Annotated in this window: 98 protein-coding genes, 3 tRNA genes and 8 pseudogenes (2 of these 109 cut by a window edge); 57 read left to right on the top strand and 52 right to left on the bottom strand. The window is 71.1% G+C overall.

The features are described 5' to 3' along the window. From ACWDZ4_RS03115 to ACWDZ4_RS03140, 6 genes and pseudogenes are all read right to left on the bottom strand, one after another. Window positions 1-137, bottom strand: a pseudogene (locus tag ACWDZ4_RS03115) (L-rhamnose mutarotase); its annotated part reaches 1 nt to the left of the window's first position; the annotation flags it as partial. 137 nt (window positions 138-274) lie between these two features. Then, complete coding sequence (locus tag ACWDZ4_RS03120) at window positions 275-1,306, bottom strand: aldo/keto reductase (protein ID WP_451506725.1); 1,032 nt, start codon at window positions 1,304-1,306, stop codon at window positions 275-277. Continuing rightward, the gene (locus tag ACWDZ4_RS03125) at window positions 1,303-2,112 is read right to left on the bottom strand and encodes an SDR family NAD(P)-dependent oxidoreductase (protein WP_451506726.1); all 810 of its coding nucleotides are present in this window, start codon (window positions 2,110-2,112) and stop codon (window positions 1,303-1,305) included. The genes ACWDZ4_RS03120 and ACWDZ4_RS03125 overlap by 4 nt, the downstream gene beginning before the upstream one ends. Continuing rightward, on the bottom strand, window positions 2,109-3,464 hold the full coding sequence (locus tag ACWDZ4_RS03130; protein WP_451506889.1) for an enolase C-terminal domain-like protein: 1,356 nt from the start codon (window positions 3,462-3,464) through the stop codon (window positions 2,109-2,111). The genes ACWDZ4_RS03125 and ACWDZ4_RS03130 overlap by 4 nt, the downstream gene beginning before the upstream one ends. Before the next feature lie 161 nt (window positions 3,465-3,625). Continuing rightward, window positions 3,626-3,724 (bottom strand): annotated as a pseudogene (locus tag ACWDZ4_RS03135) (ABC transporter permease); the annotation flags it as partial. A 308-nt stretch (window positions 3,725-4,032) separates the two neighbouring features. Further along, entirely contained in the window at window positions 4,033-4,947 is a 915-nt protein-coding gene (locus ACWDZ4_RS03140) for a YceI family protein (protein ID WP_451506727.1), read from the bottom strand. Between the two features lie 187 nt (window positions 4,948-5,134). Between ACWDZ4_RS03140 and ACWDZ4_RS03145 the strand changes: the two genes are divergently transcribed. The 3 genes from ACWDZ4_RS03145 to ACWDZ4_RS03155 all read left to right on the top strand — a co-directional run bounded on the left by ACWDZ4_RS03145 (window position 5,135) and on the right by ACWDZ4_RS03155 (window position 7,295). After that, entirely contained in the window at window positions 5,135-6,313 is a 1,179-nt protein-coding gene (locus ACWDZ4_RS03145; protein ID WP_451506728.1) for a MalY/PatB family protein, read from the top strand. A 191-nt stretch (window positions 6,314-6,504) separates the two neighbouring features. Next, window positions 6,505-6,678 carry a hypothetical protein gene (locus ACWDZ4_RS03150; RefSeq protein WP_451506729.1) on the top strand — a complete coding sequence of 58 codons (174 nt, stop codon included), beginning with the start codon at window positions 6,505-6,507 and terminating at the stop codon, window positions 6,676-6,678. A 116-nt stretch (window positions 6,679-6,794) separates the two neighbouring features. After that, window positions 6,795-7,295 carry a hypothetical protein gene (locus tag ACWDZ4_RS03155; RefSeq protein ID WP_451506730.1) on the top strand — a complete coding sequence of 167 codons (501 nt, stop codon included), beginning with the start codon at window positions 6,795-6,797 and terminating at the stop codon, window positions 7,293-7,295. A 164-nt stretch (window positions 7,296-7,459) separates the two neighbouring features. On the opposite strand, the gene ACWDZ4_RS03160 is transcribed toward ACWDZ4_RS03155, so the two are convergent. Together ACWDZ4_RS03160 and ACWDZ4_RS03165 are read right to left on the bottom strand one after the other, a co-directional pair. Then, window positions 7,460-7,633: a hypothetical protein gene (locus tag ACWDZ4_RS03160; RefSeq protein WP_451506731.1), complete on the bottom strand. Its 174-nt coding sequence runs from the start codon at window positions 7,631-7,633 to the stop codon at window positions 7,460-7,462. Window positions 7,634-7,729: 96 nt separating this feature from the next. After that, window positions 7,730-11,107, bottom strand: a complete 3,378-nt coding sequence (locus tag ACWDZ4_RS03165) for an RHS repeat-associated core domain-containing protein (protein WP_451506732.1) — start codon at window positions 11,105-11,107, stop codon at window positions 7,730-7,732. A gap of 612 nt (window positions 11,108-11,719) precedes the next feature. Here ACWDZ4_RS03165 and ACWDZ4_RS03170 point away from each other — a divergent pair. Further along, window positions 11,720-12,256 carry a hypothetical protein gene (locus ACWDZ4_RS03170; RefSeq protein WP_451506733.1) on the top strand — a complete coding sequence of 179 codons (537 nt, stop codon included), beginning with the start codon at window positions 11,720-11,722 and terminating at the stop codon, window positions 12,254-12,256. Window positions 12,257-12,561: 305 nt separating this feature from the next. Here ACWDZ4_RS03170 and ACWDZ4_RS03175 read toward each other — a convergent pair whose 3' ends face one another. Continuing rightward, a complete protein-coding gene (locus ACWDZ4_RS03175) occupies window positions 12,562-13,590 on the bottom strand; it encodes a GlxA family transcriptional regulator (protein WP_451506734.1) in 1,029 nt (342 codons plus the stop codon). A gap of 147 nt (window positions 13,591-13,737) precedes the next feature. On the opposite strand from ACWDZ4_RS03175, the gene ACWDZ4_RS03180 reads away from it, so the two are divergent. The 19 genes from ACWDZ4_RS03180 (at window position 13,738) to ACWDZ4_RS03270 (ending at window position 34,964) form a co-directional block, all read left to right on the top strand. After that, complete coding sequence (locus tag ACWDZ4_RS03180) at window positions 13,738-14,328, top strand: cysteine hydrolase family protein (RefSeq protein WP_451506735.1); 591 nt, start codon at window positions 13,738-13,740, stop codon at window positions 14,326-14,328. Continuing rightward, window positions 14,328-15,068, top strand: a complete 741-nt coding sequence (locus ACWDZ4_RS03185) for a cysteine hydrolase family protein (RefSeq protein WP_451506736.1) — start codon at window positions 14,328-14,330, stop codon at window positions 15,066-15,068. The genes ACWDZ4_RS03180 and ACWDZ4_RS03185 overlap by 1 nt, the downstream gene beginning before the upstream one ends. A gap of 123 nt (window positions 15,069-15,191) precedes the next feature. Continuing rightward, entirely contained in the window at window positions 15,192-16,319 is a 1,128-nt protein-coding gene (locus ACWDZ4_RS03190) for a hypothetical protein (RefSeq protein WP_451506737.1), read from the top strand. Between the two features lie 585 nt (window positions 16,320-16,904). Further along, on the top strand, window positions 16,905-17,237 hold the full coding sequence (locus ACWDZ4_RS03195; RefSeq protein WP_387893748.1) for a hypothetical protein: 333 nt from the start codon (window positions 16,905-16,907) through the stop codon (window positions 17,235-17,237). Window positions 17,238-17,253: 16 nt separating this feature from the next. Next, window positions 17,254-17,565 carry a pore-forming ESAT-6 family protein gene (locus ACWDZ4_RS03200; RefSeq protein WP_215136020.1) on the top strand — a complete coding sequence of 104 codons (312 nt, stop codon included), beginning with the start codon at window positions 17,254-17,256 and terminating at the stop codon, window positions 17,563-17,565. 55 nt (window positions 17,566-17,620) lie between these two features. Next, window positions 17,621-18,007, top strand: a complete 387-nt coding sequence (locus ACWDZ4_RS03205; protein ID WP_451506890.1) for a DUF6507 family protein — start codon at window positions 17,621-17,623, stop codon at window positions 18,005-18,007. After that, entirely contained in the window at window positions 18,004-20,034 is a 2,031-nt protein-coding gene (locus tag ACWDZ4_RS03210; protein ID WP_451506738.1) for a hypothetical protein, read from the top strand. Before ACWDZ4_RS03205 ends, ACWDZ4_RS03210 begins: the two co-directional genes overlap by 4 nt. Next, a complete protein-coding gene (locus tag ACWDZ4_RS03215; RefSeq protein ID WP_451506739.1) occupies window positions 20,009-20,668 on the top strand; it encodes a pentapeptide repeat-containing protein in 660 nt (219 codons plus the stop codon). The genes ACWDZ4_RS03210 and ACWDZ4_RS03215 overlap by 26 nt, the downstream gene beginning before the upstream one ends. 99 nt (window positions 20,669-20,767) lie before the next feature. Then, a complete protein-coding gene (locus ACWDZ4_RS03220; protein ID WP_451506740.1) occupies window positions 20,768-21,040 on the top strand; it encodes a hypothetical protein in 273 nt (90 codons plus the stop codon). 13 nt (window positions 21,041-21,053) lie between these two features. Then, entirely contained in the window at window positions 21,054-22,418 is a 1,365-nt protein-coding gene (gene eccD / locus ACWDZ4_RS03225; RefSeq protein WP_451506741.1) for a type VII secretion integral membrane protein EccD, read from the top strand. A 259-nt stretch (window positions 22,419-22,677) separates the two neighbouring features. Then, window positions 22,678-23,601 carry a nucleotide-binding protein gene (locus tag ACWDZ4_RS03230; protein ID WP_451506742.1) on the top strand — a complete coding sequence of 308 codons (924 nt, stop codon included), beginning with the start codon at window positions 22,678-22,680 and terminating at the stop codon, window positions 23,599-23,601. Further along, window positions 23,598-27,596: a type VII secretion protein EccCa gene (gene eccCa, locus ACWDZ4_RS03235; protein ID WP_451506743.1), complete on the top strand. Its 3,999-nt coding sequence runs from the start codon at window positions 23,598-23,600 to the stop codon at window positions 27,594-27,596. Before ACWDZ4_RS03230 ends, eccCa begins: the two co-directional genes overlap by 4 nt. Next, a complete protein-coding gene (locus tag ACWDZ4_RS03240) occupies window positions 27,593-29,008 on the top strand; it encodes a DUF6177 family protein (protein WP_451506744.1) in 1,416 nt (471 codons plus the stop codon). Before eccCa ends, ACWDZ4_RS03240 begins: the two co-directional genes overlap by 4 nt. 240 nt (window positions 29,009-29,248) lie before the next feature. Continuing rightward, window positions 29,249-29,620 carry a type II toxin-antitoxin system HicB family antitoxin gene (locus ACWDZ4_RS03245; protein ID WP_451506745.1) on the top strand — a complete coding sequence of 124 codons (372 nt, stop codon included), beginning with the start codon at window positions 29,249-29,251 and terminating at the stop codon, window positions 29,618-29,620. A 146-nt stretch (window positions 29,621-29,766) separates the two neighbouring features. After that, a complete protein-coding gene (locus tag ACWDZ4_RS03250; RefSeq protein WP_451506746.1) occupies window positions 29,767-30,552 on the top strand; it encodes an urease subunit gamma in 786 nt (261 codons plus the stop codon). Next, the gene (ureC, locus tag ACWDZ4_RS03255) at window positions 30,549-32,558 is read left to right on the top strand and encodes an urease subunit alpha (protein WP_451506747.1); all 2,010 of its coding nucleotides are present in this window, start codon (window positions 30,549-30,551) and stop codon (window positions 32,556-32,558) included. Before ACWDZ4_RS03250 ends, ureC begins: the two co-directional genes overlap by 4 nt. Window positions 32,559-32,659: 101 nt before the next feature. Continuing rightward, window positions 32,660-33,334 carry an urease accessory protein UreF gene (locus tag ACWDZ4_RS03260; RefSeq protein WP_451506748.1) on the top strand — a complete coding sequence of 225 codons (675 nt, stop codon included), beginning with the start codon at window positions 32,660-32,662 and terminating at the stop codon, window positions 33,332-33,334. A 26-nt stretch (window positions 33,335-33,360) separates the two neighbouring features. Beyond that, entirely contained in the window at window positions 33,361-34,056 is a 696-nt protein-coding gene (ureG, locus tag ACWDZ4_RS03265) for an urease accessory protein UreG (RefSeq protein WP_451506749.1), read from the top strand. 119 nt (window positions 34,057-34,175) lie between these two features. Continuing rightward, a complete protein-coding gene (locus ACWDZ4_RS03270) occupies window positions 34,176-34,964 on the top strand; it encodes an urease accessory protein UreD (protein ID WP_451506750.1) in 789 nt (262 codons plus the stop codon). A 552-nt stretch (window positions 34,965-35,516) separates the two neighbouring features. Here the strand turns inward: ACWDZ4_RS03270 and ACWDZ4_RS03275 are convergent. The 3 genes from ACWDZ4_RS03275 to ACWDZ4_RS03285 all read right to left on the bottom strand — a co-directional run bounded on the left by ACWDZ4_RS03275 (window position 35,517) and on the right by ACWDZ4_RS03285 (window position 35,911). Beyond that, window positions 35,517-35,593, bottom strand: a tRNA-Ile gene (locus ACWDZ4_RS03275). A 167-nt stretch (window positions 35,594-35,760) separates the two neighbouring features. After that, window positions 35,761-35,833: transfer RNA gene (locus tag ACWDZ4_RS03280), tRNA-Asn, on the bottom strand. Window positions 35,834-35,838: 5 nt separating this feature from the next. Further along, window positions 35,839-35,911, bottom strand: a tRNA-Asn gene (locus ACWDZ4_RS03285). A gap of 214 nt (window positions 35,912-36,125) precedes the next feature. Between ACWDZ4_RS03285 and ACWDZ4_RS03290 the strand changes: the two genes are divergently transcribed. The 5 genes from ACWDZ4_RS03290 (at window position 36,126) to ACWDZ4_RS03310 (ending at window position 41,952) form a co-directional block, all read left to right on the top strand. After that, the gene (locus tag ACWDZ4_RS03290; protein WP_451506751.1) at window positions 36,126-36,425 is read left to right on the top strand and encodes a YtxH domain-containing protein; all 300 of its coding nucleotides are present in this window, start codon (window positions 36,126-36,128) and stop codon (window positions 36,423-36,425) included. A gap of 54 nt (window positions 36,426-36,479) precedes the next feature. Further along, window positions 36,480-37,916 (top strand): FGGY family carbohydrate kinase, encoded by a 1,437-nt coding sequence (locus tag ACWDZ4_RS03295; RefSeq protein ID WP_451506752.1) that lies wholly within the window; start codon window positions 36,480-36,482, stop codon window positions 37,914-37,916. A gap of 98 nt (window positions 37,917-38,014) precedes the next feature. Continuing rightward, window positions 38,015-39,748, top strand: a complete 1,734-nt coding sequence (locus ACWDZ4_RS03300) for an ABC transporter ATP-binding protein (protein ID WP_451506753.1) — start codon at window positions 38,015-38,017, stop codon at window positions 39,746-39,748. Continuing rightward, on the top strand, window positions 39,745-41,688 hold the full coding sequence (locus ACWDZ4_RS03305) for an ABC transporter ATP-binding protein (RefSeq protein ID WP_451506754.1): 1,944 nt from the start codon (window positions 39,745-39,747) through the stop codon (window positions 41,686-41,688). The genes ACWDZ4_RS03300 and ACWDZ4_RS03305 overlap by 4 nt, the downstream gene beginning before the upstream one ends. A 6-nt stretch (window positions 41,689-41,694) precedes the next feature. Continuing rightward, the gene (locus tag ACWDZ4_RS03310; protein ID WP_451506755.1) at window positions 41,695-41,952 is read left to right on the top strand and encodes a hypothetical protein; all 258 of its coding nucleotides are present in this window, start codon (window positions 41,695-41,697) and stop codon (window positions 41,950-41,952) included. 115 nt (window positions 41,953-42,067) lie between these two features. Here ACWDZ4_RS03310 and ACWDZ4_RS03315 read toward each other — a convergent pair whose 3' ends face one another. The 6 genes and pseudogenes from ACWDZ4_RS03315 to ACWDZ4_RS03340 all read right to left on the bottom strand — a co-directional run bounded on the left by ACWDZ4_RS03315 (window position 42,068) and on the right by ACWDZ4_RS03340 (window position 50,181). Then, a complete protein-coding gene (locus ACWDZ4_RS03315; protein ID WP_451506756.1) occupies window positions 42,068-43,387 on the bottom strand; it encodes an RNA polymerase sigma factor in 1,320 nt (439 codons plus the stop codon). Window positions 43,388-43,483: 96 nt separating this feature from the next. Further along, a complete protein-coding gene (gene dnaG / locus ACWDZ4_RS03320; protein WP_451506757.1) occupies window positions 43,484-45,397 on the bottom strand; it encodes a DNA primase in 1,914 nt (637 codons plus the stop codon). 69 nt (window positions 45,398-45,466) lie between these two features. Further along, window positions 45,467-46,729 (bottom strand): NAD(P)/FAD-dependent oxidoreductase, encoded by a 1,263-nt coding sequence (locus ACWDZ4_RS03325; RefSeq protein ID WP_451506758.1) that lies wholly within the window; start codon window positions 46,727-46,729, stop codon window positions 45,467-45,469. A 124-nt stretch (window positions 46,730-46,853) separates the two neighbouring features. Next, window positions 46,854-48,245 (bottom strand): deoxyguanosinetriphosphate triphosphohydrolase, encoded by a 1,392-nt coding sequence (locus ACWDZ4_RS03330; RefSeq protein WP_451506759.1) that lies wholly within the window; start codon window positions 48,243-48,245, stop codon window positions 46,854-46,856. 36 nt (window positions 48,246-48,281) lie between these two features. Further along, window positions 48,282-49,199 carry a sirohydrochlorin chelatase gene (locus tag ACWDZ4_RS03335; protein WP_451506760.1) on the bottom strand — a complete coding sequence of 306 codons (918 nt, stop codon included), beginning with the start codon at window positions 49,197-49,199 and terminating at the stop codon, window positions 48,282-48,284. Between the two features lie 362 nt (window positions 49,200-49,561). Then, window positions 49,562-50,181: pseudogene (locus tag ACWDZ4_RS03340) on the bottom strand (GNAT family N-acetyltransferase). Between the two features lie 19 nt (window positions 50,182-50,200). On the opposite strand from ACWDZ4_RS03340, the gene ACWDZ4_RS03345 reads away from it, so the two are divergent. Together ACWDZ4_RS03345 and ACWDZ4_RS03350 are read left to right on the top strand one after the other, a co-directional pair. After that, window positions 50,201-50,962, top strand: coding sequence for a SanA/YdcF family protein (locus tag ACWDZ4_RS03345; RefSeq protein ID WP_451506761.1), 762 nt, complete (start codon window positions 50,201-50,203; stop codon window positions 50,960-50,962). A 190-nt stretch (window positions 50,963-51,152) separates the two neighbouring features. Continuing rightward, complete coding sequence (locus ACWDZ4_RS03350; protein ID WP_451506762.1) at window positions 51,153-53,291, top strand: molybdopterin oxidoreductase family protein; 2,139 nt, start codon at window positions 51,153-51,155, stop codon at window positions 53,289-53,291. A 6-nt stretch (window positions 53,292-53,297) separates the two neighbouring features. On the opposite strand, the gene cutA is transcribed toward ACWDZ4_RS03350, so the two are convergent. After that, window positions 53,298-53,657, bottom strand: coding sequence for a divalent-cation tolerance protein CutA (gene cutA, locus ACWDZ4_RS03355; RefSeq protein WP_451506763.1), 360 nt, complete (start codon window positions 53,655-53,657; stop codon window positions 53,298-53,300). A 52-nt stretch (window positions 53,658-53,709) separates the two neighbouring features. Then, window positions 53,710-54,030 carry an ATP-binding protein gene (locus tag ACWDZ4_RS03360; RefSeq protein ID WP_451506764.1) on the bottom strand — a complete coding sequence of 107 codons (321 nt, stop codon included), beginning with the start codon at window positions 54,028-54,030 and terminating at the stop codon, window positions 53,710-53,712. A gap of 289 nt (window positions 54,031-54,319) precedes the next feature. Here ACWDZ4_RS03360 and ACWDZ4_RS03365 point away from each other — a divergent pair. Beyond that, window positions 54,320-54,654 (top strand): annotated as a pseudogene (locus tag ACWDZ4_RS03365) (helix-turn-helix domain-containing protein); the annotation flags it as partial. On the opposite strand, the pseudogene ACWDZ4_RS03370 reads toward ACWDZ4_RS03365, so the two are convergent. Further along, a pseudogene (locus tag ACWDZ4_RS03370) lies at window positions 54,630-55,052 on the bottom strand (ABC transporter transmembrane domain-containing protein); the annotation flags it as partial. The pseudogenes ACWDZ4_RS03365 and ACWDZ4_RS03370 overlap by 25 nt on opposite strands. A gap of 105 nt (window positions 55,053-55,157) precedes the next feature. On the opposite strand from ACWDZ4_RS03370, the gene ACWDZ4_RS03375 reads away from it, so the two are divergent. After that, entirely contained in the window at window positions 55,158-55,448 is a 291-nt protein-coding gene (locus tag ACWDZ4_RS03375) for a DUF397 domain-containing protein (RefSeq protein ID WP_451506765.1), read from the top strand. A 144-nt stretch (window positions 55,449-55,592) separates the two neighbouring features. After that, window positions 55,593-57,692 (top strand): glycosyltransferase family 4 protein, encoded by a 2,100-nt coding sequence (locus ACWDZ4_RS03380; RefSeq protein ID WP_451506766.1) that lies wholly within the window; start codon window positions 55,593-55,595, stop codon window positions 57,690-57,692. A gap of 141 nt (window positions 57,693-57,833) precedes the next feature. On the opposite strand, the gene ACWDZ4_RS03385 is transcribed toward ACWDZ4_RS03380, so the two are convergent. Beyond that, window positions 57,834-58,478, bottom strand: coding sequence for an NADPH-dependent FMN reductase (locus ACWDZ4_RS03385; RefSeq protein ID WP_451506767.1), 645 nt, complete (start codon window positions 58,476-58,478; stop codon window positions 57,834-57,836). 136 nt (window positions 58,479-58,614) lie between these two features. Here ACWDZ4_RS03385 and ACWDZ4_RS03390 point away from each other — a divergent pair, with 136 nt between their 5' ends. From ACWDZ4_RS03390 to ACWDZ4_RS03400, 3 genes are all read left to right on the top strand, one after another. Next, window positions 58,615-59,451, top strand: a complete 837-nt coding sequence (locus tag ACWDZ4_RS03390) for an aminotransferase class IV family protein (RefSeq protein WP_451506768.1) — start codon at window positions 58,615-58,617, stop codon at window positions 59,449-59,451. A gap of 225 nt (window positions 59,452-59,676) precedes the next feature. After that, window positions 59,677-60,246: a hypothetical protein gene (locus ACWDZ4_RS03395; RefSeq protein WP_451506769.1), complete on the top strand. Its 570-nt coding sequence runs from the start codon at window positions 59,677-59,679 to the stop codon at window positions 60,244-60,246. A 150-nt stretch (window positions 60,247-60,396) separates the two neighbouring features. Beyond that, window positions 60,397-61,026 carry a class F sortase gene (locus ACWDZ4_RS03400; protein WP_451506770.1) on the top strand — a complete coding sequence of 210 codons (630 nt, stop codon included), beginning with the start codon at window positions 60,397-60,399 and terminating at the stop codon, window positions 61,024-61,026. 31 nt (window positions 61,027-61,057) lie between these two features. On the opposite strand, the gene ACWDZ4_RS03405 is transcribed toward ACWDZ4_RS03400, so the two are convergent. Genes ACWDZ4_RS03405 through ACWDZ4_RS03415 form a run of 3 tightly spaced genes read right to left on the bottom strand, consistent with a single transcriptional unit; the run spans window position 61,058 to window position 63,423 of the window. Beyond that, window positions 61,058-61,843, bottom strand: coding sequence for a sulfite exporter TauE/SafE family protein (locus ACWDZ4_RS03405; RefSeq protein WP_451506771.1), 786 nt, complete (start codon window positions 61,841-61,843; stop codon window positions 61,058-61,060). A 38-nt stretch (window positions 61,844-61,881) separates the two neighbouring features. After that, a complete protein-coding gene (locus ACWDZ4_RS03410; RefSeq protein ID WP_451506772.1) occupies window positions 61,882-62,082 on the bottom strand; it encodes a hypothetical protein in 201 nt (66 codons plus the stop codon). 57 nt (window positions 62,083-62,139) lie between these two features. After that, window positions 62,140-63,423, bottom strand: a complete 1,284-nt coding sequence (locus tag ACWDZ4_RS03415; RefSeq protein WP_451506773.1) for a ferredoxin reductase family protein — start codon at window positions 63,421-63,423, stop codon at window positions 62,140-62,142. A 654-nt stretch (window positions 63,424-64,077) separates the two neighbouring features. Between ACWDZ4_RS03415 and ACWDZ4_RS03420 the strand changes: the two genes are divergently transcribed. From ACWDZ4_RS03420 to ACWDZ4_RS03435, 4 genes and pseudogenes are all read left to right on the top strand, one after another. Next, window positions 64,078-65,442 carry an NAD(P)/FAD-dependent oxidoreductase gene (locus ACWDZ4_RS03420; RefSeq protein ID WP_451506774.1) on the top strand — a complete coding sequence of 455 codons (1,365 nt, stop codon included), beginning with the start codon at window positions 64,078-64,080 and terminating at the stop codon, window positions 65,440-65,442. 1 nt (window position 65,443) lies between these two features. Continuing rightward, window positions 65,444-67,987: a nitrite reductase large subunit NirB gene (gene nirB, locus ACWDZ4_RS03425; RefSeq protein ID WP_451506775.1), complete on the top strand. Its 2,544-nt coding sequence runs from the start codon at window positions 65,444-65,446 to the stop codon at window positions 67,985-67,987. Next, window positions 67,984-68,313, top strand: coding sequence for a nitrite reductase small subunit NirD (gene nirD, locus ACWDZ4_RS03430; RefSeq protein ID WP_451506776.1), 330 nt, complete (start codon window positions 67,984-67,986; stop codon window positions 68,311-68,313). Before nirB ends, nirD begins: the two co-directional genes overlap by 4 nt. Before the next feature lie 103 nt (window positions 68,314-68,416). Beyond that, window positions 68,417-68,692 (top strand): annotated as a pseudogene (locus ACWDZ4_RS03435) (SDR family oxidoreductase); the annotation flags it as partial. Between the two features lie 97 nt (window positions 68,693-68,789). Here ACWDZ4_RS03435 and ACWDZ4_RS03440 read toward each other — a convergent pair. Together ACWDZ4_RS03440 and ACWDZ4_RS03445 are read right to left on the bottom strand one after the other, a co-directional pair. Next, window positions 68,790-69,200, bottom strand: a complete 411-nt coding sequence (locus ACWDZ4_RS03440; protein ID WP_451506777.1) for a VOC family protein — start codon at window positions 69,198-69,200, stop codon at window positions 68,790-68,792. A 142-nt stretch (window positions 69,201-69,342) separates the two neighbouring features. Then, window positions 69,343-69,780 carry a MarR family winged helix-turn-helix transcriptional regulator gene (locus ACWDZ4_RS03445; protein ID WP_451506778.1) on the bottom strand — a complete coding sequence of 146 codons (438 nt, stop codon included), beginning with the start codon at window positions 69,778-69,780 and terminating at the stop codon, window positions 69,343-69,345. A gap of 128 nt (window positions 69,781-69,908) precedes the next feature. On the opposite strand from ACWDZ4_RS03445, the gene ACWDZ4_RS03450 reads away from it, so the two are divergent. From ACWDZ4_RS03450 to ACWDZ4_RS03480, 7 genes are all read left to right on the top strand, one after another. Next, window positions 69,909-70,745: a CoA transferase subunit A gene (locus ACWDZ4_RS03450; RefSeq protein ID WP_451506779.1), complete on the top strand. Its 837-nt coding sequence runs from the start codon at window positions 69,909-69,911 to the stop codon at window positions 70,743-70,745. Beyond that, a complete protein-coding gene (locus ACWDZ4_RS03455; RefSeq protein WP_451506780.1) occupies window positions 70,742-71,533 on the top strand; it encodes a CoA-transferase subunit beta in 792 nt (263 codons plus the stop codon). The genes ACWDZ4_RS03450 and ACWDZ4_RS03455 overlap by 4 nt, the downstream gene beginning before the upstream one ends. Next, window positions 71,533-72,300 (top strand): protocatechuate 3,4-dioxygenase subunit beta, encoded by a 768-nt coding sequence (gene pcaH / locus ACWDZ4_RS03460; protein WP_451506781.1) that lies wholly within the window; start codon window positions 71,533-71,535, stop codon window positions 72,298-72,300. The genes ACWDZ4_RS03455 and pcaH overlap by 1 nt, the downstream gene beginning before the upstream one ends. Next, complete coding sequence (gene pcaG / locus ACWDZ4_RS03465) at window positions 72,300-72,866, top strand: protocatechuate 3,4-dioxygenase subunit alpha (RefSeq protein WP_451506782.1); 567 nt, start codon at window positions 72,300-72,302, stop codon at window positions 72,864-72,866. The genes pcaH and pcaG overlap by 1 nt, the downstream gene beginning before the upstream one ends. After that, a complete protein-coding gene (locus ACWDZ4_RS03470; protein ID WP_451506783.1) occupies window positions 72,853-74,415 on the top strand; it encodes a lyase family protein in 1,563 nt (520 codons plus the stop codon). Before pcaG ends, ACWDZ4_RS03470 begins: the two co-directional genes overlap by 14 nt. Further along, complete coding sequence (gene pcaDC, locus ACWDZ4_RS03475) at window positions 74,408-75,592, top strand: bifunctional 3-oxoadipate enol-lactonase/4-carboxymuconolactone decarboxylase PcaDC (RefSeq protein WP_451506784.1); 1,185 nt, start codon at window positions 74,408-74,410, stop codon at window positions 75,590-75,592. The genes ACWDZ4_RS03470 and pcaDC overlap by 8 nt, the downstream gene beginning before the upstream one ends. Before the next feature lie 95 nt (window positions 75,593-75,687). Continuing rightward, window positions 75,688-76,845: an alkaline phosphatase PhoX gene (locus tag ACWDZ4_RS03480; protein ID WP_451506785.1), complete on the top strand. Its 1,158-nt coding sequence runs from the start codon at window positions 75,688-75,690 to the stop codon at window positions 76,843-76,845. Window positions 76,846-76,893: 48 nt separating this feature from the next. Here ACWDZ4_RS03480 and ACWDZ4_RS03485 read toward each other — a convergent pair whose 3' ends face one another. From ACWDZ4_RS03485 to dusB, 3 genes are all read right to left on the bottom strand, one after another. Beyond that, window positions 76,894-77,910 (bottom strand): ArsR/SmtB family transcription factor, encoded by a 1,017-nt coding sequence (locus ACWDZ4_RS03485; RefSeq protein WP_451506786.1) that lies wholly within the window; start codon window positions 77,908-77,910, stop codon window positions 76,894-76,896. Window positions 77,911-78,409: 499 nt separating this feature from the next. Further along, window positions 78,410-81,151 (bottom strand): pyruvate, phosphate dikinase, encoded by a 2,742-nt coding sequence (ppdK, locus tag ACWDZ4_RS03490; protein WP_451506787.1) that lies wholly within the window; start codon window positions 81,149-81,151, stop codon window positions 78,410-78,412. A 377-nt stretch (window positions 81,152-81,528) separates the two neighbouring features. After that, window positions 81,529-82,725, bottom strand: a complete 1,197-nt coding sequence (dusB, locus tag ACWDZ4_RS03495; RefSeq protein WP_451506788.1) for a tRNA dihydrouridine synthase DusB — start codon at window positions 82,723-82,725, stop codon at window positions 81,529-81,531. 52 nt (window positions 82,726-82,777) lie between these two features. Between dusB and ACWDZ4_RS03500 the strand changes: the two genes are divergently transcribed. After that, complete coding sequence (locus ACWDZ4_RS03500) at window positions 82,778-84,232, top strand: MFS transporter (protein WP_451506789.1); 1,455 nt, start codon at window positions 82,778-82,780, stop codon at window positions 84,230-84,232. 73 nt (window positions 84,233-84,305) lie between these two features. Here ACWDZ4_RS03500 and ACWDZ4_RS03505 read toward each other — a convergent pair whose 3' ends face one another. Both ACWDZ4_RS03505 and ACWDZ4_RS03510 read right to left on the bottom strand, forming a co-directional pair. After that, entirely contained in the window at window positions 84,306-84,536 is a 231-nt protein-coding gene (locus tag ACWDZ4_RS03505; RefSeq protein WP_451506790.1) for a DUF6243 family protein, read from the bottom strand. Window positions 84,537-84,786: 250 nt separating this feature from the next. After that, complete coding sequence (locus ACWDZ4_RS03510; protein WP_069928840.1) at window positions 84,787-86,172, bottom strand: glycine--tRNA ligase; 1,386 nt, start codon at window positions 86,170-86,172, stop codon at window positions 84,787-84,789. Between the two features lie 156 nt (window positions 86,173-86,328). Here ACWDZ4_RS03510 and ACWDZ4_RS03515 point away from each other — a divergent pair, with 156 nt between their 5' ends. The 4 genes from ACWDZ4_RS03515 (at window position 86,329) to ACWDZ4_RS03530 (ending at window position 89,536) form a co-directional block, all read left to right on the top strand. Further along, window positions 86,329-87,324 carry a metal ABC transporter substrate-binding protein gene (locus ACWDZ4_RS03515; protein WP_451506791.1) on the top strand — a complete coding sequence of 332 codons (996 nt, stop codon included), beginning with the start codon at window positions 86,329-86,331 and terminating at the stop codon, window positions 87,322-87,324. 35 nt (window positions 87,325-87,359) lie between these two features. Next, window positions 87,360-88,133 (top strand): metal ABC transporter ATP-binding protein, encoded by a 774-nt coding sequence (locus ACWDZ4_RS03520; protein ID WP_451506792.1) that lies wholly within the window; start codon window positions 87,360-87,362, stop codon window positions 88,131-88,133. Between the two features lie 3 nt (window positions 88,134-88,136). Next, complete coding sequence (locus ACWDZ4_RS03525) at window positions 88,137-89,051, top strand: metal ABC transporter permease (RefSeq protein WP_451506793.1); 915 nt, start codon at window positions 88,137-88,139, stop codon at window positions 89,049-89,051. A gap of 65 nt (window positions 89,052-89,116) precedes the next feature. Continuing rightward, on the top strand, window positions 89,117-89,536 hold the full coding sequence (locus ACWDZ4_RS03530) for a Fur family transcriptional regulator (protein WP_028813525.1): 420 nt from the start codon (window positions 89,117-89,119) through the stop codon (window positions 89,534-89,536). 66 nt (window positions 89,537-89,602) lie between these two features. Here ACWDZ4_RS03530 and ACWDZ4_RS03535 read toward each other — a convergent pair whose 3' ends face one another. Genes ACWDZ4_RS03535 through recO form a run of 3 tightly spaced genes read right to left on the bottom strand, consistent with a single transcriptional unit; the run spans window position 89,603 to window position 91,766 of the window. Continuing rightward, a complete protein-coding gene (locus tag ACWDZ4_RS03535; RefSeq protein ID WP_451506794.1) occupies window positions 89,603-90,121 on the bottom strand; it encodes a YcxB family protein in 519 nt (172 codons plus the stop codon). Window positions 90,122-90,165: 44 nt separating this feature from the next. Continuing rightward, window positions 90,166-90,993, bottom strand: a complete 828-nt coding sequence (locus ACWDZ4_RS03540) for an isoprenyl transferase (RefSeq protein WP_344497443.1) — start codon at window positions 90,991-90,993, stop codon at window positions 90,166-90,168. 26 nt (window positions 90,994-91,019) lie between these two features. Further along, window positions 91,020-91,766, bottom strand: coding sequence for a DNA repair protein RecO (gene recO / locus ACWDZ4_RS03545; protein WP_451506795.1), 747 nt, complete (start codon window positions 91,764-91,766; stop codon window positions 91,020-91,022). 645 nt (window positions 91,767-92,411) lie between these two features. Here recO and ACWDZ4_RS03550 point away from each other — a divergent pair. Then, window positions 92,412-93,785, top strand: a complete 1,374-nt coding sequence (locus ACWDZ4_RS03550) for an FAD-dependent oxidoreductase (protein WP_451506796.1) — start codon at window positions 92,412-92,414, stop codon at window positions 93,783-93,785. Window positions 93,786-93,917: 132 nt separating this feature from the next. Here ACWDZ4_RS03550 and ACWDZ4_RS03555 read toward each other — a convergent pair whose 3' ends face one another. The 3 genes from ACWDZ4_RS03555 to leuA all read right to left on the bottom strand — a co-directional run bounded on the left by ACWDZ4_RS03555 (window position 93,918) and on the right by leuA (window position 98,098). Then, window positions 93,918-94,574, bottom strand: coding sequence for a TerB family tellurite resistance protein (locus ACWDZ4_RS03555; protein WP_451506797.1), 657 nt, complete (start codon window positions 94,572-94,574; stop codon window positions 93,918-93,920). Window positions 94,575-94,751: 177 nt separating this feature from the next. Then, entirely contained in the window at window positions 94,752-96,104 is a 1,353-nt protein-coding gene (locus ACWDZ4_RS03560; protein ID WP_451506798.1) for a choice-of-anchor A family protein, read from the bottom strand. A 236-nt stretch (window positions 96,105-96,340) separates the two neighbouring features. Continuing rightward, window positions 96,341-98,098 (bottom strand): 2-isopropylmalate synthase, encoded by a 1,758-nt coding sequence (gene leuA / locus ACWDZ4_RS03565; RefSeq protein ID WP_451506799.1) that lies wholly within the window; start codon window positions 98,096-98,098, stop codon window positions 96,341-96,343. A 295-nt stretch (window positions 98,099-98,393) separates the two neighbouring features. On the opposite strand from leuA, the gene ACWDZ4_RS03570 reads away from it, so the two are divergent. Both ACWDZ4_RS03570 and ACWDZ4_RS03575 read left to right on the top strand, forming a co-directional pair. Further along, the gene (locus ACWDZ4_RS03570) at window positions 98,394-99,452 is read left to right on the top strand and encodes a M4 family metallopeptidase (RefSeq protein WP_451506800.1); all 1,059 of its coding nucleotides are present in this window, start codon (window positions 98,394-98,396) and stop codon (window positions 99,450-99,452) included. A 26-nt stretch (window positions 99,453-99,478) separates the two neighbouring features. Beyond that, on the top strand, window positions 99,479-99,745 hold the full coding sequence (locus tag ACWDZ4_RS03575; protein ID WP_451506801.1) for a protealysin inhibitor emfourin: 267 nt from the start codon (window positions 99,479-99,481) through the stop codon (window positions 99,743-99,745). 109 nt (window positions 99,746-99,854) lie between these two features. Here the strand turns inward: ACWDZ4_RS03575 and era are convergent, their stop codons facing one another. From era to ACWDZ4_RS03590, 3 genes and pseudogenes are all read right to left on the bottom strand, one after another. After that, a complete protein-coding gene (gene era / locus ACWDZ4_RS03580; protein WP_451506802.1) occupies window positions 99,855-100,805 on the bottom strand; it encodes a GTPase Era in 951 nt (316 codons plus the stop codon). Window positions 100,806-100,946: 141 nt separating this feature from the next. After that, entirely contained in the window at window positions 100,947-101,309 is a 363-nt protein-coding gene (locus tag ACWDZ4_RS03585) for a cytidine deaminase (RefSeq protein WP_451506891.1), read from the bottom strand. A gap of 30 nt (window positions 101,310-101,339) precedes the next feature. After that, window positions 101,340-102,182, bottom strand: a pseudogene (locus tag ACWDZ4_RS03590) (helix-turn-helix transcriptional regulator); the annotation flags it as partial. On the opposite strand from ACWDZ4_RS03590, the pseudogene ACWDZ4_RS03595 reads away from it, so the two are divergent. After that, window positions 102,147-102,452, top strand: a pseudogene (locus ACWDZ4_RS03595) (MFS transporter); the annotation flags it as partial. The pseudogenes ACWDZ4_RS03590 and ACWDZ4_RS03595 overlap by 36 nt on opposite strands. Here the strand turns inward: ACWDZ4_RS03595 and ACWDZ4_RS03600 are convergent. The 5 genes from ACWDZ4_RS03600 to ACWDZ4_RS03620 form a co-directional block, all read right to left on the bottom strand. Next, the gene (locus ACWDZ4_RS03600; RefSeq protein ID WP_451506803.1) at window positions 102,435-102,791 is read right to left on the bottom strand and encodes an MmcQ/YjbR family DNA-binding protein; all 357 of its coding nucleotides are present in this window, start codon (window positions 102,789-102,791) and stop codon (window positions 102,435-102,437) included. The pseudogene ACWDZ4_RS03595 and the gene ACWDZ4_RS03600 overlap by 18 nt on opposite strands. Continuing rightward, on the bottom strand, window positions 102,788-104,074 hold the full coding sequence (locus ACWDZ4_RS03605) for a hemolysin family protein (protein WP_451506804.1): 1,287 nt from the start codon (window positions 104,072-104,074) through the stop codon (window positions 102,788-102,790). Before ACWDZ4_RS03605 ends, ACWDZ4_RS03600 begins: the two co-directional genes overlap by 4 nt. Continuing rightward, complete coding sequence (ybeY, locus tag ACWDZ4_RS03610) at window positions 104,071-104,568, bottom strand: rRNA maturation RNase YbeY (RefSeq protein WP_451506805.1); 498 nt, start codon at window positions 104,566-104,568, stop codon at window positions 104,071-104,073. Before ybeY ends, ACWDZ4_RS03605 begins: the two co-directional genes overlap by 4 nt. Before the next feature lie 27 nt (window positions 104,569-104,595). Continuing rightward, entirely contained in the window at window positions 104,596-105,603 is a 1,008-nt protein-coding gene (locus ACWDZ4_RS03615; RefSeq protein WP_451506806.1) for a PhoH family protein, read from the bottom strand. Window positions 105,604-105,730: 127 nt separating this feature from the next. Then, entirely contained in the window at window positions 105,731-106,867 is a 1,137-nt protein-coding gene (locus ACWDZ4_RS03620; RefSeq protein ID WP_451506807.1) for a carbohydrate kinase family protein, read from the bottom strand. A 288-nt stretch (window positions 106,868-107,155) separates the two neighbouring features. Between ACWDZ4_RS03620 and ACWDZ4_RS03625 the strand changes: the two genes are divergently transcribed. Next, a complete protein-coding gene (locus tag ACWDZ4_RS03625; protein ID WP_451506808.1) occupies window positions 107,156-107,809 on the top strand; it encodes an RDD family protein in 654 nt (217 codons plus the stop codon). Between the two features lie 122 nt (window positions 107,810-107,931). On the opposite strand, the gene ACWDZ4_RS03630 is transcribed toward ACWDZ4_RS03625, so the two are convergent. The 6 genes from ACWDZ4_RS03630 to dnaJ all read right to left on the bottom strand — a co-directional run. After that, entirely contained in the window at window positions 107,932-108,924 is a 993-nt protein-coding gene (locus ACWDZ4_RS03630) for an adenosine deaminase (protein WP_451506809.1), read from the bottom strand. A 31-nt stretch (window positions 108,925-108,955) separates the two neighbouring features. Continuing rightward, window positions 108,956-109,864, bottom strand: coding sequence for a ribonuclease Z (locus ACWDZ4_RS03635; protein WP_451506810.1), 909 nt, complete (start codon window positions 109,862-109,864; stop codon window positions 108,956-108,958). Window positions 109,865-109,874: 10 nt separating this feature from the next. Then, on the bottom strand, window positions 109,875-110,234 hold the full coding sequence (locus ACWDZ4_RS03640) for a histidine triad nucleotide-binding protein (protein ID WP_451506811.1): 360 nt from the start codon (window positions 110,232-110,234) through the stop codon (window positions 109,875-109,877). 116 nt (window positions 110,235-110,350) lie between these two features. Then, the gene (locus tag ACWDZ4_RS03645; protein WP_451506812.1) at window positions 110,351-111,094 is read right to left on the bottom strand and encodes a 16S rRNA (uracil(1498)-N(3))-methyltransferase; all 744 of its coding nucleotides are present in this window, start codon (window positions 111,092-111,094) and stop codon (window positions 110,351-110,353) included. Beyond that, a complete protein-coding gene (locus ACWDZ4_RS03650; RefSeq protein ID WP_451506813.1) occupies window positions 111,091-112,173 on the bottom strand; it encodes a nitronate monooxygenase in 1,083 nt (360 codons plus the stop codon). The genes ACWDZ4_RS03645 and ACWDZ4_RS03650 overlap by 4 nt, the downstream gene beginning before the upstream one ends. A 185-nt stretch (window positions 112,174-112,358) precedes the next feature. After that, a protein-coding gene (gene dnaJ, locus ACWDZ4_RS03655) for a molecular chaperone DnaJ (RefSeq protein ID WP_451506814.1) crosses the window boundary here: on the bottom strand, window positions 112,359-113,130 show its 3' portion. 362 nt of this gene lie beyond the right edge of the window; only the last 772 of its 1,134 coding nucleotides appear in the window; its start codon lies beyond the right edge, outside the window; the stop codon is at window positions 112,359-112,361.

Raw genomic sequence — 113,130 nt, forward strand, 5'->3', positions numbered from 1 at the left:
CCCAGCTCCCAGACGACCGGGAGGCCGGCTCCGGCGGTGCGGACGGCCGCCGTCAGTTCGTCCGGGACCTCGCGGTGGGCCTGCTCGCACTCCTCGACGCGGTCGGCACGGACCCGTGTGTGCAGGGCGGCTCTCATCAAGGCTCCTCGGAGGCGGCGGGGACGGCGGGGGCGGCGGATGTGGGAGGAACCGCGCGCGGCGGGCACTGCGGCGGCGGGCACTGCGGCGGCGGGCACTGCGGCGGTGGGCGGGCCGCGTGCGGCGAGGCCGGCTCTCACGGCTGCCCGGCTTCCGCCGGGACCGGTACGCCCGCCCCCAGCAGGCCCTCCGCGCGCAGTTCCTCCCACATCCGCGCGGGCACCCGCCGCGCGAACATGGCGGCCGCGTCCGCCACTTCGGCCGCCGACCGCATCCCGACCAGCACACTCGCCACCGCCGCCCCGCCGAAGGGGAAGCGCAGGGCCGCGGCGCGCAGCGGGACGCCGTGGCGCTCGGCGACGGCCTTGGCCCGCAGGGCCCGGCCGAGGAGGTTCATCGGCGCGGGGGCGTAGTCGTACGTCGCGCCGGGGCGCGGATCGGCCAGCAGGCCGGAGTTGAAGACGCCTCCGACGACGACGCTCCTGCCGCGGGCGGCGGCTTCGGGGAGCAGTGCACCGGCCGCGCGCTGGTCGAGGAGGGTGTGGCGCCCCGCGCACAGCACGGCGTCGACATCGGTGTCGCGGAGGAAGCGGGTGAGCATCCCGGTCTGGTTCATGCCGGCGCCGATCGCCCGTACGGTCCCTTCGGCGCGCAGCCGCTCCAGCGCCGGGTACCCCTCGCGGAACGCCTGCTCGGCGTGGTCGTCGGGGTCGTGGAGGTAGACGACGTCGACCCGGTCCAGACCGAGCCGGCGGAGGCTGTCCTCGACGGAGCGCCGGACGCCGTCACCGCTGAAGTCCCAGACGCGGCGGTGCGTGGCGGGTACGGCGAAACCTGCGTCCGGACCGACGGAGCCGACGGAGCCGACGGCACCGTCCGCCTCCTCCAGCAACCGCCCCACCTTGGTGGAGAGGGTGTACGTGTCGCGGGGGCGGTCGCGCAGGGCGTCGCCGAGGCGCCGTTCGGAGAGCCCGAGGCCGTAGTGGGGTGCGGTGTCGAAGTAACGGATGCCCGCCTCCCAGGCGGCGTCGACCGCCGAGGCGGCGTCCTCGTCGGTGACGGGGGTGAAGAGATTGCCGAGGGCGGCCGCCCCGAAGGACAGCGCGGTGACGGGCACCCCGCTGCGCCCGAGCGTGGCGACGTCCCCCGGGTTCGCCGGCGTACTCACCGGCCTGCCGGATCTACCGGATCTGCCGGACCTGCCGGACCTGCCGGGCGCAGGCGCAGGCCCTGCATCCCCCCGTCGACCGCGAGCGCGGTGCCGGTGACGGAGGCCGCGGCGGGGCTCGCCAGGTAGGCGATGGCGGCGGCCACCTCCCCGGCACCGACCAGGCGGCCCATGGGCTGGCGGGCGTCGAGGGCGGCGCGTTCGGCCTCCGGGTCGTCGGCGGCGGCCAGGAGGCGGCCGACCCAGGGGGTGTCGGCCGTACCCGGGTTCACGCAGTTGACGCGTATCCCTTCCCGTACGTGGTCGGCGGCCATGGCGAGGGTCAGGGACAGCACCGCCCCCTTGCTGGCGCTGTAGAGCGCGCGCTGCGGCAGCCCGGCGGTCGCGGCGATCGAGCAGGTGTTGACGATCGCGGCGTGCGCGGACCGCCGCAGGTGCGACAGCGCGGCGCGGGAGGTACGGACCATGCCGAGGACGTTGACGTCCAGGACGCGGTGCCACTGCGCGTCGTCGTTGTCCTCGACCGTGCCGACGGCGCCGATGCCCGCGTTGTTGACCAGGATGTCGAGCCGCCCGCCGAGCCGGTCCACCGCCGCGGCGACCCCTTCCCGTACGGACGCGTCGTCCGAGACGTCGGCCTTGATGCCGAGCAGTGGCGCCTGCGCACCGGACGGGTCGAGGTCGAGTACGGCGACATCGGCGCCGCGCGCGGCGAGCAGTCGCGCGGTGGCGTGGCCGATGCCGGAGGCACCGCCGGTCACCAGGGCCTTCAGCCCGTCGAGGCGATTCGGATCGGTCTCGCTCATACGGCGGCCTCCTCGGCAGCGGCAGCGGCAGCGGCAGCGGCGTCTGCGGCCCAGAACGAGCCGCCCGGATAGGTGAACTCGGCGATGGACCCAGGACGCATCGTGGCCGAGAAGCCCGGCGCGTCCGGTGCCGCGTAACGCCCGCCCCGCATCACCACGGGGTCGGTGAAGTGCTCGTGGAGGTGGTCGACGTACTCGATGACGCGGTTCTCGGTGGTCCCCGTGAGCGCGACGTAGTCGAACATCGACAGGTGCTGCACCAGCTCGCACAGCCCGACGCCGCCCGCGTGCGGGCACACCGGCACCCCGAACGCCGCGGCGAGCAGCAGGATCGCCAGGTTCTCGTTGACCCCGCCGACCCGCGCCGCGTCGATCTGGAGCACGTCGATCGCCCCGGCCTGGAGGAGCTGCTTGAAGACGATGCGGTTCTGTACGTGCTCGCCGGTGGCGACCCTCACCGGCGCCACCGCCCTGCGGATCTCGGCGTGTCCGAGAATGTCGTCGGGGCTGGTCGGCTCCTCGATCCAGTACGGGTCGAACTCCGCCAGCGCCCGCGTCCACTCGACGGCCTCGCCGGTGTTCCACCGCTGGTTGGCGTCGACGGCGATGCGGATGTCCGGGCCGACGGCGGCGCGCGCGGCCCGCATCCGCCGGACGTCGTCCGCCAGGTCCGCGCCGACCTTCAGCTTGATCTGGGTGAAGCCGTCGGCGACGGCCTCCCGCGCCAGCCGGGTCAGCTTCTCGTCGGAGTAGCCGAGCCAGCCGGGCGAGGTGGTGTAGCCGGGGTATCCGTCCGCGCGCAGCAGCGCCTCCCGCTCGCCGCGCCCGTCCCGGCCCCGCCGCAGGAGCCCCAGCGCGTCCTCGGCGCTGAGTACGTCGGCGATGTAGCGGAAGTCGACCTGCGAGACGAGCCATTCGGGTTCGGCGTCGGCCAGGAACTTCCACAGCGGTTTGCCCGCCCGCTTGGCGGCCAGGTCCCAGGCGGCGTTGAGCACCGCCCCGATCGCCATGTGCATCACGCCCTTCTCCGGGCCGAGCCAGCGCAGCTGGCTGTCCCCGGTCAGGTCCCGGCCGAGCGTGCCGGGGTCCGCGCACAGTGCGTCGGCCGGCCGGCCGACGAGGTGCGGGCGCAGGGCCTCGACGGCCGCGACCTGGACCTCGTTGCCGCGCCCGATGGTGAAGGCGAAGCCGTGCCCCTCGTGCCCGTCCGCCGCGTCGGTGCGCAGCACCACGTAGGCGGCGGAGTAGTCGGGGTCGGGGTTCATGGCGTCGGAGCCGTCGAGCTCGCGCGAGGTGGGGAATCTGATGTCGTACGTGTCGACGGCGGTGATGCGGGGACCTGCTCCGGTCACGGTCACGTAGGGACTGCCTCTCACGCTCGGGCGAAGGTCCGGTGCCGGCCGCCGGGTTCGACCGCCCTGTGCGGGCCGGGGGTCTCGCCGGGTCGGCGGAGTCCCATGGCCTTGTCCTTCGGTGGCCCGGTGCCTCGGTGACTCGGTGCCTCGGCCCCCCGGTCCCGGGCTCTGCCGGGCGTGACACGCGCGATCATGAGGGCGACGAGGGTGATCCCGCCGTAGATCGCCCGGATCCAGAAGGACGGCACCTGGGCGAGCGCCGGCGGGGCACAGGCGGCCGGGGCCACCGCGCGTGCCGCTCTCGTCCTGTTCCCCACTGTCCTGCCAGTCATCGGACGACTCCTCGACGAAGGGAAGCTCTGGGTCGCACCGGGGCGGATCGGCCGGATCCCGCCGGAGGCCGCGCCGAATATGTATCAGACCTCTCCGCCCCTTCACCACCCCTCGGGCGCCAATTCCCCAGCAAAAGCAGCTCATTGATCCGATGACTGGCGTGATGAGCGCGATGAGGGTGATGAGACCGCCCGGAACGCGGGAGCCACCAGCCGGTGCCGTCCGGTCCGGGCTAGTCCGGCGGGGTCGGGGTGTCCGGCCCCTGGAACATCGTCTGGATGTCCAGCTCCAGCTTGACCGTGGGACCGACGACGGCGATGCCGCGCGCGAGCATGTTCCGCCAGTTCAGGGTGTAGTCCTCGCGGTGCAACTCGGCCGTGGCACGCGCGGCGCACCGCAGTTCCTCCCCGTACCCGCCGTTGACCGCACCCAGGTAGGTGGTGTCCAGGACCACCGAGCGGCTGACGCCGTGCATGGTCAGCGAGCCCTGCACGCCCCAGTTGTTGCCGCCCCGGTAGACGAAGCGGTCGCTGATGAAGTGGAGGTACGGGTAGTTCTCGACGTCGAGGAAGTCGGCGGACCGCAGGTGACCGTCGCGCGTGTTGTTGCCCGTCGTGATACTCGACGCGTCGATCCGTATCTCGACCTGCGAGTCCTCGACGTTGTGCGCGACGCGCACGCCGCCCTCGAAGCGCTCGAACCGCCCGTGGACGTTCGCCATGCCGACGTGCCGCGCGATGAAGCGGATCGCCGTGTGGGGCGGGTCGAAGAGCCAGGTGCCGGGCGGCGGCGGCTCCAGCTGCTCGGACACCTCGAGCTGCACGCGGCCCATCGGCAGCGTCTCGCCGGCCGCGATGTCGAAGGTCCAGCGGGCGGGCTGCATGCCCTCCGCCGTCATCAGCAGGCTGTACGCACCGGGCGGTATGGCCGCACAGAACAGGCCGTACGCGTCCGTGGTCCCCTTGGCCATCGCGCGGCCGGTGGCCTTGGCTGTCACCGTGACCTCGGCGCCGCCGAGCGGCTGCCCGATCGGGTCCACCACTTCGCAGTTGATGGTGCCCGCCCCGGCCGGCGCGGGGAGCACGAGTCCGACGCCATCGACGAGGGCCGCCTTCGATCGCCTGCGACGGAGGAGTGGGAGGACCATGTAGTTCACCTTTCAATCGAGGCAGCCCAGGATAGGTCGTCACCGGAATCATCCGTTCATTCCCCCGGGCGCCCCCGGACCGGAACCGCTGGTGAACGAGTGGCCGCCGCCTCCGGCCCGTGCCGACGGAGCGGAGACCTCGGCCACGACCCTGCGACCCGCCCCGCCCGGCGTTAGGTTCGCCACCATGGACGTGATACGGCACGGCTCACCCGGCGACCCCGATCCCCTGCGCCGACTCTCCCCGGACGAGTTGCGCCGGCGTACGAGCATGAAATGGCGCGCGTACCCGGACGACGTGCTGCCGCTGTGGGTGGCGGAGATGGACGTGCCGCTCGCCGAGCCGGTGGCGCGCGCGATCACGGACGCGGTCGCGCTCGGGGACACCGGCTATCCGTTCGGGACCGGCTACGCCGAGGCGCTGGCGGAGTTCGCGCAGAAGCGGTGGGGCTGGGACGGACTGGCGCCGGAGCGGACGGCGATCGTGCCCGATGTGATGCTGGGCATCGTCGAGGTGCTCAAGGTGATCAGCGGTCCCGGCGATCCGGTGGTGGTCAACTGCCCCGTCTACCCACCGTTCTACCCATTCGTGGAGCACATGGACCGGCGGATCATCGAAGCACCGCTCGGCGGCGACCTGCGGATCGATCCCGCCGGTCTGGAAAACGCGTTCCGGGCGGCCACCGCGAACGGGGGCCGGGCAGCGTACCTGTTGTGCAGCCCGCACAACCCGACCGGCACGGTGCACACCTACGGCGAACTGGCCGCCGTGGCCGCGTTGGCGGACAGATATGGGGTGCGGGTGGTCGTCGACGAGATCCACGCCCCCGTCGTGGCTTCCGGAACGGCGTTCGTGCCGTACCTGAGCGTGCCCGGGGCGGAGAGCGGCCTCTCCCTGATGTCGGCGTCCAAGGCCTGGAACCTGGCCGGCCTCAAGGCCGCGCTCGCCGTCGCCGGACCCGCCGCAGCCGACGACCTCGCACGCGTCCCCGAAGAAGTGAGCCACGGGCCCAGCCACCTCGGCGTCATCGCCCACACCGCCGCCCTGCGAAACGGCACCGAGTGGCTCGACGCGGTGCTCACCGGGCTGGACAGGAACCGGCGGCTGCTCGCCGGCCTGCTGGCCGAGCACCTGCCGGGCGTGCGCTACCGGCCCGCGGAAGGCACGTACCTCGCCTGGCTCGACTGCCGGTCACTCGGCCTGGGCGACGACCCGGCCGAGGTCTTCCTCGCACGCGGCCGGGTCGCCCTCAACTCCGGGAAGAGCTTCGGCACCGGCGGCGCCGGCCATGTCCGGCTGAATCTCGCGACCTCGCCCGAAACGATCGCAGAGGCGGTACGTCGCATGACCGCCGCAGTCGCCTGACGACGGCTCGCACGGAACGGCCGCCGGCCTGCCGCGAAGGCCCTTGCCGTGGCATTGCCACAGCCCAGAACGGTTTCCCTGCCCTGAGGAGACCCGAGGGGAGTGGGGCGGCCGGCCGTGACCGGGAGCCGGACCACGGCGGAGGGCGCTCCTCCCGTACGAGCCTCTCGATCGACCTGCCCCGGCTCCTCATGACCGCCGGGCACAAGACGCCCGGCGACCCCCGGGGCACCGGCTGGGGCGCCCTCGTCGCGGCTGCCGCACGGCACGACGCCGAGATCTCCGGCACGGCCGTGTGCGGGACCTCGCGCGGCTGGTCGAGGAGGGCGAGGCGGACGTCCGCCGTCAAGCCCGCCAAGCGGTGACCGCGCGCCGGCCGGCCGTGGGCGCGGGTTCGCGTTACCCGGAGCGGACCCGGGCGCGGTACGCCATCATGGGGCCACCAAGGACAGTCGTAGGTTCTGATCACGGAGCGGAGCCCATGCGCCGGAAGCCGACCACGCGACGCCCAGCCTTCCTCGTCGTACTCCTCACCCCGGTGGCACTGCTGCTCGCGGCGTGCGGAAGCGACGGCACGGACAAGACCGCCCCGGACCCAGGGAGCACGCCCCGGACGTCGACGAGCGCAGCCGCGCGATCGCAGGGCCCGGACGCCACGCCCGACGAGAGTCCGAGTGCCTCTCCCCGCCCCACCGACGACGGCCTCCCGGCGGACCCCACTGTGGACGCGAGCTCCCGCGTCGACGAGGCGTTTGGTGTCGCGCGCACCGTCGCGCTCCAAAGCAACCTGCGCTCTGTCGATCCCGCGCTCGGCGGACCCGGGGACATCGGCAAGGCAGACGCACAGTGCGCCGACCTCCAGCGGAACGTCGCCGATCCGGACCAGGCCGCCGCCCGGCGGTTCAGCTCCGGGAACCACAAGGTGACCGAGGCCGACGGCAAGCGGATCAACACGCTGTTGCGCAACACCTACTGCGGCTGAAGACCGTGGCCCGTGACCGAGCGGGCCGGCGCCGCTCGCTCGCCCTTGCCCCGGCCCTCGTCACCGCCCGGTCTTCCGATGCCCCGCCACGCCGTGACGTGCCGTCCCCGCAGATCCGGCCGGGGCAGCAGGCGGTCGAAGGAAGGGGCGAGGAGGCGGGCTGCTCACGGCTGATCGTGCTTGACGTTGCCGACGAACAGCCGGCCCGCACCATAGATGCAGACGATCATTCCAAGGAGTATCCAGCCCCCGCTCATCCCGGACACGATGAGGAAAACGGAAAAGGCCACTCCAGCGACGGCGAAGACGGTGGCGAACAGCATGAATCGCTTGACCACTGCCCGTTGTTCAACAGACCACCCGACTCGGGGCACGGTTCCTCCTTGGTTGGGCGCGGGCCGGGAATCGGTTCCCGGCCCGCGCACGCTCTTTCCTCAGCCTCCGACGGCGTTCGAGGCTATCTGGCTGGAACTCCATGAGATGGCGTAGCACCCAGCCGTCGCTCCGAGCGACCCTCCCAGGGTCGCCGGAGCCGACGCCGCTACGGCTGCCCCGCAGACAGCGCCTGCCACACCACCCGCGACGACCCCCGCGACGTCGCCCCAGAGGGCTTTGGTGTCCCCTTGTGCCAGGTGTGCCGCACCGGTGGCAAGGTCACCGACCGGGCCGAGGGCGTCTGCGACTCCCGTCAGACTGAGCAGTCCGTCGGGGTCGATGCGGTTGACGGGATCGCCCTCTGCGTAGAGGTAGGGGTTCTTCTCCTGGCCCGAGGGGTCGGGGGAGTTGAAACGGCCGATGTTGGCGTCGTAGTAACGGGCGCCGAAGTGGTAGAGGCCGGTGGGGTCCTGGTAGCCGCCGGCGAACCGGTAGGGCTGGGCGACCGGTTCGCTGGAGCGGGCCAGGATACGGACTCCGCGGGGGCTGTAGGTGTAGGTGTTGACCTTGGTGCCGGTTTCGTCGGCGAGGCCGATCACGCTGCCGACGGCGTCGGTGAGGTAGTAGTAGGACTTGCCCCCGGTCGTCATGGAGTTCAGGGTGCCCCCGGGCTCCCGGTTGAATCCCATGTCCACACCGGCCGTGGTCTTGGCCGACAGGCCGAGCGGGCCGTTGTGGAAGAAGGTGTCCCCGAGCTTGATGCGCTCGGACTGGTCGGTGGAACCGTACTGGCCCTTGTACGTCTTGCTGTCCACGGTGATCGAGGTCAGCTGCGCGTAGTCGGACCAGGTCTCGCCGGTGCGGGTGTACTCGGGTGTGGAGGCGCCGGCGGTCTCGTTGCCGGCCTTGTCGTAGGACCAGTTCACCGCGGAGCCGTTCTTCGCGGTGATCTGCTGGGCGTCGTTGATGGTGTACGTGGTGCCGCGCGGGCAACCGGGGTCGGCCCCCTGGGAGGTCAGGTTGCCCGCCAGGTCGTAGCAGTACTGCCAGGAGTCCGTGATCGCGCCGGCCTTCTCCTCCTTGGCGTAGGAGAAGCGGCCCGCACCGTCGTAGGTGTACGTGAACTTGTGTCCCGAGACGGCGTCGGTGCGGGTGCGGACCTTCGTCCCGTCCTTGGTGCCGTTGAGGTAGGAGTAGGACAGGTCCGTCAGCGTTCCCTTGGGAGAAGTCGCCTTGATCTTCTCCGGCCGACCGGACTTGTCCGGCGTGACGGTCTGCACGGTGCCGCCCGGGTAGGACGTCTTGGTGCGCAGGGCGTTGTTGTTGTACTCGTACTTCGTGGTCTTCCCCGTCGGATCCTTCAGCTCGGTGAGCTTGTTGACCGCGTTCCAGGTGTAGTCGGTGACACCGGCCGGGTCGGTGTAGGTGTCGACGTTTCCGGCCGGGGTGTAGGTCAGCTTCGTCTGCGAACCGTTCTGCAGGGTGCGGACCGTCTCCCGGGACAGCGGGTCGAATTCGTACGTGATGACACCTGAGCCGTCGGACCGCTGCATGAGGTTGCCGTCGCCGTCGTAGGAGTAGGTGACGGTCGCGTAGCCGGAAGTGTCGACCTTGGTGATGCGGTCCCGTTCGTCGTACTCGAACAGCGTGGTGACCCCGCGGCCGTCCTTCGTCGTCGCGGTCCGGCCGAGTGCGTCGTAGGTGGAGGTCGTGACGCCGAGTGGCGCGGGCGGGGTGACCTTGGTCAGGTTGCCCTGGGCGTCGTAGGTGAAGGAGGTGGAGACCGACTTGGTGTCGGACATCTTCACCGTCACTTTGCACCGCTGGCCCTGGAAGCCGCCGCAGGTGGGTGAGGCGGGGTTGTAGTCGAAGGACTGGCTGCCGCCGCCCGTACCGGTCACGGCGACGGACTTGGTGTTGCCGGCGGTGTCGTACTTGTACTCGGTCTTCTCGTCGTCCGCGCCGGTCGTCGTGGCGGGCAGGTCGGTGCCGGCGACGGTCTGCCAGGCGGCCGTGGCCGTCGCGCCCGTGGGCAGCTCGGCGGAGGTGGGGTTGTTGCGGGCGTCCCATCCGTAGTCGGTGACGTTGCCCCCGGTGCCGTCCACGCCCATCGCGTCGCTGGCGGTGTCGATGTTGCGGTTGGCGTCGAACGTGCGCGAGCGTGAGTGGCCGAGGGCGTCGGTGACCCTGGTGACCCCGCCGTCGGCGTTGTGCTGGTACTTCGTGGCGTGCTGCTCGGGGTCGGTGACCGTGGTGGTTCCGGCCTCCGAGGGGTCGACGTTGGAGTACGCGTAGGTGTAGGTGGGGCCGGTGTGGCCGGTGGAGTTGGTCTCGGTGGCGCGCAGCATGGAGCGCACCCGGTTGTGCTCGTCGTAAGTGAAGGTCGTCACCCGCCCCTCCGGGGTGGTGATCTTCACGACGCGCCCGTCGGCGTCGAAGCCGTAGGCCGTGGTCTTGCCCTCGGTGTCGGTGGTGCGTGACAGGTTGCCGCCGCCGTCGAGGTCGAAGACGGCCGTGCGCCCGGTGTGGTCCTTGGCCTGCCACTGGTTCGGGTAGGTCCTGACGAGGTCGATCCAGCGGCCGGAGCGCGTCTCGGTGAGCTTGAAGCCCTTGTGCTCACCGGTCTCGTCGTGCTGGTCGACGGTGATCGTCCCGTTGTTCTTGTCCGTGGCCTTCGTCAGCGTGCCGGAGGCGTTGTAGGTGTCCTTCAGCCCCGACTTGCGAGCGGTCAGTGTGTAGGTGCCGTCCGCGTTCTTCTTCAGGTCCTTCGAGTAGCCCTTGGGCGTGACGAACGTGCCGTCGGCGTTCTTGGCGAAGCGGACCGCGTCCCCGGTCGCGTCGTAGAGCACGACCTCGGAGGTGTCGATCGCGAGGTAGCGCTCGTACTCCTGCCACCACCGCTGGGAGACCTTCCCCCACGGCGCGTCGAAGGAGTTGTAGGTGCGGGCCAGCCGCAGCTTCTGCCCCACACCCGCCACCTCGAAGTCGGTGGCCGCCAGCATCAGGTTGCCGTTGGACAGGTTGATCCGCGCGACCAGCGAATCGGTGATACGGAAGTCGGAGATCTGATGCCACGGAACCGCGCCCTGGCCCTCCGGCCGGTACGGCACGCTCAGCGCGCTCAGCGCGGACTTCCGGGTGGCCGGTGCCGCCGAGCCGGCCCTCTTCTTCTGCGCCGCACGCCACGCCGCCACCTCCGGCGCTGCGGGCGCCTGCGCCTTGTTGGCAACGGGCTTGGTCGAGCCGGTCCGGACCGGCGGGATCTGGAAGCGGGGACCGCTTTTGCCCCATACCGAGGACGGTCCCGGATCGGCCGGAGCGGCCGACGCCGGTGTCATCGGAACGGCCAGCGACAGCGCGGCGAGCGCGGCGACCAGGCCGTACCGGGATGATCTGCGGGCACGCCGAAGAGACGTGTCCGAAACACGTGAGTGCATCAACTTCCCCCCACAGGAAGATCCGTCACGGTGACCCCAGTGGTCACCGAGAGGCTCAGACGCTGCCACGCATGGGTTCAAACGTTCGAGGCGGTGCCCGAAAACCTGCCCATCATGTGCACCAGATCAAGCCGAAACACGGCAGCAGCCCTGCCCGCCCCACCACTCCCTGAGCGCAGCACTCACCGCCCGGTACGCAGGGAGCGGGCGTCCGGAACCTGGCCTGAAATGGTGCAGCCCGGGAGCGGGCCGGACCCCGCCCGGCCACACGAAACAGCGCCCGTCGGGGCGACGGCCGGAGCGAAAGCGGCACCACAGGCAACGGCTGTGATCCGGCTGCCCGGCCGCAACGGCTGTGCCTGAGCGCCTCGGTCGGCCGGTAAGCGTTCCATCCGGCGGGTGTGAGCGCTCCGGGGCCCGGCAGCGCGCCGGACGTGACGTGTCCGGTGAGGGTTTCCCCGAGCGGCGGCCCAGGGCAGTGGTGGACGCATGTCCCGGTGGCACGGCAGCCGCCGGGAGACCTTCCCCCGGGATTCGCCGACCCCGGTCAGATCGGCGGTCTACCGTACGGACATGCCGCGCTGCCTGCCGCGGTCACATGAGGAGGCTCCCGTGCCATCGTCCTGCGACCCCCAGTACGCTCCCGCCGGCGATGTGGGTGCGGCGCTCATGGTGATCGACTCCCGGCTCAAAGCCATCTACGACGGCAAGACCGGGACCGATCCCGAACAGCTGCTGTTGATGAACCAGTTCACCGCGTCTCTGGGTCCCAGGGGAGCCCAGGACCTGCTGGACGGCGCGTGCACGCTCATCTTCATGTTCATGAAGTGGTTGCGGATGGCCCACGAGGACCACGACAAGGACGTCATCGAGTACGTGGTGCCCAGCCTCGTGGCCACGATGCGCATGATGCCCAAGAGCGTCCGCCCCGAGGCCATCCCCACCATGGCCGGCCTGGTCGTCGCGGCAGGCACCGGCCTGAGCCCCAGCCTGTGGCGCAAGCAGTACGGCGACTGGACCGAGGACGAGATGAATCCCCTGGAAGCCACCGCCTTCCTGCTCGCGGAGCACATCAACCGGATCACCGACGACCGCGACTTCGCCTCCCGCCTGATCTCCGAAGCCCTGTCCGGCGCGGACCAGGACTGACGTCCGGCGTCTTCGGGAGAGCTCCCTGCGGCGGCACACTCGGGGGACGGGTGCGTCATCGCACGCCGGGCCGGCTCGGCAGGGCGGCTCTCCGCGGACAGCCGTTAGGTGGCCGGCTCGGTCCGGCCGCGGACATCCCGGCCGGACCGCGGATACTGACGCAACAGCTGTGGGCCGGTTCCCGTGGGTGCCGAGCCTGCCGGCGCGGGTCGGCTGCGCTCGCCGGCCTCGCGGTCGTCACCGCAGGCACAGCCTCCCGGGAGGGCCGACAGGGGCCTGCGGGCCTCAAGGCCGGAGCAGGGCCTTCATCGGGCCGCGATGCCGCTCGTGGCCGTTGCCGTCCGGGTCCGGAAGCGGCGCCGGTACTCGGTCGGTGTCGTGTCGAGTCTGCGGCGGAAGGCCCTGACCAGGGTGTCGACGGTGCCGAATCCGCAGGTGGAGGCGACCCGTTCCAGGGTCGCGTCGGTGGATTCGAGCTGGTGGCGCGCCACTTCGACGCGGGCCGACTCGATGTAGGCGTGCGGTGTCATGCCGAGCTCGGCCTTGAAGATCCGGGTGAGCTGCCGGTCGCTGACGTGGGCGCATGCGGCGAGGTCCGCGACCGTGAGGGGTTCAGCGATGTTACGCATGATGTGGTGGCGGAGATCCTCGATGCGCCGTGTCGTGGCGACCTGCTCCAAGGGAACGCTGAACTGACTCTGCCCGCTCGGCCGTTTCAGGTACATCACGAGTTGCCGGGCGACGCGCAACGCGACGGCCTCGCCCAGGTCGTCGGCGATGAGGGCGAGTGAGAGGTCGAGGCAGGCGCTGATTCCGGCGCCGGTCCAGACATCGCCTTCGCGGATGAAGATCGGGTCGGCGTCGACCTCGACGGCCGGATGGTCGGCGGCGAGTTGCCGCGCTGTCGACCAGTGGGTGGTGGCGCGCTTGCCGTCGAGGAGTCCGGCGGCCGCGAGGATGTGCGCTCCGACGCAGACGGAGGTGACCCTCCGGGTCCGGCCGGCGAGTTGTCTCACCCGCTCCACCACGGCGGGGTCGACGAGCGGGTGCACGCGGCGCTGATCGTCCACCTCGACCGCGCCGGGCACGATCAGCGTGTCGATGCCCTTCGCGGACGGTTCGGACAGCGTGTCGAAGGTGACGTCGGGCAGGACCCGGACCCCGGCGCCGGTGGTGACCGGGTCCATGGTCTCGGCGGCGAGGACGACGTCGTAGGCCGCCGCCTCGTCCGTCTCGCGCCGTGCGAGGGAGAACACCTCCGGTGGTCCGGTTACGTCGAGCAGGTCGACGCCTTCGAAGAGGACTATGACGATCAGTCGTCCGACGGTGCTCACTGGACCCCCCGCGTTCGGCAACAGCCATGTCGGTAACTGCATGTTAGTTGACATTGCCGACGCCCGGCGGTGAGCCATAGCGTCATGGGCACAGGGCACCGCACCGGTGAACTGCTTCCCCCGACACGCGACTCCAGGCGGTTTCCCATGCCCAGAACGACACTGCGTCGGCTCAACGGCTTCGACGACACCCCGGCGAAGCTCGCCGAGTCCACCCTGGTCCTCATCGACTACCAGAACACCTACACGACCGGTGTCATGGAACTGGACGGCTGGCAGGACGCGCTCGGCGCCGCCACCCAACTGCTGGCGCGGGCCCGCCAGGTGGGCACGGAGGTCATCCACGTCATCAACGACGGCGGCGAGGGCACCCCGTACGACATCCGGGCCGAGATCGGCCAGATCCACCCGAGCGTCGCACCGGTCGACGGTGAGCCCGTCGTCGTCAAGAAGGCACCGAACGCCTTCGTCGGCACGGATCTGGACGAGCACGTCGACGCCGCGGGCAACAGCGACCTCGTCATCGCCGGGTTCATGACGCACATGTGCGTGGCGTTCACCGCCCAGGGCGCCTTCCTGCGCGGCAACCGCCCCACCGTCGTGGCCGACGCCAGCGCCACCCGCGCGCTGCCGGTCGCGGGCACCGAACTGGACGCCCGCCAGGTGCACTACAGCGCCCTCGCCACCATCGCCGACCTGTACGGGGTCGTCGTTCCGTCCCAGAAGGAGATCTCCTGATGAAGCTGCTCCGCCCGGCCGTCGCCCTCGCCACCGCCGCCGTCCTCTCGGCCACCGTCACCGCGTGCGGCGGAAGCTCCGAGGCCGCCGCCTCCAAGGACGAGCCGTCGGCCTCCGCCACTGCCACTGCCACTGCCACCGCCGAGAAGAATGTCGCGAAGGACACGACAACACTGCGGAAGCTCAACGGCTTCGGCGAGACCCCGGCCACGCTCTCCGACGCGACGCTCATCCTCGTCGACTACCAGAACACCTACACCGAGGGTGTGATGGAACTCGACGGGTGGAAGCCGGCGGTGGACAACGCCGAAGCCCTGCTGAAGCGGGCCCGCGAGGCGGGTACGCCGGTCATCCACATCGTCGACAAGGGCTACGACCTGAAGTCGAAGGCGGGCCGGATCATCCCGGCACTCAAGCCGGCCAAGGGCGAGCCCGTCGTCGAGAAGAGCGTCCCGAACGGCTTCCACGACACCGATCTCGCCGAGAAGGTCAAGAGGGCCGGGAACGAGAACGTCATCATCGCCGGGTTCATGACGAACATGTGCACCCTGTTCACGACCCAGGGCGCGTTCCTCAACGGCAACAAGCCGACCGTGGTGGCCGACGCCTCCGCGACCCGGCCGCTGCCGCTGAAGGGCGACCCGGACGGCGTCCCCGCCCAGCAGGTCCATCAAGCCGCTCTCGCCACGGTCCAGGACCTCTACGGAGTCGTGGTCCCGTCGCAGAAGTCCCTGACCTGAGGCCACCTGACCCCCACCCCTGACCCCCCACCCTGAAGTCCCCCCACCCTGATCTCCCCCCACGCCGTTCCCCCCACATCACTGAGAGCACTTTCACTCACCACAGAAAGCAGAAGACGGGGCATGGCAACACGTAGAGGATTTCTGGGTACCGCGTCGGCCGTCGGGGCGGCCACGCTCTTCACTGGCCAGTCGGCCTCGGCGGCGACCGCGGGGACCACCGCGACCGACGAGAAAGCGGCACGCGACGCGATACGCGCCGTCAACGCGAGAATGCGCGCGAATTACGCAGCCCTCAAGAGCGAACTGACGACGCAGCTCAGTCCAGTCATCGTCGTCTCGAACAACGCGGTCGGCGGACGCTTCACCCTCATCAACGACGGCAGACAGATCGAGACCGTCGACCCGGTCCCGGAATACTTCGAACTGGCCAAGTCGATCGCCCACGTTCCCCTGGGGATCTACTCGGTGATCGCCGCCTACCTCAGCGACCAGGTCCCCAACATCCCCAACGCGGACCGCATCGACCCGCACGACCTGGGCATGGTCGTCACCAAGGCACCGGGCGACAGTGGCTGGATCACCCCGCTGAACGCCTTCGGGACCACGCTGCAGGCGGCACGGACCAAGCTCGAGACCGCCAACCTCCCTCTCGACCTCGATAATTCCTGCGACAAGATCCTCGGCGAGGCCGTCAAGTTCATCGACGCCTCCGTCGCGGCCCGGTCGTTCGACATGGTGTCGTTCAACCGGTTCGCCGCCACCGTCTACCCGTCCATCCGCGTCAACATGACCTTCGCCGCCACCGCGCAGATCACCGGCATCGAAGGACTCATGAAGCGGTGGCGCACGCTGATCGGCGAGAAGGCGTGGAGCGACCTCTACGTCACGGTGCTGTCGATCTGGACCACGGCCGAGCTGAACCAGGCGTCCATCATCATCCGCCGCACCATGAACCAGGCGAAGGTGGACACCCACCTGATCGACCTGCCGACCGTGGAGACCCCCTCGAACTCGATTTCCGTGGCCCTGGACAACCTGGCACGCATCGTCCAGGACAACGTCGCCGCCGAGATGGTCTTCAACACCGATCTCAAGGTCGCCGACGCCCTCAAGGGCAGGGAAGACCTGCTCTCCGACGAGATCCTCCAGCAGATCGGCGGGACGGCGCCCACCGCCAGGACCGCCGCCCTCGGTGCGGCGGCAGCGACCGGCGCCTGCCCGATCACCGGACGCACCGCAGCGGTGTGATCACCAGGCATTCCCCGCCCCCGAGGCGGGGGATGCCTTTTCGGGACGCTCGGCCCAGCCCTCGCACCCGCACCACACCGCCTTACCCCCCCCCACCAGGACCGGGGCCCCACGCCCCACTTGTCCACCACCGCGTACAGCGGCAGCCCGCAACGGCGGTTCGGGGCGACCGTACGACGTACGTCGTACGGCAGCTCGGTCTCTACTGCTCCGGGCAGTGCCCCACGAGGACCGGGGAAAGGGTTCGTTCACGGCACGAGCCCGACGCCGGACGACTCCCCCGGGCTACCGAACGGATACAGCTGATCCGATTCCGATGGTGGACCGAGCCAAGGAGCCGCCTGCCTTTCGGGCGGTCCTCGTTGTGACAGGCGACCGCTGTCACTCCTCGAGCCAGTTGCCCTGCGCGGCGGTCAGTGCCTCGTCCGTCCTTTGACGAGGACGGCGCCACCCGGGGCTCAACTGCGTTGCGCCTGCAACGTGTTTTCGATAGACATGACTGCTGCGCGGTGGGACGCGTGCGGTGCAGGTGCACACGCACCGCATGAAGCGCCGTTGTGCACACGACTATTCGGGGGTGGGTGCATGAAGTTCGACATGGGCAGTACGACGCTGTCCGACCTTGGCAAGAGCACGGTGGGGTCCAGCACTGACCTGGGCACGCTGATCCAGCTTCTGATTGCAGCCGCTGATCCGCTGGAGGGGAAGTTCAACGGGGCCGGCAAGGCCGCGTTCGACTCTTTCAAGGTGCGCGCGGATGAGATCACCGATGCGCTCAACGGTTCTCTCCAGTCGATCCTGGGCGGGCAGTCCGGCATGGACACCGCGTTCGGTACCGGTGATCAGGAGCAGGAGAGCAACGCTCACCAGAGCATGGCCGGGGCCAACTTCGACGCGGCCCGGTTCTCCGGGCGATAGGGACGGGGATTTCGTCATGGGGCAGAACCAGGACCGCCGCAGTTACGACACGGGTGCCTCGGTGGAGGTGCAGGGCGGGCTGCAGGGCATCATCGGGCAGCTTGAGCTGGTGCTGGGTGACCGGGACCGTGCGGTGAAGGCCGCGATGATGGAGTTCACCGCTGACGGAGTCTCGGACGAGTACCACGGCAAGGAAGCCCGCTGGAACAAGGCGGCGGCCGAGGTGCGCGAGATCATCCGACTGGTACGCAGCACGCTGGAGCAGAACGACGGGACCGCGCAGTCGACGCTGGCAAGGGCCAAGGCCGCAGTCGACGCCATCGGCTAGGAAGCGCGACGGGCGCAGCGGTGCCGGCTGATCGGCCGGCAGTAGGGGGATGATCATGCAGGGGTGGGACATCACTCCGTCCGGAGTCCAGTCTGTGACTTCGCTGGTGGGGGACGCGATGGACGATGTGGCCAAGAGCGTCCAGTCGTACGGGACGGACATCGGCAGCGCGGCGAGCTCGGCCGGGACGCTCAGCGGGGTGTACGGCCCCGCACCGACCGGGCCGATCGGCGCGGCGCTGGGGCTGTTCGTGGAGAAGACCGCGGGCGATGTGCTCTTCCTCGGGGCGCGGGCGGCCAAATCCGTGAACGGCGCGCGCGAGGCGACCGCCTATTACGTCGTCGGGGATCTCGATATGGCTTCGACCGCCGGACACAAGGCGCTGTCGGCTCCAAAGGTCGAGCTGCCGAAGCCTGGCGGCCGGCCGGGCGGCGAGAAGTGAAGATGATTGAACCGTCAGGCATTCCGCATTTCAGTGGCAACCTGGACCAGTTGGACCGTGATGTTTCCGCGCTGCGCAGTGATGCCATCGGCATCCGCAACGGCGGCAGGGATGTGCACTCCCGTTTCCAGGCGTTGGAGGGTGTCTACAAGGCGCCTGAGGCCGGCCAGCTGTTCGCCACCACCCGGCCGGTCATGGACAAGGCCGAGGCCTTTGCCACGAACCTGGAGACGGTGGCGGACGCGCTGGACACGTTCTCCATCGAGGCCCGCCCGCTCGCCAAGAAACTGGCCCAGCTCAAGGCCGATGCCCTCGCCTTCGTCGACAGCGTAAAAGGTGACGACGAGTGGACGGACGACGAAGACAGGATCAACCGGCACCAAGAGCTCCTTGACGGCGTGAGCGCCGCGCGGGCCGCCTTCCAGGAAGCCGAGAACAGAGCCGCCGGCAAGATCTCGGCGATCGTGGGCGGGCCGAAGTTCGTTTTCGACGACGGCAGCCACACCGCCAATGACAAGACGGTGATGTACGGCAACGACCTCGACACCCTCAAGAGCGCCGAGGAACTGCCCTGGGGTGCCCCCGTCTCCGAGACCGGGTTCGGCTACTGGGCCAAGAGCTACTTCTGGGATGGGCTCGTCGTCGACAACATCGGGGGCGGTCTCAAGGGCTTGGGAACCCTGGTCGGTATCGGCGACGACGACACCAGTGACGCCTGGAGCCACCTTCTGGACGTCGTCGGTGGAATCGGCCAGTACACCGCCACGCCCTACAACTGGCTCATGGACCAGGCGCTGGGCGAGGAGCCCAAGGACCCGGAGGTGGAAAAGCAGAAGCAGGCCACCCGGGACTTCGGCAAGGCCCTGGTCGGCTGGGACATGTGGGACGAGAACCCCGCACGCGCCGCCGCGACTGTCACCTTCACCGTCCTCACCCTCGGCAGCGGGGCCCTCGCTACCGCCGCCAAGGCGGGCAGCGGCGGCGCGCTCGCCAAGACCGCCGGCGCCGCCGGCAAGGTCGGCACCTGGATCGACCCGCTCTCCGCCGGCCTCAAGGTCACCGGTAAGGCAGTCGGTTCGATGCCCAGGCTGTCCGAGGTAACGGCCAGTATCCGCAGCGCCTTCGACACGACGGCGACCTCACAGCGCCTGCACAGCGTCATCGAACTCGACAACGGCTCCAAAGTCGTCATCAAGGACGGCGAGTTCATTCCCGTCGACGCCAACGGCAACGTCATCAACTCCACTCCGCGTCACGAAGCCTCAGCCACCGACAGGGCTGCAGAGAACACGCCCGCGCAGCGGGAACCTGTCGGAATCGGCGCCGCCAGCCGTACCCCCGAAGCGAGCGCCCGCGCAGGCGAGAACCTCCCCAGTGGCGCGGCCAACCACCTCCCTGGTGGCACCTCCGGGAACGTTCCGGGTGACGGAGGCCACTCCAGTGCGGGCGAGGGCCCAGGCGGCAGCAGGCACGACGGCGATCCCCCAGCCAGCCGCCCTGCTGGCGCCTCGGATCCGCCAGGTGGACCCGCTCCCGCGCTGACCCCGGAAGAGCAGGCCGCACATGCCCGGCACCTGGAAGAGATCGAGCAGCGACATGCAGACGACTTCGACCAGCTGAAGCAGGATCCCGACCACAAGGGGAAGGTGAAGCCATCCGAAATGGACGAGGCTCGCCTTGCCCTCGACTTGCGTGAGCAGGGGAAAGTACCGGCAGATATTCAGCGCCCGCCCGAGGCGAACCACGGCGACCTCTATTCGCCTAGCACCGGCGAGTTTTACGACATTAAGGGCGTGCACTCCGACTGGCCACCGCTCAACAATGTCCGTGATAAGTCCCTGCCGTTCAAGGGAGCGTATAATCCGGCAGATAACCGAGGATGGATCCGGAAGCTAAAGGATCAGATCGTAACCAAGGGCCGCATCGTTGTCCTCGACACACGCAACGCCGATCAGGCCGCGATCAATGACCTTAAGGCGATAGCGGAACAGAATGGTTGGAGTGATCGAATTGTCTGGTATCCGTGATGGTGGGCGCAGTGTGAAGGTGCCCCCAGCCGATGCGCAGGCTGCTGCTGCACTGGATGAGTGGGTTGCCGAGAGCGAGTCCCTGTTGGATGTGGTCGGGCTCGACCTCCGTGGAGCCGACATTTCAGGTGCCGATCTCGCTAACGGAATGCTTGCCGAGGCCATCCTGCGCAGCGTCAACTTGTCCGGGGTTGATCTGTATAGATCCCACCTGGAGGGGGCCGATCTCAGGGAGGCGAACCTTTCCGGGGCCACTCTCGTGAAGGCTGTGCTGGATGAATCCTCTTTGGGCTGCGCAAATCTGGACCGAGCCGACCTCGGAAGTTCGGAGATGTGGGCAGTTGACGCTCGAGGTGCAAGCTTTCGGAACGCGAAGCTTGATGGGGCCGGGCTGCTCGATGTGAAGCTTCAAGGAGCGGACCTGTCGAATGCAAGCGTTCAGCAAACATCATTCCAAGTCGTCATGGATGAACATACGACAGTGCTGGGACTTACCGGTACGGTGTTCGGCCCAGCTTCGGTCACCGAAGGCAACGACTTGCGGGAACTCTCCGGAGCCGACCTCGAAGTGTGGCTGAATAGCCGAGGTGCGCGCGTTCAGGTGTTGCCTCCTCGGCGGCCACAAGGACGTTGATTTCCTCTCGGTCTGCGCTCGGAGAGCTGAATCCCATGATGCCGCTCCGACGTACGGGAAGCGAGAGAGGCGAACAAGCAGAACGGAACGTTGGTAGCCATGGCACCGCAGGATTACGACAGTCAATTGCTGGAGTCGGTGTCGGTGCGGCGTCGGCGGCTGCGGGATGCCTTGTTGTTCGGCGCTCAGCGGCAGCGACGGTCGGTGGATGAACGTCTGGGGAAGGCACTTGCCGGGATCGTGATCGCGGCCATTTTGTGCGCAGGTTGCGTAGGCTGGTCGTTCATCTCTCACCGGCTCATCGGGAAAAGCCCGTACGGGCCCTCGGTTCAACAGCCGGCTACGACCCCGGTGGCACCTTCTTCTCGATGATAGGTTCGAACGCGTGATATCTGCGGGGGCTACGAGCCGTACGGCGTTGAGCCGGGTCACTCTGGTCGGCGAGCGGCGGCGTGTTGATCTCGTACTCCCGTCGCAGGAGCCGGTCGGCTTGCTGCTGCCCGAAGTGATGCGGCTGCTGGACGATCAGGTGTCGGCGCGGCCGATGCTGCGGCAGCTCGTCACTGCGGACGGTTCGGCGCTGGCGCACGACAGCACGCTGGAGTCGGCGGGCGTGCCGGACGGCGCGGTGTTGCGGCTGGTGCGGGTGGAGGACTCCCCGTCGGCGCCGGTGGTGCATGACGTCACCGATGAGGCCGCCGACGATGTGGATGTACGGGCGTGGCGGTGGCGGCCCTCGGCCCGGCGGAAGGTGGCGGGGCTCGCGGCCGTCGGCTGGGCGCTGGCGGCCGGTGTACTGGCCCGGGTTGAGTTCGGGCTGTCGGCGGTGGGCGGTGCGCTGTCGGCCGTCGCTGCGGTGGCGGCGCTGTTGGGCGTCCTGTTCGGGAAGTCCGGTCGGCGCGGCCTGGCGACCGCACTCACCGTCATGGGCGGGGCTCTCGGTGTGCTGGGGGCCTGGACGCTGGCGGACGCGCACGACTGGTCCGGCGCAATGCGTCTGGCTGGTGCGGCGGCGGCCGTGGTCGTGTCGCTACTGCTGCTCGGCCGGGTTTCGCCGTTGGGCCGGGGCGGACTGGTCGGTGCCGGGGCCGTGGCTGGGGCGACGGCATGCTGGGAGGCCGCTGTCGCGCTGCAGTCGGGCGCCGGTACCGCTGTGGGCCAGGCGCGTGCGGGTGCGTTGCTGGTGGTCGTGTCGGTGGTGGTGCTCGGGCTGCTGCCTCGGCTGGCGCTCATGTCTTCGGGGCTGTCCGGGCTCGACGACCGCCGCTCGGGCGGGGTGTCGGTGAGCCGGTACGAGGTGTCGACCGCGCTGGCGGCCACCCATCGTGGGCTGGCGCTCGCCTCGGTCGCCATGGCGGTCTCTGCGGCTGCGGCCGGAATCTTGGTGCTGCGGGCGCCGACGGTGTGGACCGTTCCGCTCGCCGTGGTCGTCGCCGTCGTGCTGGCTCTGCGGGCGCGGGCTTTCCCGCTGATCGCCGAGGTCGTGGCCCTGCTGTCAGCCGCGGCGGCGGTGACCGTGCGTCTGGCCTGGGTGTGGCTCGAGCGTTCCGGCACGGTCGCGCCTCTGGCCGTCCTTGTGGTGCTCGCCGTGGTTCCGCTGGCGGTGCTGTCGGTTCAGCCGGCTGAACATGTCCGGATACGGCTGCGTCGGTTCGGCGATGCGCTGGAGTCGGTCGGCGTGATCGCTCTGTTCCCTTTGGTGCTCGGCGTGTTCGGTGTGTACGGGCGTCTGCTCGGCACATTCGCATAGGGATCCGGCTATGACTCAGGGGGACTGGCAGCGCGATGTGCTGCGCGATGTGGGGCGACAGGACACCGCGGCCGACGCGCCTCCCGCACCTGACCGGCCGGCGCCCGGCCCGTCGGCCGCGCCCCCGCCCCCGCCCCCTGCCTCAGAGCCCATAGGGCCACATGGCGACCTCCCCGCCCGGCCTGCGGACCCGGTCCCTCAGCCGGGGCAGGCTTCGCAGCAGCCCGCCGTCCGGGCGGTGCGGGATCCACGGCTCCCCATGGTCACGCCGGAGTCGCTGCCGACCGTCGATCCCCGGCTGGCCCACGCCATGGGGCGTCCGCGCCACGGGGATTCGATCACCCGGCGTACCGGCCGCTCGCTCCACAAGCTCACCGCGTCGGCTGCGCAGGAGGTGTCCGAGGAGACACGTCTCGCACGGGCGCTGCAGCAGCCGGTGACCACTGGGCGGGTGATCGCGGTCACCTCGATCCGGGGCGGGGTGGGAAAGACCACGGTGGCTGCCCTGCTGGCCCGGACGTTCAACCACTACCGGCACGACCCGGTCCTCGCGCTGGAGGCCGACGCGGCCCTCGGTACCCTTCCGGTCCGGCTCGGCGCGAAGTCGGTGCGGTGGTCGTGCAGGGAGCTCGCCCACCTTCTCACCCCCTCCATGCTGTTGACCGATGTCACCGGCTATCTCGTGCCGGTGACGGATGGCGGCTGGCTGCTGCCCGCGAGCCAGGGGCGGATCGGGGCACCGCTGGACATGCCGACGTACCGGACGGTGTCGCTCGCGCTGCGGCGGTACTTCGCCGTGACGGTGGTGGACTGCGAGACCCTGCCGGGCGAGGTGGCACGTACCGCGATGGATACCGCGCACGCGAGGGTCGTGGTCGCCCCGATGACGGCGGAGGGCGTGGGTGGTACCCGCCTGGTGCTGGACTGGCTGGCGCAGTTGCCGCACTCGGCGCTCGCCACCACCGTGGTCGCGCTCACCGCGAGCTCCCCCGACATGACACTCGATCTCAAGGCGGCCACCGCGCACCTGCGGGAGACGGGAGTCACGGTGGTGGCTCTCCCCTATGACCGTCATCTGGCCCAAGGAGGCCCCATCCAGACCGCGTTGCTCGGTCAGACCACCCGGCAGGCCGCCACTTCGCTGGCCGCCGAGGCGATGGAGCAGGCGGTGAAAGCGCGATGACGCTGCGGTTGGTCCACCGCCCGGCGCGCTCCACCAGGCCGCTCACCCCGGCGCAGCCCCGCACCATCGAGCCGCCCCCGAACCTGCCCGAGGGCAAGACGGGAAGCGCCGCGACCGCACTGTTGCCGATGGCCGGCGTGATGGGTTCGGTCGTGATGATGACCGTGGTCCGTTCCAGCCAGTTCGCGGGGCTGGGGGCTGTGGTGCTGGTGATCGCGCTGATGGGCGCGGTGGGACTGTTCCTGTCCCAGCGGGGCAAGGCGCAGCGCACCCGGCGCGCCCAGCGCGAACGGTATCTGGAGTATCTGGAGGAGTTGCGCGAAGAGCTGGGGACGGTGATGCGGGAGCGCCGCCGGGCGGCGAGGCTGCTCAGTCCGCCGCCGCAGGCGTTGTACGACCTCGCGCAGGACCCGGCGCGGTTGTGGGAGCGCCGCCGTACGGATCCGGACTTCCTGCGGGTACGTGTCGGTACCGGGGACGTACCGACACAGCAGTTGTCCATCGGCCAGAACAGCGCCGGAGGCGTGCTGACGCCCCCCGACCCGTTCATGCTCAACGAGGCCCGGGCGCTGGTGGCCCGGTTCGCCACAGCGACCGAATCCCCGTTGACGGCGCCGCTGGACCGGGCCGGGAACATCAGCATCGTCGGGGACCGCGAGGGTGTACTGCGGGTCGCGCGGGGCCTGTTGATCCAGACGGCGGTCACGCACGCACCCGACGACGTGGCGATCGCGCTCGGCGTGCCCGGTGGGCACGTGGCGGCTTGGGACTGGGCCAAGTGGCTGCCCCACGTACTGGATCCACAGGAGAGCGACGGGCCGGTCTCGGCACGCCGGATCGCCCCCAGCCTGCCGCGACTGGCCCGGCTGATCGCCGCCGATCTGCGGCGGCGGGCCTCGTACGCCGCCGAGGTGCGGCGCGGCCTGTCCGACAGGAACGCGCTGAAGCTCACCAGTCGGCTGCTGGTGGTCAGTGACGAATACGGGGAGAACGCTGCCGAACTGCCGCGCCCCGACGCGGCTGTGTCCCTGGCTGACATGGGCGTCACCGTGCTGCACCTGCTGGAGCAGCAGGTGCACGAGCCGGATCAGGTGACCGTGCGCATCACGGTCGACGGCGACCAGGTCGTGATCGAGGACCTGCGGGCCTCCGAGGCCCCGGCTGCCTCCGGCACCTCGGATGCCGTCAGCGTCGCGGGAGCCGAAGGGCTCGCACGCATGCTGGCTCCGCTGCGGCTGTCCGCCGAGTCGGTGGCCGAGGGCACCCCGGTGTCGGGACCCGTCGACTTCCCCGCACTGCTGGGGATCGACGATCCCGCGGCCCTGGACATCGACCGGCTCTGGACGCCGCGCGGCGAGCGCGCGTTCCTGCGCGTGCCCATCGGCGTGAACGACCGGCACGAGCCGGTGCTGCTGGACCTCAAGGAGTCCTCCGAGCTGGGCATGGGCCCGCACGGTCTGTGCGTGGGCGCCACCGGCTCCGGCAAGAGCGAACTGCTGCGGACCCTCGTCCTCGCCCTGGTGGCCTCCCATCCGCCGGAGGATCTGGCGATGGTCCTGGTCGACTACAAGGGCGGCGCGACCTTCGCCCCGTTCGCCGAGCTGCCGCACGTGGCCGGGGTGATCACGAATCTGGAGAACCAGGCCGGGCTCGTCGAGCGCGTCCACACCAGCCTCGCGGGCGAGGTAAGGCGCCGCCAGCAGGTACTGAAGGACGCGGGCAACGTGGCGGACATCGGGCACTACGCGGCGCTGCGCGCCAAGCGCCCGGACCTGGACCCGCTCCCGCACCTCTTCGTCGTCATCGACGAATTCGGTGAGCTGCTCACCGCCAAGCCGGACTTCATCGACCTGTTCCTGTCCATCGGCCGCATCGGCCGCTCCATCGGTGTGCATCTGCTGCTGTCCAGCCAGCGCATCGAAGGAGGCAAGCTCAAGGGCCTGGACACGTACCTCTCGTACCGGCTCGGTCTGCGTACCTTCTCTGCCGACGAGTCGCGTACGGTGCTGGACACCACCGACGCCTTCCATCTGCCGCCGCTGCCGGGTTTCGGCTACCTGAAGGTCGACACATCGACGTACGAACGGTTCAAGGCGGGGTACGTCTCCGGCGCCTACCGCGGTCCGGCCCTGGCCGAGGCCGTCGACAACAGACCGCTCGCCCTGCCGTACCCCACCTTCAACGCCCCTGCCGACGAAGGGGTGCCGGACGCCGGAGCCGAGCCGGCGATGCGGGAGCGGGAAACCGGCCCCACCGTGATGTCCACGATGGTCGACCAGCTGCGCACCGCTGCCGAACCCGTACGCCGCGTATGGCTGCCCCCGCTGCCCGGCGCCCTCACCCTCGACGCGGCAGCAGGACCCCTCCAGGTCTCCGAGCGCGGCATGCACCTCGCCCACCCCCCAGGCACGATGCGGGTGCCACTTGGACTGCTCGACGACCCCGCCCGGCAATGGCAAGGCCCGTGGACGCTGGACCTCACCGTGTCCGGCGGCCACGTGGCGGTCATCGGCGGCCCCCAGTCCGGCAAGACCACCCTGCTGCGCACCCTCGCGCTCTCCCTCGCTCTGACCCACACCCCGAGCGAAGTCGCCCTGTACGGACTGGACCTGGTGGGCGGCGGCCTCTCAGTCCTGGCCGGGCTGCCGCATGTGGGCGGTATCGCCGGACGGGCCGACCACGAGCGCGCGGCGCGCACCGTCGCCGAGGTGCGTGCCATGCTCGCCACCCGCGAGGACGTATTCCGCGAACACGGCATCGACTCCCTCGACCAGCTCCGCCACCTGCGCGGCCAGGGCCGGCTGTCCGAGCTCGGCGCCACCGACATCGTGCTGCTCATCGACGGGTTCGGCGCGCTGCGCGACGAGTTCGCGCACCTCGACGACACCGTCGCCGACCTCCTCAAGCGGGGCAGCGGCTACGGCATCCACATCGTGGCGGGCATGCTGCGCTGGAACGACGTACGCATCGCCACCCAGTCGATGTTCGGCACCCAGCTCGAACTGCGCCTCAACGACCCGTCCGACTCCGCCATCGACCGCAAGCTCTCCGAGACCCTGGGCCCCGACACCCCCGGCCGCGTCCTCACCGACGGCAAACTCTTCGCCCAGGCCGCCCTGCCCCGTACCGACTCCGTCCCCGCCACCGGCGACCTCGGACCGGCCCTGGAAGACGCGGCCCGGACGATACGCACCACCTGGCACGGCGACCTCGCCTCTCCCGTACGGGTACTGCCCACCCGGCTGCCCGCAGCGCGGCTGCCCTCCGTAGCCGCAGAGCCGAAGCGGATCCCGATCGGCGTCGACCAGGACACCCTCGCCCCCGTACTCCTCGACCTGTTCGAACACGACCAGCACCTGCTGATCCTCGGCGACAACGCATGCGGCAAGACCAACCTGCTCAAGCTGATCGCTCAGCGGTTTGTCGACCGCTACAGCGACGACGAACTGGTCTTCGCCGTCTTCGACCCACGCCGCGGACTGCGCGGCACCGTCCCCGAGCCCTACCGCGGCGGTTACGCCCACAACGCCAGGATCAGCGCCGGGCTCGCCTCCGGAATCGCCACCGAGCTGGAAAAGCGCCTCCCCGACGAGAACGTCGACCACGACACCCTCCCCGACGGCCCGGCCTTCACCGGCCCGCGCATCGTCATCCTCGTCGACGACTACGACGTCCTCACCACAGCGGGCCAGCAGCCCCTCGCCCCGTTCCTGCCGTACGTGTCGTCCGCACAGGACATCGGTCTGCACTTCGTCGTCGCCCGCCGCGTCGCCGGATCGTCGCGTGCGCTGTACGAGCCGTTCCTGACCACTCTGCGCGAGAGCGGCACCGCCGCCCTGGTCATGACCGGCGACCGCACCGAGGGCCAGCTCTTCCCCGGCCTGTACGCATCCGCCCAGCCGCCGGGCCGGGGCACACTGGTCCGCCGCGGTCGCCCCCACCAGCTCATCCAGACCGCCCTCGCACCCGAGGCAGAAGAAACAGAGCTCCCGTGACCAAGGACGTCATCGCCCTCACCCCGAAGATGCCCGACATCCGCACCCTCCTCGCGGGCCTGTACGCCGGAGGCCCGGACGTGGGTGTCGACACCACCGCCGACGGAGCCGTCGTCCAGCTCTGCGCGCCGGGCGGACGCCCACTGGTCTCCATCGAAGCCCCGATCCTCCTCCAGGTCCCGGGCGAAACCAGACGCCTCCTCGGCACCGGCGCCGACGTGGCGGACAGCCCTCTGTGGTGGACCGAAGCCCGGGCATCCACCGCCGTCCCCGAGGCCGAGCCCCTCGCCCGGTCCTTCGCCGGCCGCCTCGTCTCCGTACTGGGCGGCACCACCTGGCCCGCAGGCCCGGTGACCACCGACGTCGTTCCTCTCACCTCTGACCTCGTCCCGGCCCCCGATACCGAGCCCCTGGGCATCGACGTCCTCACCCAGCAGGCCGCGGTCGTCATCCAGGACCGCCCCGTCGTAGCCATGACCAGCTGGCTCTCCGACGCCCTGCGCACGGCCATCACCAGCGACCGGGCCCTGCAGATCGTCACACCCCGCACAACTCGTCTCACCCTCCCCACCCGCACCGCACTCCACGGCCACCCCAACCGGTGGGTCGTACAGGACGCCGACTGCGGTTACTACGACGGCCTGTCCGGCGCCGTGCTGCGCTGGCAGGACGGCACCTTCGCCCCCACCCGCGCCGAGTCGGGTGCCACTGCCGTCGCACCGGCCTTCACCCAGGCCCCCGCCACCGGCGAACGCCAGCTGATCCTCTCCATCCGCACCCAGCACGCTCCGGACACCGACCTCCAGCTCGGCCGCGCCCTGGAGACAGCCTGGCGACACCTCACCAGCGCCCCGCCCGCCGGCTGGAGCACCGCAGAACCCGTCAACCTCCCCTGGTCCACACGGCAGCTGACCGACCTCGCCCGCAACCGCGCCCCCCAGCCCACCTGGCTCGTCGCCATCGGCCACCCCGACCGCCCCGCCATCGCGACTGTGCACATCACCCGCACCACAGCAGGCGTCGAAGAGGACATCACTCTCACGCTGGGCTACGACACCGGCGAGATCCCACCCCTCGACACCATCGAAGCCCTCGCCGGGACACTGGCCACCGACCACAACCTGACGTCCATGCTCGCCTCGCTCCGTCCCGCACGCCGGGACCTCACCGTCCCCCCGCATTTCGAGGCGCCCCCAGTCCCCCTCTCCTTCACACTCGGCACCGACGTCGTCCACGACATCGGGCTGAGCCACGCCCGTCGGCCACCCCTGGACTTGCACGCCATCCTGCTCGGCCCCGCTACGCACCCCGCCCTCCACTACCCGCTCGGAGATGGGACCAGCGCCCACGCGTGGACCACGCTCCAGCGGCTCACCCAGCACCTGAAGAAGGCGCAGCCCAGATCCGGCTGAAGGACAGAGCCCTGGTATCCGGTGGCCGGCCCGTCGACAGCGCCTGCGCCGCGCCATTACGTCCTCAGGATCGACGCCTGCGGCCACCTGCTCCGGGGCGACTTCTCCGCAGTGGCATCCCGACCCATCTGCTCCAGGGCCTCCGGTCCAACCGTCCCCACAACATCGAACTGAGCGAAAAGGGGGCGCTGAATGGCCACGCACGAGGCAACAGCAGAACGTCAGGGACGCTTTTGGGTCATGAGCATCGACGGCCTTCCGGAAGGAAGGCAGAACGTCACGCAGGGCCTCACCTGGACCGAGTCCCACGAGAACGCGCGGGATCCGGTCAGTCTCGTTCTGGATATCGAGGACGATCCGGCTGCCTACACCGTCGGCCTCGTCGCGGCTGGCCCGGCGATGTTCGAGGTCGCGCGGGAGGCCGAAGAGGCCGACGCTGCCGCACAAGAGGCGGAGAGGCGCCGCCGCGTAGCGATGACACGAGCAGCAAAGACACTCGTCGGCCTCGGGCTGACGCAGGCCGAGGCCGGTCGCATGCCCGGCGCCCCGAGTCGAGCCGCGAAGTCACCTCCATGTCAACCCAGCGGAGGCGGCACCGGATCAATCCCTTGATCACGGTTCACCCGATGGCATGAACGGATGTGATGACTCCGTTTCTCTTCCTGTCTCGGTCGTTGGGCCAGGGTGCGGTGTCCGCAGCGGTTCTCCTCGTGCGTTTGCGCCGCATGTCACGTCGAACCACAGGAAGGAGACACCGCGTGCATCTGACCTTGCATGAGCAGGAGCGGCTCATGATCCGTGTCACGGCGGATCTGGTCGAGCGACGCCTCGTTGAGGATCCCGATCTTCCACTGAACTACCCGGAAGTCATGGCGCTGTTCTCGGCCTACGTCCTCGAAGCGGCCCGGCACGACAAGAAGACGGTCGCCGAGCTCATGGACACCAATCTGAGCGATGTGGCGCAGCAGCTCCAAGACCGCCTCACCAAGCTCGGCACCAACGTCACCTTGCCGGCCCCGACGGGCAGTCCGACCCTCAACATCATGCCGGGCGTCCGGGAGATGATCGTCGATGTGCAGGTCGAGGCGACGTTCAAGGACGGGACGAAGCTGGTGACCATCCCGGAGCCGCTCAAGGCCGAGCCGCCCATGACGGACTACCCGGGCAAGCAGGAGCTTCTCTCGGACGACGATCAGTACGCGGTGGTGTACAACACGGACCAGCAAGGCAAGCCCCTGCCGATGGCAGCCCTGTGGGTGAAGAACACCGCGGACCGTCCCATCCAGATCGGCTCCCACTTCCACTTGGCCGACGTCAACGAGAAACTCCGCTTCTTTGTTGATCAGAAGTGCACCCAAGAGGCGAACGTGAGGGGGAAGCGGCTGCACATTCCAGCCGGTACGTCCGAGCGGATCGATCCCAGTGACGTGCGTCCGGTACGGGTGGTGCCCATCCAGGGAGCACAGTTGGTCAAGGGCCTTCGAGCGGGTAAGTCCTCAAGTGCTCCGGCTGGGTCCCTGCTTGATCCGGATGTGTCCCGATGAGCAATATTTCCCAGCAGGCTCCGAGCAGCGCAGCTTCACCAACCCCTCCAGCGTCGCTGAATCGGACCAACTACGCCACGTTGTACGGTCCGACGGCCGGTGACCGGATCAGGCTCGCCGACACCAACCTCATCGTCAAGATCGATCAGGACTGGTGCGGCGGCGACGGCCGCAGCGGCGACGAGATGCTTTTCGGCGGCGGCAAAGTCATCCGTGAGTCGATGGGCATGTCGCACTTTCCGAGGCGCGACACCACACACAAGCCGGTGGACACGGTGATCACCGGTGCTTTGATCATTGATCACTGGGGTGTGGTGAAGGCAGATGTCGGCCTGCGGGACGGGCTCATCCAGGCCATCGGCCAGGCGTACAACCCGGAAACGATGTCCCCGATGGACCAGGATCCAACCAACACGCGTGCCTCGAACTTCGTGGTGGGGCCGGAGACCGAGGTGATCTCCGGCAACGGGCGGATCCTGACCGCGGGCGGCATCGACACCCATGTACATTTCCTGGGCCCCGGACAGATCCACGAGGCACTCGCGTCGGGTGTGACCACGCTCATCGGCGGCGGCACCGGCCCCGCGGAAGGCAGCAGGGCCACCACCATGACACCCGGCGAATGGCACATCCGGCGGACGTTCGAGGCACTGGACGCCTATCCGGTCAACATCGGGCTGTTCGGCAAGGGCGGCACGGTGAACGAGGATGCGCTGAAGGACCAGATCCTCGCCGGCGCCATCGGCCTCAAGATCCACGAGGACTGGGGGGCCACCCCCGGGGCCATCGACAAGGCGCTGGAGGTCTGCGCGACCTACGGGGGCGCCCAGGTCGCCCTGCACGCCGACTCGATGAACGAGTCCGGGTTCGTCGAGGACACCTTCAACGCCACCAAGGACCGCACCACCGGCTTGCCGCGAGGCATTCACGTCTTCCATGTCGAAGGCGCCGGCGGCGGCCACGCACCGGACATCATGAAGCTGGCGGGCAAGGGCTACGAAAGCGTGCTGCCCGCGTCGACCAATCCGACCCGGCCCCTGACGAAGAACACCGTCGCTGAGCACATGTACATGATGGTGATCTGCCATCACCTCAACCTCAAAGTCCCCGCGGACAGGGCATACGCCGACTCGCGCATCCGGCCCTCCACCATGGCCGCCGAGGACTGGCTCCACGACACCGGCGCCATCTCGATGATGTCCTCCGACTCGCAGGCCATGGGGCGTATCGGGGAGATGATCATGCGGACCTGGCAGACCGCGCACGTCATGAAGGCCCGCCGCGGTCCTCTCCAGCCGGAGGCCGGCTGCCAGGAACCGGCGGACGACCAGGACTCGGACAACTTCCGCGTCAGGCGCTATATCGCCAAGTACACGATCAACCCGGCCCTCGCCCATGGCATCGACGGGCACGTCGGTTCCGTCGAGCCCCACAAGGTGGCGGACCTGGTGCTGTGGGAGCCGAAGTTCTTCGGCGTCAAGCCGCACATGATCATCAAGGGTGGACAGATCGCCTACGCGCAGCTCGGTGACGCCAACGCGTCGATCCCGACACCGCAGCCGTACCTGCCCCGCCCGGTGTGGGGGGCATGCGGCCGGGCCCCGGGAGGCAACTCCTTCAACTTCGTGGTGGACCACGACGATGCCGTCGACATCAAGAAGGAGTACGGGCTGACCAAGGGGATGAAGAAGATCACCTCCACCCGCGGCATTGCCAAGAGCCACATGAAGCTCAACTCCGAGTCGCCGGAGATCCAGATCGGCGGCGATGCCTTCAACGTCACCATCGGCTCGCTCACGGCCCCGAACGTGCCCCCGAAAGAGCCCCCGGGCACGCCCCCGGGCGCGGGCAGAGGCTCGACCATGGATACCCCCACCGTGCTGGAAAACTACCCGGGGGACCCGACGAACCCGCAGGACAAGCAGATGTTCGAACCGGGCAAGACGCCCAGCAAAGAGCTCTACGAGTCCGAACTCCCCATGGCACAGCGGTACTTCCTCTTCTGAGTCCGGCGTCGGGCCCGGCGGCACATCGCCGCCGGGCCCGCTGCCCCGGGGAAGCCCCTCCTCTTGAATTCCGTACCTGCGAAAGGCAGGCCACCGCTCCCATGAGCCACGCCGCCCTGCTCGTCCTGGCCGACGGCCGCTTCCCCGCCGGCGGGCACGCCCACTCCGGCGGTGTAGAGGCCGCGGTCGCCTCGCACGGTGTCCACGACGCCTCAAGCCTGGCGGCGTTCTGCCGGGGCCGCCTGCACACCGCCGGGCTGACCGCGGCCGGCCTCGCCGCGGCGGCCGCCACCGGATACGACCCGATGGCGCTGGACGAGGCCGCCGACGCACGCACCCCCGTACCAGCACTGCGGCAGGTCGCCCGCAAGCTCGGCCGGCAGATGCTGCGTGCCGCCCGGGCCGCCTGGCCCTGCCCCGAGCTCGACCAGATCGCCCACCACCTGCCCCAAGGCGCTCACCAGCCCGTGGTCCTGGGCGTCGCCGCCCGCGCCGCCGGCCTGACCCCGCTCGATGCCGCCCAGTGCGCCGCGTACGAGAGCATCGGCGGCCCGGCAACGGCGGCGGTACGGCTGCTGAGCCTCAACCCGTTCGACGCGACCGCCCTGCTCGCCCGGCTCGCCGGCGAACTCGACGATGTCGCGCGCACCGCCGCCGAGGCGGCAGCGCGGCTCGCCACCGACGGTGTCAAAGTCCTGCCCGCCGCGTCCTCGCCGCTCCTTGACATCACCGGCGAACAGCACGCCGCCTGGCCCATGCGGCTCTTCGCCTCCTGATTTCCCACATCCGTTCGGAGAACGCCATGCACCTCGACCACGCCACGACCCTGCCGCACCACCACACCCCCAGCGCCGAGGCACTGCGCCCCGACGGCGGCCGCCGCGCCCTGCGCATCGGCCTCGGCGGGCCCGTCGGATCCGGCAAGACCGCCACCGTCGCCGCACTGTGCCGCGCCCTGCGCGACCGGCTGTCCATCGCGGTCGTCACCAACGACATCTACACCCGCGAGGACGCCGAGTTCCTGCTCCGCGAAGCCGTACTGCCGCCCGAGCGCATCACCGCCGTCGAGACCGGCGCCTGCCCGCACACCGCGATCCGCGACGACATCTCCGCCAACCTCGAAGCCGTCGAACAGCTGGAGGAGACCCTGCCCGCCCTGGACCTGATCCTCATCGAGTCCGGCGGTGACAACCTCACCGCCACCTTCTCCAAGGGCCTCGTCGACCACCAGGTGTTCGTCATCGACGTCTCCAGCGGTGACGACATCCCCCGCAAGGGCGGCCCCGGCATCACCACCGCCGACCTCCTCGTCATCAACAAGACCGACCTCGCCCCCTACGTCGGCGCGGACCTGGACACCATGGCCGCCGACGCCAACAAGCAGCGCGGCGACCTCCCCGTCGCGTTCACCAGCCTGGCCTCGGACGACGGCATCCAGCCGGTCGCCGACTGGGTCAACGGCTGCCTGTCCGCGTGGCGTGCCGAGGCCGCCGTATGACAGCCGCTGCACCACGTACGCGCCCGGCGCCCACGGCGGAACACTCCACGCCGGCGCCGGTCACCGAAGGAAGCGAGAGGGACAGCGGGCGGACAAACGAGGCGCCCGCCGTCGAGTGGGTGCACACAACGGACCCCGCACTCTCCGGGGTCCGGGCCACCGCCTTCATCAGGGCCGCCCACAACGGCTCCATCACCACCGTCCCGCGCCTGCGCAACAGCGGCCCCTTCCACCTGCACCAGACACAGTCCCACGGCGAGTGGGCCCGCGTCAGCGTGATCAGCTCCATGTGCGCCCCACTCGGCGGAGACCGACTCGCCCTCGACATCACCGCCGAGGAACACGCCAAGCTGGAGGTGTCCACGGCAGCCGCCACGATCGCGCTGCCCGGCGCCACCGGCGCCCTCGCCACCTACGACGTCCGTCTCACCGTCGCCGACCACGCCATGCTGACGTGGCTACCGAAACCCCTCATCAGCGCCAGGGGCAGCACGCTTCACCAGACCTGCACCGTCGACCTCGCACCCACTGCCGCCGTCATCCTGCGCGAAGAACAACTCCTCGGCCGCATCCCCGAGCCTCCCGGCCGCCTCACCACCCGCCTGACCGTGAACCGGGGCGGCCGTCCCCTCATCGACCAACAGACGACCTACGGCGGGACGGCACCGTCATGGGACGGCCCCGCCGTACTGGGCGGGTACCGTGCCACCGGCCAACTCCTCGTCGTGGACCCCCGCCTCACCACCGACCACCCGCCGACCCTCATCGGCGACGATCCCGAGCAGGGCCAGGCCGTTCTCACCCCACTCGCCCGGCACCCCGCCTACCTGGCCACCGCCACCGCCCACACTCTCCACCACGTGGGCGAACTCATGGACACAGCCCTCGGACACATCCAGAACATGTAGCGGGGACCCGGGACCTGCCCCGGGCGACAGGTCCCGGTCGGTGCCGTCAGAGCCTGCGGTGGTGGGTCAGCTTCGGCACAGCCGGAAATGTCCACGAGAGCCAGGTGCCGGCGTACAGGTCAATCTGCACAGGCGGGTACGCGCGCGGTTGTACCCGCGTGTGCACTTTGAGATGTACGCCGACACCCAGGCTCCGTGCTGGAAGGACGAGCGGCCTGAGCTCCCCGTGCCGGCGTGGAGCCGAGCGGCATTCGGATTCGAGTAATCACGCCGCTGACTCTCTGGGGCGGCGAAATCCACACAGGTATCTCGACCGGGCCGTGAAGGCGCGGGGCGACCAGGAACGTCTCGCCGACCAGGCAAAGGAGCCGTGGGAGCACTCCACGACGCCTTCTCCAGCGATCGCCACAAAAAGCCAGGTCAGACGCACCTGAAGTGCACTGTCACCGTGCGACAGCGGGTCAGTACCGCACGGTGCGCGGCTAGTACCGCACGGAAAACAGCCGTGAAATCCACGTTTCCGCAGGTCAGAACGTTTCCGCAGGGTAAAACTGGTGGGGCGGGTGGGACTCGAACCCACGGCCGACGGATTATGAGTCCGCTGCTCTAACCGGCTGAGCTACCGCCCCTAACGGCGCGTCGCGCACATTTGTGCGCGCCGTCTGCCGCAGCATAGCCGCTCATACGATCTCCTGCCCCGGGTGGTCGGCTACGCATGCCCATGAGGACATCGCTGCCGCCTGCGCGGTTGCAGGAGACATGAAAAAGGACCCCAGAGGGGCCCTTCTCCTTGCCGCTCCCCCGACTGGACTCGAACCAGTAACCCTCCGGTTAACAGCCGAATGCTCTGCCAATTGAGCTACAGGGGATCGCGCTCCCCCGACTGGACTCGAACCAGTAACCTGCCGGTTAACAGCCGGCTGCTCTGCCAATTGAGCTACAGGGGATTGCTGCGTTGCATCGAACGTACCCACCGGATGGCGTCCCGGGGGGCGTGTGCTCGCTGCGACACATACATTAGCGCAAGCAGGGGGGTGCTCCGCCAATCGGTATCTCCCGGGGTGATCACCGGCGTCTCCGGGTAGGCGCCCAGCACAGCCCCCGCGGTCCGGAACTCCCACGGCACCAGGGGACCGCCGACGCAAGAGAAGGGTGACAGCCATGCGCTACCGGCTCACATTCATCGCCGGACTGGCCATCGGGTACGTGTTCGGGACCCGAGCCGGCCGTGAGCGCTACGAGCAGTTGAAGAAGTCCGCACGCCAGGTCGCCCAGAACCCCGCCGTGCGCAACGCCGCCGAGTCCGCCGCCCAGAACGGCCGCGACATCGCGGGCAAGGCGCTCCACACGGTCAGCGACAAGGTCGGGGACCGGGTGCCCGGCTCCGTGTCCGAGCGGGTGCGGTCGCTGCGCGAGCGGGGCCAGAGCGGCGAGGACGACTGGGGTACGACGAACACCTAGCCCCGGGGCCGGGCGCGGCACGGCCCCGGTCCCGCATGCGGCAGAATCTTGTGCATGGGGATAGTCGCCGGCTTGGACAGTTCGTCTGGTTCTACGCGCATCGTCGTGTGCGACGCGGATACGGGTGCCGTGCTGCGGCAGGGTTACGCCCCCCACCCCGTGGAGGCGAAGTCCACCGAGGCCGATCCACAGGTGTGGCTGTTGTCACTGGGCGAGGCCGCGTCCGGCGGGCTGCTCGAGGGCGTGCAGGCCATCGGTGTATCGGCGCAGCAGCACGGCATGATCCCGCTCGACGCCCACGGCACGTCGGTCCGTCCGGCGCTGCTCGGCAACGACAAGCGGGCCCAGGTGGCGGCCGCCGATCTGGTCGACGCGCTCGGCGGACGCCAGGCCTGGGCCGAGGCCGTCGGGTCCGTGCCGCAGGCTCCGCAGCCGCTGGCGAAACTGCGCTGGCTGGCGCGCAACGAGCCGGAGTCCGCGCGGCAGACCGCCGCGGTGATGCAGCCGCACGACTGGCTGGTGTGGCAGCTGCTCGGGCGGCCCGCCCGCAGGACCACCGACCGGGGCGCGGCCTCGGGCACCGGTTACTGGTCGGCCGCCACCGGCATGTACCGGCCCGACCTGGTCGAGCTGGCGCTGGGGCACCAGGCCGCGCTGCCCGAGGTGCTCGGTCCCTCCGACGCCGCGGGGACCACGCCCGAGGGGCTGCTGATCTCCGCGGGGACCGGCGAGACGATGGCCGCGGCCTTCGGGCTCGGTGTCGGGGTCGGGGACGCCGTGGTGTCCCTGGGGGCCTCCGGTTCGGTGATGGCCGTGCACCACGAGGCGCTGGTCGACCCGAGCGGGCTCATCACGTCGTTCGCGGACGCCACCGGGATGCACCTGCCGGTCGTGCACACGCTCAATGCCGTACGGGCGCTGCGGGGCACGGCCGAGCTGCTGGGGACGGACCTGGAGGGGCTTTCGGAGCTGGCGCTCACCTCGTCGCCCGGATCGTACGGGCTCGTCCTGCTGCCGTACCTGGAGGGTGAGCGTGCGCCGCAACTTCCGCACACCGCCGGGACCTTGAGCGGGCTGCGGCGCGAGTCGATGAAGCCCGAGCACCTGGCGCGGGCGGCCTTCGAGGGCATGCTGTGCTCGCTGGCCGACGCCATGGACGTGCTGCGGGGACGGGGCGTGGAGGTGCGGCGGGTCTTCCTGCTGGGGGCCGCCGCCGAGCTGCCCGCCGTGCAGGCGGCGGCGCCCGCGATCTTCGGTACGCAGGTGGTCGTGCCGCAGCCCGCGGAGTACGCGGCGCTGGGCGCGGCCCGGCAGGCGGCGTGGGCGCTCGGGGTGGCGCAGGGCACGCTGGCCCCGCACACCCCGCCGGCCTGGCAGGGCGCGGCGGCGCAGGTGCTGGAGCCGGGCGACGAGGTGGCGGTGGGGCAGGCGGTGCGTCAGCAGTACGGTGCGACGCGGGACCAGATCCATCCCGGAGCGTTCGGGGCCTGAAGTCTTGACCCGGCGATGGGGTAATCCCTTGGAAATACCGGCGCCGGGTGTCGGAGGATGGGGTGATCCCCTCCCTTGCCGACTCCGAGAGATTTCGTGTGCTCATAAGACTCCTGCGGGCCCGTCTGGGCCCGTACAAGAAACCCGTCGCCCTGCTGGTGGTGCTGCAACTGCTGCAGACTTCCGCCACCCTCTACCTGCCCACCCTCAACGCGGACATCATTGACAACGGTGTCGTGACCGGGGACACCGGTTACATCCTGGAGTTCGGCGCCGTCATGATCGCCGTCAGCCTCCTCCAGGTGGTCTGCAACATCGGCGCCGTCCACTACGGCGCGAAGACCGCGTCGGCGCTCGGACGGGACGTGCGGGCGGCCGTCTTCGAGCGGGTGCAGAGCTTCTCGGCCCGTGAGGTCGGGCACTTCGGGGCGCCCTCGCTGATCACGCGTACGACCAACGACGTCCAGCAGGTCCAGACGCTGGTGCTGATGGCGTTCACGCTGATGGTGTCGGCGCCGATCATGTGCGTGGGCGGCATCGTCATGGCGCTCGGCCAGGACGTGCCGCTGTCGGGTGTGCTGCTCGCGGTCGTGCCCGTGCTCGGGATCGCCGTGAGCCTGATCGTGCGGCGCATGCGGCCGCTGTTCCGCGCGATGCAGGAGCGGCTCGACACGGTCAACCAGGTGCTGCGCGAGCAGATCACCGGCAACCGCGTGATCAGGGCTTTCGTGCGGGACGAGTACGAGAAGGGCCGCTTCCGGGAGGCGAACACCGCGCTGACGGACGTGTCGCTGTCCTCGGGGCGGCTGATGGCGCTGATGTTCCCCATCGTGATGACGGTCGTGAACGTCTCCAGCATCGCGGTGGTCTGGTTCGGCGCGCACCGGATCGACAGCGGCGGCATGGAGATCGGGGCGCTGACGGCGTTCCTCGCGTACCTGATGCAGATCGTGATGGCCGTGATGATGGCCACCTTCATGTTCATGATGGTGCCGCGCGCCGAGGTGTGCGCCGAGCGCATCGAGGAGGTCCTGGACACGGCGTCGAGCGTCGTACCGCCGGCCAGTCCGGTACGGGAACTGCGACGCCACGGGCAACTGGAGCTGCGGGGCGCGGAGTTCCGCTATCCGGGCGCGGAGGAACCGGTGATCAGGGACATCGGCCTGGTGGCCGGTCCGGGCGAGACGACGGCGATCATCGGGTCGACGGGCAGCGGGAAGTCGACGCTGCTCGGGCTCGTACCGCGGCTGTTCGACGCGACGGCCGGGGAGGTGCTGGTGGACGGGGTCGACGTACGGACACTCGATCCGGCGCTGATGGCGAGGACCGTCTCGCTGGTTCCGCAGAAGCCGTATCTGTTCTCCGGGACGGTCGCGACGAATCTGCGGTACGGGAAGCCGGAGGCGACGGACGAGGAGCTGTGGCACGCGCTGGAGGTGGCGCAGGCGCGGGAGTTCGTGGAGCGGCTCGACGGCGGGCTGAACGCGCCGATCGCGCAGGGCGGTAGGAACGTGTCGGGCGGGCAGCGGCAGCGGCTCGCGATCGCGCGGACGCTGGTGCGGCGGCCGGAGATCTATCTGTTCGACGATTCCTTCTCGGCTCTGGACTACACGACCGATGTGGCGCTGCGGACCGCGCTGGCGCGGGAGACGGCCGAGGCGACGGTGGTGATCGTCGCCCAGCGGGTGTCGACCATCCGTGACGCCGACCGGATCGTGGTCCTGGACGAGGGCAGGGTGGTCGGCACGGGACGCCATCACGAGCTGATGGAGAGCAACGCGACGTACCGGGAGATCGTGCTCTCCCAGCTGACGGAGGCTGAGGCGGCATGAGCGGGCCCGGTGGACGCATGATGGCCGGCGGCGCGCCGACCGAGCGGTCGATGGATTTCAAGGGCTCGGGGAAGCGGCTGCTGCGGCAGTTCGCTCCCGAACGGGTCACGTTGTGGTGGATGCTGGCGGCGGGCGTGCTGAGCGTCGCGCTCTCGGTGATCGGACCGAAGATCCTGGGGCGGGCGACCGACCTGGTCTTCGCGGGGATCATCGGCCGGCAGACGGCGGACGGCGGCAGTAAAGGACAGGTCGTCGAGAACCTGCGGGAGAAGGGCGACGGCGGGCTCGCGGACATGCTCTCCGGGGTGGACTTCGTCCCCGGGCGGGGCATCGACTTCGGGGCGGTCGGCGACGTACTGCTGCTGGTGCTCGCGGTGTACGTGGGCGCGGGGCTGCTGATGCTGGTGTCGTCGCGGCTGTCGATCCGGGTCATCAACCGGACCGTGTTCCGGATGCGCGCGGACGTGCAGGCGAAACTGTCGCGGCTGCCGCTGGGCTACTTCGACCGGCAGAAGCGCGGTGAGGTGCTGAGCCGGGCGACGAACGACATCGACAACATCTCGCAGACCATGGCGCAGACGATGGGCCAGCTCGTCAACTCCCTGCTGACCATCGTGGGTGTGCTGGCGATCATGTTCTGGATGTCGCCGCTGCTGGCGCTGGTCGCGCTGGTGACCGTGCCGCTGTCGGTGGTGGTGGCGGCGAAGGTCGGCAAGCGGTCGCAGCCGCAGTTCGTGCAGCAGTGGAAGACCACGGGCAAGCTCAACGCGCACATCGAGGAGATGTACACCGGTCATGCGCTGGTGAAGGTCTTCGGGCGGCAGGAGGAGTCGGCGGAGGCGTTCCGGGAGCAGAACGACGCGCTGTACGAGGCCGGGTTCAAGGCGCAGTTCAACAGCGGGATCATGCAGCCGCTGATGTTCTTCGTGAGCAATCTGAACTACGTGCTGGTGGCGGTGGTGGGCGGACTGCGGGTCGCGTCCGGCACGCTGTCGATCGGCGACGTGCAGGCGTTCATCCAGTACTCGCGGCAGTTCTCGATGCCGCTGACGCAGGTCGCCTCGATGGCGAACCTGGTGCAGTCGGGCGTCGCCTCGGCCGAGCGGGTCTTCGGACTGCTCGACGCGGACGAGCAGGAGCCCGACGCGGCGGGCGCGGAGCGGGCGGAGCTGCCGTCGGCCCCGGAGGGCCGGGTCGCGCTGGACAAGGTGTCTTTCCAGTACGAGCCGGACAAGCCGCTCATCGAGAACCTGTCGCTCGCGGTCGAGCCGGGGCAGACGGTCGCGATCGTCGGGCCGACGGGCGCGGGCAAGACGACGCTGGTGAACCTGTTGATGCGGTTCTACGAGGTGACGGGCGGCCGGATCACCCTCGACGGCGCCGACATCGCGAAGATGACGCGCGAGGACCTGCGGTCGGGCATCGGGATGGTCCTCCAGGACACCTGGCTGTTCGGCGGGACGATCGCCGACAACATCGCGTACGGGGCGCCGCCTTCGCGGAGCGTCACGCGCGAGGAGATCGAGGAGGCGGCGCGGGCCGCCCATGCGGACCGGTTCGTACGGACGCTGCCGGACGGGTACGACACGGTGATCGACGACGAGGGGTCGGGGGTCAGCGCGGGCGAGAAGCAGCTCATCACGATCGCGCGGGCGTTCCTGTCCGATCCGGTGATCCTGGTCCTCGACGAGGCGACGAGCTCGGTCGACACCCGGACGGAGGTGCTGATCCAGAAGGCGATGGCACGGCTGGCCCACGGCCGTACGAGCTTCGTGATCGCGCACCGGCTCTCCACGGTCCGGGACGCCGATGTGATCCTGGTGATGGAGAATGGCTCGATCGTCGAACAGGGGACGCATGACGAGCTGTTGGCGGCGGAGGGCGCGTACGCGCGTCTGTACGCGGCGCAGTTCGCTCAGGCGGTGGCAGAAGTGGACTGACTGACCATGGTGGAGAGCCCGGAGAAGAAGAGCGCGGACCGGAGCGCGCGCAGTGACACGTCCGGCCTCGCGGTCGGGATGTCGCTCGGGATGTCGATCGGCATCGCCGCCGGGCTGCTGCTCGACAACCTGGCGACCGGGCTGGCGTGCGGCATGGGCATCGGCGTGGGGGTCGGCGCCGCGGTCGATGCGCGCCGGAAGGCCGGGAAGGACGCCGCCGAGGGGGTCCGGGCCGGCGGGGGCGGCCCCGTGGACGGCGTCTGACCCCCTGACCCGGGTTGTGCGGGCGGCGCCCGGCCCGGTGGCCGGGCGCCGTCGTGTGCCGTCTTCGTGCGCCGTCGTGGTGTGCCGTCGCCGCGCTGCCCGGGCGGGTCGGCGGTCAGTCCAGGTAGCCGCGGAGCTGGTCGGCGAAGGCGTGGTCGCGGAGCTTGCTGAGAGTCTTGGACTCGATCTGGCGGATGCGTTCGCGCGTCACGCCGAAGAGGCGTCCGATCTCCTCCAGGGTGCGGGGCCTGCCGTCGGCCAGGCCGTACCGGAGCTGGACGACCTTGCGCTCGCGCTCGCCGAGCGTGGAGAGCACGGCGTCCAGATGCTCGCGCAGGAGGAGGAAGGCGGCCGATTCGACGGGGGACGCGGCGTCGCCGTCCTCGATGAGGTCGCCGAGCGCCACCTCGTCCTCCTCGCCCACCGGTGTGTGCAGCGACACCGGTTCCTGGGCGAGGCGCAGGACTTCGCCGACCCGTTCCGGGGTGAGTTCGAGGTGGGCGGCGACCTCCTGCGGGGTGGGCTCGTAGCCGCGTTCCTGGAGCATCCTGCGCTGGACGCGGACGACGCGGTTGATCAGCTCGACGACATGGACCGGGACGCGGATGGTGCGGGCCTGGTCGGCCAGCGCGCGGGACATGGCCTGGCGGATCCACCAGGTCGCGTACGTCGAGAACTTGTAGCCGCGGGCGTAGTCGAACTTCTCGACGGCGCGGATCAGGCCGAGGTTGCCCTCCTGGACCAGGTCGAGCATGGTCAGGCCGCGGCCGACGTAGCGCTTGGCGACGGACACGACGAGGCGCAGGTTCGCCTCGATCAGGCGGCGTTTGGCCGTCCGGCCCATGACCACGAGCCTGTCGAGGTCGACGGCGAGCCGGGAGTCCGGGTCGGAGACGCTGCGGAGCCTCTCCTCGGCGAAGAGCCCGGCTTCGACCTTGCGGGCCAGGTCCACCTCCTCGGCCGCGGTGAGCAGCGGGATGCGGCCGATTTCGCGCAGGTACTGCCGGAAGAGGTCGGAGGACGGGCCCCCGCTGTCGGCGCGGGCGTCGCGCCGCCGCTCGGACGCCTCCGGTGTTCCGGGGGCGTCCACCGGGTCCTCGACGAGGAGTTCGGCGTCCACGGGCTCTATGGGCTCGGCGGGCTCGGCGGGCTCTGCGGGCTCTGCGGGCTCGGCTTCGGGATGGAATTCGCCCCGGCTCTGCGAGGGGAGCGCGGTGATGACGTCGGTCGACGGCTGGGGCTGGCTCTGGGCCTGGCTCTGGGTCTGGGCCTGCACGGGGGGCGACCTCCAGGTGATCGCTGCCGGTTCGGGGGTGTGCGGCAGCGGGACGGGAGCGGCGACCGGGCCGCCGTCCGTCCCGTACACGATGAGCGGATCCGCAGGTGTGTGAGGCCCACTCGGCGTGGGCCGGCCGCGCTCCGAGGACTCAGGCACCGCCACCCAGTGTGGGGTACGACACATCACCGCCACGAGGGGCGTGCGGTGACTTTCTGGGTCCGGGCCCGGTCCGTCACCGGAGGGCCGGAGCTGTCAGAGCGCGGCCGCGCCGTGGTTGCGCAGGGACTGGGCGTACTGCTGGAGGACCCACAGCTCGTTCTGGACGGCGGCGAGCTGCTCGGGGTCGGCGTGCGGGCCGCCGAGGCGGGCCAGGGTGCCCTGGACGTCCAGGATGCGGCGGTCGACCGCGCGCAGGCGGACCCGGATCAGCTGCTCTCCGGCGTAGATCTCGTCGACGGTCTTGCGCATGATCGGCTCGACGGCGAGCTCCGTGACCAGCGCGCGCACCGTGTCGTTGGGGGCGGTCTCGCGGACCCTCGCCAGGTAGTCGGAGGTGTCCTGTGCGCCCTGTTCCGCGCCGCCCGCCTCCTCGATGACCTGGCGTACGGCGGCGTACGGCGGGGCGGTGAACTCGTCCGCCCCGTACGCGTCGAACGCCGGGGAGACCAGCTCGGGGCGCTGGAGGGCGAGCTTCAGCAGCTCGCGCTCGGTGCGGTGCGCGGGGCTGCGCAGGTTCAGCGCGGGACCGGACGGGCCGGGGGGACCGGAGGGGCCCATGTCGTACGAGGGCGCGGCCCGGCGGTCCTGGGGCGCGGCGGGGCCACGGCCGCCCCGGTCGCGCGCCCAGCGGGCGAGCTGCGCGACGCGCTTGACCACGAACTGGGTGTCGAGGATGCCGAGGATGCCCGCGAGCTGGACCGCGGACTCGTGCTGGATCGCGATGTTCTTGATGTTGGCGACGATCGGCGCGGCCTCGTCGAGCGCGGCGGCCCGCCCGGCCGGGGTCTCCAGGTTGTGCCGGGACACGACGTGGCGGATGGCGAACTCGAAGAGCGGTGTGCGCGTCTCGACCAGGGACGCCACCGCCTCGTCGCCCTTGGCGAGCCGCAGGTCGCAGGGGTCCATGCCGCCGGGCGTGATCGCGATGGACGTCTCGGCGGCGAACTTCTGGTCGTCCTCGAACGCGCGCAGCGCCGCCTTCTGGCCGGCCGCGTCGCCGTCGAAGGTGAAGACGACCTCGGCCGAGGCGTGGTCCATGAGCAGCCGGCGGAGGATCTTGATGTGGTCGCCGCCGAACGACGTGCCGCAGGTGGCGATCGCGGTGGTGACGCCGGCCAGGTGGCAGGCCATGACGTCGGTGTACCCCTCGACGACGACCGCCCTGCTGGTCTTGGCGATCTCCTTCTTGGCCAGGTCGATGCCGTACAGGACCTGGGACTTCTTGTAGATCGCCGTCTCGGGGGTGTTCAGGTACTTCGGGCCGTTGTCGTCGTCGCGCAGCTTGCGCGCGCCGAAGCCGACGACCTCGCCCGTGATGTCGCGGATCGGCCACATCAGGCGGCCGCGGAAGCGGTCGATGGGGCCGCGACGGCCCTCCTGGGAGAGACCGGAGAGGGTCAGCTCCTTGTCGGAGAAGCCCTTGCCGCGCAGGTAGCGGGTGAGGTGGTCCCAGCCGGCCGGGCTGTAGCCGACGCCGAAGTGCTGGGCGGCGTCCTGGTCGAAGCCGCGCTCGGCCAGGAACGTGCGGCCGATCTCCGCCTCGGCGGAGTCGAGCTGTTCGGCGTAGAACTGCGCGGCGGCCTTGTGCGCCTCGACCAGGCGGACGCGCTCGCCGCGCTGGTGCGTGGGGTTGTAGCCGCCTTCCTCGTACCGCAGGGTGATGCCCGCCAGGGCGGCGAGGCGCTCGACCGTCTCGGAGAAGGAGAGGTGGTCGATCTTCATCACGAAGGCGATCGTGTCGCCGCCCTCCTGGCAGCCGAAGCAGTGGAAGAGACCCTTGCTCGGGCTGACCTGGAAGGACGGGGACTTCTCGTCGTGGAAGGGGCACAGGCCCTTCAGATTGCCGCCGCCGGCGTTGCGGAGCTGGAGATACTCGGAAACAACGGCGTCGATCGGGACCGCGTCCCGGACCGCCTTCACGTCGTCATCGTTGATCCTGCCTGCCACGCGTGAAGTGTACGGCGGCGCTCGGACACTTCCGTCGGCCGAGCGGCCGGTGAACGGCCGGCCGGGCGGTCAGCCGAGCAGGGAGGCCAGGTCCACGGACGGGTCGGAGAGGGCGTAGGTGTCCACCGGGGCTCCGGAGCGGATCAGCGCCTGGACGGTTTCGGTGACATCCCACACATTCACGTTCATGCCCGCCAGGACCCGGTTCTCCTTCAGCCAGAACGCGATGAACTCGCGCTTTCCCGCGTCGCCGCGGATCACGACCTGGTCGTACGTACCGGGGGGCGCCCAGCCGGAGTACTCCAGCCCGAGGTCGTACTGGTCGGAGAAGAAGTACGGGACGCGGTCGTACGACACGTCCTGGCCCAGCATCGCGCGGGCGGCGGCCGGGCCGCCGTTCAGCGCGTTGGCCCAGTGCTCGACGCGCAGCCGGGTGGAGAGGAGCGGGTGGTGCGCCGCGGCGACGTCACCTGCGGCGTAGATGTCGGGGTCGGAGGTGCGCAGCCCGGCGTCCACGACGATGCCGCCGCCGTGCGCGCGGTCGGCCAGGTCGAGGCCCGCGGCCTCGGCGAGCGCGACGCGCGGGGCGGCGCCGATCGCGGCGAGGACGTCGTGGGCGAGGTGCTCCTCGCCGTCGTCGGTGCGGGCGGCGAGGACCATGCCGTCCTGGCCGACGATCTCGGTGAGGCGGGCGCCGAAGTGGAAGCGGACCCCGTGTTCGCTGTGCAGGTCGGTGAAGAGCTGGCCGAGCTCGGGGCCGACGACCTGGTGGAGGGGTGTCGGCTCGGGTTCGACGACGGTGACCTCGGCGCCGTAACCGCGCGCGGCGGCCGCGACTTCCAGGCCGATCCAGCCGGCCCCGGCGATGACGAGGTGCCCGTTGTCCCGGCCGAGGGAGGCCAGTACGCCGCGCAGCCGCTCGGCGTGGGAGAGGCGGCGCAGGTGGTGGACGCCGGCGAGGCCGGTGCCGGGGATGTCGAGGCGGCGCGGTTCGGAGCCGGTGGCGAGCAGCAGCTTGTCGTAGCGGAGGGCGGTGCCGTCACCGAGCACGGCCGTCCTGCTCGCGCGGTCGAGGTGGACCACGGACTGGCCGAGGTGCAGCTCGATGTCGGCCTGTGCGTACCAGCCGGGGTCGTGGACGAAGACGCTGTCGCGTTCCTTCTCGCCGGTCAGGAATCCCTTGGACAGGGGAGGGCGTTCGTAGGGATGGTCGCGTTCGTCCCCGATGAGGATCACCCGGCCGGTGAACCCCTCGCTGCGGAGAGTTTCGGCGGCCTTCGCCCCCGCCAGCCCTCCACCGACGATGACGAACGTCAGATCTGCGTCGACCACTTGGTGCCTCCTCTGTGGCTGCTCCACACTGTGCCGCCGTATTCGAGCGTCCCCCACAGAGCGTGATGGGGGAAGAGGGGGGTGGGCTGTGGGCGTGTCGCGGACCGGTTCCGGTGGTGCCGCGTCACGGGCGGCGTGGTGTCCGGGTGGTGAGCCGGGCGTGCAGGGACCGGGCGGCGGCGTCCGTGAAGCACGCGATCTGGTCGACGATCACGCGTTTGCGGGCCCTGTCGTCGGGCGCGGCGGCGAACAGCGCGCGGAACTGGGGGTCGAGGCCCTCGGGGGCGCGGGCCGTGAGTGCCTCGGCGAGTTCGGCGATGACGATGCGCTGGTCGGCGCGGAGCCGCTCCTGTTCGTCGCGCTGTATGACGTAACGGTCGGCGACGGCCTTGAGGACGGCGCACTCGTGGCGTACCTCGCGCGGGACGACCAGCTCGGCGGCGTACCGGGTGAGCCTGCCCGTTCCGTACGCCTGGCGGGTGGCGCCCTCGGCGGACAGGCAGAAGCGGCCGATGAGCTGGCTGGTCGCGTCCTTCAGCCGGGCCTGGGCGACGGCGGACCCGTCGTAGCCGTGCGGCCACCACTCCTGGTCGAGGAGGCGGTCGAGGGCCTCCGCCAGCTCCTCGGGACCGGTGTCCTCCGGTACGTACCTGCCGATCGCCACCGCGAAGACGTCCTGGCGCTCGGGCTCGGCGAAGAGGAAGTTGGGGTCGAGGTGGCCGGCGTGCAGGCCGTCCTCGAAGTCGTGCACCGAGTACGCCACGTCGTCGGACCAGTCCATGACCTGGGCCTCGAAGCACTGGCGGTGGGCCGGGGCGCCCTGGCGGACCCAGTCGAAGACGGGCAGGTCGTCCTCGTAGACGCCGAACTTCACCGAGCCGGGGTCCGTGGGGTGGGCGCCGCGCGGCCAGGGGTACTTGGTGGCGGCGTCGAGGGCGGCGCGGGTGAGGTTGAGGCCGACGCTGACCATCTCGCCGCTGTCGCGGGAGCGTACGAAACGCTTGGGTTCGAGGCGGGTCAGGAGACGGAGCGACTGGGCGTTGCCCTCGAAGCCGCCGCAGTCCTTGGCGAAGTCGTTGAGTGCCTGCTCGCCGTTGTGCCCGAAGGGCGGGTGGCCCATGTCGTGGGAGAGGCAGGCCGCCTCGACGAGGTCCGGGTCGCAGCCGAGGGCCGCGCCCAGTTCGCGGCCGACCTGGGCGCATTCGAGGGAGTGGGTGAGGCGGGTGCGGGGGCTGGCGTCCCAGACCTGGCTGCTGGAGCCGGGGGTGACCACCTGGGTCTTTCCCGCGAGGCGGCGCAGCGAGGCGGAGTGCAGCACGCGCGCGCGGTCGCGCTGGAAGGCGGTCCTGCCGGGCCGTTTGTCGGGCTCGGTGGCCCAGCGCTCGGTGGCCGCCCCGTCGTAGAGGGTGTCGTGGAGGGCGGCGTGGGGCGGAACGTGGGGGAACGGGGCCTCGTGCGGTGCGGCGGCGGCCGGTCGGTCTTCGGCGTGTGGGGCGTCGTGCGCTGTGCCTTCCATGCACCGACAGTAGACGCAGGCGGTGACAGTCGGGACTCAGGCGGCGGCCAGCTGGTGCCGGGACGTCAGGGAGCGGCCGGCGAGAGCCTGGTCGTACCGGAGCAGGAGGAGCCGTGCCAGGGCGGGGTGGGTGCCGAGCGGCGCGGCGGCGATCCGGGGCGCGGCGGCGGCGCTCTGCGCGGCGAAGCGGCCGGGTGCGGTGAAGTACGAGGCGACGGCGGCGCGGTGGCGGCCGCGTGCGGCGAGGGCGCGCAGGGCTTCGGGGACGGTGGGCGAGGCGGCGGACGCGTAGGCGGGGACGACGGGGACTCCGCCGAGGCGCTCGCTGAGCAGGGCGGCGGTGCGGCGGGTGTCGGCGGCCGATTCGGGGTCGCGGGAGCCCGCGGCCGCGAGGACGATGCCGCTTCCCGGGTGCGCGGTGTCGGATGCCTGCCAGCCGGCCTCGGTGAGGCGGGTGTACAGCGCCTCGACGAGCAGGGGGTGCGGGCCGAGCGGGGCGGCGATGCGGGTGCGCAGGTGGGGGGCGGTGGCGGCGGCCTGCGGCAGGTCGTGCTTGACGTGGTGGCCGCGGCCGAGCAGCAGCGGTACGAGCACGGCGTCGCCGCCCCGGCCGCGGTGCAGGCCCGCGAGCGTGTCGGTCAGCAGCGGCTCGTTGAGTTCGATGTGGCCGAGGCGTACGTCGAGACCCGGGCGCAGCTCGCGGACGCGCTCCAGCAGGGCGGTGACGGTGCGCAGGGCGTCGGGGTCGCGGCTGCCGTGGGCGACGGCGACGAGGGTGGGCGGCGCGGAAGGCCGGGAGGGCCGGGGCGGGGGCGGGGGCGGGGTCATCGGACGGCGGGTTCCGTTCAGGGAGACGTGCCTCAGCTGCGTGCCGAGCTGGGCGGTGACGCGGGCGAGCAGGTGCGCCGTGCTGTCGAAAGGAAGTGACTCGCGGTGTGCTGCCGACTCCGTCATGGGCCGATACTGCCGGGCTCACGTTGCCGCCTCGTTGCGCGAGGGTGACGGGTGTTTTCCGTGGCCTCACCGGCCGGGCGGGGCCGGTGTCAGGGACCGCGCCGGGCACGCCCCTCCAGTGTCCCTCGCCCCACTGGGAAATCCAGCCCGCCGAGAGGACCGTCGAAGGGGGCCGTCAGGGGGCCGCGGAGAGGGCCCTCAAGGGGCCGTGGAGGGGGAACGTCAAGGGGCCGTGGAGGGGGACCGTCAAGGGGCCGTGGAGGGGGAACGTCGAGGGGCCCCTGCCCTTCGGGCCACGGGGGAGCGGCTCGGCACCGTACGGCCGGAGAGGCTCTCCCCGCGCCGGGGCCGGGAGAGGACCGTCAGACCCCGAACAGCTCCCGGCACGGCTCCAGGCCCGCCACCTCCACCGGCACGGTCCGGGGCGCCTCCCAGTCCTTACGGCTCAGCCGCAGCCGCAGCACCGTCCTGGCCTCCCCCCGTACCGACTCCACCAGCAGGCCGTCCGGCCGGTAGCCGAGCTTCTCCGACACCCGCAGCGAACGCGGATTGTCCGTCATCGCCGCGGACGTGACATGCCGTGCCCCCAGCCCTTCGAAGGCCAGGTGCAGCACGGCCGCCCGCGTCTCCGTGCCGATTCCGCGTCCCTGGTGCGCCAGTCCCAGCCAGGAGCCGGTCTCCCCCTCCCTGGTCACCGGGAAGCTGTCCGTCATGAAGTCCTGCCGACCGACGGTCCTCCCCCGCACCGCACGGCGAGGCTGAGCGTCCACTTCTCCGGCCGCCATGCGGCGACGGTGCCCAGCACGTGCTGGAAGGTCGCCCGCGCCCGGTCCCGCGGGGACCCGTCCGTCCACGGCACCGAGAACGGCATGGATGCCTCGTCGTGCACGCCGTCGGCCGCGACGGCGGCCAGTTCGCCGAGCACGTGGCCGTCCGGCAGCGTCAGTTCGAGGCGCGGAGTCGTGATCCGCAGACCGTACAGGGGCCAGAATTGTCTCGACATGGCGAAATCATTCCAGTCGGGGGCGGGCAAGAGCATGCGATTTTCCTGGGGCACGGCACGGGCCGGGGCACAGCGGTGGGCAGCCGGACGACTGGAGCGACCGCACTTCGCACCTCGCTCCCGCCGCGCCCGGCGGCGTACCGTCCAGGCCCTCATGCTCGCCTCCGTGTTCGCGCTCGCCCCCGCGACCTGGCTGCACGCGGCCGCCGACAGCCGGGTCAGGACGACGGCCGACGCCCCGGCCCGCGACGTGGTCGTCGTCTTCGGGGCCGGCCTCCGGCAGGGCGGCCCCTCGCCGTACCTCGCGAACCGCCTCGACGCCGCAGCCGAGCTCTACCGGGCGGGCAGGGCGAAGGTCGTGCTCGTGACCGGGGACAACAGCCGGGCGGAGTACGACGAACCGGACGCCATGCGCGCCTATCTGATCGAGCACGGCGTGCCCGACGAGCGCATCGTCAGCGACTTCGCGGGCTTCGACACCTGGGACTCCTGCGTACGCGCCAAGAAGATCTTCGGAGTGGACCGGGCGGTCCTGGTGAGCCAGGGGTTCCACATCCGCCGGGCGATCGCGCTGTGCCGGTCAGCCGGGGTCGACGCGTACGGCGTCGGGGTCGACGCCAGGCATGACGCGACCTGGTACTACGGCGGCGTACGGGAGATCTTCGCGGCCGGCAAGGCGGCGCTCGACGCCGCGACCGAGCCCGCCCCGCGCTTCCTGGGGCGCCAGGAGCCGGGTGTGGCCGAAGCACTGGCGGACTGACGGCCGGTCGTGGACCGCAGGTCGCCGTGGACCAGGCGCGCCGTGTGACCGACGGCCTCCCGGCACCGCCACGCCGGCCCGGTCCCCTCATGCCGCCTCACCGGGCGGCCGGGGCCGGGCGGAGCCGGGCGTACCGGGGGCGTAACACCGGGCGCCCGTCGCCGTAACACCGCCGTCGCATGCTGACGGCATGCCCCGCACCTCCCCCGCTCCGGCCGCCGCCCCGCCGTCGACCCCCACCCACTGCCCGTACTGCGCGCTCCAGTGCGGCATGAACCTGCGCGCCGCCGCGACGGGCAGCGACGTGGTGGAAGTCGTCGAGCGTACGGACTTCCCCGTGAACCGGGGCGCGCTGTGCGGCAAGGGCCGTACCGCGCCCGCAGTGCTCTCTTCCCGGGTGCGCCTGACCGAGCCGCTGGTCCGCCGCCCCGCCACCGGCAGGCTGGAGCCGGCCACCTGGGAGGAGGCCCTCGTGAAGATCGCGGAGGGGCTCGGCCGTACACAACAGGTGTACGGCCGCGACGCCGTCGGGGTCTTCGGTGGCGGCGGGCTCACCAACGAGAAGGCGTACGCGCTCGGCAAGTTCGCCCGCGTGGTCCTGTCCACCTCGCAGATCGACTACAACGGCCGCTTCTGCATGTCGTCCGCAGCCGCCGCCCACCAGAGGGCCTTCGGCCTCGACCGCGGCCTGCCCTTCCCGCTGGAGGACATCCCGCGCACCGGCTGCGTGATCCTCGTCGGGTCCAACCTCGCCGAGACGATGCCGCCCGCGCTGCGCTACCTCACGGAGCTGAAGGAGAACGGCGGCACGCTCATCGTCGTCGACCCGCGCCGCACCCGCACCGCCGAACAGGCCGACCTCCACCTCGCGCCCCGCCCCGGCACCGACCTGGCGCTCGCGCTCGGACTGCTGCACATCGTCGTGTCCGAAGGCCGTACGGACGAGTCCTTCGTCCGAGGCCGCACGGCCGGCTGGGACGAGGCGCGGGCGGCCGCGATGGCGCACTGGCCCGAGCTGGTCGAACGCATCACCGGCGTCCCCGTCCCCCAGTTGCGCGACGCGGTGCGGATGTTCTGCGACGCGCCGACCGGCATGGTCCTCACCGCGCGCGGTCCCGAGCAGCAGTCCAAGGGCACCGACACCGTCGGCGCCTGGATCAACCTGTGCCTCGCCACGGGCCGTGCGGGCCGCCCCCTGTCCGGTTACGGCTGCCTCACCGGCCAGGGCAACGGCCAGGGCGGCCGCGAGCACGGCCAGAAGGCCGACCAGCTGCCCGGCTACCGCAAGCTCACCGACCCGGCCGCGCGCGAGCACGTCGCCGGGGTGTGGGGCGTGGACCCCGACAGCCTGCCGGGTCCGGGCCGCAGCGCGTACGAGCTCCTCGACGCGCTCGGCGGCGACATCAAGTCCCTCCTGCTGATGGGATCGAACCCGGTCGTCTCCGCACCCCGCGCCGCCCACATCGAAGAGCGCCTGCGCTCCCTGGACTTCCTCGCGGTGGCGGACGTGGTCCTGTCCGAGACGGCGGCGCTCGCGGACGTCGTCCTTCCGGTCACCCAGTGGGCGGAGGAGACGGGCACGACGACGAACCTGGAGGGCCGGGTGCTGCTGCGCCGCAAGGCGGTCGACCCGCCGCCGGACGTACGGACGGACCTGGAGGTCCTGCACTCGCTGGCCGCCCTGCTCGGCCATGAGAAGGGCTTCCCGGTCGACCCCGAGGAGGTCTTCGCCGAACTGCGCCGGGCCTCGGCGGGCGGCCCCGCCGACTACTCCGGCATCTCGTACCGCCGTATCGCCGAGGAGGACGGCGTCTTCTGGCCCTGCCCGGAGACGGCCGCGGGTGAAGACCGCCCCGCCGAGCCCCACCCCGGTACGCCCCGGCTCTTCCTCGACCGCTTCGCGACGGAGGACGGGCGCGCCCGCTTCGCCCCCGTCACCCACCGGCCGGCGGCCGAGGAGCCGGACGCCGAGTACCCGGTGCTCCTCACGACCGGCCGGGTCGTCGCCCAGTACCAGTCCGGCGCCCAGACCCGCCGCGTCGACGAGCTGAACGCGGCGGCGCCCGGTCCGTTCGTGGAGCTGCATCCACGGCTCGCGCAGCGCCTGGGCGTGTCGGAGGGCGACCGGCTGTCGGTGGTGTCACGGCGCGGGCGGGCGGTGGCCCCGGCCAGGATCACGGACTCGATCCGCTCGGACACGGTCTTCATGCCGTTCCACTGGGCGGGCGAGGGCCGGGCCAACACCCTGACGAATCCGGCGCTGGACCCGACGTCCCGTATGCCGGAGTTCAAGGTGTGCGCGGTACGGATCGAGCGCGCGCAGGACTGAGCGGGGTCAGGGGCCGGCGTTCTCCGGGCCGGCGGTCTCCTCCCCCACCCAGGCCAGGTACTCCGCGCTGCCGCGGACAAGGGCCGTAGCGATGATCTCGGGCGTCTCGTAGTCGTGCGCGGCCTTGAGGTGCGCCTCCAGATCGGCGTACCGCGCGCCCGCCGTCTTGAAGACCACCTGCCACTCCTCGGCGGTCTCGGTCGCCCCCTCCCACCAGTAGACGGAGGCCACGGGCCCGCTGACCTGCGCACAGGCCGCCAGCCGCGCATCGACGGCACCACGCGCGAGCTCCAGCGCCTTCTCGCGGCTGTCGGTCGTGGTCAGTACGCTCAGCCATTCGGCCACTGTCACGGGCGTTCCCCTCATGGATGGATTTCTGCCGGGGCCGGCCCCACCAGTCGGCCAGCCAGTCGGTCGGTCAGGCCGCGAAGGCGAATTCCGCCTTGGGCGGCCCCAGCTCGAACCAGAGCAGTTTGCCCCCGGGCCCGGCCCCGATGGGGCAGCCACCCCACTTGTCGGCACACAGCCGCACGAGCAGCAGCCCCCGCCCGCCGGTGGAGTGGCGGTAGGAGTTGGTGACCACCTCGGAGGTCAGCAGTTCTGCCACGTCGATGAGTTCGCCTGTGCCGTGCCCGCCCAGAACGGCCCGGAGCGTCATCCGGGCGACACGCGGAGCACGCGGATGACGCGGCAGGTGAAAGGCGTACGCCCAGGGTGCGGGCGGGGATACGGTGGCCATGAACGCCTCCTGCCGAAGGACGGAGTCGACCCCGCTCACCCTCGGCACCGCGCGGTGGCAATGCCGCCCCGACGGGAGCGGTGCACTTCCGGGCTCGCGGCACTGGTGGCAAGTGGTTTGAGTCAGTTCCACCACAGAGCGACCAACGAGATAGTTGTCATCAATACACGGGGATGCCTGCCGATCAACCTCTTGTGGGTGACACGGGCACGCCGCGCGCACGAAGAGGGGGAGCCTCGCGTCACCCAGCACCGCACCCAGCCTGCGGCAGCGCCGTCTCGGCGCCGGGTTGCGTGGACTCCGCGAACACGCAGGTCTGACCGCCCCTGCGGCCGCCACCCTCCTCGGCGTCGGCCAAGCGCGGATCAGCAGCATCGAAGCCGGCCGCTACGCCGTCAGCGCCATCCGGGTCCGCGCCTTTGCCCGCGCCTGCTCATGCGGAGACGACCGACTCGTCGAGGCTCTCGCCGCCATGACCGGCGGCCGCAAGCGCGGTTGGTGGGACGAGCATCGCGAACACCTTCCCGCCGTATTCGCCGATCCGGCAGAACTGGCAGAACTGGAGCACCGTGCGACCGCGTTGAGGGGGCGCTGGTGATTCACATCCCGGCACTCCTCCAGACAGCGGTCGGCGGCGCCGACTCCTCCTCGGTGTCGAGGAGGTTGAAGGCGCGCCCGGCCGACGCGGCACCCGGCGGGAGGAGGTTCGCCATCGCCGCGACCTGCGTGGTCGGGCCGTTGAATTCGTACGAGTACCGGACGAAGGCATGGCCGTCGCCGATGGGGAGGGAGCCGGAGGCGATCCGCAGGCCGCCGACCGCCGCGATCAGGACCTGGTCGAGTTTGCCGGTGACCGCCCGCTGCTTGACGAACTGCGGCTGGGCGCGCTTGCCCATGAGCACGGCACCGAGGACCGGCAGTGGCACGATCGCCGGCACCACCAGCGCCGGCAGTGGCGAGACCCAGACCACCACCACCGGTACGCCGACGATGGTCAGCACCGCCCGCAGCATCTGCCCGAAGGTCTGCTGCGCGTACGTGACCGAAGGGAAGCGAGCTCCCTGACACCCACCGAGTCACGCGACTTCATTCGCCGCATCGCACAGGATCCCCGAGAGGGATCTGCCTTGTCCTCGTCCACCTGGCAGAAATCGTCCTTCAGCCCTGATGGATCCAACTGCCTGGAGATCCGCGCCGCCGGAACGGGAGCCGTCCAGCTCCGCGGGAGCGACGACCCGGGGCACCCTGACCGCCACCACCCAAGAACCGCGCCGCCTCGGGCTCGGCCTCAGAAACGAGAACTTCAGCTCCCGCTTCACCAGCGAAGCCCGAGAGCCCGCCCCATCGCCTCACCGACCACCCGAGCAGTCCGACAGCCCGACAGCCCGAGTCAGGACTTCGGCCCATATGTGACCTGACACACAATCGGGTTTCCTCGAGCAACCATCCCCCCGCCTGCTGAATCTGATTCAGAGATTGGTCTGTACCTCGTGCCGTCGGCCGGGCAGGCCGAGTACCGGCCATGGGGAATGCATGTCGGCCACAAGGGGACGGGGAACAGTATGAAGATCGCTTTTCTGATCTACAACGCCTACGGGATCGGCGGAACCATCCGCTCCACGGTCAACCTCAGCGGCGCACTGGCCGCCGCCGGCCACGAGGTGGAGGTCGTCTCCGTCTACCGCCCCCAGGAGGCGACCAGTCTCCAGCTGGGTCATGGCGTGCGCCTGCGGCCTTTGATCGACTGGCGCCGGGACACTCCCGGCTACGAGGGCGGGTCCGCCGCGGCCGCCGAGCCCTCCGTCATGTTCGCCGACCGGGGCGTGCAGCACGGCCCGCTCGCCCCCAGCCGGCTGACCGACGAGCGCGTCGCCGGGTACCTGGGGGCGACGGATGCCGACGTCGTCATCGCCACCCGCCCGGTCCTCAACGGCTACCTGTCCCGTTACGGCGAGCCGCGCTACCTGCGCATCGGCCAGGAGCACCTGACCTTCGACATGCACGACGACCAGCTGCGCGAGGACCAGAACCGCGCGCTCGCCGGGCTGGACGCCTTCGTGACCGTCTCGGAAGCGGACGCCGCCCGCTACCGCGCCGCCCTGCCCCAGGTGTCCACCCGCATCCTGTGCATCCCCAACAGCGTCCCCGCACCCGGTGTCGAACCCTCCACCGGAGACTCGCGCACCATCGTCGCCGCCGGCCGGCTGGTGGAGATCAAGCGCTACGACCGGCTGCTGGACGCCTTCGCCAAGATCGCCCCGCAGTACCCCGACTGGTCCCTGCGCATCTACGGGCGCGGGACGCAGAAGCAGTTCCTGCGCAGGCGGATCGACGAGCTGGGGCTCTACGACCGGGTGCGGCTGATGGGGGCGGTCTCCCCCATCGAGCCGGAGTGGGCCAAGGGGGCCATCGCCGCCGTCTCCTCCGACGGCGAGTCCTTCGGCATGACCATCGTCGAGGCCATGCACTGCGGCGTGCCGGTCGTGGCCACCGACTGCCCGCACGGCCCCGGGGAGATCATCAGCGACGGCCGGGACGGTGTGCTCGTCCCGCTGGAGGGCGGCTCCGACGCCTTCGCCCGCGCGCTCGCCTCACTCATGCAGGATGCCGGGCGGCGCAGCGCCATGGCGGACGCCGCCCGTGAGAAGGCCGCCCGCTACGCCCCCGACCGGATCTGCGCCCGCTACCTCGGCCTCTTCGACGAACTGCGCGGCACTGACCGCCGGTTGCCCCCGTTGGGGCAGCGGCTCCGTGCGGCCGTGTCGGCGTTGCGCCTGACGCGCCACCAACCGTCCCGCGCCGCCACGCCGTCCGCCCCCTGGGTGCCCCGCGCGGCAGCCGCGGCCACCGCGGACGGCGGGATCCGCTTCCAGGTGGACATCGACGGAGTACCCCAGGGCCACCCGGAGCTGCTGCTGAGGCTGCGCAAGGACCCGGACAAGCGCACCGTGCGGCTCCCGCTGTCCCCCACCGGACAGGCCACCCTGGAACGGGCCGCGCACACGCTCGCCGAGGGCCGCTGGGACGCCTACATCGCCCCGCCCGAGGGCAAGGAGCGGCGCGTGGCCGCCCTCACCGTCGAACAGGCACGCCTGCTCTCCCTGCCGCTCCGGGTCCGCGAGGGCACCGTCTCGGCATGGATCCCCTACTCCACCGAGGAGGGCAACCTCAGCGTCCGGACCTGGCTGCGCGACGGACACGCCGAGGTGGAGAGCGTCCAGGTCGTCGATCAGGCCGTGCACATCACCGGACGCCTGCACGGCCTGGAGGCCGGCCCGGACGCCACGGTGGTGGCCACATCCCGGAACGGGACAGCCGGCGGCTTCAGCCGGCCGCTCACCCTCCTGCCCGGCAACCGGTTCGCCTGCACGCTCCCCCATCCCGAAGCCCTGGCCCGCCACACCGGCGAGCACACCATGTGGGACCTCGCCCTCCACCCGGCGGACCACGAACCCCCGGTGCGGCTGTCCCGCATCGCCGGAGACACCGTCCACCGCAAGAAGACCGACGTCCTGCCCGCCACCGAGACCCGCCGCCCCGGACCGGAGACGGTGCGGCTGCGCCCCTACTTCACCATCAACAACGACCTCGCCCTCAGCGCCCGCACCCTCCCCCCGGAGACCACCGCGCAAGCGGCGCCCCCCGCCGGCGGCGCGCACTGAGCCGAACGCACGAACGCGCCCGCCCCGACCCCGTACCCGCGCTCAGGCCGCCGTCGCCGCCTCGGCGACCCGCTCGCGCGACACGTCTCCGGCGACACGTCTCCAGCGACGCCGTACGTGATGCCGGGCGTGTCACCGGCCTCAGCCGGTGTACGGACGGACGGACTTGGCGTCGCGCAGGGCGTGGGCCCACCAGGTGAGCTGGTTGAGCAGGGCCTTGGCGGCGGTGTCGGCGGCGGCCGGGTCCTTGTGCTGCCCGTCCTCGTCGAACTGGCCCCAGGGCCCGTGGAAGCTGACGGTCTCGCGGATGGTGGTGGCGTGCATCTCGGCGAAGACCTGGCGCAGCTGCTCGACGGCGCGCAGGCCGCCCGACATCCCGCCGTAGGAGACGAAGCCGACGGGCTTGGCGTGCCATTCGCTGCCGTGCCAGTCGATGAGGTTCTTGAGGGAGGCGGGGAAGGAGTGGTTGTACTCGGGGGTGAGGACGACGAAGGCGTCGGCGGCGGCGAGGCGCGGGGAGACCTGCGCGAGTACGGCCTTGGTCGCGTCGGACGGGTTGCGGGAGAGGGTGGTCGGCAGGTCGATGCCGGCCAGGTCGATCACATCGACGTCGAGGTCGTCGTGTGCGGCGGCCCGGGAGACGAACCAGTCGGCGATGACGGGGGCGAAGCGGCCCTCGCGGTTGCTCGCCACGACGACGGCGACACGCAGCGGCCGTTCGGAGGCGGGGACCGCAGCGGCGTCGAGGGTACTGACCTGGGCGGATTCATGCGTCGTGATGTCCATGCACGAAGACTCGTACGTCAACCACGGTTGAGGTCAAGTCACTCCTGCCGCCATGTCCCACGCGCTCGGAACGCGAAGGGAACCAGCGTCGCCTCATCCGTGACAGGCTCCGCCGCCTCGCCTCTACGGTGAGCGCATGACCACACCCGCCACGTCTCCCACACCTCCCCCACCTCCCACCTCCGCCGCGCCTCACATCGAGATCGACGGCCGCAGCGCGACCACCGCGGACGACCTCCTGGTCCCCGCCCTGTACGGCGGTTACGCGCACTTCACCGCGATGCAGGTCAGAGACGGCCGGGTGCGCGGACTCCCCCTGCACCTCGCGCGGCTCGACGCCGCCACCCAGGAGGTGTTCGGCGCCGGACTCGACGGGGAGCTGGTGCGCGAGCGGGTGCGGCACGCGCTCGACGGGGCCGGGGTCCGGGACGGCGCGGTGCGGGTGTACGTGTTCCGGGCCCCCGAGGCGGAGACCACCACCCTGATGGTCACCGTCCGTCCGCCCGCCACCATGCCTCCGGCACCGCAGGCCCTGATGTCCGTCCCGTACGCACGTCCCTTCCCGCACCTCAAGCACCTGGGCGGCTTCGCCCAGACCCACTACGGCCACCTCGCGCGGCGCGCGGGCTTCGACGACGCGCTGCTGACCGGACCGGGCGGGGTGGTCACGGAGGGGGCGATCACCAACATCGCCTTCCACGACGGCACTTCGGTCGTCTGGCCCGACGCGCCGTCGTTGCACGGCATCACCATGGCCCTGCTCGAAACCCGTCTCCCGGAGTCCGTCGGCCTTCCGTCGGTACGGGGACCGGTGACACTGGACGGCCTCGCCGGCTACCGGGCCGCGTTCGTCACGAACTCGCAGGGCATCGCTCCGGTGCGGCGCATCGACGACGTGGAGTTCGCGGTCGACGAGGAACTGATGAGGACGGTCATGTCGGTGTACGAGGCGACGCCCTGGGACCGCGTCTGAGACGTGGCCCCGCCGGCCGGCGCCCCCGTCACCCGTTCGGGGCGCAGCGCGGGACGGACCGCCGGATCTCCCGCCACCCCGGCACTGACCTGGACGAACGCCCCGCACGCACGATGTGGCACCCGGGGCGGGACAGCCCATCTGACCCGTCGTCAGCAGGCGCCGGGCCCGTACCGCTGGTTGTCTCGGGGGCAGTGCCGTACCGACGCGTCCGGGAGGATCACCATGCGCCCTGCACTTCTGCTGGCCGGCACCGCACTGACGGCCGCCGTGTCCGGCCTCGGCGCAGGTCCGGCGTACGCCGGGAACGACGCTCCGGAGCACACGCTGGAGGTGTATCCGGCGAGCGCGGGCCCCGGCACCACCATCACGGTGAACACCACCGCCTGCGGTTCCGGCAGCGGCGGCACGGGCGACGCCAACGCCCTGGACGCGGGCGACTTCCCTCTCCGGCCCGCCACGCACAAAGAGGCCGTCACCGGACAGTTCAAGATCCCGGCGGACGCCCTGCCCGGGACGTACGACATCGCGGTGGCCTGCGACAACGGCAACACCGCCCAGGGGTCCCTGACCGTGACCGCCGGTTCCACTCCTGACCCCGCACACCCCACGCACCCCGCACATCCCCCGGCTCACCCGCCCGCCCACCCCAAGGGGCACGTCAGGACCGGCGTCGGCGGGTCCACCGGCTCGGACACCACCCAGATCGCGGCGGGTGCGGCCGTCCTGGCCGCGACCGCCGTCGGCGGTACCTGGCTCCTGCGTCGCCGGGCGAGCGGCACGCGGGACAGCTGACGGGCCGGCCTCCGCTGCCGCCCGTACCGCCGGAGTTCCCCGTGTCCCCGCCCGCCCCGTCCCCGAGTCGGGCGGGGGCACGCGGGGCGTACGCCCTGACGGGCCGGCGGGCCGGCGGGTCGACGACTTTGGACTGGAGGGCGATCACCGATGACGGACCGGCGCACGAAGGGCGGGCTCGTCGCCATCGCCGTCTGCACCGGACTGTGGCTGGTCCAGAACGGCGCCGAAGGGCAGGACCCGCCCCAGCCGTCGCCCGCCGAGGCGTTCACCGCCGGGTCCCAGCATGCCGCGAGGAGCGCGGCCCCGCCGGCGGAACCGCTGCGGCCCTCCGAGCCCGTACGGATCCGGATACCCGCCGTCCGGGTGGACGCACCCGTCGTGCGCCTGGGGCTGGGTCCCGACGGGAGCCTCGACGTACCGCCGGCCGCGCACCGCAATGTCGCCGGCTGGTACAAGGACGGCACCCCGCCGGGCGCCGAGGGCACGTCGCTCGTCGTCGGGCACGTCGACAACGCGCGGGGACCGGCCGTCTTCTACCACCTCGGTGCGCTGAAGAAGGGCCATACCGTCGAGGTGGACCGCAGGGACGGGCGTACCGCCGTCTTCACGATCGACGCCATCGAGGTGTACGACAACGAGGACTTCCCCGAGCAGCGGGTGTACGGGGCCTCCCGACGGGCCGAGCTGCGGGTCATCACCTGCGGCGGCGCCTTCTCGGAGAAGACCGGCTACCGGGGGAACGTGGTGGCGTACGCGCACCTCACGGCGGTGCGCTGAGCCTGCCCCGGTGCCCCGGTGCCCCGGCACCCTAGGTCCACTGGTCGAACGCCAGCTTCGCGACCAGTGAGAAGACCACCACCAGCAGCACCCCGCGCACGAACTCGCTGCCCTTCCTGAGCGCCATCCGCGCGCCCGCCATCGCGCCCGCCAGGTTGAAGAGCGCCATGAGCCCGGCGAGCTGCCACAGCACCGTTCCCTGGTACGCGAACATCGCGAGCGCGCCGGCGTTGGTGCAGACGTTGACGATCTTGGCGTTGGCGGAGGCGGTGACCAGGTCGAGGTGGAGCACGGCGGTCAGTGCCAGCACCAGGAACGTACCGGTGCCGGGTCCGAAGAGGCCGTCGTAGAAGCCGATGCCGCCGCCGACGAGGACGATCGCGGTGGCCGTACGGGCCCGGGTGACCGGCGCCTTCGCCCCTTCGGCGGCGGCGCGGCCGAAGGAGGGGCGCAGGAGCACGAAGGCCGCGACGGCGAGCAGCACCACCATGATGACCGGGCGCAGTACGTCGCTGCTGATCCCGGCGGCGAAGAACGCGCCGGCCATGGAGCCGGCGAGGGCCGTGAGCCCGATCCGTACCGCCGTCCCCACCTCCACCGGCGTCTTGCGGAGGTACGTCACGGCCGCGCCCGAAGTGCCGACGATGGCCACTGCCTTGTTGGTGCCGAGGATGTGCGCGGCGGGTACGTGCGGCAGCCCGAGCAGCAGGGCCGGCAGGAGCAGCAGCCCTCCCCCGCCCACCACCGCGTCGATCCAGCCGGCCGCAGCCGCGGCGAGGCACAGGACAACAAGCGTGGCCAGCGATATGTCGGGCATGATCGCGACCTTAAGGGAGGAGACGGGTGCAGCACCCATCAATCCCCGGAGAGTTGAGCGACATCTGAGGTTCCGGCGGAGGACGGCCGGTCGGGGGCGGCCGGAGCCGCCGGTGCGACGGTGACCGAGAGGAACGTCGCGGCGAGCGCGCTCGCGCCGAACAGACCGGCGGCGAGCTGCCTGCGGGCGCGGTCCGTGGGGCCGGGAGCGGCGGGGAGCGGTCTGCGGTGACGGGCCATCAAGGGTCCTCGGAATTCGAAGTAACAAGAAGTTGGCATGATCGGAAGCTGACGTGATCAGAAGCTGAAGTGCTCGGAATGGATGCGTTCGGCGGGTACTCCGGCCCTGGTCAGTGCGGCCACGGCGGTGTCCGCCATCCGGGGCGGACCGCACAGGTAGACGTCGTGTCCGGCGATGTCGGGGACGAGAGCGCGCAGCGCCTCGGGGGCGAGCGGGTCGAAGACCGCGCCGGACGGGCCGAGGAGGTAGTGCAGTCCTGCCCGGCGGGTCCTGGCGATCTCCTCGAGTTCCTCCTTGAGGACCAGCTGGTCCGCGTTGTTGGCCCGGTAGAGGAGGGTGAGGTCGCCGGGGCCGCCGGGCAGCGTCTCGAAGAGCGCGCGCAGGGGTGTGATGCCGACGCCGCCCGCGAGCAGCAGTACCTTGCGGCATGTGCGCCGGTGCGCGGTCAGGGCACCGAACGGGCCGGTGGCCAGGACGCGCGTCCCCGGCTTGAGGCGGCGGATACGGCGGGTGTGGTCACCGGCCGCCTTGACCGTGATGCGCAGGATGTCGCCGCGTACGGGTGCCGACAGCGAGAACGGCAGCGCGGTGTGCCAGATCCTGCGCTGGAGGAACCGCCAGCGGAAGAACTGCCCCGGCTCGGCGCGCAGTGCGTCGACCCCGAGGCCCTGCATGAGGACGGACACCACCTCGGGCCCCTCGGTCCGTACTTCGACGACGCGCAGACGGTGGCGCAGGGCCTGGCGTACGGGCACGATGCCCCGGTACCAGACGAGGAGGACGGCGACGGTGGCGTGCATCATCGCCCACAGCCAGACCGTCAGCGCGCTGCCGGCGACATCGGGGCCGACGAGCTGGTGCGCGAAGGCGAGCGCGGTACCGAGGTAGGTGAGCAGGTGGACGGCGCGCCAGGTCTCGTGCGGGAGCCTGCGGCGTACCGCACGGGCCGAGGTGACGCCGACGGCCACCAGCAGGGCCGTTCCCGCCGTCGCGGTGGCGATCGCGCCGTAACCGAGGAGGCCCTCGACCGTGGCGAAGAGGCCGGTGCCGGAGTGCGCGGCGTACCCGCAGAGGGCGAGCAGGGCGTGGCCGAGGCAGAGGGACAGGACGTACCGGCCGCCGAGGACGTGCCAGCGGGCGAGCCGGTCGGCGCCCACGCCGTGCTCGACGGCGGGGACGCGGGCCATCAGCAGGAGCATGACGAGGACGCCGTAGCCGGCGAGCAGTCCGGTGAGATGCGCGCCGGTCGCGAACAGCACGTCGAGCCGCCCGGACGGCGCCGCCTGCACCCCCCACATCCCGCCGACGGCCCCCGCCCCGGCGACGATCCCCGTCCGCATGCTCCGGGGCCCGACCCGCACGGTCGTACCGACGCCCGACGCGGCAGCGGCAGCGGCATGCGAACCGGGACCGTCGGCGGCCGGGCCGGGTGCCGGTGGGTGCGGGGGGCGGGGCGGGGCCTCGGGCGTCGGGGGTGTCCTCGGGTCCGGGGGCGGACTCCACGGTGCGCCCGGGCCGGGGGCCCTGGCAGCGTCCCTGCCGGCCGACGGCGCACTCCCGGCACGCTCCTTCCCGGGCACGGCCGCGCGGCGGCGGCACGTACCGGAAGCCGGCCTGCCGGTGGCCCCCTCCGCCCGCGACAGGTACGCCGACAACGCCGGGTACGCCTTGTGCGGCGTCTGCGGCGTCTGCGGCGGATCCGTCCACGGGGCGGTCCGGAGGTCGGTCTGCGGGTCGGTGGCCTCGAACGTCACGCTCGCCAAAGTAGGCGCAGCCGTGCCCCCGAAAGCCCTGGTCAGGCGCCGGCGCATGATCCTTAAGGCCGCCTTGAGGATCGGCTGACCGGTAGTTAAGCCGCGGCGCCCGTCTCCGGGTGAAGGACCATGCCGGCCCCCCGCCCCTCACAGCGCGGGGCGGGACGCGCTGAGCGCAGTGTTCCCCGCGGGAAACAGGCGGGATGCGGCCGGGTAACACCGTCCCCGCAAGCTGCGGTCATGAGCAAGGACATCGTGGTGATCGGCGGCGGGACGGCAGGTGCCCGGCTGGCCCGGCAGCTGACCCGCCGGCCCCTCCCGGCGGCCGGGCCGGCAGGACCGGCCGGGTCGGCGGGGGAAGCCGCGCCGACCGCACCGGCGGTCACCGTCATCGGCGAGGAGGAGCACGCCCCGTACAACAGGGTGCTGCTCGCCGAGGTCCTCGCCGGGCGCTACGGCCCCGACGTCATCGCGCTGCCCGGCACTCCGGTGCGGCGCGGGGTGCGGGTGGTCCGCATCGACCGCGCCGAGCGCGTGGTGCAGTGCGACGACGGCAGCGTCGTCCCGTACGGCACGCTGGTCATCGCGACCGGTTCCAACCCGGTCCTGCCGCCGTTGCGCGGTCTCGGCGCCGAGCTCCCCGACGGCGTCCACCCCTTCCGTACGCTGGACGACTGCCTGGCACTCGCCGCCGCCGTGCGCGCCGGCACCCGCGCCGTCGTCATCGGCGGCGGCCTCCTCGGCGTCTCGGCGGCCCGCGCGCTCGCGGAACGCGGCGCCCAGGTCGTCCTGGCCCAACAGGGCGAACACCTCATGCAGCGCCACCTCGACCCGGCCGCGAGCGAACTGCTGCGCGGCCATCTGGAAACACTGGGCGTCGAGGTCCACACGGAGTGCCGGGTGCGCGGCCTGCGCTGCGAGGCCGGGACCGTGCGGGCCGTCGAGCTCGCCGACGGCTACGCCCTCGACGCGGATCTCGTCGTCCTGGCCTGCGGTGTACGCCCCCGGGTCGGCCTCGCGCAGGCCGCGGGCCTGGACGTGCGGCACGGCATCGTCGTGGACGACGAGCTGCGCACCTCGGACCCGCACATCCGCGCCATCGGCGACTGCGCCGAGCACGACGGCCGTGTGTACGGTCTCGCGGGCCCCGCCCTCGAACAGGCCGACATCCTGGCCGCGCTGCTGCTCGCCCCGGCCCCGGCCGCCGCGCAGCCCACGCAGCCGGCGGGCCATGCCGGGGTCGCCGCGGCAGCGGTGTCCGCCGGGCCCGCCGCGGTCACCGGCCCCGCGAGCGCTCCCCCGCCGCGCTACACCGGCACCCGCGCCCTCACCCGGCTCACTCTCCACAGCGGCGGCACCGGCACCGCCGCCGGGCCGCTGGACCTCGCCGCCTTCGGCGAGACGAATCCGCTCCCCGGCGACGACGTCGTCCGCCTCGCCGACGCCACCCGTGGCGCGTACCGGAAGGTCGTCGTGCGCGGCGACCGGCTGATCGGCGGCATCCTGCTGGGCGATCTCGGCGCCGTCGGCGAACTCGCCCGCACCTGGGAGGGCGACGAGCCGCTCCCCTCCACCCCGTTGTTCCATCTGCTTGGAGGCGCCTGAGATGTCCACAACCCCCACGATCGTGGTCGTCGGCCACGGCATGGTCGGTCAGCGCTTCCTGGAGGCCCTCGCGGAGCGGGGCGTGACCGGGAGGGCGCGGATCGTCGTCCTGTGCGAAGAGCCGCGCCCCGCGTACGACCGTGTCCAGCTCACCTCGTACTTCTCGGGCCGCACCCCGGACGACCTCACACTCGGCGAGCCGGACTTCATGGACCGGCACGGCATCGAGCTGCACCTCGACGACCCGGCGACGGCCGTCGACCGCGAGACGCGCACCGTCACCTCGCGTGCCGGACGGACCTTCGTGTACGACGCGCTCGTCCTCGCCACTGGTTCGTACCCCTTCGTACCACCCGTTCCCGGGAAGGACGCGGAAGGCTGCTTCGTCTACCGCACCATCGAGGACCTCCTGGCGATAGAGGCGTACGCGAAAACGGCGCGCACGGGAGCGGTCGTCGGCGGCGGGCTGCTGGGCCTGGAGGCGGCGGGCGCGCTGAGCGGCCTCGGGCTCGCCACGCACGTCGTGGAGTTCGCCCCCCGGCTGATGCCCGTCCAGGTCGACGAGGGCGGCGGCGCGGCCCTTCTCCGTACGATCGAGGGCATGGGGCTGACGGTCCACACGGGCGTCGGCACCCAGGCCGTCACCACCGACGCCGCCGGAGCCGTCAACGGCATGTCCCTCTCGGACGGTTCGACGGTCGAGACGGACCTCGTCGTCTTCTCGGCCGGCGTACGGCCGCGCGACCAGCTGGCCCGCGACTGCGGTCTGCCGGTCGGCGAGCGGGGCGGCGTCGCGGTCGACGAGCAGTGCCGTACGTCCGACCCCGCCGTGTTCGCGATCGGCGAGTGCGCGCTGGCCTCGGACGGCCGGGTGTACGGGCTCGTGGCGCCCGGTTACGAGATGGCCGAGACGGCCGCCGAGGCGATCGCGGGAACGCTCGCGGGGCCGCTCCCGGGAACGGCCGAAAGCGCGCCCAGGGCGTTCACGGGTGCGGACATGTCCACCAAGCTCAAGCTCCTCGGTGTGGACGTGGCGTCCTTCGGCGACGCGCACGGCCACGCGGAGGGCTGCCTGGACGTCACGTACTCCGACTCGCGCTCCGGCGTCTACAAGAAGCTGGTGGTCAGCCCGGACGGCAGGCTCCTCGGCGGCGTCCTGGTCGGCGACGCCGACGCGTACACGATGCTGCGGCCGCTCACCGGTTCCGTACCGCCCGTCGCACCGGAACAGCTGATCGCCCCGGCCGGCAGCGGCCAGGTCACCCTCGGCCCGTCCGCCCTCCCCGACAACGCGGTCGTCTGCAACTGCCACAACGTGACCAAGGGCCAGGTCACCGCCTGCTCCTCGCTCCCCGAGGTGAAGAAGTGCACCAAGGCGGGCACGGGCTGCGGCAGCTGCGTGAAGCTGATCGGCCAGCTGCTCCCCCAGACCGGCGACAAGGGCCTGTGCGGCTGCTTCCCGCACACGCGCTCCGAGCTGTACGAGATCGTCCGCACCCTGCGCATCACGTCGTACGCCGCGCTTCTCGACTCGCACGGACGCGAGGCGGCCCGCGGCGGCGACGGCTGCGAGGTCTGCAAGCCGACGGTCGGCTCGATCCTGGCCAGCCTCAGCAACGGCTACATCCTCGACGGCGAACAGGCCGCCCTCCAGGACACCAACGACCACTTCCTCGCCAACATGCAGCGCAACGGCTCGTACTCGATCGTGCCGCGCATCCCGGGCGGCGAGGTCACCCCCGAGAAGCTGATCGTGATCGGTGAGGTGGCCCGCGACTTCGGCCTCTACACGAAGATCACGGGCGGCCAGCGCATCGACCTCTTCGGCGCCCGGGTCGACCAGCTCCCGCTGATCTGGACGAGGCTGGTGGACGCCGGCTTCGAATCGGGTCACGCCTACGGCAAGGCCCTCAGGACGGTGAAGTCCTGCGTCGGACAGACGTGGTGCCGGTACGGCGTCCAGGACAGCGTCCGGATGGCCATCGACCTGGAACTGCGCTACCGGGGTCTGCGCGCGCCGCACAAGCTGAAGTCGGCGGTCTCGGGATGCGCGCGCGAGTGCGCCGAGGCGCAGTCGAAGGACTTCGGTGTGATCGCCACCGCGAACGGCTGGAACCTCTACGTCGGCGGCAACGGCGGCGCGACCCCGCGTCACGCCGATCTCCTCGCCCAGGACCTGTCCGACGCGGAACTCGTCCGTCTCATCGACCGGTTCCTGATGTTCTACATCCGCACCGCAGACCGCCTGGAGCGCACCTCCACCTGGCTGGAACGCCTGGAGGGCGGCCTGGACCACCTCAGGGACGTGGTCGTCCACGACTCCCTCGGCATCTGCGAACAGCTGGAAGCCCTGATGGCCGATCACGTCTCCGGCTACCGCGACGAATGGGCCGAGACGATCAACGACCCCGAGCGGCTGTCCCGCTTCGTGTCCTTCGTCAACGCGCCCGACGCGCCGGACCCGTCCGTACGGTTCGTTCCCGAGCGCGACCAGATGAAGCCGGACCTGACCGTTCTCACCCTCGAAGGGACCCGTGCCGGATGACCCTGCAACTGCGCATCGACGACTCCTGGTTCACCGCCTGCGAACTGTCCGCCCTCACCCCCGGGCGCGGCGTGGCGGCCCTGCTGCCCGACGGCCGTCAGGCAGCGCTGTTCACGGACCGCGCGGGGCGCCCGTACGCCATCGACAACCGTGACCCCTTCTCCGGCGCCCAGGTCCTGTCCCGCGGCCTGACGGGGTCCGTGAACGGCCGCCCCTTCGTCGCGTCGCCTCTGCTCAAGCAGCGCTTCGATCTGGAGACGGGGCACTGTCTGGACGACGAGTCGGTCACGGTGCAGACGTTCGCTGTCCGCGTCCAAGCGAGTTGACCGATCGTCCAATAAAACTACGGTCCATGACGTGGCCAGGACCAAGGAATTCGATCCCGACGCCGCGCTGCGGGCAGCCCTGGAGCTGTTCTGGCGACGCGGTGCCGCCGTCTCCGCCCTGACCCGCGCCGCCGCCCTCGACCACGTCCAGGACGGCGTCCGGATCAACGCGGTCAGCCCTGGGTCCACCGCCACCGCCATGTCGCTGCGGTCCGGCGAGAGCGAAGCGGAGCGAGCCGTCCGCATGAAGGACGAGTCGCCGCTCGGCCGGGTTTCGACGACCGGCGAGGTCGCCGCCGCCGTGCTGTACCTGGCCTCCGCCGACGCCGCTTCCGTCGTCGGAAGTGACCTCGTCATCGACGCAGGCGCCTCCGCCTGACGGCCGCCGGCCTCCCGGTCGCATGCGGCAGCAGGGCGCGGCCACGGGCTCGCGGCCGCGCCCTGGACGCCGGACGACGCGGCGAGCGATCCGCCGCTCAGCCCTGGCCCTCGACCGCCGACGGGTCCATCCAGACGATCTCCCAGGTGTGGCCGTCGGGGTCCTGGAAGGAACGGCCGTACATGAAGCCGTGGTCCAGGGGCTCGTTCGCGGGGGAACCGCCGGACGCGAGGGCCGTGTCGGCCAGTTCGTCGACCTTCTCCCGGCTGTCGGCGCTGAGCCCGAGCAGGACCTCCGTGGTCCGGCTCGTGTCCGCGATCTCCTTCTCCGTGAACTCCTTGAAGCGCGGCTCGGTGAGCAGCATGGCGAAGATCGTGTCGCTGATCACCAGGCAGGCGGTCCTGTCGTCACTGAACTGCGGGTTGAAGGAGAACCCGAGCTTGCCGAAGAAGGACTTCGTGGTGTCGAGGTTCTTCACCGGCAGGTTCACAAAGATCATCTGAGGCATGAGCCGTGCTCTCTTCTCTCACCGGCGGTGCGGGCCCGCCGTTGTGCCGTCGTTGCCGTGTGCAGGGGTAGACCCGGGCCCCACGCGAAACTCATCGCCCGAACGGAAGACCGCAGAGAAGAAGCAGAGAAAAACCGGGGGACTACGCGCGGAGCTCTTCCGCCGCGTCCGCGACCCGGCCGATCAGCCGCAGCAGCGTCTCCTGCTCCCCCTCGTCGAGGGGGGCGAGGAACACCCGGTTCATCCGGGTCGTCCGGGTGACCAGCTTGCGGTGCACCGCCACGCCCTCGTCCGTCAGCTTGAGCACGCTGCGCCGGCCGTCCCGCGGATCGCGCCCCCGCTCCAGCAGGCCGCGCCTGCCGAGGCGCGCCACCAGGTCCGCGATGGTCGAGCGGTCGAGGTGGACGTGCTCGCTCAGGGTGCGCTGGTCGATGTCCGGCTTCCCGGCCAGCGCGTTGAGTACGGCGAACTGCGGCGACGTGGTCTCCTCCGAGACCATCGCGGTCCACAGCAGGGTGTGCGCCTGCTGGAGCCGCCGGGCGAGGTGCCCGGGGTGGGTGCTCAGATCGACCGCAGCCATGCGGGCCTCCTGCAATCGCGGGTGATGCTCTGTGTACTGAGCCATTGACGTGGACGTAACTCGGTGGAATTGTACGGCCTCGACGAGAAACTAGTCAGTACACTGAGCAACTCGCGGAGTGAGTGACGATGGCCGACATACGCAGCCTGCACGACGCCGTGGCGGACCTCGTCCATGACGGGGACACCCTCGCCATGGAGGGCTTCACCCACCTGATCCCGTACGCCGCGGCGCACGAGGTCATCCGCCAGGGCATCACCGACCTGACCCTCGCCCGGATGACTCCGGACGTCATCTACGACCAGCTGATCGGCGCCGGTCTGGTGAAGAAGCTGATCTTCTCCTGGGGCGGCAATCCGGGCGTCGGCTCCCTGCACCGCTTCCGCGACGCCGTCGAGAACGGCTGGCCCCGCCCCCTGGAGCTCGACGAGCACAGCCACGCCGGCATGGCCAACCGTTACGTCGCGGGCGCGTCGCGCCTGCCGTTCGCCGTACTGCGCGGCTACCGGGGCTCCGACCTCGCCACCCGTACGGACACGGTCTCCTCCGTCACCTGCCCGTTCACCGGCGAGGAGCTGGCCGCCGTCGCCGCGCTCAACCCCGACGTCACCGTCATCCACGCCCAGCAGGCCGACCGTGACGGAAACGTCCAGCTGTGGGGCCTGACCGGTGTGCAGAAGGAGGCCGCGCTGGCCGCCGGCCGGGTGCTGGTGACGGTCGAGGAGATCGTCGACGGGCTGACGCCCCGGCCCGGCGGCGTGGTCCTGCCGACCTGGGTCATCGACGCGGTCGCGGTGGTGCCGGGCGGCGCCCATCCGTCGTACGCCACCGGATACACCGTGCGCGACAACGCCTTCTACCAGGCGTGGGACCCGATCGCCCGGGACCGCGACACGTTCGCGCGGTGGCTCGACACGCACGTGCGAACCGACACCGTACGAACCGAAGGGGCTGCCGTCCGATGACGACCACCGAGGACTCCACCGACTCCACCGACTTCACCCGCGACGAGCTGATGGAGGTCAACGCCGCCCGCGCGCTGGCCGGGGCGCGGACCTGTTTCGTCGGCATCGGACTGCCGTCCACCGCCGCCAACCTCGCCCGCCACACCGTCAACCCCGGCCTCGTGCTGATCTACGAGTCGGGAACGATCGGCTCCAAGCCGACCCGGCTGCCGCTCTCCATCGGCGACGGCGAACTGGCCGAGACCGCCGACGCGGTGGTGCCCGTGCCCGAGATGTTCAACTACTGGCTCCAGGGCGGCCGGATCGACGTCGGCTTCCTCGGCGCGGCCCAGGTCGACCGTTTCGCCAACATCAACACGACGGTCGTGGACCGGGGCCCCGACAAACCGGAGGGCCGGCTTCCGGGCGCGGGCGGCGCACCCGAGATCGCGTCGAACTGCGGCAAGGTACTGATGGTGCTGCGCCACTCCACCCGCAACTTCGTGCGCAAGCTCGACTTCGTCACCACGCTCGGCCACGGCTCCGGCCCCGGTGACCGCAAGGAGCTGGGCATGCCGGGCGCGGGCCCGGTCGCCGTCATCACCGACCTCGGCATCCTGCGCCCCGACCCGGCCACCGCCGAGCTCGTCCTCACCGAACTGCACCCCGGCGTCACCGTCGCACAGGCACGGGCCGCCACCGGCTGGGAGCTGAGGACCGCGGACACGGTCGGGGTCACCGAGCCCCCGACGCCCGCCGAACTGGCCGCACTGCGCGCCCTGAAGTCCGCAGGAAAGGACCCCGCCTGATGCCTCTCACCCAGTCCGACATCGACGGCGAGCTCGCCGAGATCCGAACCGGCTACGAGAAGGCCCGCGCCGCAGGGGCCCCGGCCGCGCACCACCCGCCGCGCGACTTCCCGCCGTACCGCAGCAGCCTCCTGCGCCACCCGAAGCAGCCGCTGGTGGCCGTCGGCGGGGACCCCGAGGCCGTCGAGCTCTCCGGCCCCGTCTTCGGCCGCACCGACGTCACCGCACTCGACCACGACCTGACCCGGCAGCACGCGGGCGAGCCGCTCGGCGAGCGCATCACCGTCTCCGGGCGGCTGCTCGACAGCGCGGGCCGGCCGGTGCGCGGCCAGCTCGTCGAACTGTGGCAGGCCAACGCCTCCGGCCGGTACGCCCACCAGCGCGACCAGCACCCGGCGCCCCTGGACCCCAACTTCACGGGCGTGGGGCGGGTCCTGACGGGCGACGACGGCTCGTACAGCTTCACCACCGTCAAGCCGGGCGCCTATCCGTGGCGCAACCACGAGAACGCGTGGCGCCCCGCCCACATCCACTTCTCGCTCTTCGGCTCGGCCTTCACGCAGCGCCTGGTCACCCAGATGTACTTCCCGGGCGACCCGCTCTTCGCGTACGACCCGATCCTCCAGTCGGTGACGGACGAGGCGGCGCGCGCCCGGCTCGTCGCCGCGTACGACCACTCCCTCTCCCGCCCCGAACGGTCGCTGGGCTACCGCTGGGACATCGTCCTGGGCGGCCCGTCCGCCACCTGGATCGAGGAAGGCCGCTGATGCCGTCCCTGCCGCCCACCCCTTCGCACACCGTCGGTCCCTTCTACGGGTACGCCCTGCCCTTCCCGGGAGGCGGCGACATCGCCCCGGCCGGCCATCCCGACGCGATCACGCTGCACGGGTACGTCTACGACGGCGCCGGGGAGCCGGTCCCGGACGCGATCGTCGAGTTCTGGCAGGCGGGACCGGACGGCTCCCTGGCCGGCGCGCCCGGGTCGATGCGCCGCGACCCCGTGACCGGCGGTTTCCTCGGCCGCAACGGTGTCGACTTCACGGGCTTCGGCCGGGTCCCGACGGACGCGGACGGCCACTACACCGTCCGCACCCTTCCCCCAGGGGGCCCGTCCACTCCGTACATCGGCGTGTGCGTGTTCGCGCGCGGCCTGACCCACCACCTCTTCACGCGCGCGTACCTGGCGGACGGACCGGACGCACTGCTCGCCTCGCTGACTCCCGAGCGCCGCGCGACACTGATCGCCCGACCGGAGCCGAACCGCGACCGCACCCACCGCTTCGACATCCGCCTCCAGGGCGAGGAAGAGACGGTCTTCCTTGACTTCGCCTGACGCACCTGACCACGGACTGCTCGCTCCCGTACGCGCCGGAACCGCGGCCGAAACCGCGACCGGTGACGCGGCCCTCCTCCAGGCGATGCTGGACGCGGAGGCGGCCCTGACCCGGGCCCAGGGCCCCGGCTGGGCGGGCGAGGCGGTCACAGCGGCGGCGAAGGCCGACCGCTTCGACGTACGTGACCTGGCGCTGCGCGCCCGTTCCGGGGGCAACCCGGTGATCCCGCTGGTGGCCGACCTCACGGCGGCGGCGGGCCCGGAAGCGGCGCCGTACGTGCACCGGGGAGCGACGAGCCAGGACATCGTCGACACGGCGATGATGCTGGTGGCCACGCGCACGCTCCCGCTCATCACGGCCGACCTGACCCGCACGGCGGCGGCCCTCACCACCCTGGCGGCGGAACACCGGGACACCCCCATGCCGGGCCGCACCCTGACCCAGCACGCGGTCCCCACCACCTTCGGCCTGAAGGCGGCGGGCTGGCGAAGCCTCACCCTCGACGCCCACGCCCGCCTCCGGTCCTTGACCCTCCCCGCGCAACTCGGCGGAGCGGCGGGCACGCTGGCCGCGTTCGGCCGAACGGCCGCCGACGACGCCTTCACAGCTCAGGCAGAGAACACGCCGGGACACTCCCCCCAGAACACACCCGCCCCCGCCGCACACTCCACGGTGCCGGGAGGGGACGCGCCGGGGCGCTCCCCGCAGGGCGCCGAACGCAACCACCCCGAACACACCGGCGTACCCGAACGTTCGACGCCCGAGGAGACGCCCCGGCGCGGCACCGACCCCGAAGCCCCCGCAACAGCACCCGCACCCACCCCCGACCCCGCCCTCGCCCTCCTCACCGCCTACGCCGCCGAGCTGAACCTCGCGGTGCCCACCCTCCCCTGGCACACCCTCCGCACCCCCGTCGCCGACCTCGCCACCGCCCTCGCCTTCACCTGCGCAGCCCTCGGCAAACTGGCCACGGACGTCCTCACCCTCTCCCGCACCGAGATCGCCGAGCTCTCCGAAGGCACCGGTGGCGGCTCCTCAGCCATGCCCCACAAGGCCAACCCGGCCCACTCCACCCTGATCGCCTCCGCCGCCCACCAGGCCCCCGCCCTGGCCTCCGTGCTCCTCGCCTCCCTCGCCTCCGCCGGGGACGAGCGCCCCGCGGGCGCCTGGCACGCCGAGTGGCAGCCCCTGCGCGAGCTCCTGCGCCTGGCCGGCGGCGCGGCCGCCCACGCGGCCGAGCTGACGGAGAACCTCCGCGTCCACCCCCACCGCATGCGCGAGAACCTCGACCTCACCCACGGCCTGATCGTCAGCGAACGCGTCGCCGCGGCCCTGGCCCCCGCCCTCGGCCGGGCCCGCGCCAGGGAACTCCTCACCGAGGCCTCACGGCGCACAGCCGCGGAAGGCATCCCCCTGGCCGAGGCCCTCTCGGGCGCACTCCCGGCGGACCGGCTGGCCGAACTCACCGACCCCACGCACTACACCGGTTCCGCGGCGGCCCTGGTGGACCGCGCCCTGGACCGGAAACCGGAGCACCCCCATGCCTGACACCCACCCCCGCCCCCTCCCCCACGTGCGCCTGGACGGCCCGGAATCGGGCACTCCGCTGATCCTCGGCCCCTCCCTGGGCGCCTCCCTCGCCGTCTGGGAGCCCCAGCTCGCCGCCCTGGCCCGCACCCACCGCGTCCTGCGCTGGGACCTGCCGGGCCACGGCTCCACCCCCGCCGGCCTGATCCCGCTGGACGGCACCGCGACCGTCGCCGGCCTCGCGGCGCTCGTGCTGCGGGCGGCCGACGCGCAGGGCTGGGAGACGTTCGCGTACGCCGGCGTCTCCCTCGGCGGCGCCGTCGGGCTCCACCTGGCGACGCACCACCCCGAGCGGATCACCTCCCTCGCCGTGGTCTGCTCGTCGGCACGGTTCGGCGACCCCGCCGCGTGGCACGAGCGCGCCGGTCTCGTCCGTACCCAGGGCACCGAGGCCATGGTGGCGAGCCGCCCGGGCACCTGGTTCGCGCCCGCGTTCGCCACGGCGCCGATCGCCCGCGCCCTCATCGACGACCTGCGGGCCGCCGACCCGGCCGGTTACGCCGCCTGCTGCGACGCCCTCGCGGCGTACGACCTGCGCGGCGCGCTCCCCACGGTCGCCGCACCGACCCTGGTCGTCGCCGGCCGCGACGACCCGGCCACGCCGCCCGCGCACGCCCGCGAGATCGCCGACGCCATCCCCGGGGCGAGTCTGCTGGAAGTCGCCGGCGCGGCCCATCTGGCGGGCGTGGAGAAGCCGGAGGCGGTGACCGCCGCCCTGCTCGCCCACTTCGCCCCGGGCCCGCCGCCCGCGGCCACCGACGCGTCCCGCCACGCGGCGGGCATGCGGGTGCGCCGGGCGGTCCTGGGCTCGGCCCACGTGGACCGCGCGGTCAGCCGTACGACGCCGTTCACCGCCCGCTTCCAGGACTTCATCACGCGGTACGCCTGGGGCGAGATCTGGACGAACGACACCCTGGACCGGCGTACCCGCAGCTGCGTCACGCTCACCGCACTCGTCGCCCACGGCCACGAGGCGGAGCTGGCGATGCACGTACGGGCCGCGCTGACCAACGGTCTGACCAGGGAAGAGATCGGCGAGGTCCTGCTCCAGACGGCGGTGTACTGCGGAGTCCCGGCGGCGAACGCGGCGTTCACGGCGGCGCAGAACGTCTTCGACGACCTCGACTCCGACGAGTGATCACCTTCCGCTCACCGGTTGTTGATGCACCGTCAATTCGAGAGCCTTACGTTCCGAGGTCACAGTCCCGGTACCACCCCACCCTGGAGTGACACATGGAACGTCGTAGCTTCCTGCGCGGCGCTGTCATCGGCACCTCCGTCGCCGCCTTCGGCGGCACCCTCTGGCGCGGCGCCTCGTACGCCGCCCCCGCGCAGCCCGGCACCGGCCCCTACGGGGCGCTCGGCTCTCCCGACGCCAACGGCCTGCGCCTGCCGTCCGGCTTCACCGGCCGGGTCGTCGCCCGCTCCGGCCAGAAAGTCGGCTCCACCGCGTACACCTGGCACAACGCGCCGGACGGCGGCGCCTGCTACGCGGACGGCACCGGCTGGATCTACGTCTCCAACTCCGAGATCAACCCCTCCGGCGGCGCGGGCGCGATCCGCTTCTCCTCGACGGGCGCGATCACCGGCGCGTACCGCATCCTCTCCTCCACCCGCCAGAACTGTGCGGGCGGCAAGACCCCGTGGAACACCTGGCTGTCCTGCGAGGAGGTCGACCGCGGGTACGTCTACGAGACCGACCCGTGGGGCGTGAAGGCCGCCGTACGCCGCGACGCGATGGGCCGCTTCAAGCACGAGGCCGCCGCGGCCGACCCCGTGCGCAGGACCATCTACCTCACCGAGGACGTCACCGACGGCTGCTTCTACCGCTTCACCCCCACCACCTGGGGCGACCTGTCGGCGGGCAGGCTCGAAGTCCTGAAGATGGGTTCGGGTACGTCCGGACCGGTCACCTGGGCCACCGTCCCGGACCCGAGCGGCGCCACGACCGCCACCCGCAACCAGGTCTCGGGCGCCAAGCGGTTCACGGGCGGCGAGGGCTGCTACTACGCCGACGACACGTGCTGGTTCACCACCAAGGGCGACAACCGCGTCTGGCAGTACAACGCGGCGGCGCAGACCATCGAGCTGGCCTACGACGACTCGCTGGTGAGCGGCACCGCCCCGCTGACGGGCGTCGACAACGTCACCGGCACGTCCTCCGGCGACCTGTTCGTCGCGGAGGACGGCGGCACCATGGAGATCTGCCTGATCACCCCGGACGACGTCGTCGCGCCCTTCCTGCGGATCGACGGGCAGTCGGGTTCGGAGATCACGGGCCCGGCGTTCTCACCGGACGGCAAGCGCCTGTACTTCTCCAGCCAGCGCGGCACGAGCGGCAGCTCCTCGGGCGGCATCACGTACGAGGTGACGGGCCCCTTCCGCAGCTGACGGCCCCGGACGGGCCGGCCGCCCCCGTGCGGCCGGCCGGCACCCGCGTCACCGCAGCGCTTCCGCCGTGGCGCCGCCCCGCAGGAGGGCGGCGCCCAGTGGCGTCAGGGTGTGCAGGACCGCGTTCCCGTGGCGCAGGGTCACGACGAGGCCCGCCTCGCGCAGTACGCACGCGTGCTGGCTCGCCGAGGCGAGCGACACCCCGGCCCTGCGGGCGAGTTCGCTCGTCGTACAGCCGCCGCCGATGGCCGCGAGGACCGCCGAGCGGGTCTGGCCGACCAGGCGGCCCAGGGGCGGGCCCGGGTCGTCCGAGGGGGCCGGGGCCTCGGCGTGGGTCATCGGGTAGACCAGGACGGGCGGCAGGTTCGAGTCGCGGTAGACGACCGGGGTGCCGCGGCAGAAGAACGAGGGCTGGAGCAGCAGGCCCCGGCCGCGCAGGTACAGGTCCCGGTCGACCGGATAGTCGGCCTCCAGGACCGGCGGACGCCACCGCAGCATCGGCGGGAGCGAGGTGAGGAGTTCGTCCGCGCCGCCGTCGAGCAGCGCGCGGCCCCGGGCCGCCCGGTCGGCTTCGACACGGGCCCGGATGTGCGGCCAGTACGGCTCCACGGCGGCGCGGTGGTAGCCGCGCAGGACTCCGGCGAGCCGGCCGAGGACGTCGCCCCGGCGCCCGGTGAGCGGGGCGACGCCGTGCCGTGCCAATGCCGCACGGCCTGGCGGAGCCGTACGGTCCGGTCGGTGCGAGGCGGCCAGCAGGGCCAGTTCGGCGCGCAGCCGGTCGGAGGCGGTGGCCCGGAGCGCTTCGAGTCCCGCGTCCATGCCGCGCACCCCCTCACGAGGTGTGAGGAAATCCGGGAAATAACCCCTGTTCGGTATCACGGAGGCCAGCAGCCGTGTTTCACCATTCAACCGAGTCCGCGATTCCCGGCGCCATTCTCCGAACACCTTGGCGCCGCGCCGGTCTCTTAGTCTGTGAAAACTGAGGACTGTTTCCCATAACGCGTCCGGCCGGTCGGACAGCCGAACCCTCGACAAGTCAACACCGGAGAAATGAACACGCAGCACCGAAGTCCCATCTGTTGCATCCGCAATCGCCCCCGCAGTCGAGTATGCATGCCATCACACGCCGTCACCACGGCCTTTCGGCCACAGTTGAAACGCATCGCGCGCACCCTGTGCCGAACGAAATGCTGTTCCCCGTCGGGCACGACACCGGAGTCACCGGAAAGGCACAGCGAAGGCCGTGGGGGGCTTCGCCGGGTCTGGCGGCGGTTGGCGAAGGGAGCAGTTCGGTGTCCGGCGAGGTATCAGGATGCGGTCGGCGGGTGGGGATCCGGCGACCGCATCCTGCCTTGTTTTCAGCAGAGAATGGCGGAATTCAACTGCTGCTGCTTTCTGTTGTTTCCTGAACTTTCCGTCGTCGGCACTTCCCGTCGGCACTTCCCGTCGGCACAGCAGAGCGGCGGCACCTCCGCACGAGGTGCCGCCGCTTCTTTGTTGCGCCGGAGCCGTTGCCGGTTCGTTCGAGGGTTGGGGTGAACCGACGGCAGCTCCGGTGGTCCCGCTAGCGCGAGTCGCTGCCCGTGGACTGCGCCGCCGCGCGGCCCGCCTCCAGGCGTGCCACCGGGATCCGGAACGGCGAGCAGGAGACGTAGTCCAGGCCCACCTCGTGGAAGAAGTGCACCGACTCCGGGTCACCGCCGTGCTCGCCGCAGACGCCGAGCTTCAGGTCGGGGCGCGTGGCGCGGCCGGCCTCGACGGCGGAGCGCACCAGCGCGCCGACGCCGTCCCGGTCGATCGTCTCGAACGGGGAGACCCCGAAGATGCCCTTCTCCAGGTACGCCGTGAAGAAGCTCGCCTCGACGTCGTCGCGGGAGAAGCCCCACACGGTCTGGGTGAGGTCGTTCGTACCGAAGGAGAAGAACTGCGCGGCCTCGGCGATCTGGCCGGCGGTCAGCGCGGCGCGCGGGAGCTCGATCATCGTGCCGATGGTCAGCTTCAGCTTCGTGCCGGTGGCGGCCTCGACCTCCGCGATGACCTGGTCGGCCTCCTCGCGGACGATCTCCAGCTCCTGGACCGTGCCGACGAGCGGAATCATGATCTCCGCGCGCGGGTCGCCCTTGGCGTTCTTGCGGTGGGCGGCCGCCTCGGCGATGGCGCGGACCTGCATCGCGAACAGGCCCGGGATGACCAGACCCAGACGTACACCGCGCAGACCCAGCATCGGGTTCTGCTCGTGCAGCTTGTGGACGGCCTGGAGGAGGCGCAGGTCGTTCTCGTTCGCGTCCTTGCGGGACTCGGCGAGGGCGACGCGCACCGACAGCTCGGTGATGTCGGGGAGGAACTCGTGCAGCGGCGGGTCCAGCAGCCGCACCGTCACCGGCAGTCCGTCCATCGACTCGAACAGCTCGATGAAGTCGGCCTTCTGGAGCGGCAGCAGCGCGCCCAGCGCCTGCTCGCGCTCGTCGTCCGTGTCGGCCAGGATCAGCCGCTCGACGAGCCCGCGGCGCTCACCGAGGAACATGTGCTCGGTGCGGCACAGGCCGATGCCCTGGGCGCCGAAGCGGCGGGCCCGCAGGGCGTCCTCGGCGTTGTCGGCGTTGGCGCGCACCCGCAGGCGGCGCACCCGGTCGGCGTACGCCATGATCCGGTGCACGGCGGCGACCAGCTCGTCGGCGTCGTCGGCGCCCGCGTGCATGCGGCCCTCGAAGTACTCGACGACCGGCGACGGCACGACGGGCACCTCACCGAGGTACACCTTGCCGGTGGAGCCGTCGATGGAGACGACGTCGCCCTCCTCCACGACGATCCCGCCCGGGGCCGTCATCCGGCGGCGCTTGGTGTCGACCTCGATCTCCTCGGCGCCGCAGACACAGGTCTTGCCCATGCCGCGCGCCACGACGGCGGCGTGCGAGGTCTTGCCGCCGCGCGAGGTCAGGATGCCCTCGGCGGCGATCATGCCGTCGAGGTCGTCCGGGTTGGTCTCACGGCGGATGAGGATGACCTTCTCGCCGGACCGCGACCACTTGACGGCCGTGTACGAGTCGAAGACGGCCTTGCCGACCGCGGCGCCCGGGGAGGCGGCGATGCCGCGCCCGAGCTTCTGGGTCTTCGCCTCGTCGTCGAAGCGCGGGAACATCAGCTGCGCGAGCTGCGCGCCGTTGACGCGCTGGAGCGCCTCGGCCTCGTCGATGAGTCCCTGGTCGACGAGCTGGGTGGCGATGCGGAAGGCGGCGCCGGCGGTGCGCTTGCCGACCCGGGTCTGGAGCATCCACAGCTGACCGCGCTCGATCGTGAACTCGATGTCGCAGAGATCCTTGTAGTGGGTCTCCAGCGTCTCCATGATCTGCATGAGCTGGTCGTACGACGCCTTGTCGATGCGCTCGAGGTCGGCGAGCGGCACGGTGTTGCGGATGCCGGCGACGACGTCCTCGCCCTGCGCGTTCTGCAGGTAGTCGCCGTACACGCCCTGGTGGCCGCTGGCGGGGTCGCGGGTGAAGGCGACGCCGGTGCCGGAGTCGGGGCCGAGGTTGCCGAAGACCATGGAGCACACGTTGACGGCCGTGCCGAGGTCGCCGGGGATGCGCTCCTGGCGGCGGTAGAGCTTGGCGCGGTCGGTGTTCCACGAGTCGAAGACCGCGTTTATGGCGAGGTCCATCTGCTCGCGCGGGTCCTGCGGGAAGTCGCGTCCGGCCTGCTCGGAGACGATCTTCTTGAACTTCCGGACCAGCTTCTTGAGGTCGGCCGCCTCCAGGTCGGTGTCGACCGTGACCTTCTTGGCCGCCTTCGCCTGCTCCAGCGCCTCTTCGAAGAGCTCGCCGTCGACCCCGAGGACGGTCTTGCCGAACATCTGGATGAGACGGCGGTACGAGTCCCACGCGAAGCGCTCGTCGCCGCCGGCCTGCTGGGCGAGGCCGGTGACCGACTTGTCGGAGAGCCCGATGTTCAGGACGGTGTCCATCATGCCGGGCATGGAGAACTTGGCGCCCGAGCGGACGGAGACGAGCAGCGGGTTGTCGGCCTGGCCGAGCTTCTTGCCCATCTTCTGCTCAAGGGCGTCGAGGTGCGCGCTGACCTCGTCGCGCAGGGCGTCGGGCGCCTCGCCGCTGTCGAGGTAGACCTTGCACGCCTCGGTGGTGATGGTGAAGCCGGGAGGAACCGGCAGCCCGAGGTTGGTCATCTCGGCGAGGTTGGCGCCCTTGCCACCCAGCAGGTCCTTGAGGTTCCTGTTGCCCTCGGTGAAGTCATAAACGAACTTCTGCCCCTGGGGCTCGCTGGCTACCTGGGGTTCTTTGTTTTCCGACACGGGTCTCGACTCCTCGAGGACGCGGTGGCTGCCCTGACGGCCAGGAACATACCCAGATCGAAGGTGCCTGGGTACGTCCACCTGACTGTCATACGGCCTTAACCACTCGTCCGCCAGCAGATCGAAAGTGATCAACGCGACCGGACCGATCAGCCTTTCCGTTCAAGTGTTTTACACATCAACACGCAGTGCATCGAACTTCTCCCACATCGGTAACGGAGAGTGCCGGATGATGTGATCGATTAAAACAAAAGAAGGTGGCACCCAGTGCCACCTTTTGAGAGGTGCAGCCCCGCCTGATGTGCTCATCTGAGCAATGAGCGCATCAGGCGTGGCGAGAATCACGTCACAGATGAGACCCGAACGAGACCCGAATCTCAGCCTCCGGACGTGTCCAGCTCGGCCTCCGCGCTCACACCCGAGCAGTCGTACGGGTCCTTCAGCCAGCCATCCGGCAGGACAACCCGCCCATTGCCGGACGAACGGCCCCGCGGCCCGTCCGCCCCTTCGGGCCACGGCTGGTCCAGATTGAGCTCGCTCAAGTGAGCGTCCATTTCATCCAGGGATGAGGAGATTGCAAGCTTCTTACGCATCTCCGAACCGACCGAGAACCCCTTGAGGTACCAGGCGACGTGCTTACGGAAGTCAATGACCCCGCGTGCCTCGTCCCCGATCCACTCCCCGAGCAGCTCCGCGTGCCTGCGCATCACCGCGGCGACCTCGCGCAGCGTCGGAGCGGCGTACGCGCCCGTGCCCTCGAACCCTGCGACCAGGTCCCCGAACAGCCACGGCCGCCCCAGGCAGCCGCGCCCGACGACCACGCCGTCGCAGCCGGTCTCGCGCATCATCCGCAGCGCGTCGTCCGCCGACCAGATGTCGCCGTTTCCGAGCACCGGGATCTCCGGCACGTGCTCCTTGAGGCGCGCGATGGCGTCCCAGTCGGCCGTACCGCCGTAGTGCTGGGCAGCGGTCCGCCCGTGCAGCGCGATCGCCGTCACGCCCTCCTCGACCGCGATGCGGCCGGCGTCCAGGAAGGTGATGTGGTCGTCGTCGATGCCCTTGCGCATCTTCATCGTGACCGGCAGGTCCCCGGCGTTGGAGACCGCCTCGCCCAGGATCGCCCGCAGCAGCGGCCGCTTGTACGGAAGCGCCGAGCCGCCGCCCTTGCGCGTCACCTTCGGCACCGGGCAGCCGAAGTTCAGGTCGATGTGGTCGGCCAGGTCCTCGTCCACGATCATGCGGACCGCCTTGCCGACGGTGACCGGATCCACCCCGTACAGCTGAATGGACCGAGGCGTCTCGGTCGCGTCGAAGTGGATCAGCTGCATGGTCTTCTCGTTGCGCTCGACCAGCGCCCTCGTCGTGATCATCTCGCTCACGAACAGCCCCTTGCCACCGGAGGCCGCACCCACCGGGGGGCGGCCCCCGAACCCCCGCACGCCTTCGGCGAACTCGCGGCACAGGGTGCGGAAGGGGGCGTTGGTGATGCCGGCCATGGGGGCGAGCACCACCGGCGGCTGCACGGAGTGCGGGCCGATGGACAACGTGGGGGACAGGGGGAGCGCGGTCGTCATGGCCCCATTGTCCCGTACGACGAGAGTCGTTAGTGAGCCGTACTATCGACTCATGCCCGAGCTCAGCCACCGGCGGCGGTTGCTGGTGCTGGCGATCTGCTGCATGAGCCTGCTGATCGTCAGCCTCGACAACACCGCACTCAATGTCGCCCTCCCTTCCATGCGGAGGGAACTGGGCGCGTCGGTCGCCGGAATGCAGTGGACGGTCGACGCGTACACGCTCGTCCTCGCCTCACTGCTGATGCTCGCCGGCTCCACCGCCGACCGGATCGGGCGGCGCAAGGTCTTCAAGGCCGGGCTCGTGCTCTTCACGCTCGGGTCGCTGCTCTGCTCCCTCGCGCCGAACCTCGAATCGCTCGTCGTCTTCCGCATGGTGCAGGCCGTCGGCGGCTCGATGCTCAACCCCGTCGCGATGTCGATCATCACCAATACCTTCACCGAACCGCGCGAGCGGGCCCGCGCGATCGGGGTGTGGGGCGGGGTGGTGGGCATCTCGATGGCCGCGGGCCCGCTGGTCGGCGGACTGCTGGTGGACTCGGTCGGCTGGCGGGCGATCTTCTGGGTCAATCTGCCGGTCGGGCTCGCCGCGCTGCTGCTGACCGCCCGGTACGTACCCGAGTCGCGCGCCCCGAAGGCGCGCCGCCCCGATCCCGTCGGGCAACTGCTGATCATCGCGCTGCTCGGGTCGCTCACGTACGCGATCATCGAGGCGCCCCTGGCGGGCTGGACGTCACCGCTCATCCTGACGTCCGCGGGAACGGCCGCGCTGTCCCTCGTGGGGCTCCTCGTGTACGAACCACGGCGGACGGAGCCGCTGATCGACCTGCGGTTCTTCCGGAGCGCGCCGTTCAGCGGCGCGACGGTGATCGCCGTGTGCGCGTTCGCCGCACTCGGCGGCTTCCTCTTCGTCAACACCCTGTACCTCCAGGACGTACGCGGGTTCTCCGCCCTGCACGCCGGCCTCTACATGCTCCCCATGGCGGCCCTGACGTTCGTCTGCGCACCGCTCTCGGGAAGGCTCGTCGGCAGCCGCGGGCCACGGCTGCCGCTCCTGGTGGCCGGGGTCGCGATGGCGGCGAGCGGGCTGCTGTTCGCCGCCTTCGAGGCGGAGACGTCCACGCCCCTGCTGTTCACCGGTTACGTCCTCTTCGGCCTGGGTTTCGGCATGGTGAACGCGCCGATCACCAACACCGCCGTGTCCGGGATGCCGCGCACCCAGGCGGGCGTCGCCGCCGCGGTCGCCTCGACCAGCAGGCAGGTCGGCACGACGCTGGGCGTCGCCGTGATCGGCGCGGTGCTCGCGGCCGGGGTGCACGGACGGTCGTACGACGACACCTTCGTGGCGGCGAGCAGGCCGGCCTGGTGGATCCTCACCGGCTGCGGACTGTGCGTACTGCTGGTGGGGGCGCTGACCAGCGGACCGTGGGCACTGAGGTCGGCACGGCGGACGGCGGCCCGGCTGGAGGGGGCCGAGACCGGCCGGGCCCCGGCGGGCGCGGTGCGCTGAGGACGGGCCGGACACAGGCGTGGGCCCGGACCGCTGTGTGCGGTCCGGGCCCACTGCCGTGCCGGAAAGCAGGTCAGCCCTGGGTGCCCTGAGCGTCCTGGGTGCCCTCTGCGGTCGCCTCGCCGCCGTCTTCGCCGTCTTCCCCGGCGGTGCGCTCGCGCATCTTGCGCAGCAGGTCTTCCTTCTGCTCGGCGGCCGTCCTGCGGTCGGCGTTGCGCGTGGGGCCGTTGTCCGCGAGTTCGGCGCGGGACATCCTCTTGCGCTGCCCGCCTACGCCGAGAAGGTTGTTGCGGCTCTTTGCCACGGGGTTCTCCCGAAGTGGTGAGAAGTGATCTGCGGATTCGTCTGGTGGGGGGCGGACGTGGGACCCGCCGCGCGCTCACTCGTAGATCTGGAAGAACATGCTTGTGAGAGTACCGGGCCGCGGCGCCGCCGGTCACCAGGTTTCCCGCCGCCCGGCCCCGGCCGGTGAACGCGAAGACCCCGGCTCCGCCGTGCGGAACCGGGGTCTCGGGGGCGTACGCGTACGCGTACGCCCGGACAGCGTCAGCAGGTCAGCAGCCGAGGAGGCGGCCGCCCAGGTAGGACTGGATCTGGTCCAGCGAGACGCGCTCCTGCTTCATGGTGTCGCGCTCGCGCACCGTCACCGCGTTGTCGTCGAGGGTGTCGAAGTCGACGGTCACGCAGAACGGCGTACCGATCTCGTCCTGACGGCGGTAGCGGCGGCCGATGGCGCCCGCGTCGTCGAACTCGATGTTCCAGTTCTTGCGCAGGTCGGTCGCCAGGCCCTTGGCCTTCGGCGACAGCTGCGGGTTGCGGGACAGCGGCAGGACGGCGACCTTGACCGGCGCCAGGCGCGGGTCGAGGCGCATCACGGTGCGCTTCTCCATGACGCCCTTGGCGTTCGGGGCCTCGTCCTCGATGTACGCGTCGAGCATGAAGGCGAGCATGGCGCGGTTCACGCCGGCCGCCGGCTCGATGACGTACGGGGTCCAGCGCTCGCCGGCCTCCTGGTCGAAGAACGACAGGTCCTGGCCGGAAGCCTTGGAGTGGGCCTTGAGGTCGAAGTCGGTGCGGTTGGCCACGCCCTCGAGCTCGGAGAACTCGTTGCCGCCGAAGTTGAAGCGGTACTCGATGTCCGCGGTGCGCTTCGAGTAGTGGGAGAGCTTCTCCGCCGGGTGCTCGAACCAGCGCATGTTCTCCTCACGGAGACCAAGCTCGCGGTACCAGCTCCAGCGCTGCTCCATCCAGTATTCCTGCCACTGCTCGTCCTCGCCCGGCTTGACGAAGAACTCCATCTCCATCTGCTCGAACTCGCGCGTGCGGAAGATGAAGTTGCCCGGAGTGATCTCGTTCCGGAAGGACTTGCCCATCTGCGCGATGCCGAACGGCGGCTTCTTGCGGGAAGTCTGCTGCACCTGGGCGAAGTTGGTGAAGATGCCCTGCGCGGTCTCGGGACGCAGGAACGCGCGCGAGCCGGTGTCCTGGGTCGGGCCGAGGTGCGTCTCCAGCATGCCGGAGAACTGCTTGGGCTCGGTGAACTGGCCCTTGGTGCCGCAGTTCGGGCAGTTGACGTCGGCCAGACCGTTCTCGGGGGCGCGGCCGTTGTGCTTGGCCTCGTACGCCTCGATCAGGTGGTCCGCGCGGTGACGCTTGTGGCAGGCGGTGCACTCGGTGAGCGGGTCGGAGAACGTCGCGACGTGACCGGACGCCTCCCAGACCTCGGGCGCCAGGATCACGGAGGAGTCGAGACCGACCACGTCCTCGCGCGCGATGACCATGGAGCGCCACCACTGGCGCTTGATGTTCTCCTTGAGTTCGACACCCAGCGGTCCGTAGTCCCAGGCGGCCCGGGAGCCGCCGTAGATCTCACTGCACGGGTAGACGAAGCCACGGCGCTTGCTCAGGCTGACGATGGTGTCGATCTTGTCGGCGGCCACGGTGCTCTCTTCATTACGACGACGACGAACGCGAATGATTCAGATTACCGGCGCTCACACCCCCCGGATCAAATCGGTATCCCGGTAAGGGGGCCGGGCCCGGATCACACCCGGCATTATTGACAATCGTTTCCAGTTTTGTTGAAAATGGGTGTCATGAACGTACGACGACGCCTCATACCCACCGCCGCGACCGCCGGAGCCGTCGCCCTCGGCCTGATGGCCGTGAGCGCCTGCTCCTCCTCCGGCGCCGCCGACAAGGACGGCAACGGCAAACTCGACGTGGTGGCGTCGTTCTATCCCCTGCAGTACCTGGCCGAGGAGATAGGCGGCGAGCACGTCGCCGTATCGACCCTGACGAAGCCCGGCGTGGAGCCGCACGACCTGGAGCTCAGCCCGAAGCAGACCGCCGGGCTCGGCGAAGCCGACTTCGTCCTCTACCTCAAGGGCCTCCAGCCCGCCGTCGACGAGGCCGTCGCGCAGTCCGGTGTGAAGAACACCGTCGACGCCGCCGGCCTCACCCACCTCGAAGAGCACGGCACCGAGGCCGGCCACGCCGAGCACGAGGACGAGGGCGGGGAACACGCCGACGAGCACGCCGCCGAGGACGGGCACGACCACGCCGGCGCCGCCGGCGACCCCCACGTCTGGCTGGACCCCGTGAAGTACTCCGAGGTCGCCGAGGGCGTCGGCAAGGCCCTGGAGAAGGCCGACCCCGACAACGCCGCCGCGTACAGGAAGAACACCGCCGCCCTGGTCGGCAAGCTCGACGGCCTGCACGCGAAGTTCGAGAAGGGCCTGAAGAACACCGACACCAGGACCTTCATCACCACCCACGCCGCCTTCGGTTACCTCGCCGAGCGCTACGACCTCACGCAGGAAGGCATCAGCGGCCTCGACCCCGACTCCGAGCCCAGCCTGTCCCGCATGAAGGACCTCCAGAAGATCGCCGAGCAGGACAGGGTCACCACGGTCTTCTTCGAGACGCTCGCCAGCGACAAGACCGCCAGGACCCTCGCGGGCGACGCCGGCCTCAAGACCGACGTCCTGGACCCGCTGGAGGGAATCACGGACAAGTCCGAGGGCGCTGACTACATCGAGGTCATGGAGTCCAACCTCGCCGCGCTGGAGAAGGCCCTCGGCGCGAAGTGAAGCAGATCACCCCAGCAGCACCGGAGGCGCGAGCCATGAAGCCAGAGCCAGAGCAGCCCGTGATATCCCTGCGCGGCGCCACGGCCACCCTCGGCTCGCGCCCCGTGCTGCGCGGCGTCGACCTCGCCGTGCACCGCGGTGAGGTCGTCTCCCTGCTCGGCGCCAACGGCTCCGGCAAGTCGACGGCCGTACGTTCCGTGATCGGCCAGGTGCCACTCACCGGCGGCACCGTCGACCTCTTCGGTACGCCGCTGCGCCGCTTCCGCGACTGGTCGCGCGTCGGGTACGTACCGCAGCGCACCACGGCTGCGAGCGGCGTTCCCGCGACCGTGTACGAGGTCGTCTCCTCCGGCCGCCTCTCCCGCGCGAAGCTGCGCTGGCCCTCCAAGGCCGACCGCGCCGCCGTGCACCGCGCCATCGAACTCGTCGGGCTCGCGGACCGCACCAAGGACTCCGTGAACGCCCTCTCCGGCGGCCAGCACCAGCGCGTGCTCATCGCGCGGGCCCTCGCCGCCGAGCCGGAACTGCTGATCATGGACGAGCCGATGGCGGGCGTGGACCTGAACAGCCAGGAGATCCTCGCGGCGACCCTGCGCGAGCAGGTGGCGGCCGGTACGACCGTGCTGCTCGTCCTGCACGAACTCGGCGCCCTGGAGCCGCTGATCGACCGCGCGGTGGTCCTGCGCGACGGCTGCGTCACGCACGACGGGCCGCCCCCGGAGTCCCTGGGCCAGCACGCGCTGCCCGGCCACGACCACGTACACCCGCACGCGGCTTCCGAGCCCGTCCGCACAGGACTGCTGACCTGACTGATGGAAATCCTCGAAACAGCCTTCATGCAGCGGGCCCTGCTCGCCGCCGTCCTCGTCGGCATCACCGCCCCCGCCGTCGGCATCTACCTCGTGCAGCGCCGCCAGGCCCTGATGGGCGACGGCATCGGCCACGTCGCGATGACCGGCGTCGGCCTCGGCTTCCTGCTGAGCGCCAACCCGGTGTGGATGGCCGCGCTCGTCTCGATCGCCGGCGCCGTCGCGATGGAGCTGATCCGCTGGTACGGACGCATGCGCGGCGACATGGCGCTGGCCATGCTCTTCTACGGCGGCATGGCGGGCGGTGTCCTGCTGATCAACCTCGCGCCGGGCGGCTCCAACTCGAACCTCACCTCGTACCTCTTCGGTTCGCTGTCGACGGTCTCGGACGCGGACGTCGTCGCGATCTGCCTGCTCGCCACTTTTGTGATGCTGGTCACTGTCGGTCTGCGGCGCCATCTCTTCGCGGTCAGTCAGGACGAGGAGTTCGCGCGGGTGACCGGTCTGCCGGTGCGCGCCCTGAATCTGCTGATCGCGGTCACCGCGGCCGTCACGGTCACCGTCGCCATGCGCGTCGTCGGGCTGCTGCTGGTCAGCGCGCTGATGGTGGTGCCGGTGGCGGCGGCGCAGCAGATCACCCGGTCGTTCAAGGTCACGTTCGTCCTGTCCGTGGCCATCGGCACGGTCGTGACGCTGGCCGGCACGGTGGCCTCGTACGAGTACGAAGTGCCGCCGGGCGCGACGATCGTGCTGCTGGCCATCGCCGCCTTCTTCGTACTGACCGCGCTGGCCGCTCCCCTCGCGAGGCGCCGGGCACGGGCCCTGGGCGGGGCGGAGACCGGGTCCGCGGGCGGCTGTAGCGTGGAGGCGGGCGGCCTGCCGGACACCCGGCGCCCCGCTGACGACGTGAAGGTCTGACCGGCGGTCGGCAACGACCTGGCAGAATGGCCCGGCATACGTACGGGCGACCAGAGGAGGCACCTGTGACGACTGCGGGAACCCCATCCCCGGTGCGTGGCCGGTCCACCCGCCAGCGGGCCGCCGTAGCGGCCGCGCTCGACGAGGTGGACGAGTTCCGCAGCGCGCAGGAGCTTCACGACATGCTCAAGCACCGGGGCGACTCGGTCGGGCTGACGACGGTCTACCGCACCCTGCAGTCCCTCGCCGACGCCGGCGAGGTGGACGTACTGCGCACCAGTGAGGGCGAGGCGGTGTACCGGCGCTGCTCCAGCGGCGAGCACCACCACCACCTGGTGTGCCGGGTGTGCGGCAAGGCCGTCGAGGTCGAGGGCCCCGCGGTGGAGAAGTGGGCCGAGGCCATCGCCGCCCAGCACGGCTACGTGAACGTGGCCCACACCGTGGAGATCTTCGGCACGTGCGTGGAGTGCGCGGCGAGCGTCTGAGGCCGTACGAGTGCGGGCCCGTACCGGATGACTCCCGGTGCGGGCCCGCACTCGTACCGGGGCGCCTCACAGCCGCCGCAGGTTCCGGTCGAGGATCGCCCGCAGCCGGTCGACGTCCCCCGGGGCCCCGAGCCCGCGCTTGGGCAGGACCTCCAGGCACAGGACGTTCGGGTCGCCGCCGAGCAGGACGAGGTGGCCGCCGGTCTCCCGGTAGCCCCGGAAGAGCGGCCGGCGCACGGTCAGGGCCGCGTGCTCGACGGCGGCCGACACACCCGCCCCGGTGACCGTCGTACGGTATTCGCCCTGCCACCGCACCATGCGCAGCACGTGGTGGGCCTGAAGGTGCGGAATCGACCACACGAGCAGGACGAGCAGTCCGTACACGAGGACGTTCATCGCCCCCGCGCCGCCCGGTCTCATCGCCGGCAGCAGGCCCAGGCCCGCGATCAGCGCCCCCCGGAGCACGTTGATCCGCCGCACGCGGTCGCGCACCCGGATGCCCGCCGGAATGTCGCCGCGCGTCGGCCGGTAGGTCAGCTCGCCCCTCTCCGCGACCTCGATCGCGTCCCGCCCCTGGTCATCCATGGGGCGGGAGCCTGGCCACGCCGTCCCGGCGGCTCCGCGCCGCCCTACATGCTGCCCGCGGCGAGCTGCTCCTCGTTCGGGACGGCGCCGCCGAAGCGGCGGTCGCGGGAGGCGTACTCGACGCAGGCGCGCCACAGGTCGCGGCGGTCGAAGTCGGGCCACAGGACGTCCTGGAAGACCATCTCGGCGTACGCGCTCTGCCAGATCAGGTAGTTGGACGTGCGCTGCTCGCCGCTGGGGCGCACGAAGAGGTCGACGTCCGGCATGTCCGGGTAGTACAGGTACTTCGCCAGGGTCTTCTCGTTGACCTTCGACGGGTCGAGTCTGCCCGCCGCGACGTCGCGCGCGATCGCCTGCGCCGCGTCCGCGATCTCCGCGCGCCCGCCGTAGTTGACGCAGAAGTACAGCGTCATCGCGTCGTTGTCCTTGGTCTGCTCCTGGGCGACCTGGAGCTCCTGGACGACGGACTTCCACATCTTCGGCATGCGGCCGGTCCAGCGGATGCGGATGCCGAGTTCGTCCATCTCGTCACGGCGGCGGCGGATGACGTCCCGGTTGAAGTTCATCAGGAAGCGCACCTCCTCGGGCGAGCGCTTCCAGTTCTCGGTGGAGAAGGCGTACAGGGAGAGGTTCTTGACGCCCATTTCCAGGCAGCCCTTGAGCACGTCGAGCACGACGCCCTCACCGACCTTGTGGCCCTCGGTGCGCGGCAGTCCGCGCTCCTTCGCCCAGCGGCCGTTGCCGTCCATGACGATCGCCACGTGCTCCGGAACCAGCTCGCCGGGGATCTTCGGCGGCCGCGCACCGGACGGGTGCGGTTCCGGCGTCTTGTATTCGCGCCGGTTACGGCCGAGAATCCCGCGTCGCGCCATGAGCTCTTCTCCCTCGATCCACTTCTCTACTTCTCCACGTACCGCAGCGAGCGCAGTCCGCGTTCCAAGTGCCAGTGCAGATAGGCCGACACCAGCCCACTGCCCTCCCTGACGTGCCGGGCCTCGCAGCTGTCCGCGGTCTCCCAGTCCCCCGTGAGCAGCGCGCTGAGCAGACCGACGGCCTCCGCCGAGGGTACGACGCTTCCGGGCACCCGGCAGTCGCCGCACACGACGCCGCCGGCCGCCACCGAGAAGAACCGGTTCGGCCCGTCGAGGCCGCAGCGCGCGCAGTCGGTGAAGCTGGGCGCGTAGCCGTTGACGGCCAGCGAGCGCAGCAGGAAGGCGTCCAGGATCAGGTGGGGGGCGTGCTCGGCGCGGGCGAGGGTGCGCAGGGCGCCGACGAGCAGCAGGTACTGCTGTACGGCGGGCTCGCCCTCGTGGTCGGTGAACCGCTCGGCGGTCTCCAGCATCGCCGTACCGGCGGTGTAGCGGCCGTAGTCCGTGACGATGCCGCCGCCGTACGGGGCGATGATCTCGCCCTGCGTGCACAGCGGCAGCCCACGCCCGACCAGCTCGCTGCCGCGCGAGAAGAACTGCACGTCGACGTGCGAGAAGGGCTCCAGGCGGGCCCCGAACTTCGACTTGGTCCGCCGGACCCCGCGCGCGACGGCGCGTACCCGTCCGTGACCGCGGGTGAGCAGCGTGATGATCCGGTCCGCCTCGCCCAGCTTCTGGGTGCGCAGCACGATGCCGTCGTCGCGGAACAGACTCATACGTCCATTCTCGCCCACCGCACGGCCGCACTCGCCTCGCCGGGCCCCGCGGTGCATGGCGTACGTCACAGGGCTTGTGCCGCCGGGCCCATGCCACCGGGTCTGTGCCACCGGGTCCATGTCACCGGGCCGCGTCCCCTCCGGTCACCGCCCACGCCGGCTGAGGGCATTGGCCGCCGCGACCTTGGCGTGCATCGTCTCGGCGAGGGTGGCGGGACGCGCGTCACCGGAAGGGCAGTCCCATTCCCGTCCGCCGCCGACGGGCCGGAGCCGAAGCCGCGGCCCCTCGTTCCCCCTGACGCACCCCACGCTCCCGGTGCGCGTATCGATGACGAAATCGCCTTCTTCCATTCCCTTTGACACCATGCAAGCCTCTTTCTTACCCTTTTCCCTTTTCTCCCTCCACCTTGAGGGCACGTATCCGAAATCGGCAGGACGACATGCTCTACAACCCGTCGGCACCACAAGGGGGTTAACCCATGGCCAACACATGCGGCAGCCCGCCCCCGTCAAGGCGGCCTATGAGAAGTCATAAGTACCGCTTATGAGGTCATAGGGAGGGGTCAGGTACCTGGCCGGGTATTTTCTTGCCTAGGGTGACGCTTGAGACAGTTGTCCAGTTGTCGCCGCTCGAAGGGAACCCCCATGCCCCGCCCCCTGCGGATAGCGATCGTCGGTGCCGGACCCGCCGGGATCTACGCCGCCGACGCCCTGCTGAAATCCGAGGCGGCCTCCGAGCCCGGCGTTTCCATCGACCTCTTCGAGCGGATGCCCGCGCCCTTCGGCCTGATCCGTTACGGCGTCGCGCCCGACCACCCCCGCATCAAGGGCATCATCACCGCCCTGCACCAGGTCCTCGACAAGCCGCAGACACGCCTCTTCGGCAACGTCGACTACCCGTCCGACATCGGCCTGGACGACCTCCGCGCGTTCTACGACGCGGTGATCTTCTCCACCGGCGCGAGCGCCGACCGGGCGATGGACATCCCCGGCATCGGGCTGGACGGCTCGTACGGGGCCGCCGACTTCGTCTCCTGGTACGACGGCCACCCGGACGTCCCGCGCACCTGGCCGCTGGAGGCCGAGAAGGTCGCCGTCCTCGGCGTCGGCAACGTCGCCCTGGACGTGGCCCGCATCCTCGCCAAGACCGCCGACGAGCTGCTGTCCACCGAGATCCCGCCGAACGTCTACGACGGCCTCGCCGCCAACAAGGCGCGCGAGATCCACGTCTTCGGGCGGCGCGGCCCCGCGCAGGCGAAGTTCAGCCCGATGGAGCTGCGCGAGCTCGACCACTCCCCGAACATCGAAGTCATCGTCAACCCCGAGGACATCGACTACGACGAGGGCAGCATCGCCACCCGCCGCGCCAACAAGCAGGCCGACATGGTCGCCAAAACGCTGGAGAACTGGGCGATCCGGGACGTCGGCGACCGGCCCCACAAGCTCTTCCTGCACTTCTTCGAGTCGCCCACCGAGGTCGTCGGCGAGGACGGCAGGGTCGTCGGACTGCGCACCGAGCGGACCCGCCTCGACGGCACGGGCAACGTCACCGGAACCGGCGAGACGCAGACGTGGGACGTGCAGGCCGTCTACCGGGCGGTCGGCTACCTCTCCGACGAGCTGCCCAAGCTGCCCTTCGACTTCACCACCGGCACCGTTCCGCACGAGGGCGGCCGCGTCGTCGAGGCGGGCGAGCACCTCACGTCGACGTACGTCACGGGATGGATCAAGCGGGGTCCCGTCGGCCTCATCGGCCACACCAAGGGCGACGCCAACGAGACCGTCGCCAACCTGCTGGCGGACCACGGCGCGGGCCGTCTGCCGGCGCCCGCCGCGCCCGCCGAGGACGCCGTGGTGGACTTCCTCGCGGCCAAGGGCGTGGCGTACACGACGTGGGAGGGGTGGCACCACCTCGACAGCGCCGAGCGCGCGCTGGGCGCCGCCGAGGGACGCGAGCGCGTGAAGATCGTCGACCGCGAGGCGATGCTGCGGGCGAGCGAGGCCCCGGCTCAGGACTGAGCCGGGCGGACCGGGCCCCGGGCGGCCAGGGCGAGGACCCGGCGTCCACGGCCGGTCAGGCCGTCGGGGCCGCCGGCCGTTCACCGCTGCACTGCTCGCCGGGGAGCAGGGCAGCGGTGAACGGCGGACGGTTCAGGACGGCGTGCGGGCGGTCTCCAGCAGCCGGACCGTGTCCTCGGGGCGGATCAGCAGCGCGCCGCCCACGATCGTCAGCACCTCGCGCTCGGCCGGGCTGTACGGGCCGTCGGCGAGGGCGATCCTGGCGCCCTGGAGCAGAATCGATTCGCGGCCGCCGGGCGCGAGGTGCGGGGCCAGCGGTCCGAGTGCCTCGTGCAGTTCGATGGCGAGCGCGGCGCCGCAGGGCTCGCCGACCCCTTCGTACGCCCCGGGAAGTCGCCCGGTGTCGGCGGCGAGCGCGTCGATGAGGGTGGTGAGCTGGTCCTCGGTGCAGTCGTCGAATCCGGCCGCGCGCACCGCGGCGACGGCGGTCACCCTGACCGTGCGGGAGGAGGTGCCGCCCGCGGTGAGTACGGCGAGGGCGACGGTGTGGACGGCGTCGCGCAGCATCGCGGAGAGGCGGGCGGAGGTGGGGTGGTCGAGCGCGTCGGTGCTGAAGTGGTGCCGGCAGGCGGCGCATTCGACGACCGGGCCCTCGTAGCCGCGCGGCAGCAGCGGGACACCGAGGAGGGTGAGGCGCCTGCGGCCCGTGCGGCGGCGGTAGTTGCGGTCGCCGCCGCAGCCGGGGCAGAAGAAGTCACCGTCACCGACGGTGCTCCAAGCGGTGCTCATGCCCCATACGTATCGTCTCCGCCCTCGAACTGGCAGCACGTCGCACCTCCATATCCGGCAACACTGCCGCTTTGACGTGATGTTAGCCACATCAGTGATGCGGCGTCAGTACCCCGCCACGACAAGTGACGGCCCCGCCCACCGGTTCGGGTGGACGGGGCCGGGCAAAACGTGAGGTCAGGAACCGGCCTGGGCGCGGCGGCGGCGCACCGAGTACGCGACGAGTCCGCCACCGGCCAGGACCGCGGCGGCGGCGATCCCGATGACGCCGGGGCCGATCGAGCTGCCGGTGGTGGCCAGGTCGCCCTCGGGGCCGTCCTGGGAGGGCTCGGGGGCCCGGGTCCGGTCCGAGGGCTCGGAGGGCGCCGCGGCGTCCGGGGTCTTCGACTCCTCCGGGGCCGGCGCACCGGAGGCGTCCGGCGTGGACTGCGGCTCCGGCGTGGATTCGGGCTCCGGCTCCGGCTTGGGCTGCTCGGGGATCTCGGTGGGCGTCGGCGTCGGGACCGGGGCCGGGACGATCGGCTCACCGGGGGTCTCGCCGGCCGGCAGGCAGCCGGTGAAGGCCATCCGGTGGGTCTCGGCGCCCGGTACGGAGACGAGTTCCCTGGCGACGACCGAGCCGTTGACGTGACCGGGACCCGACTCGCCGCCCGTCCCCTGCTTGCGGCCGAGCTCGACCTTGGCGTTCGGCGCGAAGACCGTGCCGGGCCAGGAGGTGTAGTTCTTCACCACCTCGGCCGCCTGCGGGAAGTTCCACAGCAGCTTGGAGCGGATGTCCTTGAAGGCCGCGCTGCCCGCCGCGTAGTCGTCCTGGACGAAGGCGCCCGCCTGCGGGTCGAAGAGGTTCACGCCGTAGGTGGGTGCGGAGTTCATGTCGTACGACGCGCCGAGGACGTTGACGACGGTGGAGGAGCCCGCGGGCACCTTGAGGTTGATCTCGGCGGCCCGCTGGAGGTCGGAGGCGTTGACCGCGAAGACGTTCAGCTCGGCGTCGTCGCCGGTCAGCAGCAGCGACGTGGAGCCCTCGGGGCGGGCGGCGGAGCCGTTGGGCGTGAGGGCCGCCCAGCTCTTGGACAGCGAGCGCAACGTGGTGAACTCGGCCGCGAAGTCGACGGGCGAAGCACCCTGTGCGTGCGTGCCGTCGACGGCGAAGTTGCCGGTGCTCTTGTCGACGAGCCTGCCGTAGACGCCCGCCCCCTTCGCGATGACGACCTGGTTGGCGTTGAGCGTGCCGCCCACGACGAGGCTCTTCCCGCCCGGCAGGGCGTTCACGTCGGCGTCGGTCAGCTTGCCGCCGACCGAGAAGCCCTGGTTGCTCGCGCCGTCGCCGAAGTACGCGTCACCGCCCACGGCCACCGCGCCCTCGGAGTCCGAGAAGCGGGTCGAGTCCCCCTCGACGAACTCGGCGTAGCGGCCGGCCGCGCCGAGCGGGTCCGTCGCGCAGGAAGGGGTGGCAGTGGCGGCGGGGGCCCAGGCGACGGCGAGGGAGCCGGTCACCGCGAGCACGGCGGCGACAGCGGACGTACGCATGCGGAACTGCAGGTCAGGCAGGTGCGAAGAGACGTCCGAGTGGACTGGGCCGACCTTCCGCCATCCCCTGATGTACCGTCAACTACCCTCATATGCTAGGAATCCGGGCATCAGCCCATGATCTTCCTTGAGCGAACCTCAAGCCGTGACGCACCTCACCCACCAAGACGCCGGGCGGGCCGAAGAATCGGCCCGCCCGGCGTCCGCCCGTACGAGGTGCGAGGACCGGGGTCCCCTCAGCGCGTGGCCCTGTTCACCGCCGACACGACCGCCTTCAGCGAGGCGCGCGTGGTGTTGGCGTCGATGCCGATGCCCCACAGCACCTTGCCGTCGATCGCGCACTCGATGTACGACGCGGCCTGGGCACTCGCGCCCTCGCTCATCGTGTGCTCCTGGTAGTCCAGCAGCCTGGCGTCCACGCCGACCGCGCCCAGCGCCTCGAAGAAGGCCGAGATCGGGCCGTTGCCGGTGCCGGTCAGCACGGTGTCGACGCCGTCCACGACCGCCTCCACGGTCAGCGTGTCCTGGCCGTCCGTGTCGGTGGTGGTCTGCCCGGAGCGCAGCTGGATGCGCCCCCAGGCGTTGTCCGGGTTGGGCAGGTACTCGTCCTGGAAGACCGACCAGATCGCCTTCGGTGTGACCTCGCCGCCCTCGGCGTCCGTCTTGGCCTGGATGATCCGGGAGAACTCGATCTGCATGCGGCGCGGCAGGTCCAGCTTGTGGTCGTTCTTCAGGACGTACGCGATGCCGCCCTTGCCGGACTGCGAGTTGACCCGGATGACCGCCTCGTACGAACGCCCCACGTCCTTCGGGTCGATCGGCAGGTACGGGACGGCCCACTCGATCTCGTCGACCGTCTTGCCGGCGGCGGCCGCCTCGGCCTCCATCGCGTCGAAGCCCTTCTTGATGGCGTCCTGGTGGGAGCCGGAGAAGGCGGTGTAGACCAGGTCGCCCGCGTAGGGGTGGCGCGGGTGGACCTCCATCTGGTTGCAGTACTCGCTGGTGCGGCGGATCTCGTCGATCTGCGAGAAGTCGATCTGCGGGTCGACGCCCTGGGAGAAGAGGTTCATGCCCAGGGTGACCAGGTCGACGTTGCCGGTGCGCTCGCCCTGCCCGAACAGGCAGCCCTCGATGCGGTCGGCGCCCGCCATGATCGCCAGCTCGGCGGCGGCGACGGCGGTGCCCCGGTCGTTGTGCGGGTGCACGGACAGGCAGACGTACGCGCGCCGGGACAGGTGGCGGGACATCCACTCGAAGCGGTCCGCGTGCGTGGACGGGGTCGAACGCTCCACGGTGGCGGGCAGGTTGAGGATGATCTCCCGGCCCTCCTCCGGCTTCCACACGTCGCAGACGGCCTCGCAGACCTCCAGCGCGAAGTCCAGCTCGGTGTCGGTGAAGATCTCCGGGCTGTACTGGTAGCCGAAGACCGTCTCCGGGCCCAGCAGCTTGTCGGCGTACTCCATGACCAGCCGCGTGCCGTCCACGGCGATCTGCTTGACCTGCTCCTTGGAGCCGCGGAAGACGACGCGGCGGAAGGTCGGCGCGGTGGCGTTGTACAGGTGCACGGTGGCGCGGCGGGCGCCGACCAGCGACTCCACGGTCCGCTCGATCAGCTCTTCGCGCGCCTGGGTCAGGACGGAGATCGTCACGTCCTCGGGGATCGCGCCCTCTTCGATGATGGAGCGTACGAAGTTGAAGTCGGTCTCGCCGGACGAGGGGAAGCCGACCTCGATCTCCTTGTAGCCCATGCGCACCAGCAGGTCGAACATCTCGCGCTTGCGGGCGGGGGACATCGGGTCGATCAGGGCCTGGTTGCCGTCGCGCAGGTCGGTGGACAGCCAGCGGGGTGCCTTGGTGATCCGCCGGTCCGGCCAGGTGCGGTCGGGGATCTCGACGGCCTCGTACGAACCGTACTTGTGGACCGGCATCCCGGACGGCTTCTGCAGCTGCGTCGCGTTGGTGATCGGCGTGGGGCGTCCAACAGGGGCGTTCATCGCGTGGGGCTCCTCGGTGTCCTGCGGAGGGGACGGCCGACGGTGTCGCTGCAGCACCAGACTCCGCGGGGAGGGGGTCGGCCTATGACTACAGACCCTCACCGCGGCAGCTAAGGAGGAGCAGCCCGTAACGCATGATGTGCCGCAGCCTAGCCCAGGGACGCCGGAAACGCCGGTCCTGTATCAGTATGCGGGACCGGTTGCCGATAAGGGGTTGAGAGTGATCCTTCACTCGATTTCGTCAATCCCGGTGACAGGGGACGACATGGGGATTACGCAGTGCCACATTGCCGTCATGAAGGCCACGCGTCCCGTTCTCTGCACCATCGTGCCGCCCCACGTCCTCGACAAGCTGGCCCGGGCCGACGACCCCGCGCTCGCGGGCCCCGCCCGCCGGACCCTCGAGGCGGACGCCGCACAGCGCGCCCGCCGCCAGTTCGCCCCGGTGCTCGGGGCCACACGGACCGCCCCGCCCGGGGACGCGGCCGCCCGCACACCCCACCGCACCGTCCACGACGTGGAGCACCTCCAGAGCCTGCCGGGCCGCAAGGTGCGCGGCGAGGGCGACGAGCCCCACCCGGACGCGACCGTCAACCGGGCGTACGCCGGTCTCGGCGCGACCTTCGAGCTGCTGCTGAAGGCGTTCGGCCGCGATTCGGTCGACGGCAACGGTCTGCCGCTCGTCGCGAGCGTCCACTACGGCGAGAACTACGGAAACGCCTTCTGGGACGGCGAGCAGATGGTCTTCGGCGACGGTGACGAGATCTTCCGCGACTTCACCCTCCCCGTGGACGTCATCGCCCACGAGCTGGCCCACGGCATGACGCAGTACACGGCCGACCTCACGTACTTCGGCCAGTCCGGCGCGCTCAACGAGTCCGTGTCCGACGTCTTCGGCTCCCTGGTCAAGCAGTACGTCGACGACCAGAGCGCCGACCGGGCCGACTGGCTGATCGGCGCGGGCCTGCTGACCGAGCGGGTCGCCGGAGTGGCCCTGCGCTCCCTGAAGGCGCCCGGCACGGCGTACGACGACGACCTGCTCGGCAAGGACCCGCAGCCCGCGACGGTGGACGACTACGTCCACACCTCCCGGGACAACGGCGGTGTCCACATCAACTCCGGCATCCCCAACCACGCCTTCTACCTGCTCGCCACCGCCCTCGGCGGCAGGGCGTGGGAGCGGGCGGGGCAGATCTGGTACGACACCCTGACCGCCGGGAGCCTCCGGGCGGACGCGGGCTTCGCCGACTTCGCGCGGGCCACCGTGGCGGCCGCGCACGCCCGTTTCGGTGACGGCGCGGAACGGGAGGCGCTGCTGAAAGCATGGTCCCGGGTCGGGGTGCCTACCGGCTGAGCCGTATCCGTACTAGAACGGAACCCATGCGGATTGGGGTAAGGCGCACGGGCGGATTCGCCGGCATCGAACGGTACGCCGAGGTGGACACCTCCGGACGGGCCGACGCGGGCGAGTGGCAGACCCTGGCCGAGGAGGCGGTCGCCGAGGGCCGGGCCACGCCGCCCGTCGGCGTACCGGACGGGTTCAGCTACCAGATCACGGTCGACGGCACGACCGTGTACTGCGCGGATCCGCGGCTGACCGAGGCGCAGAGCCGGCTGATCTCGCAGGTCCTGAAGGAAGGGGCCTGAGGGAAGGCGCCGTGCGGGAAGGGGCCGTGCGGGAAGGGGCCGTGCGGGAAGGGACCCGAGCGCCCGGAAAGCAAGGGGCGCCCGGCGTCGGCCGGACAGGGCCGCCGGCTCAGAACCCCAGCTTGCGCAGCTGCTTCGGGTCGCGCTGCCAGTCCTTCGCGACCTTCACGTGCAGGTCCAGGAAGACCGGGGTGCCCAGCAGTGCCTCGATCTGCTTGCGCGACTTCGTCCCGACGTCCTTCAGGCGCTGGCCCTTGGGGCCGATGATGATGCCCTTCTGGCTGGGGCGCTCGATGTAGACGTTCGCGTGGATGTCCAGCAGCGGCCTGTCCGCCGGGCGGTCCTCGCGCGGCAGCATCTCCTCGACGACGACCGCGATGGAGTGCGGCAGTTCGTCCCGTACGCCTTCGAGGGCGGCCTCGCGGATCAGCTCCGCGACCATCACCATCTCCGGCTCGTCGGTGAGGTCGCCCTCGGGGTAGAGCGGCGGGCTCTCGGGCAGCAGCGGGATCAGCAGGTCGGCGAGGAGCGAGACCTGGCTGCCGCTGACGGCGGAGACCGGAACGATCTCCTGCCACTCGAAGCCGAGCTCCTTGGAGAGCTGGTCGATGGCGATGAGCTGCTCGGCGAGCTGCTTGGAGTCGACGAGGTCGGTCTTGGTGACGATCGCGATCTTCGGCGTCTTCTTGATGCCCGCGAGCTCCTTGGCGATGAACTTGTCGCCGGGGCCGAGCTTCTGGTCGGCGGGCAGGCAGAAACCGATCACGTCCACCTCGGCCCAGGTGGTCCGCACGACGTCGTTGAGCCGCTCGCCCAGCAGCGTGCGCGGCTTGTGGAGCCCCGGGGTGTCGACCAGGATCAGCTGCGCGTCGGGGCGGTGCACGATGCCGCGCACGGTGTGACGCGTGGTCTGCGGGCGGCTGGAGGTGATGGCCACCTTCTGGCCGACCAGAGCGTTCGTCAGGGTGGACTTGCCCGCGTTGGGGCGGCCGACGAAGCAGGCGAAGCCGGCCCGGTGGGGGGCCTCGGAAGACTGGGTGCGAGCGCTCATGCGTGCCATTCTCCCCGATGTACGCCGCAGGGCCGACCAGTGCGGCTCGGGCGGTGGCCCCGCGGGGCTTTCCACCCGCTCGCCCCCGCCCGCCACTCCCCGCTGCGGCACGGTGCGGCTCCGCCGCGTGGGGCGCCGCCCCGGACCCCGTCAGCCCGCGGTGACGCTGACCCGCAGCGCTCCGTCCGGCCCCGCCACCAGCACCGGCGTCCCGGGGCCGCCCAGGTCCCGCACCGCCGCCCGGTCCTCCTCCGAGGCCGTGTCCGCCTCGGTCACGACCGCCGCCGCCTCCAGCGACTTCGCGCCACTCGCGACGGCCATCGCGACCGCGGTGCGCACCGCGCTGAGCTGGAGGGAGTCCAGCGCGACGGTTCCGGCGACGTACGTACGTCCCGTCTCGTCCCGTACGGCCGCCCCCTCCGGCACCCCGTTGCGGGCACGCGCGCTCCGCGCCAGCGTGATGATCTTGCGGTCCTCGGCGTCGAGCTCGGCGCTCGCAGTGGTCTCAGTCATGCCCAGAGCATAGGGAGCGGACCCCGGACATCCCGCGACCGGGTGCATCGACCCGCGCCGCCCCTCCGGCGAGGCCGGCCACTCCGCCTTCGCCGCCGTGTCCGCCTCCGGGAGCGGCGTGTGCAGCACGATCGCCAGGTCGGGGCGGGCCGGGATCCGCAGCCGGGCCGACTCCACGACCAGCGTGCCGACGACGGGGTGTTCCCTCTCCTTGCGGACCTGGCCGCCGGGCGCGATGTCGCGCCGCTGCCACGGTTCGGCGAACTCCGGGGAGAGTTCCCCCACCTCGTCGGCGACCGCGCGCGGCCCGTCGTCGCCGGGGCGCTCGGAGCAGGCCGCCCGGTACTGGGCGGCGACATGGGCCGCGTTCTGCTGCCGGCTCTCCGTCCTCGCGCGGTAGAGGGGGTCGGTGAAGAAGGCGACCAGACAGTTCCGGGTGATCCCCGGCCGCGTGCCGGGGACCGCCCCGGCCGCGTCGTCGTACATGACCGCGTTCCCGTACGCGTCCATGAGGTGCGCGGGGTACGGCAACCACGTGTCGATCAGCCGGTGCAGCCCCTCGCACATGTCGGCGTAGCGCGGATCGGCCTCCGGCGCGGGCGGGTCGAGCCCGGCCAGGACGTACGGGTGACGGCGTTCCGCGCTGCTCGGCCGCAGCACCCGCCCCACCGGGTCGAGCACCTGCGGCGAGACGGTGATGGCCCTGCCCTGCTCCAGCCACTGGTACCAGGAGACGCCGACGCCCGCGAGCACCGCGACCCCCTCGCGGCGCAGTCCGGGCGTGCGCCGCCGCGCTCCGCCGCCCGCGAGTCCCGCCTCCGCGGGGCTGATCCGGGCGCTCCTGCTCAGGAGGAACTCGCGCAGGCGTGCCACCTGGGCGCGATCATCTCGTACGGACTGGTCGTGACGTCCGGGGTGCCGGACGGGGAGCAGGGCCTGACGGCCGGTCCGGTCACCACGGCCCAGCAGGTCGGCCTCACGGTCGGCATCCCGCTGCTCGGTGTGCCGGCCACGACGCGGGGGACGCTCTTCGGCGGCGTACGCACCGTGCTCGCCGTGGACGCGGTGATCGTGCTGGTGGCGGCGGTGGCGGTGGGTGCGGGGCCGCGGAGGAGGAAGGAGCGGTCAGGCCCGGTCGAGCCGCAGGCGCTCCGCCTTCGGCAGGCCGGCCACCACCAGGTCGTACGAGTCCTCGATCAGCTCCCGGACCATGCGGTCCGGGAGCTGCCCGTCGACGGTGACCGTGTTCCAGTGGCGCTTGTTCATGTGCCACCCGGGGACGATCTCCTCGTGCTCCGCGCGGAGCCTCAGGGCGATCTCCGGGTCGCACTTGAGATTGACCGTGAGCGGTTCGGCGTCCAGGGCGCTGAGCGCGAAGAGCTTCCCGAGGACCTTGAAGACGGAGGTCTCGGGGCCGAAGGGGAACTCCTCGGCCGCCCCGGCGAAGTCCAGACAGAACGCCCTGAGTTCCTGCGGCGTCATGCCGCCTCCTTCTTCTCCTCCGGCTCCACCAGTACCGTGACGATCTTGTTCCGGCGGCCGGCCGGGGACTCGGCGGTCAGGCGCAGCGCGCGGCCGTCGGGCAGGTCCACCGTCACGGACGCGCCCGCGATCGGCACCCGGCCGAGCGCCTTGGCGAGCAGCCCGCCGACCGTCTCCACGTCCTCGTCGTCGAACTCGTCGAAGCCGAAGAGCTCGCCGAGGTCGCCGATGTCGAGCCGGGCGGTCACCCGGTAGCAGCCGTCGTCCAGCTCCTCGACGGGCGGCAGTTCGCGGTCGTACTCGTCGGTGATCTCGCCGACGATCTCTTCGAGGATGTCCTCGATGGTGACGATGCCGGCCGTGCCGCCGTACTCGTCGATGACGACGGCGACGTGGTTGCGCTCCTGCTGCATCTCGCGCAGCAGGTCGCCCGCGTTCTTCGTGTCGGGGACGAAGACGGCGGGGCGCATCGCGGTGGAGACCAGCTCGGACTCGGAGTCGCGGTTGATGTGGGTCCTGCGGACCAGGTCCTTGAGGTAGACGATGCCGACGATGTCGTCCTCGTTCTCGCCGGTCACCGGTATGCGGGAGAAACCGGAGCGCAGGGCGAGGGTGAGGGCCTGGCGGATCGTCTTGAAGCGCTCGATGGAGACCAGGTCGGTCCTGGGGACCATGACTTCGCGCACGAGCGTGTCGCCGAGCTCGAAGACGGAGTGCACCATGCGGCGCTCGTCGTCCTCGATCAGGGACTCCTGCTCGGCCAGGTCGACCATCGCGCGCAGCTCGGCCTCGCTGGCGAAGGGGCCCTTGCGGAAGCCCTTGCCGGGGGTCAGCGCGTTGCCGATGAGGATCAGCAGCTGCGGGACGGGGCCCATGACGCGGGCGAGGGGCAGCAGGACGTACGCGGAGGCGGTCGCCGTGTTCATGGGGTGCTGGCGGCCGATGGTGCGCGGGGAGACGCCGACGGCGACGTACGAGACGAGGACCATCACCACGATGGCGACGGTCAGCGCCTCCCAGGTCGTGTCGAACTCCCGCAGGCAGGCGTACGTGACGAGGACCCCGGCGGCCATCTCGCAGGCCACCCGCATCAGCAGGGCCACGTTCAGGTAGCGGGTCGGGTCGGAGGCGACCTGCGCCAGCTTGGCGCCGCCGCGCCGGCCCGACCGTACGGCCTCGGCGGCCCGGAAGGTGGAGACGCGGGCGATGCCGGCCTCGGCGCAGGCCGCCAGCCAGGCGACCACGACGAGGAGGACCGCGCCCGTGACCAGTTGCGCGGTCATGAAACGGTCGGCGCGGGGGACGGACCGGTCAGGCCCTTCTCCGATCGCCAGCCGTCCACGATGGCCGCCTGGAGGCCGAACATCTCGGCCTTCTCGTCCGGCTCCTCGTGGTCGTAGCCGAGCAGGTGCAGCACGCCGTGGACGGTGAGGAGCTGGAGCTCCTCGTCCATGGAGTGCTGCGTCTGGGCGTCCTCGCCCTGCTTCTTGGCGACCTCGGGGCAGAGCACGATGTCACCGAGGAGCCCCTGCGGGGGCTCCTCGTCGTCCTTGGACGGCGGACGCAGTTCGTCCATCGGGAAGGACATGACATCGGTCGGGCCCGGGAGGTCCATCCACTGGATGTGGAGCTGCTCCATGGCGGCCGTGTCCACGACGATCACCGAGAGCTCGGAGAGCGGGTGGATCCGCATCCGGGCGAGTGCGTAGCGGGCGATGTCGAGGATCGCCTGCTCGTCGACCTCGGTTCCGGACTCGTTGTTGACGTCGATCGACATGGTGCTGGTTCTACCCCTGCTCGTCCGTCACAGCCCTTTTTGGCTGTCGTCGTACTTCTCGTACGCGTCGACGATACGGCCGACCAGCTTGTGCCGGACCACGTCCTGCGACGTGAGGCGGGAGAAGTGCACGTCGTCGAGGCCCTCCAGGATGCCCTGCACCTGGCGCAGACCGCTCTTGGTCCCGCCGGGCAGGTCGACCTGGGTGATGTCGCCCGTGATGACGATCTTCGAGTCGAAGCCGAGCCTCGTCAGGAACATCTTCATCTGCTCGGCGCTGGTGTTCTGCGCCTCGTCGAGGATGATGAACGCGTCGTTGAGGGTCCGGCCCCGCATGTACGCCAGCGGGGCGACCTCGATCGTGCCCGCCGCCATCAGGCGCGGGATCGAGTCGGGGTCGATCATGTCGTGCAGGGCGTCGTAGAGCGGGCGCAGGTAGGGGTCGATCTTCTCGTAGAGCGTGCCGGGCAGGAAGCCGAGCCGCTCGCCCGCCTCGACGGCGGGCCTGGTCAGGATGATCCGGTTGACCTGCTTGGACTGCAGGGCCTGGACCGCCTTGGCCATGGCGAGGTAGGTCTTGCCCGTACCGGCGGGGCCGATGCCGAAGACGATCGTGTGCTTGTCGATGGCGTCGACATACCGCTTCTGGTTGAGCGTCTTGGGGCGGATGGTGCGGCCGCGGCTGGAGAGGATGTTCTGGGTGAGCACCTCGGCCGGGGTCTCGGTGACCGCTCCCGCGACGCCGTCGGCCGCTCTGAGCATGGCGATCGATCGTTCCACTGAGTCCTCCGTCATCGGCTGTCCGGTGCGGAGCACCAGCATCATCTCGGCCAGCAGGCGCTGGACCAGGGCGACCTCGGTCGCGTCACCGGTCGTGCTGACCTCGTTCCCCCTGACGTGGATGTCCACGCCCGGGAAGGCTTTCTCGATCACGCGCAACAGGGAGTCGCTGGAACCCAGGACCATCACCATGGGGTGCCTGTCCGGGACGGTGAACTGGGCGCGGGCCTGTGGCTGTGTGGGTGTCTGAGTCATGGGCCGGCACTATGGCCTGCGCATACCTCCTGTTGCAGGGTTCTCGCCGATCGACAACCTCTGGAACATCAAGCCTACGTCGGTGCACCGACAAGACCGAGAGTTTTTCGGCGCGGCAGCGCGCGGCTCACCGCGCCCTGCGGAAGCCGATCGTCGGGACCGCCCTGCGCAGGGGCCACACACGGACCGCCGCGGCCGGCAGCAGCTCGTCCAGGAAGGCGTAGCGGCGCAGTGCCTGGGGGTCCTGCCCGTCGAGCGCCTGCACCCGCTCCCACCAGCCCGCGACCTCCGACCAGCCGGGCGCCGACAGCGACCCGCCGAACTCCTGCACCGACAGGGCGGCGGTCAGTCCCGCGAAGGCCAGGCGGTCGGCGAGCGGCCAGCCCGCGAGCGTACCGGTGACGAATCCGGCGACGAAGACGTCACCGGCTCCGGTCGGGTCGAGCGCCTCGACGTCGATGGCGGGGACCTCGGCGGTCTCCCCGGTCGAGCCGTCCACGGCGTACGCGCCCTCCGCGCCCAGCGTGACCACCGCGACCGGCACCTTGTCGGCCAGGGCGCGGGCGGCGGCGCGCGGGCAGTCGGTGCGGGTGTAGCGCATCGCCTCCTCGGCGTTGGGCAGGAACGCCTCGCAGTGCTCCAGGCCGGTGAGGCCCGCCAGGTCCCAGCGGCCCGTCTCGTCCCAGCCCACGTCGGCGAAGATCTTGGCGCCGCGGCGGGCGGCCGAGGCGATCCACTCCTCGGTGCGGCCGGGGGTGAGCGCGGCGACGGCGGCCCGCGCGCGGGGCGGGCAGTCGGGGAAGGGGCCGGGTTCGGCGGGCGGCGGGGCCTCGTGGCCGTGGGACACCATGGTCCGCTCGCCCTCGTACGCCATGGAGACGGTGACCGGTGAGTGCCAGCCGGGGACGGTCCGGGACATGTCCAGGTCGATGCCCTCGCCGTCGGCGAGCGCGTCCCAGCAGTACTCCCCGTAGTGGTCGTCGCCGAAGGCGGCGGCCAGCGACGTGTGCAGGCCGAGCCGGGCCAGCGCGGTGGCCATGTTGGCGACGCCGCCGGGGCTGGAGCCCATGCCGCGCGCCCAGGACTCGGTGCCGCGCACGGGGGCGCTGTCGAGGCCGGTGAAGATGATGTCGAGAAAGACCGTACCGGTGAGGAACACGTCGCAGCGGGGGCCGTCGGGGGCGCGGAGCCCGTCCAGCGGATCGAGGTGCGTGGCCCCGTGCTGCTGCCTGGTGCGGTCCGTCGCCGCTGCGTGCTTTCTCACCGTGCTCACCCTGTGCTCCCGTGGTGTGGTGCGGATTCAGGCCAGTGTGCCCGATACGCGTCCACGGGGCTCGCGGCCGTGCGACAGCGCTTCGCCACGTCCGCGGAGCGGCGCGGGTGCCGTCCGCGCCCCGTGGTCCCCGGCCCCGCGAGGCGGCCGGCCGGGCGCGGTTCGACTTCCCGTCCCCGCTCGGAAAGTATGGGGCCGCTGATCAACGCTTTGCCGGCCGCGGACCGCATCGGCTGTCCGCACCGCCCGGCCCCTGGAACACCCCGGAGGTATCTCGCCGTGAGCTTTGGCGACCCCAACAACCCGTACGCCCAGCAGCCGCCGCAGGACCGGCCCGCCGGTTACGGCTACCCGCAGCAGGGCCAGCCCGCCGGTTACGGCTACCCGCAGCAGGCCCCGCAGGGCATACCGCCGCAGGGCGTGCCTCCGCAGTACGGGTACCCGCAGCAGCCTCCTTACGGGGCCTACCCGCCGCCCGGCATGCCGGCCATGCCGGGCATGCCCGGAGCCGGCCTGCCTCCCCTGGCCCACTGGGGACAGCGGGTCGGCGCCTACCTGCTCGACATGCTGATCATCGCCGGTCCGATGTACGTGCTGGGCTTCATCGACCTCGCGGGCAGCGAAGACCCGACCACCCCGGGGGTCTTGGGCCTCGTCGCCATGCTGTACACCTTCGCGATGGCCTTCTTCCAGCTCTACAAGGAGGGGAAGACCGGCCAGTCCATCGGCAAGAAGGTCCTCGGGATCAGCCTCCGCCGGGAGCGGGACGGCCTCCCCCTCGGCTTCGGCATGGCCTTCGTCCGCAAGCTGGCCCACTTCCTGGACAGCATCGCGTGCTACCTGGGCTGGCTGTGGCCGCTGTGGGACGACAAGAAGCAGACCTTCGCCGACAAGGTGTGCAGCACCGTCGTCATCCAGGTCGGCAAGGGCTGAGCGCACCCGCTCGGCGTTTTCACGCCGCTCCGCGTCCGGAGGGCGTGACACCCGCCGAGGCGGATGTCACGCCCTCCGGGCATCCGGCCCCGCGGACCGCCGCCGCCCGGGGGAGGGCGCGCCTACGGGAAGACGTACGCGTCGACCTCGGCGAGGTACGCCGCCCTGCGCTCCTCGTCGTGGTCGAGGAAGGCCGCCAGGAAGGAGTTGCGGGCGATCTCGCGCAGCTGCTCCCGGCCGAGGCCGAGCGCCTCGTGCACCGCGTGGAAGGCGTCGCCGACGTAACCCCCGAAGTAGGCGGGGTCGTCGGAGTTCACGGTGACCAGCAGCCCGGCCTCCATCATCTCCTTCAGCGGGTGCTCCTCCAGGACGTCGACGGCCCGCAGCCGTACGTTCGACAGCGGGCACAGCGTCAGCGGCACCCGGTCCCGCACCAGCCGCTCGACGAGCTCCGGGTCCTCCATGGAGCGCAGCCCGTGGTCGACGCGCTCGACACCGAGGACGTCCAGGGCCTCCCAGACGTACGCCGGCGGGCCCTCCTCCCCCGCGTGCGCGACCTTGCGCAGCCCCAGCGCGGCGGCCGCCTCGTACACCTCACGGAACTTCGACGGCGGGTTGCCGGCCTCCGCCGAGTCCAGGCCGACGGCCGCGATCCGGTGCAGGTACGGCTTGGCGGCCTCCAGGGTCTCCAGCGCCGACTCGGCGGACCGGTCGCGCAGGAAGCACATGATCAGCTGCGTGGAGATCCCGTGCCGCTCCTCGCTCCGGTCCAGGGCGCGGGCCAGGCCCTCGACGACCGTGCCGATCTCCACCCCGCGCGTGGTGTGCGCCTGCGGGTCGAAGAAGATCTCCGCGTGCCGTACGCCCTGTCCGGCCGCCCGCGCCAGGTAGGCGTCGGCGAGCCGGTCGAAGTCGTCCTCGGTGCGCAGGACGGCCATGAGCGCGTAGTAGAGGTCGAGGAAGGACTGGAGGTCGTCGAAGCGGTAGGCGTGGCGGAGCTCCTCCGTGGTGGCGTAGGGGAGTTCCACGCCGTTGCGTGCCGCGAGCTCGAAGGCCAGCTCGGGTTCGAGGGTGCCTTCGATGTGGAGGTGGAGTTCGGCCTTGGGGAGGTGCATGGGGGGTCTTCTCGTTCAGGGGTTCACGGGTTCACGGGTGGCGCTTGGGGAGGGGGACCCGCAGCAGGTCGGCGGCGACGGTCAGTTCGCCGTCGAAGCCGGCCGCGCGGGCCTGGCGTTCGAAGGCTTCGGGGTCGCTGTAGCGCTGCGAGAAGTGGGTGAGGACCAGGTGGCGCACCCCGGCGTCGCGCGCCGCCCGGGCAGCCTGACCTGCTGTCAGATGACCGTGCTCGACGGCCAGTTGCTCGTCCTCGTCGAGGAAGGTCGACTCGATGACGAGCATGTCGCAGCCCTCGGCGAGGGCGTGCACCCCGTCGCAGAGCCTGGTGTCCATGACGAACGCGAAACGCTGTCCGCGCCGCACCTCGCTGACCTGGTCGAGCGTCACGTCGCCGAGCCGGCCCGCGCGCTGGATGCGGCCGACGTCGGGGCCCTTGATGCCGTGCTCGGCGAGCAGCGCGGGCAGCATGCGGCGCCCGTCGGGCTCGGTGAGCCGGTAGCCGTACGACTCCACGGGGTGCGAGAGCCTGCACGCGTCGAGGACGTACGACGGACCGGTGGCCACCGCGCCGTCGGCGGCGACCGGCGCCTCGGTCAGCCGCACCGTCTCGCGGTAGGCCGTGGCGTACCGCAGACGGTCGAAGAAGCGCTGCCCGCTCGCCGGGTAGTGCGCGGCGACGGCGTGCGGGACGCGGTCGAGGTTGATGCGCTGGATCACCCCGGCGAGACCGAGCGAGTGGTCGCCGTGGAAGTGCGTGACACAGATCCGGTTGATGTCGTGCGCGGCCACGCCGGCCCGCAGCATCTGGCGCTGGGTGCCCTCGCCGGGATCGAAGAGGATGCCCTCGCCGTCCCAGCGCAGGAAGTAACCGTTGTGGTTGCGGTGCCGGGTGGGGACCTGGCTGGCGGTGCCGAGGACCACGAGTTCTCGTACGGACACAGGAACTGCCTTATCCGGGCGGCCAGTTGAGGCCACGTCCGCCGAGGACATGGGCGTGCGCGTGGAAGACGGTCTGGCCCGCGCCCGCGCCGGTGTTGAAGACGACGCGGTAGCCGGTCCGGTCGGTCTTCTCGTCCTCGGCGACCCGGCCGGCCTCGGCCAGCACGTCCGCGAGGACCTGCGGTTCGGCGACGGCCAGCGAGGCGGCGTCCGGGTGGTGCGCCTTGGGGATGACCAGGACGTGCGTCGGGGCCTGGGGGTTGATGTCGCGGAACGCGACGGTCGTGTCCGTCTCACGGACGACCGTCGCGGGCACCTCACCTGCGACGATCTTGCAGAACAGACAGTCCGCCTGCGGTTGTCCCGTCATGGTCCCGGCCTCCTCGGATGCGGCTGGATCAGCATGTACCGATGTGCTGATGTATTGATCGAGTATGGCCGCATGCTATCCGCCCGTGCCGCGGCCCCGGGGCGGGAAGTGCCCCGTCAGGACCAGCGGCCGGTGCGCCCCAGCAGCAGCGCGGCGGCCGCCGTGCCGGCGGTCGACGTACGCAGCACACTGCGCCCCAGCCGGTACGGCTCCGCCCCGGCCCCGGCGAAGACCGCCAACTCCTCCGGGGACACGCCCCCTTCGGGCCCCACGACAAGCACGATGGAACCCGCGCCGGGGAGGTCCGCGGTGGCCAGCGCCTCGCTGCCCACCGACGGGTCCTCGTGCAGTACGGCCGCGAAGTCCGCCGTGGCCACGAGTGCGGCGGCCTGCCTGGTCGTCAGCGCGTCCGCGACCTCGGGGAAGCGCAGCCTGCGCGACTGCTTGCCCGCCTCGCGCGCGGTGGCCCGCCACTTGGCGAGGGACTTGGCACCCCGGTCGCCGCGCCACTGCGTGATGCAGCGCGACGCCTGCCAGGGCACGATCGCGTCGACGCCGGTCTCCGTCATGGTCTCGACGGCCACCTCGCCGCGGTCGCCCTTGGGCAGCGCCTGGACGACGGTGATACGCGGGGACGGCTCCGGCTCCGCCGTCACGTCCGTCACCTCGACGACGAGCCGGTCCTTGCCCTCGGCGGCCACCACCACGGCCACCGCTCCCGTGCCCCGCCCGTCCGTCAGTACGACGTCCTCTCCCGCGTGCAGCCGCCGCACCGAGACGGCGTGCCGCCCCTCGGGGCCTTCCAGTACGTACGGCCCCTTCGCCGGTACGGCGTCGACGACGAACACCGGCGCCGTCATGCCGCGCCGCCCGCGCCGCGCAGGGCCAGCGCCGCGCGCGCCGCGTCGGTCTCGGCCGCGAGGACCTCGACCAGCTGCCCGGCGGGCATCTCGCGCGCCATCCGGTGCCCCTGCCCCGCCCACAGCGCCATGCCCTGGGGGTCGCCCGCCTTGGCCGCGGCCTTGCGCAGGCCGGAGGTGATGTGGTGCACCTGGGGGTAGGCGGCGGGGGCGTACGGGCCGTGCTCGCGCATGAAGCGGTTCACCAGGCCGCGGGCGGGGCGTCCCGAGAACGCCCGGGTGAGTTCCGTGCGGACGAACAGCGGGTTGGTCATGGCCTGCTTGTGCAGGACGTTGGCACCGGACTCGGGGCAGACCAGGAACGCCGTGCCGAGCTGCGCGGCGTCCGCGCCCAGCGCGAGGACCGCGGCGATCTGCGCGCCGCGCATCAGGCCGCCCGCCGCGACGATCGGCAGCTGCACGGTCTCGCGCACCTGTGTGACGAGGGACAGCAGGCCGATGCCCGCGCCGTCGTTCTGGGGGTCGTCGCGGTGCGTTCCCTGGTGGCCGCCGGCCTCGATGCCCTGGACGCACACGGCGTCGGCGCCGCTCCACTGCGCGACCTGGGCCTCTTCGGGCGTGGTGACGGTCACGACGGTGAGGGTGCCGGCCTTCGCGAAGGAGTCGAGGACGGGACGGGCGGGACAGCCGAAGGTGAAGGAGACGACGGGGACGGGATCGTCGAGGAGGATGGCGAGTTTGGCTTCGTAGCCGTCGTCGGTGCAGTTGTCGGATTCGCCGAGGGGGGTTTCGTACCAGTCGGCCTCACCGGCGAGCTGGTGGCGGTAGACCTCCACGGAGGCCGGGTCCGCGTGGTTCGGCTGCGGCATGAAGAGATTGACGCCGAAGGGCCGGCCGGTCAGGCCCCGCAGCTGCTTGATCTCCTCGTACATACCGTCCGCGGTCTTGTACCCGGCGGCGAGGAACCCGAGACCGCCGGCGTCACAGACGGCGGCGACGAGTTGAGGACTGGAGGCGCCGCCCGCCATGGGGGCCTGCACGATCGGATAACGGCAGAGATCGGTCAGTGCGGAGGACATGAACGCATAGTTTCATGCCCTCCGCACTGCGCCGAATCGCAGTACCCGTGGCGCCCCCGGAGCCCCGGCCGCGTGCCTGCCGCCCGTTGAACGCGTCCTTCAGACGCCAGAAGAGACCCTGCCGCCCCGGCTGACCGCATCCCCCGGAGGACAACCCCCGGACCCCCGGTCGGCCCCGCCCGCGCCTACCGCCCGTTGAACGCGTCCTTCAGACGCGAGAAGAGACCCTGCTGCCCCGGCTGGAACTGGCCCGTCGGGCGCTCCTCGCCGCGCAGCTTCGCGAGCTGGCGCATCAGGTCCTCCTGCTGCGGGTCCATCTTCGTGGGAGTGAGTACCTCCACGTGCACGATCAGGTCGCCGCGGCCACCGCCCCGCAGATGCGTGACACCGCGCCCGTGCAGCGGGATCGACTGACCGGACTGTGTACCCGGACGGACGTCGATCTCCTCCATCCCGTCGAGCGTCTCCAGCGGGCACTTCGTGCCCAGCGCCGCCGCCGTCATCGGGATGGTGACCGTGCAGTGCAGGTCGTCGCCGCGCCGCTGGAACACCGCGTGCGGCAGCTCGTGGATCTCGACGTACAGGTCACCGGCGGGGCCGCCACCGGGGCCGACCTCGCCCTCGCCCGCGAGCTGGATGCGGGTGCCGTTGTCGACACCGGCCGGGATCTTGACCGTCAGCGTCCGGCGCGAGCGCACGCGCCCGTCACCGGCGCACTCCGGGCACGGGGTCGGTACGACCGTGCCGAAGCCCTGGCACTGCGGGCAGGGACGCGAGGTCATGACCTGGCCCAGGAAGGACCGGGTGACCTGCGAGACCTCACCGCGGCCGCGGCACATGTCACAGGTCTGGGCGGAGGTGCCGGGTGCGGCACCCTCGCCCGAGCACGTCGTGCACACGACGGCCGTGTCGACCTGGATGTCCTTGGTCGTGCCGAAGGCCGCCTCGTTGAGGTCG

The organism is Streptomyces sp. NPDC003016, from assembly GCF_053591455.1.

Coding starts and splice junctions, on each gene's coding strand:
- ACWDZ4_RS03125 (WP_451506726.1), bottom strand. CDS start 2,112: ATGAGCGAGACCGATCCGAATCGCCTCGACGGGCTGAAGGCCCTGGTG.
- ACWDZ4_RS03140 (WP_451506727.1), bottom strand. CDS start 4,947: ATGGTCCTCCCACTCCTCCGTCGCAGGCGATCGAAGGCGGCCCTCGTC.
- ACWDZ4_RS03145 (WP_451506728.1), top strand. CDS start 5,135: ATGGACGTGATACGGCACGGCTCACCCGGCGACCCCGATCCCCTGCGC.
- ACWDZ4_RS03150 (WP_451506729.1), top strand. CDS start 6,505: ATGACCGCCGGGCACAAGACGCCCGGCGACCCCCGGGGCACCGGCTGG.
- ACWDZ4_RS03155 (WP_451506730.1), top strand. CDS start 6,795: ATGCGCCGGAAGCCGACCACGCGACGCCCAGCCTTCCTCGTCGTACTC.
- ACWDZ4_RS03165 (WP_451506732.1), bottom strand. CDS start 11,107: ATGCACTCACGTGTTTCGGACACGTCTCTTCGGCGTGCCCGCAGATCA.
- ACWDZ4_RS03180 (WP_451506735.1), top strand. CDS start 13,738: ATGCCCAGAACGACACTGCGTCGGCTCAACGGCTTCGACGACACCCCG.
- ACWDZ4_RS03185 (WP_451506736.1), top strand. CDS start 14,328: ATGAAGCTGCTCCGCCCGGCCGTCGCCCTCGCCACCGCCGCCGTCCTC.
- ACWDZ4_RS03190 (WP_451506737.1), top strand. CDS start 15,192: ATGGCAACACGTAGAGGATTTCTGGGTACCGCGTCGGCCGTCGGGGCG.
- ACWDZ4_RS03195 (WP_387893748.1), top strand. CDS start 16,905: ATGAAGTTCGACATGGGCAGTACGACGCTGTCCGACCTTGGCAAGAGC.
- ACWDZ4_RS03200 (WP_215136020.1), top strand. CDS start 17,254: ATGGGGCAGAACCAGGACCGCCGCAGTTACGACACGGGTGCCTCGGTG.
- ACWDZ4_RS03205 (WP_451506890.1), top strand. CDS start 17,621: ATGCAGGGGTGGGACATCACTCCGTCCGGAGTCCAGTCTGTGACTTCG.
- ACWDZ4_RS03220 (WP_451506740.1), top strand. CDS start 20,768: ATGGCACCGCAGGATTACGACAGTCAATTGCTGGAGTCGGTGTCGGTG.
- ACWDZ4_RS03230 (WP_451506742.1), top strand. CDS start 22,678: ATGGTCACGCCGGAGTCGCTGCCGACCGTCGATCCCCGGCTGGCCCAC.
- eccCa (WP_451506743.1), top strand. CDS start 23,598: ATGACGCTGCGGTTGGTCCACCGCCCGGCGCGCTCCACCAGGCCGCTC.
- ACWDZ4_RS03245 (WP_451506745.1), top strand. CDS start 29,249: ATGAGCATCGACGGCCTTCCGGAAGGAAGGCAGAACGTCACGCAGGGC.
- ureC (WP_451506747.1), top strand. CDS start 30,549: ATGAGCAATATTTCCCAGCAGGCTCCGAGCAGCGCAGCTTCACCAACC.
- ACWDZ4_RS03260 (WP_451506748.1), top strand. CDS start 32,660: ATGAGCCACGCCGCCCTGCTCGTCCTGGCCGACGGCCGCTTCCCCGCC.
- ureG (WP_451506749.1), top strand. CDS start 33,361: ATGCACCTCGACCACGCCACGACCCTGCCGCACCACCACACCCCCAGC.
- ACWDZ4_RS03290 (WP_451506751.1), top strand. CDS start 36,126: ATGCGCTACCGGCTCACATTCATCGCCGGACTGGCCATCGGGTACGTG.
- ACWDZ4_RS03295 (WP_451506752.1), top strand. CDS start 36,480: ATGGGGATAGTCGCCGGCTTGGACAGTTCGTCTGGTTCTACGCGCATC.
- ACWDZ4_RS03305 (WP_451506754.1), top strand. CDS start 39,745: ATGAGCGGGCCCGGTGGACGCATGATGGCCGGCGGCGCGCCGACCGAG.
- ACWDZ4_RS03310 (WP_451506755.1), top strand. CDS start 41,695: ATGGTGGAGAGCCCGGAGAAGAAGAGCGCGGACCGGAGCGCGCGCAGT.
- ACWDZ4_RS03330 (WP_451506759.1), bottom strand. CDS start 48,245: ATGGAAGGCACAGCGCACGACGCCCCACACGCCGAAGACCGACCGGCC.
- ACWDZ4_RS03335 (WP_451506760.1), bottom strand. CDS start 49,199: ATGACGGAGTCGGCAGCACACCGCGAGTCACTTCCTTTCGACAGCACG.
- ACWDZ4_RS03345 (WP_451506761.1), top strand. CDS start 50,201: ATGGCGAAATCATTCCAGTCGGGGGCGGGCAAGAGCATGCGATTTTCC.
- ACWDZ4_RS03350 (WP_451506762.1), top strand. CDS start 51,153: ATGCCCCGCACCTCCCCCGCTCCGGCCGCCGCCCCGCCGTCGACCCCC.
- cutA (WP_451506763.1), bottom strand. CDS start 53,657: ATGAGGGGAACGCCCGTGACAGTGGCCGAATGGCTGAGCGTACTGACC.
- ACWDZ4_RS03360 (WP_451506764.1), bottom strand. CDS start 54,030: ATGGCCACCGTATCCCCGCCCGCACCCTGGGCGTACGCCTTTCACCTG.
- ACWDZ4_RS03380 (WP_451506766.1), top strand. CDS start 55,593: ATGAAGATCGCTTTTCTGATCTACAACGCCTACGGGATCGGCGGAACC.
- ACWDZ4_RS03385 (WP_451506767.1), bottom strand. CDS start 58,478: ATGGACATCACGACGCATGAATCCGCCCAGGTCAGTACCCTCGACGCC.
- ACWDZ4_RS03390 (WP_451506768.1), top strand. CDS start 58,615: ATGACCACACCCGCCACGTCTCCCACACCTCCCCCACCTCCCACCTCC.
- ACWDZ4_RS03395 (WP_451506769.1), top strand. CDS start 59,677: ATGCGCCCTGCACTTCTGCTGGCCGGCACCGCACTGACGGCCGCCGTG.
- ACWDZ4_RS03400 (WP_451506770.1), top strand. CDS start 60,397: ATGACGGACCGGCGCACGAAGGGCGGGCTCGTCGCCATCGCCGTCTGC.
- ACWDZ4_RS03405 (WP_451506771.1), bottom strand. CDS start 61,843: ATGCCCGACATATCGCTGGCCACGCTTGTTGTCCTGTGCCTCGCCGCG.
- ACWDZ4_RS03410 (WP_451506772.1), bottom strand. CDS start 62,082: ATGGCCCGTCACCGCAGACCGCTCCCCGCCGCTCCCGGCCCCACGGAC.
- ACWDZ4_RS03415 (WP_451506773.1), bottom strand. CDS start 63,423: ATGCGGACGGGGATCGTCGCCGGGGCGGGGGCCGTCGGCGGGATGTGG.
- ACWDZ4_RS03420 (WP_451506774.1), top strand. CDS start 64,078: ATGAGCAAGGACATCGTGGTGATCGGCGGCGGGACGGCAGGTGCCCGG.
- nirB (WP_451506775.1), top strand. CDS start 65,444: ATGTCCACAACCCCCACGATCGTGGTCGTCGGCCACGGCATGGTCGGT.
- nirD (WP_451506776.1), top strand. CDS start 67,984: ATGACCCTGCAACTGCGCATCGACGACTCCTGGTTCACCGCCTGCGAA.
- ACWDZ4_RS03440 (WP_451506777.1), bottom strand. CDS start 69,200: ATGCCTCAGATGATCTTTGTGAACCTGCCGGTGAAGAACCTCGACACC.
- ACWDZ4_RS03445 (WP_451506778.1), bottom strand. CDS start 69,780: ATGGCTGCGGTCGATCTGAGCACCCACCCCGGGCACCTCGCCCGGCGG.
- ACWDZ4_RS03450 (WP_451506779.1), top strand. CDS start 69,909: ATGGCCGACATACGCAGCCTGCACGACGCCGTGGCGGACCTCGTCCAT.
- ACWDZ4_RS03455 (WP_451506780.1), top strand. CDS start 70,742: ATGACGACCACCGAGGACTCCACCGACTCCACCGACTTCACCCGCGAC.
- pcaH (WP_451506781.1), top strand. CDS start 71,533: ATGCCTCTCACCCAGTCCGACATCGACGGCGAGCTCGCCGAGATCCGA.
- pcaG (WP_451506782.1), top strand. CDS start 72,300: ATGCCGTCCCTGCCGCCCACCCCTTCGCACACCGTCGGTCCCTTCTAC.
- pcaDC (WP_451506784.1), top strand. CDS start 74,408: ATGCCTGACACCCACCCCCGCCCCCTCCCCCACGTGCGCCTGGACGGC.
- ACWDZ4_RS03480 (WP_451506785.1), top strand. CDS start 75,688: ATGGAACGTCGTAGCTTCCTGCGCGGCGCTGTCATCGGCACCTCCGTC.
- dusB (WP_451506788.1), bottom strand. CDS start 82,725: ATGACGACCGCGCTCCCCCTGTCCCCCACGTTGTCCATCGGCCCGCAC.
- ACWDZ4_RS03500 (WP_451506789.1), top strand. CDS start 82,778: ATGCCCGAGCTCAGCCACCGGCGGCGGTTGCTGGTGCTGGCGATCTGC.
- ACWDZ4_RS03515 (WP_451506791.1), top strand. CDS start 86,329: ATGAACGTACGACGACGCCTCATACCCACCGCCGCGACCGCCGGAGCC.
- ACWDZ4_RS03520 (WP_451506792.1), top strand. CDS start 87,360: ATGAAGCCAGAGCCAGAGCAGCCCGTGATATCCCTGCGCGGCGCCACG.
- ACWDZ4_RS03525 (WP_451506793.1), top strand. CDS start 88,137: ATGGAAATCCTCGAAACAGCCTTCATGCAGCGGGCCCTGCTCGCCGCC.
- ACWDZ4_RS03535 (WP_451506794.1), bottom strand. CDS start 90,121: ATGGATGACCAGGGGCGGGACGCGATCGAGGTCGCGGAGAGGGGCGAG.
- ACWDZ4_RS03540 (WP_344497443.1), bottom strand. CDS start 90,993: ATGGCGCGACGCGGGATTCTCGGCCGTAACCGGCGCGAATACAAGACG.
- recO (WP_451506795.1), bottom strand. CDS start 91,766: ATGAGTCTGTTCCGCGACGACGGCATCGTGCTGCGCACCCAGAAGCTG.
- ACWDZ4_RS03550 (WP_451506796.1), top strand. CDS start 92,412: ATGCCCCGCCCCCTGCGGATAGCGATCGTCGGTGCCGGACCCGCCGGG.
- ACWDZ4_RS03555 (WP_451506797.1), bottom strand. CDS start 94,574: ATGAGCACCGCTTGGAGCACCGTCGGTGACGGTGACTTCTTCTGCCCC.
- ACWDZ4_RS03560 (WP_451506798.1), bottom strand. CDS start 96,104: ATGCGTACGTCCGCTGTCGCCGCCGTGCTCGCGGTGACCGGCTCCCTC.
- leuA (WP_451506799.1), bottom strand. CDS start 98,098: ATGAACGCCCCTGTTGGACGCCCCACGCCGATCACCAACGCGACGCAG.
- ACWDZ4_RS03570 (WP_451506800.1), top strand. CDS start 98,394: ATGAAGGCCACGCGTCCCGTTCTCTGCACCATCGTGCCGCCCCACGTC.
- ACWDZ4_RS03575 (WP_451506801.1), top strand. CDS start 99,479: ATGCGGATTGGGGTAAGGCGCACGGGCGGATTCGCCGGCATCGAACGG.
- era (WP_451506802.1), bottom strand. CDS start 100,805: ATGGCACGCATGAGCGCTCGCACCCAGTCTTCCGAGGCCCCCCACCGG.
- ACWDZ4_RS03585 (WP_451506891.1), bottom strand. CDS start 101,309: ATGACTGAGACCACTGCGAGCGCCGAGCTCGACGCCGAGGACCGCAAG.
- ACWDZ4_RS03600 (WP_451506803.1), bottom strand. CDS start 102,791: ATGACGCCGCAGGAACTCAGGGCGTTCTGTCTGGACTTCGCCGGGGCG.
- ACWDZ4_RS03605 (WP_451506804.1), bottom strand. CDS start 104,074: ATGACCGCGCAACTGGTCACGGGCGCGGTCCTCCTCGTCGTGGTCGCC.
- ybeY (WP_451506805.1), bottom strand. CDS start 104,568: ATGTCGATCGACGTCAACAACGAGTCCGGAACCGAGGTCGACGAGCAG.
- ACWDZ4_RS03615 (WP_451506806.1), bottom strand. CDS start 105,603: ATGACTCAGACACCCACACAGCCACAGGCCCGCGCCCAGTTCACCGTC.
- ACWDZ4_RS03630 (WP_451506809.1), bottom strand. CDS start 108,924: ATGCACCTCCCCAAGGCCGAACTCCACCTCCACATCGAAGGCACCCTC.
- ACWDZ4_RS03640 (WP_451506811.1), bottom strand. CDS start 110,234: ATGACGGGACAACCGCAGGCGGACTGTCTGTTCTGCAAGATCGTCGCA.
- ACWDZ4_RS03645 (WP_451506812.1), bottom strand. CDS start 111,094: ATGACGGCGCCGGTGTTCGTCGTCGACGCCGTACCGGCGAAGGGGCCG.
- ACWDZ4_RS03650 (WP_451506813.1), bottom strand. CDS start 112,173: ATGTCCTCCGCACTGACCGATCTCTGCCGTTATCCGATCGTGCAGGCC.